The organism is Kitasatospora azatica KCTC 9699, assembly GCF_000744785.1.
In the GTDB taxonomy this organism is placed as follows: Bacteria; Actinomycetota; Actinomycetes; order Streptomycetales; family Streptomycetaceae; genus Kitasatospora; species Kitasatospora azatica.
The window spans coordinates 626450-738147 of sequence record NZ_JQMO01000003.1; the positions used below are offsets into that span (position 1 = coordinate 626450).

The window sequence follows — 111698 nt, forward strand, 5'->3', positions numbered from 1 at the left end:
GTGAGCGGCAACTCGTCCAGCAGCCGCAGCAGTTCGTCCCGGTGCCGGATGTCCAGTGCGGCGTGGCGGTGCAGGGTGCGGAACGCGGCGGCGGGGAAGCCGGTGCGCTCCCGCAGGAGGCCGGTGAGCTCGGGCGAGGGCGGGTACCCCTCCAGGACGGCGATGTGGCCGAGCAGGCAGACCGGGTGGTGGTGACGGATCCAGTAGTACTGTGCGCCGACCAGATTGGCGACGGCCGTGCCGGGCATCGCACCCAGCAGCTCGTCGGCCGGGCGGCCGAGGGCGAGCAGGTCCTCGCGCACCCAGTCGTCGTGGCCGCGTTCCTCGCGGCGGTGCCGGGTGAGGTAGTCGACCAGTCCGGCCGCCACCTCGTCCTCGGGTGCGAGCGCGGTGGCGCGTTCCAGGGCCAGGTCCATCAGCGGGACGGTGGCGCGGATCGCGGTGTGCAGCAGCACCAGGTAGCGCGGGTAGAGCTCGGCCAGCGCCGGGGAGTTCCACAGCCGCGCGGTGAGTGCGAAGAATCCGGGTGTCAGCAGTTCGATCTTGCCGCGCAGCAGTGCGCTGTTGGTCCCGGTCACGATCGCCGTCATTCCCGTGCGCCTCCCCCGACCAGTTCGATCGCCCGTAGCAGCGGGTTGTCCTCGGCGGGTACGACCCGCTTGGTCATCGCCCAGCAGAGCCCGCAGATGTCGCCGAACTGACGGTCAGCCAGTTCCCGGAACCGCGGGTGCTGGGTGAGCGCGCCGCCGCCGACGGTGCCGATCGCCCGGTACAGCGGGTCGCGTTGGAAGCCGGCCACCGCCTCGCCGACCTCGGCGCCGCTGGTGCAGTCCCGGCGCAGCGCGGCCGGTCCGCCGCCCATCAGCACGGTCTCGTTGCAGCAGGCGGTGACCCGGCCGTCGTAGCGGACCACCGGGGAGATCACCAGCTCGCAGGCGCCCAGTCGGCGCCCGGGAACCCGCGCGGCCCGTTCGAAGAGCTCGGCGCCACGGCCGTGCGGCAGGCCCTGGGTGGGCACCAGTTCGGCGTACTGCGGCCAGTCGGAGCCGAACGCGGCCCGGAGCAGTTCCTCGGCCCGGGCCGGTCCGCCGTCCTGGTCCACCACCTGCACGACGATCGGCAGCCCGTGGCCGGCGATCACCCGGGCGGCGCCGATGAACCGCTCGGGTCCGGTGCCGGCCTCGTGGTAGGCGTCGGTGCTCAGGTAGACGCAGGCGCAGTGGTCCAGCACCTCGTGGATCCAGGCCGGCGGGTCCACCGCCGCACCCCACACCCCGCTGGTGTAGACGACCAGTTCCTTGCCGGCGTCGGCGATCCGCCGGGCGGCCAGGGTCAGGCCGCGCCGCTCGACGAAGGGTTCGCCGCCGGAGATCCCGATCATGGTGCGCTCGGGGTCGGCGCAGAGCTGGTCCACGATCTGCTCGAAGAGCGCGAAGTCGGTGATCCGCGGGCTGTCCGGGCGCGAGTCCACCGAGCAGTGGGCGCACCCCACCGGGCAGCGGTCGGTGATGAAGAGCAGTGCGGTGGCGCCGCGGGTCTGCCGGATCCGGTTGATCTCGGCGTGGGTCAGCCGCCGTCCATCGCCTTGCCGGGTCAGCCGGCGCATGCCAGGTCCCGTTCCACCGCGCCGCCCAGGGTGACCAGTTCGGCGTACCCGTTGACGCCGAAGCGGCGGGCGAAGCCGAGCGGGCCGGCGGCCACCGAGATCCGCTCCACCGTCTCCCGGGTGGCGATGGTGGACGGCAGCAGGGCCAGTGCCCGCACCCCCTCCTTGACGCCCGGGGTGGTGGACATCTTCCAGCAGGTCTGGCAGTAGCCCTCGCAGTTGCCCTCGCCGGCGTAACGTTCCATCAGGTACTCGGGGCCGTAGGTGCGGATGGCGCCGACCATCGGGGACTCCAGCGCCTTGCGCTTGACGGTCTCCCAGTCGTCGTGCGCGATGTGGCCGAGGAAGAGGTGGGCGGGCAGCGGGACCTTGCCGTCCATCACGTCCTGGTTACCGCAGGAGGTGACCTGTCCGTTGAAGCCGATCACCGGCCAGCAGGCCAGCGAGCAGGGCGCGGCGGTGGCCGGGTAGGCGGCCTGCGGCTGCTGGCCCATCCACTCCCGGGCCCGGCCGACCGGGGCGAGCGGCACCACCAGCATCGGCACCCGGTCGTCGAACTCGCGCCGGACGGCCGCGGTGATGTCGGCCAGGTAGGGGTCGTCCGGGCCCTCGCCGGTGATCTGCAGGCTGACGTCCTTGCCGGCGTCGAGCAGCTCGTGCAGCACCCGGAAGACGTCGGCCCGTGGGACCTCCTCCTCGTGGAAGCGGTCGGTGCTGGCCGCGAAGTGGTCCAGGGAGTCGATGGCCGCCCGGACCGCCTTGGGGATCCTGGGCTTCTGTGCGAAGAACAGGCCGGAGAGCGCATAGCTGCGCGAGCCGACCGCGCGGGCCCGCTCGGCGATGTCGCGGACCAGGCCGGGGCGGAGCATCACCTCGCCGCCGGACATCAGGGTGAGCTCGGGCCGGTTCTGCTCGGTGAAGGTCTCCGCGAAGCGCAGGAACATCCGGGCCGGGTACTGCTCACTGTCCATCAGCGATTCGGTGGAGCAGTGACGGCAGTGCAGCGGGCACCTCCGGGTCAGCCCGAAGTACACCGCCGCGGCCGGAATCGGCCTGAACCGCAGGATCTCCATCAGATGCACGCAGACGCTCCCTTCGGCGTGCGGCCCGCCCGGCCGCAGTTCGATCCTCGGGGAGCGCGGTTCGCCTCTGGTTTCAAAGGGCTTTGAGAACGGCTAGGGCCGGTCCGGCACCAGCCGCCGACGGTCTGTCAGAGCCCGCCGCTAGCATCCGGCTCATGCGAGCTACTGGAACATTCAGCGTCAAGTCCTTCGTCCCGACCGAGCTCTCCCCCGAGCCCGCCGTCGCCACCGGCGTCCCGGTGGGTGTCGCGAAGATGGAGAAGCAGTTCGAGGGGGAGGTCGCCGGCCGCTCCGCGACCCTGTTCACCGCCGCCTTCGACCAGTCGGCGGGCGTGGGGACGTATGTGGCGATGGAGTCCTTCGAGGGATCGCTCGGCGGCCGCGCCGGCGCGTTCAACTTCGCCCACTCGGCGACCACGTCCGGCACCGACCGGAGCGCCGAGTTCTTCGTGATCGTGCCGGCCAGCGGCACCGGCGAGCTGGCCGGGATCACCGGCACCGGCGGGATCGCGGTGGACGCCGACGGGACGCACCGGATCTGGTTCGACTACGACCTCGGCTGAGCCGGGAGCCGGGAAGCCGGGCCAGGCCCCTGGCTCCCGGCCCGGCCCGGTCCGGAGTGTCAGTGGTGTGCCACGCAGCCCTCGGGCTCCTGGGAGCGGTCAGCCCTTGAGCCAGTCCTGGTAACGGGTCGGTGCCAGGCGGGCGCCGGGGCCCGGGGTGAGGACGTCTCCGTGGACGGCGGCGAACAGGCCCGCCTGGTCGTCGACGACGACCGGGCGCTGGTCGCCCCGCGCGGCCAGCGTCATGCGACCGATCTCGTCGAGCGTGAAGGCGTCCGGGCCCGCGATCTCGAGAACCCCGCCGAGCGGCGTGCCGGTGGCCACCTCTGCGAGGACGTCGACGATGTCACGGCTGGCGATCGGCTGGAGCAACGTCGTGGGCAGTCGCACCGCGGTCTCGTCCGAGGTCCACGACATGGTCGGCTCCATGAACTCGAAGAACTGGGTGGCGCGCACGATCGAGTAGGGCGTCGGACCGCCGCGCAGCAACTCCTCCTGGAGCGCCTTGCCGCGGTAGTAGTCCAGTTCGGCGACCTGGTCCACGCCGACGATGGACAGAACCACCTGGTGGCGTACGCCGGCCCGCTCGCCTGCGGCGAGGAGGTTGCCCACCGTGGTCCGGAAGAACTCGATCGACTGCTCGTCGAACGTGGGGGAGTTGGTCACGTTCACCACTGCCTCCGCGCCGGCGAGCGCCGTGTCGAGGCCGGCCCCAGTGAGCAGATCGACGCCGGAGGACAGCGACGCGGCGGTCACCTCGTGGCCTCGTGCGGTCAGCTCGGTGGCGAGCTGCGAGCCGATGAGTCCGGTGCCGATGACGGTGATCTTCATGGTGCGCCTTCTTTCATGAGGCGAGCCCCCGAAAACTCGGACAGCTGATGTCCGAGATAGTACTCGGATATCCTGTGTCCGAGTCAAGTGGAGGTGGCATGAAACTGTCCGGTGGCGTGGAGTGGGCACTGCACTGCTGCGTGGTGCTGACCGCGGCCGGCGATCCGGTGCCGGCGGCTCGGCTGGCCGCGCTGCACGACGTGTCGCCGAGCTACCTGGCCAAGCAGATGCAGGCGCTGTCCCGCGCGGGCCTGGTGCACTCGATCCAGGGCAAGACCGGCGGCTACGTCCTCACCAGGAAGCCCGAGGAGGTCAGCCTGCTGGACGTGGTGCAGGCCGTCGACGGGGCGGGTCCCGCGTTCGTCTGCACCGAGATACGTCAGCGCGGACCGCTGGGGACGCCGCCGGAGCAATGTACGAAGCAATGCCCCATCGCCCGGGCGATGGGAGCCGCCGACGCGGCATGGCGCGCGTCGCTGGCCGCCGTCACGATCGCCGACCTCGCCGCATCGGTGGAGGGCGAAAGCGGTCCCGAGGCCCTGCCGAGGATCGGCGCCTGGCTGAACGCGGACCCGGACGACCGCTCTTAGTCGGGCAGCCGGGTCAGGTCGCCGTGACCCGGCTACCCGACCAAGTCCCTTACTGCGGCACTTCCAGCCCGTGCAGCAGCAGTTCCGCGAGGTGCCCGTACGCCTCCGCGTCGGCCAGGCCGGTGGCGGCCGCCACCTGGCGCTGCTGGATGCGGACCATCACCGAGGTGATCACCTCGGCGGCGAAGGCGACGTGCACCTCGCGGAACGCCCCCTGCGCCACCCCTTCGTCGATCAGCTGCCGGACTCGCTGGGCGGCCGCGCGGGTGTTGCGCTCGTAGACCTCGGCGGCGGGTTCGAAGTCCGCCAGATCGTCGAAGAACTGCGCCGACACCGGCGCGAGTTCGGCCGCGACGGCGCGCAGGTAGGCGGCCAGTCGCCGGGCCGGCTCGGTCTCGGCGGCGGAGGCGGCCTCCACCCGGACGGTGGCCCGCCGGAAGAAGTGCACCACCGCGGCCCGGACCAGTTGCTCCTTGCTGCCCGCCAGTCCGTAGAGCGTCCGCTTGGAGCAGTGCAGCCGAGCCGCCAGGTCGTCCAGGGTCAGCTGGGCGAAGCCCTCGGTGATCAGCAGCGCGACCAGCTCCTCGAAGAGCTCGCTGCGCCGCGCAGCCCCGCGCCCGGTCCGCCTCGGTCCCACGGCGACTGCGCTCTCGATCATCTCGCAAGTATGACAGTCGCGTCTCTACGCGGTCACCTCGCTACGCGGCCGCCGCTCTGCGCTACGCTAACCGGTACTGACGTACCCTCCTCAGTACCGTTTGGCGGCCGCCGCTCTGCGCTACGCTAACCGGTACTGACGTACCCTCCTCAGTACCGTTTGTGTTCCGCTTGGAGTCACCATGGCCGTCGACCGCCTGCTTCCCACCCCCGAGGCAGAGGATCTGATCGCGCTCACCCGCGAGATCGCCGACAAGGAACTCACCCCCCGGGTCGAGGACCACGAGAGCACCGAGAGCTACCCGGAAGGCCTGTTCGCCACCCTCGGCAAGGCCGGCCTGCTGGGCCTGGCCTACCCCGAGGAGTTCGGCGGCGGCGGCCAGTCCTACGAGGTGTACCTGCAGGTCCTGGAGGAGCTCGCGGCCCGCTGGGCCGCCGTCGCGGTGGCCACCAGCGTGCACACCATGGCCTGCTACCCGCTGACCGCCTTCGGCACCGAGGCGCAGCAGGAGCGCTGGCTGCCGAGCATGCTGGCCGGCGAACTGGTCGGCGGCTACAGCCTCTCCGAGTCGCAGGCCGGCTCCGACGCGGCCGCACTGACCTGCAAGGCCGAGCGCACCGCAGACGGGTACCGGGTCACCGGCTCCAAGGCCTGGATCACCCACGGCGGCCGGGCCGGCTTCTACGCCCTGTTCGCCCGCACCGCCCCCGGCAGCCGCGGCGTCTCCTGCTTCCTCGCCCCGGGCGAGACCGAGGGCCTCTCCTTCGGCAAGCCCGAGCGCAAGATGGGCCTGCAGGCGGTCCCCACCACCTCGTCCAACTGGGACGGCGCCCTGCTCGACGCCGACCGCCTGATCGGCACCGAGGGCCAGGGCCTGCAGATCGCCTTCAGCGCCCTGGACAGCGGCCGCCTGGGCATCGCCGCCTGCGCCACCGGCCTGGCCCAGTCCGCCCTGGACGCCGCCGTGGCCTACGCCAACCAGCGCACCACCTTCGGCAAGCGGATCATCGACCACCAGGGCCTGGGCTTCCTGCTCGCCGACATGGCCGCCGCCGTCGACGCCGCCCGCGCCACCTACCTGGACGCCGCCCGCCGCCGCGACGCCGGCCGCCCGTTCAGCCGCCAGGCCAGCGTCGCCAAGCTGACCGCCACCGACGCTGCCATGAAGGTCACCACCGACGCCGTCCAGGTGCTCGGCGGCTACGGCTACACCCGCGACTTCCCGGTCGAGCGGTACATGCGGGAGGCCAAGATCATGCAGATCTTCGAGGGGACCAACCAGATCCAGCGGCTCGTCATCAGCCGCCAGCTGGTCTCCGCCTGAGCAACCACCAGGCCAGAGCCTGTGATCATGGTGCCCGCAGTCCCCGCCGGGGCTGTGGGCACCAACTGCCTGAGGCAGCCAGCTCAGGCGCCAGGGAGGCACCGCTCAGCAACTGATCGTCGACGCCATGCCCTGGACCGGCGGCCCTCCTCCGACGGCCGAGCAACACTGCCCTTCGACCGGCACCGTCACCCTCGACGGCTCACCCTGGCGCACGGCGGCGCCGATGCGGGAGTTTCCCCGGCGACGCTGTCGCAGCGCTTCGGATCCGAACGGGGCCTGCTGCCGGCATTTGCCGCGGATGCCGCAGACGCTGACCGCTGAGGGGCTTCATCCGGGTGGGGTTGGTGGACGCCTCTCCGCGAGTTGGGTGAGGATGGCGAGAATTGCAGCGATGGCAGGCTGTGACTCAGTGCCCGCGCGAACCATGGCTTCTATGACGCGCCCCGGGTCGGGCAGGGGCAGGATGGCCGTGCCGGTGGGCGGGTCATCGCAGAGCAGGCCAGGCAGGATGGTCGCGGCCTGGCCGGTCGCGACGAGCGACAAGGCCGAGCGGAGATCGCCGCAGCTGTGGTCGATGCGCGGGGTGAACCCCGCATTGCGGCAGGCGTGGAGCAGCATCTCCCGGCAGGTGCTGGGTTCCGGGGCAGAGATCCATGCATGATCGCGCAGGACTCCCAGTCCCTCGAGGCCGACTGCCTCTCGCAGCCGTTCAGGAACGGCCAGCATGAGCGGGTCGTGAAAGAGTCCGATGACGGTGGTCCCGCTCGGCGGCGGGGCACCGAGCAGGTGGTAGCGATAGGACACCGTCAGGTCCAGGCTGTGCTGCTTCAGCAGGAGCACGGCGTCCTCCGGTTCGGCTTGCATGATCCGGGGCCGCAGCCGGGGGTGGAGCGCGGCCAGCTCCGCGATGAGGGGGGCGGCCACGGCGTTCAGGGCGCTGGGGGCGCATCCGATGTTCAGCTCACCGCTGAGGTCATGGTCCAGGGCGCGTACAGCGCCTTCGGCCCGTTCCAGCGCGGCGAGTACGTGCTCGCATTCCGCTGCGAGGGCGGTGCCGGCGGCCGTGAGCCGCACGCCCCTGCCCTCCCGGTATACGAGCGTGGCGTCGGCTTCGGCCTCCAGTGCCCGCAGCTGCTGTGACACTGCCGACGGTGTGACCCCGTGCAGGCCGGCGACGACTCCGACTTTCCCGTGTTCGGCCAGGTCGCGCAGGATGACTAGCCGCTTCACATCAATCATGCAGTACATCTTAACAAGAAGCATAGAAAATGTAGCTTGACTTTACTATTTCCGAAGGTCATTCTCGCCGCATGAAGAACGCACAATGCGGGGCGACGAGCTTCGGGCGTGGGAAGCGGCAGGCCCCGCTCGACGGCGGGCGCGACGTCACCGCCACCCGCATCAACCGTCCGTTCAAGCAGCGTCCGGCCACCGCGACGGCCGCAGGGAGGGGCTAGGTCATGCGCGCGGCCCACATCAAGATGACCGTGGCGACGGTGTTCCTCGGCTCGTATCTCGTCGCCAGCAAGGTGATCCTGCGCGAGGTGCCGGTCTTCACCGCCACCTTTGTCAGGCTGGTAAGCGCCTCTCTCGTCCTGGCCGTCTACGTGGCGCTGAAGCCTCCGGGCCGGGTGCACCCGGGACGCAGGGACAGCACGGTGCTTCTTGCGCAGGCCCTGCTGGGCGTCTTCGCGTTCAGCGTCTTCGCCATGTACGGGGTGAAGTTCACCGGGGCCATCGAAGCCGGCGTCATCCTGGGCATGGTTCCGATCTCCGTCAGCCTGGTCGCCCTGGTGCTTCTCAAGGAATCCATCTCCTCGCGCCGGGGAGGGGGCATTGCCCTCGCGGTGCTGGGCGCTTTGAGCATCAACGTGATGAGCGCCCGGACCTCAGCAGGGTCGCCAGGCTCCCATCTCGCGCTCGGTACCTTGCTGCTGGTCTGCGCGGTTCTCTGCGAGGCCGTCTTCATGACCTTCGGCAAACTCCTGACCAAGCCCATTCCCCCAGCCGCACTGTCTCTCATCCTCTCGGCCGTGGGGGCGCTGGTGTTCGCCGTACCTACCGCCATCGAGTTCGACTGGGGCATGATCACCCACATCTCCTGGCAGACGTGGGCGCTGATGATCTATACCGGGGTGGCCGTCAACGGTGTGGCCGCTGTCCTCATGTACGACAGCCTGGACACCGTCGATACCGCAGTCGCGGCCGCCTTCACAGCCCTCACCCCGGTCATCGGTGCGGTCCTCTCCATCGTGTTCCTCGGCGAGAGACTCCACCCCTACCACTTGACGGGGATGGCGCTCGTGGGCATCGGTGTCTTTGTCGTCGCGACAGGGCCGAACGGCTCGGACGGCAGCCAAAAACGTGTCCCGCGCCGCCGAACACTTGGCGAGCCGGTCCCAGCCGCCAAGCGCAGATGACCACGCACGCCGTACCAGGCGCGAGGACTCCAGGGCAGGAGCGTTTCATTTCCCAGCCATGGATGTTGTGGGCGGCGTAGATCATGCGGATCTTCGAGGGGACCAACCAGATCCAGCGGCTCGTTATCAGCCGCCGGCTGGTCTCCGCTTGAGCAACCACCAAAAGAGCACCTTCCCTGCTCAACCTGCCGCGATTACGGATAGTGTCGGTAGAGGCGAGGGAGGTTCGATGATTGCTGGTCCGGGTTTCTGGGACACGGAGATCACAAGAGCGGGCTGGAGACGGGTACCGACACCGGCTCCCGCCGCGTTCCCGGAGGCGGTCGCGCGCCCCGCGGTGTGGGGCCGCAACTTCTACCTGCGCGGGACCGAGCGCCTGGTCATGGAGTGGTCGGACTCGGTGACCCTCTCGGCGGTCCTGCTCAACGGAGTGCTCCGCCCGGTCGCCACGGCCGAGGAGCTGGCCGCCGTCATCAGGCCCTCCCCCGGCCGCCCGCACTGATTCAACGGCGGGACCGGGGCGAAGCTACCGGCGAAAGCCGTCGCCCGGCCGGCCCAGGTCCGCCGCTCGTACTCGTCGAAAGCCGTCACCGACGCTCTGTCCCCTCCCGTTGCGGCCGCGCGGAGATCAACATCGCGGCCGGCCAGGACCCTAACGGATCAGTGCGGGCTGTCCATCGCGCGCAGGGCGGCCAGCACCGCCAGGTCCAGTTCCGGGTCCGCGTTCTCGGCTGAGCTGACGGAGAGTCGGGTGACCACTCCCGCGTAGCGGCGGTGGATCTCGCGAGCGACCTCGGGCACGGTGCCGGTGACGGCGAAGGTGCCGAGCACCTGGTCGTCGATCAGCTCGCCCATCTGCTGCCAGCGGCCGCGCAGCGAGAGACGGTGCAGCTCCTCGTGCAGGTCCTGCCACCCGTGTTGGGCCAGGACCGGGCGGTAGGCGGGGGTGGAGGCGTAGAAGGCGAGACGTTCGCGCAGGCCGGCGAGGTTGGCGGCGAACTCCTCCGCGGTGCGGCCGGTCACGGTCAGCACATTGCCGACGATCTCGAAGGGACGCTCGGTCCAGGCGGCGCCCTCGGCCTCGGCCTGGGCGCGGGCGGCCCGGACGCCGGGCAGCACCCGCTCGGTCAGGTAGGCGAGTGAGGTGAAGGGGTGGCTGATGAAGCCGTCGGCGACGGCGCCGGCGGTCGCGGTCATCAGCGGCCCGACGCCGGCCAGCAGGATCCGGGGCAGCCCGGCGGCGACCGGGTCGGGCGCGAACGCCGGGGTCATCACGGTGTGGGTGTAGAAGTCGCCGCGGAACCTGAGCCGCTCGCCGGTCTGCCAGCTCTGCCAGATCGCCCGCACCGCGTGCACGTACTCGCGCATCCGCGCGGCCGGCCGGTCCCAGGGCATCCCGAACCGCTTCTCGATGTGCGGCTTCACCTGCGAGCCGAGCCCGATGACGGCCCGTCCGCCCGATGCCTCGTGCAGGCCCCAGGCCTCGTAGGCCAGGGTCATGGGGGTGCGCGCGAAGGCGATCGCGACGCCGGTGGCAAGCTCGATCGTCTCGGTCCGGTCGGCGGCCCGGGCGAGCTGCAGGAACGGGTTGTGCGCGGTCTCGGCGACCACCAGCCGGTCCATCCCGCTCCGCTCGGCGGCCTCGGCGGCGGCGAGGATGGTGCGGGGGTGGCCGGAGGCGGACACGTCGAGCTGGAGCGAGGCGGTGGGACGGACCATGCGGCCAACCTTCCCATGTCGGTCGGCACCCTGGTCAGCGGCCCCGCGCCCTGATAGGACAGCCGTATGCGGGCATACGACACGGTCATCGTCGGCGGCGGTCACAACGGGCTGGTCGCGGCCGCCTACCTGGCCGGGGCCGGGCAGCGGGTGCTGGTCCTGGAGCGGCTCGGCCACACCGGCGGCGCGGCCGTCTCGGGCCGGCCGTTCCCGGGGATGCCGGCGCGGGTGTCCCAGTACTCGTACCTGGTGAGCCTGCTGCCACGGAAGATCATCGACGACCTGGGCCTGCGCTTCGCGGTCCGCCGGCGGCGGATCTCCTCCTACACCCCGACGGTGCGCGACGGTCGGCCGACCGGCCTGCTGGTGGACGCCGGCGACCCGGCCCGAACCGCCGCCTCCTTCCGTGAACTGACCGGATCGGACCGGGAGTTCGACAGCTGGACGGAGTTCTACGGGATGACCGGGCGGGTCGCCGAGCGGGTCTTCCCCTCGCTCACCGAACCGCTGCCCAGCCGCGCCGAGCTGCGCCGGCGGGTGGCCGACCCGGCGGCCTGGGCGGAGCTCTTCGAGCGACCGCTCGGCGAGAGCGTGGAGCGCCGGTTCGCCGACGACCTGGTCCGTGGCGTGGTCCTCACCGACGCGCTGATCGGCACCTTCACGCACGCCCATGACCCGTCGCTGCGCCAGAACCGCTGCTTCCTGTACCACGTGATCGGCGGCGGCACCGGGGACTGGGCCGTGCCGGTCGGCGGCATGGGCGCGCTGACCGACGCCCTGGCCGACGCGGCGCGGGCGGCCGGTGCCGAGCTGCGCACCGGCTGCGAGGTGACGGCGGTGGCCGGTGACGGCGTGACGGCGGAGCTGACCTTCCGCGACGGCGACAGCGAGCACCGGGTGGCGGCCCGCACGGTGCTCTGCAACGCGGCGCCGCAGGTACTGGCCCGGCTGCTCGGGGACCCACCGGACACCCCGGCCGGCCCCGAAGGCTCGGACGGCCCGGAAGGCTCGCAGCTCAAGGTGAACATGCTGCTGCGCCGCCTGCCCCGGCTGCGGGACCGGATGGTGGACCCGCGCGAGGCCTTCGCCGGCACCTTCCACATCGCCGAGTCCTACGGCGAGTTGGCGGCCGCCCATCGCGCGGCCGAGGCCGGGCGGTTGCCCGCTCCCGCGCCCTCGGAGATCTACTGCCACTCACTGACCGACCCGTCGATCCTGGGCCCGGAGCTCGCGGCGGCCGGCTACCAGACACTCACGCTCTTCGGCCTGCACCTGCCGGCCCGGCTGTTCGAAAAGGACGAGACCGTCCGGGAGGCCGCGCTGCGGGCCGTGCTGGCGGCGCTGGACGCGGTTCTGGACGAGCCGCTCGCGGACTGCCTGGCCGTGGACGAGCGGGGCGAGCCGTGCATGGAGGTGAAGAGTCCGTTGGACCTGGAACGCGAACTCGCCCTTCCCGGCGGGAACATCTTCCATCGGGAGCTGGCCTTCCCGTACGCCGAGGAGGCCCCGACCGGGGACACCGCGGCCGCCCGCTGGGGTGTGGCGACCGCGCACCCCAACATCCTGCTCTGCGGAGCGGGCGCCCCCCGTGGCGGCGGCGTCAGCGGCATCCCGGGGCACAACGCGGCGATGGCGGTACTCGAACAGCAAGGGTCACGCCAGTCCTGACGGACCGTCAGCAGGCCCTGTGCTACAGCGAATCCTCCAGCTCGGCCGCCTCCGGATCGTCGACGGTGTGCATCGCCGCCTCCTCCGCCGTGGCGGCGCCGCCGCAGATCCCGACGTCCCGGGCGAGCACGTCGCTGCGCGCATCAGCGGCGGCGACCAGGCGGCCCGTCCTGGCCTCGCCGGCCTCCGGGTCGATCGGCTCCCCGTCGGTGCCGTAGGTGTCGCCGACCCCGTCGCCGCCCGACGCGGCGACCTCCGGCAGCTCGGCCGCCAGCCGACGGTCCAGGCTCTCGTGCCCGCGCTGCTCGGCCGCGGTGGTCCCCCAGTGCGTCACCCCGAGCGGATACTCCGGCGGGGCGTAGCCCTCGTCCAGTGCCGACTCCAGGCCGCGCTCCACCAGGGTGTCGGCCGATTCGAGCGGTCCGATGTCGTCCTGCACCTCGGAGCCGTCGGGCTGGTAGACCTCGTCGCCCATCAACGCGTCGTCCGGCATGAGATCCTCCTCGCCGGCCCGTCCAGGGTCGGCGCCAGTACAAGACGCCAGTCACAAGAGCCGCCCGTGTCCGGGAGGCCTCTTCCAGCGTCCCATGCGGCGGCCCGCTCCGCAGGGCACGGGCGGCGGCGCAGTCGGCCCTGACGTGGTGTGCCCGGGGATACCAGCCCGGTCCCGTAGGCGAGGACCACGGCCCGCACCCGGTCGCGCAGGCCCACCCGAGTAACGCCCGCCGCACCGAGAAGCGCCCGCTGTCCGCTGCCCGCACCGGTGGCCGGATCTGACAGAAACAGGTCATTGCGGCCACCCGGCGGGTGACGGAATCATCGACCACGTGCCCGAATCACACAGCGTCGTCATCATCGCCTTCCCCGGTGTGGAACTCCTGGACGTCACCGGTCCGGCCGAGGTCTTCTCGGTCGCCTCCCGGCTGCTCGGGACCGACCGGCCCGGCTACCGGGTGGAGGTCGCGGCGGCCGAGCTCGGTGCGCTGCGCACCTCCAGTGGGCTCCAACTGGTCGCCGACCGGCGGTTGGCGGAGCTGGACGGGCAGCTGGACACCGTACTGGTCTCGGGCGGGATCGAGTTGACCGGTGAGGGCGAGGGCGCGGCCGTCGAGCCGCTGATCGACGCGACCGTCGTGGCGTGGCTGCGCTCGGCGGCGGCCCGGTCCCAGCGGATCGGGTCGGTCTGCGCCGGCGCGCACCTGCTGGCCGAGGCCGGCCTGCTGGACGGCCTGCCCGCCACCACGCACTGGCTCACCGCCGGGCGACTCGCCGCCGAGTACCCGCGGGTCGCCGTCGACCCGGACCCGATCTTCATCAGGACCGGGCGGGTGTGGACCTGTGCGGGAGTCACCTCGGGGATGGACATGGCCCTGGCCATGGTCGCCGAGGACCACGGCCAGGCGCTGGCCCTGGCCACCGCCCGGATGATGGTGATGTACCTGAAACGCCCCGGCGGGCAGAGCCAGTTCAGTGTGCCGCTGTCCCTGCAGCGGCCTGCGGGCGACCAGATCGACGAGCTGCGGCGGTGGATCGGCGAGCACCTGGCCGAGGACCTGTCGGTCGAGGCACTCGCCGAGCAACTGCACCTGAGTGTGCGGCACTTCTCCCGGCTGTTCCGCCGGCGCACCGGCAGCACGCCCGCCGCCTACATCGAGGCGGTCCGGGTGGAGGCCGCGCGCCGACTGCTGGAGGACACCGAGCAGAGCCTGCCCGAGGTCGCGGCCGCCAGCGGCCTCGGTTCGGTGGAGACGCTGCACCGGGCCTTTCGTCGACGGCTCGTCACCACCCCCGCCGAGTACCGCCGCCGCTTCCGTCACCCCGACCAACGAGGAGAGAGCCATGTCCCTGTCGCCGTTCCCTGACTCACCGCTGGCCCGCGCCGCCGACCAACTGCTGCGCACCGCCTGCCCGCCGACCCTGGTGGGCCACAGCCACCGCACCTACCGCTTCGGCGCCGCGCTGCTCGACGGACAGCGCCGCGCCTTCGACGCGGAGGCCCTGTTCATCGGCGCCGCCCTGCACGACCTGGCCCTGGTCGAGCCGTACGACGACCCCGACACCCCGTTCGAACTGCACGGATCCCGGCTGGCCGAACAGGAGTTGCTGGCCGGCGGGGCCCGGCCCGAGCTGGTCGAACTGGTCCGGGACGCGATCGCCCTGCACCTGGACATCGCCACCGCCGACGACCCCCGGCCCGAGGTGGCGGCCGTCCACCTGGGCGCCGCTGTGGACGTGGTCGGCCTGCGCCTTGACCAGCTGCCGCCCGCCCTGGTCGCCGAGGTGCTCGAGCTCCATCCCCGACAGGGGTTCTCGGCCTATGTCAGCGAGGTCCTGACCGGGCAGGCGAAGGCCAAGCCGGGCTCCAAGATCGCGGCCCTGATCCAGCGGGCGGACTTCCTCCGCCTGGTCGCCGCCGCCCCCTTCCACGACTGACTGCCGAACCGGCTGCCGACCTGACTGCCGACCTGACTGCCGACCTGACTGCCGAACCGACTGCCCACCTCTGGAGATCCCGTGTCCGACACCAAGATCGTCCCCATTCCCGTCCTGGGCAGGCATGCCGTCAACGCCTACCTGCTGCTCGGCCGCCGGCCCGTGATCGTGGACGCGGGCACGCCCGGCAGCGGTCGCCGGATCTACGACCAGGTGGCCCGCCACGGCGTCGACCCCGAGGACATCGCGCTGATCGTGCTCACCCACGGTCACATCGACCACTTCGGCTCCGCGTCCGAGCTGCACCGCCTCACCGGCGCCCCGATCGCCGGCCACACCGCGGACCTCACCGTCTACCGCAGCGGCCGGGCCCGCGAACCGTACCGGCCCACCGGTCCGATGGGGCGGCTGATGAATCGCAGCAGGAGCCTGCACGTCCCGGTCCAGCGGGTCGACCCCGAGGTGGTCGTGACCGGCGAGCTGAGCCTGCTGGACTACGGAGTCGAGGCCCGGATCATCCCCACCCCCGGCCACACCGCCGGCTCCGTCTCCGTCCTCACCGACACCGGAGACCTGGTCGCCGGCGACTTGGTGGCCAACTCCTTCATGGGCCTGATCACCGGCCGGCCCGCCAACCCGCCCTTCCACGACGACCCGCTCGGCAACCTGGCCAGCCTGCGCGCCATGCTCGCCCTGAAGCCGACCAAGCTGCACGTGGGCCACGGCACCCCGCTCGACCCCGACCGGGTCCAGCGCTGGGCGGTCAAGGAGGAACGCCGCCTGCGCGGCCGAGCCGTCGCGGCTCCGGCTTCCGTCTAGGCTTCCGTCTAGGCTTCGGTCGGCGGAAATAGTTCGGAAAAACCTCGCCCGGGTGTCGAAATCGGGAAGCGTGCTTCTACCTGTCAGTGAGAGCGCCCCACCCGAGGGCGTGCGAGTCCGAGGAGCAGGACATGAAGTACATGCTGCTGATGCAGTTCAGCGCGGCGACGGTGGACTTCCCGACGATCGACACCTGGACGCCGGAGGAGATCCAGGCGCACATCGCCTTCATGCGTGACACCAACACCAAGCTGGCCGCCGCCGGGGAGCTGGTCGACGCGCAGGGTCTGGCGATGCCGGAGACGGCGAAGATCGTCCGCTCTCACAGCGGCGGCACGCCCGTGGTCACCGAGGGGCCGTTCCCGGAGACCAAGGAGTGGGTGGCCGGCTGGTGGATCGTCGACTGCGAGCCGTCCGAGCGGGCGGTCGAGATCGCCGCCGCCGTGTCGGCGGCGCCCGGTCCCGGCGGGGCGCCGCTGAACATGCCGATCGAGGTGCGCCAGGTGATGTCGGCGCCGACCGAGGAGCTGTGACCGCTGACTGATCCGGGAGCGCCCGTCGAGGCTGTGCTTGTCGAAGACCTGCTGCGCGAGCTGGCGCCGCAGGTCGTCGGCGTGCTCACCCGGCGGTTCGGCGACTTCACCGCCGCCGAGGACGCCGTCCAGGAGGCGTTGCTGGCGGCCACCGTCCAGTGGCCGCAGGAGGGCGTGCCCGGCAATCCGCGCGGCTGGCTGATCCAGGTCGCCCAGCGCCGGATGACCGAGGAGGTGCGCAGCGAGCAGGCCCGGCGCCGCCGTGAGGACCAGGTGGCCCGGCAGCAGCCGGCGGACCGGCGGGTGGCGCCCGCGGCGGACACCGTGGACGCGGCGGGGCAGGACGACACGCTGACCCTGCTCTTCCTCTGCTGCCACCCGGCGCTCTCGCCGGCTTCGGCCCTCGCCCTCACCCTGCGGTCCGTCGGCGGGCTGACCACGGCCGAGATCGCCCGCGCGTTCCTGGTACCCGAGGCGACCATGGGACAGCGGATCAGCCGGGCCAAGCAGCGCATCAAGGCGTCCGGCGTGCCGTTCCGGATGCCCGGGCCGGACGGCTGGGCGCAGCGGCTCGACGCGGTACTGCACGTCCTCTACCTGATCTTCAACGAGGGCTACGCCAGCAGCGTGGGCGATGACCTGCAACGGGTCGAGCTGACCCGGGAGGCGATCCGGCTGACCCGCGCCGTCCACGCGGCGCTGCCCGAGGACAGCGAGGTCACCGGCCTGCTGGCGCTGATGCTGCTCACCCACGCCCGCAGCCCGGCCCGGACCGGGCCCGGCGGCGAACTGATCCCGCTGGCCGAGCAGGACCGCGGGCGGTGGGACGGCGCGGCCATCGCCGAGGGGATCGCGTTGATCACCGCCGCGCTGCCGGTCGGCCCGGTCGGCCCGTACCAGGTCCAGGCGGCGATCGCCGCCGTCCACGACGAGGCCGCCACCGCCGAGCAGACCGACTGGCCGCAGATCCTCGCCCTCTACGGCGTGCTGGAACGCATCTCGGAGAACCCGGTGGTCTCGCTCAACCGGGTCGTCGCCACCGCCATGGTGCACGGCCCGCAGGCGGGCCTGGCCGCCCTGGACGCCCTCCCGTCGGATCCCCGCCTGACGGGTCATCACCGGGTCACGGTGGTGCGGGCCCATCTGCTGGAGATGGCGGGCGACCGTGCGGGGGCGGCGGAACTGTTCCGCGCGGCCTCCCGGGCCACCGCAAGCCTGCCCGAACGCCACCACCTCGCCATCCGGGCCGCCCGGCTGGCCGACCCCGGGCCCTGACCCGACCTCACCCGCGCCTCGGATTCAGCCTCTGACCAGGCAGAAGGGATGCCCGGCCGGATCGGTGAGGACCCGCCACCGGGCCTCATTCGGCTGCTGCTCCGGCTTGCCCGCGCCCAGCTCCAGCAGCCGGGTCTCGGCCTCGTCCAGGTCCTCGACCTCGAAGTCGAGGTGGATCTGCTGGGGAAGTGTCTGGTCGGGCCACTGTGGAGCCCGGTAGTCGTCCACCCGTTGGAAGCCGATGAAGAGTCCGTCCGCGCGGTTGAGACCGGCGAAGTCGGCGTTCGACTTCGGGTGCGGTTCGAGGCCGGTGGCCTGCTGGTAGAACGCCGCCAGGGCCAGGGGGTCGGCGCAGTCGAGTGTTATCGCGCTCAACCTCATTTGTAGGGACATGCCACCTCCGGGGGCTCGGTTGCCTCGATTGTGACCGATGAGCACATCGGATGACCAGTGATCAGCTGTCCGTCCGCCGCGTAGCGTGATGCGCCGCAGGCGTGCGCCGGAGTGCGCCGTCGGCGCACGCCGGACTGCCCGCTACTCGACCATCTGGCCGACACCAGAACCAAATTGACCATCCGTCACATCTGTATTCCGACGCCACAACGGCCGTGTCATTTCTGGCCGAATCTCGCCCCGTTGGGTCTAGGCTCTGCCAACATCGGAGCGGCACTGGGCCGTTGTTGATCGCCTGGGGGTGCCATGAGCCTGCTCGGCGGGGCTCAGCCGTTCGCGCAGGCGCTGACCGCCCAGGACCGCGAGACGCTGCTGGCCCTCGGCACCACACGGTCCTTCGAGGCGCAGGAGCAGTTGCTGTCGGAGGGGGATCGAACGACCCATGTGCTGCTCATCGAGCGTGGCTGGTCGATGGCGTACACCGCTACCGACCGGGGCGCCACACGGCTCATTCTCGGCCTCCGCGGACCAGGCGAACTGGTCGGCGAGCTTGCCGCATTGGACAATCGCCCGCGCAGCGCCACGGTCCAGGCGGTGGGTCCGGTGGAGGCGCTGGTGATCCCCGCGGACCGGTTCCGCCGCTTCCTGGCGGGCAGCCCGCAGGCCACCGGTCAGGTGATGACCCAGCTCGCCTCCCGGCTGCGCGACGCCGACGCCGAGCGCTCGGCATTGGCCTCGCTCACCGTGCTGCAACGCCTGGCCGGGCGGCTGGCCGAACTCGCCGGGCTGACCGAGCTCACCGGACTGACCGAGCTCACCGAGCTGACCGACTTCAGCAGAACCGACCTCAGCAGGACCGAACTCGTGGGGAGCCGAGCGAAGACCGCCCGGCCGGTGGTCCGGCTGGCCCAGGACGAGTTGGCGGCCTCCGTCGGCGCCACCCGGGAGGCGGTGGCCAAGGCCCTGCGACTGCTGCGCGAACAGCAAGTGGTGCGCACCGGGAACCGCGAGGTGGAGATCCTCGATCCCGGCTTACTGGCCCTGCTCGCCCAGGGCGCCGACGGGCGCGGCGGCGGCCGCGCCCGGACCTAGCCAGGGCCGAGGCAGCGCTGCGCGGCCGGATGTAAACGGTCACAGACACCCGGCGCCCGGCGGCGAATGCTGGCCGTGCGCCACCAGCAGAGGACCACCCGGTCAGCCGGGCGACAGACACCGTGGGGGTGAACATGCACGACGAAGCAGTCGACGCGGTCTACGAGTTGGTGATCAGCGTGGACGTCCGGCGGTCCAGCGACTACGACGACCGCGGCAAGACACGGATGCGCGAGCAGCTCTACGGCATCCTCGGCCAGGCCTTCGCCGCCGCCGGGGTGCCGGACAGCTCCGTCCACCGCGAGGACCGCGGTGATGGCGTCCTGGCCGCGATCGCCGGCTCGGTACCGCCAGCGCGACTGCTCGGGGTCTGGCTCACCGAGGTGCACGAGAACCTCCGACGGGAGAACCCCGCGCTGCTGGCGCCCTTGGGCCTGCGGATCGGCCTGCACATCGGGCCGGTGACGCACGACGCCGTCGGGATCAGCGGCGCCGCCGTGGACCTCGCCTGCCGGCTCGCCGACGCCCAGCAGGCCCGGGAGCTGCTCGACCAGGAGCAGGCCGACCTGGTGGTGGTCGCCTCCGACCGGCTGTACCACGAGGTGATCACCCAGGGTGGCCGGTTCATCGAGCCCGAGCACTACGCGCCGGCCCAGGTCCGGGTGAAGGAAACCGAGACGGCGGCCTGGTTCCTGCTGCCCGGGCGACCGCGGCCCTCGGGCGTGCCCGGCGCGCAACCCGGCGCCCGAGCGGCGGCGCAACCCGGCCTGACGGCGCAGCCGGGCATGACCGTGCACGGCGACATGTCGGTGCACCACGACAACACCTACCGCGGGCCCGTCCACATCGGTCGGAAGGGTCAGGATGCCTGAGCAGCTCGACCAGCCCAAGGTCGTCGACCTCCCGAAGGACCCCAAGGACCTCAAGGAACCGAAGGGGTCGAAGGACCCCAAGGAACCGGGCGCCGAGAAGGAGCCGAAGAAGGACCTCCAGGAGGAGCACCAGGAGAGCGAGAAGGAGGCGAAGGACGAGAGCAAGGAGGAGAAGGAGAAGGAGAAGGAGAGCGAGCAGGAGAAGGCCGCCGGCCGGTTCCGCGAGCTCGGCCGCGACCCGCTGCTCGACGACCCCGACGAGAACGGCGCCACCGACCTGGCCGCCGCCTCCCGCGCCCACCGCTCGGCCCGCGCCTCCCTCGGTGTCGGCCGCGACCTGCACGCCTTCGACCGCTCGGTCTTCCACTCGGCCCACATCGGCGACGTCCACCTCAGCCTGGACGCCCGCCAGTCGGCCGCCGCGCTCTCCAGCGGCCCGGTCCCCGAGCCGGAGCTGCGCCGGGTCCGCCGGGTGTACCGCGAGCCCGAGGGCTATGTCCGGCTGCGCCAGGCGTTGCGGCTGCACCGGGTGCTGGTCCTCGGCGGCGCCCCCGGCACCGGCCGGACCTGCACCGCGCTGGCCCTGCTGGACGAGATGACAACCCGTCAGGAGGACGACTCCGAGCGGGTGCTGCGGGTCGACCAGAGCCTCGACGTGCCCACGCTGACCGAGACGATCACCGCCCAGCAGGACCGGCCCCACCGCGGCCACCTGCTGGAACTGACCGCTCAGTCCCCCAAGGAGCTGCAGCTCGACGCACTCGCAGCCGCCCTGACGAAGACCCAGTCCTATGCGGTACTGGTGGTCTCGGCCGCAAGTTCGCTGCTCTCCGGTCGCTACGGCCTGCTCTGCCCGCCGGCCCCGACCGAGCAGCTGCTCCGGGCCCGGCTGGAGGTGCTCCTCGCCGAGCGGCCCGAACTGGCCGATCAGGCCGAGGCGCTGGCCCAGCAGGCGGAGCTGCGCGAGGCGGTCGGGCTGGAGGAACTCCGGCCGGTGGAGGCGGAGTTGCTGGCCGACCTGCTGGCCGAGCGACTGCTCGGCCGGATCGGCCAACCGGAGCTGCTGACCGGCTGCCGCAGTCTGGCGCTGCAGCAGGCACGCGAGTGGTTCGCCGGCGCCGACCAGGAGATCACCGAACCGTCCACCGCCGCCGGTGTGCTGCACCCCACCGCCACCCGGATCGCGCTGGCCGTGCTCAACGGCGCCGCGCACAGCACGGTGGCCGAGGCCGCGCACCTGCTCACCTGGGAGCTGGCCGTCACCCGCGACCCGGTCAGTGCGCCGGCCCGCCCGCTCTTCGGCGACGACCCGGTCTCCGACCTCGCGTTCCTGCGCGCGGAGTTGACCGACGGCGAGGTGGAGACGGCCGGCATCGCGACACCCGCCAGGCTGGTCCGCTACCGCGGCCCGGCGCTGCCCGCCGCCGTGCTGACCGAGGTCTGGGACCGCCACCACCCGGCCCGCGCGCCGATCACCCGGTGGCTGCGGATGCTGGCCGACGACCCTCGCCCGCAGCTTTGGATCCGGGCGGCGCTGGCCGCCGGCGAACTGTGCACCCGCGACTTCGCGCACGGCTACGAGGAGTTGGTCCGTCCACTGGCCACCGCGGGCACGCTGCGCCGACGGCTCTTCGCCGCCCTGCTGCTCGACCAGGCCGCCCGCCACTCCAGCCACCGCCAGGTGGTGCACGCGCTGGTCAGGGACTGGGCCGAGAGCGGCTTCGAGCGGCTGCGCTGGACCGCCGCCTGCGCCCTCGGCTACGGCCACGCCGCCGATTCGGTGACGGCCGCGCTCGACACCCTGGGCCGGATCGGCGCCCAGCAGGACAGCGCGCAGCCGGCCGTCGCCACCGTCAACGTGGTCCGCCTGCTGTCCGGCACCGACGATCTCGCCGTGCTGCGCCGGACCGCCGACTGGATCGGCGACCGGCGGCCGGCCTACCAGGACCTCGGCCTGCTCTGCACGGTCAAGGCAGCCGCCACCGAGGTCAGCGAGGTCTGGGACGACGAGGCCGCGCCCGACCTGGCCGAGCTGCAGGACCTGCCGCTGCCGCTGGCCCTGGCCACCGCGCGCCCGGACCGCGCCGTCCCGCTCGCCAACCTGTTCTGGAGCGCGCTCAACACGCCGCGCTCGCACGAGGCGGCCATGGAGGTACTGGAGGCGTGGCTGCGCGCGGCGGCCGAACCGGACAGCCGCCCGGCCGTCCGCGACGGTCTGGCCGCGCTGCTCCCGCTGCTGATCGGCTCGGAGCGCGAACGTCAGCGCCTGGACTGGCTGTTGCGCCGCATGATGAACGACTCCGCCGACCCGCTGCCCAAGGCCCGAGCCCGCGAGCTCTGGCATCTGGCCACCGCGGCCGGCACCCGAACGGACGAACAGCGCGCACGGGCGGCGCGCGGAGGAGAGCGACATGACCGGGGCTGACCGCGACCTCACCCTGCCGGAGCAACTCGCCGGACCCTTCCTGCGCGAGTACCGGCCCACCGGCGGGCTGCCGCTGCCGGCCGCGCAGATCACCTCGGTGGTCTTCTACAGCAAGGGCGGCTACAGCGTGGTCACCGTGCTGGGCACCGAGCACTTCGACAAGCGCTGGGGGGCTCGGCCGACCAGCATCTGCGAGATCGCCGAGGGGACTCATGTCTCCCATCTGGAACTGGAGTTGCCGGCGGCCGAGGTCGCGACCTTCTTCAAGGTCGAGGTCGATGTGCACTGGTCGGTGACCGACTACCTGCTGGTGGTCCGGGAACGGGTCACCGATGTCGCCCAGCGGCTCTCCGCGCCGATCCTGGAGCGCCTGCGGCAGGTCTCCGAGCGCTTCGAGGTCAGGGCCGCGCCGGAGGCCAACCGGGCGGTGGACGCGGAGTGCCGCGGCGGGCGGTGGGACGACCTCGGGCACCATCTGGGGCTACGGGCCCGACTGTTCGTTCGGTTCACCACCGACGAGAAGACCAGCACCCAGGTCGACGGCCGCCGCGACGCCAGCTGGGAGGACGAGCAGCGCCGCCGCGACCACGACCGCGAGGTCGCCGCCGAACGCCGCAGGGTCGAACTGCTGCAGATGCGAATGGCCGCCTTCCGCAGCATGGTCGAGGGCGGCGAGTGGAACCAGATCGCCTTCATGCTCGCCGACAAGCCCGAAGAGGCCCGCGCGTTCATGGAGCTGCTGCGCCAGGAGGCCCGCGAGGACCGGCGCGGACTGCTCGACCACACGCTGCGGCTGATCGAGGACGGGGTCATCCAGTCGCCCGATCTGGAGGACCAGGTAAGGGAGTTGCTCAAGGGCAGCGGCTTCCGGGTGGAGGGCAGCCTGGGCCGGCCGCCGCAGCGCGGCAGCGGCTCGGCACCGGCCGCGCTGCCCACCGGCAAGCCGCACCCGGACCGGCCGTACACGCCGTACACGCCGTCCTGGCTGGACGGCGAACCGGACGAGCCGGGCGGGGCGGGCGGGGCGGGCGGGATCGCCGACCTGGCCGACGACTCCACTGCGCCCCGCGACGCGCCCGGCCCCTCCCGGGCCGCCGGGCAACGGCAGCCGCCGGCTCGGCGCAGCGACGCCTTCGACGACTGGGACGACGACCTGTGACTCCCGATGCCGCCTCGCCCGCCGACGCGGAACAAGACGCACCCACCGGTACCGGTACCGGTACCGACATCGATACCGACACCGACAGCGCCCGGCTGCTCGCCGAACGGCTGCTGGCCACCGTCCGCGAGGACATCGGCCGGGCCGACACCAAGGCCGCCATCCTGCTCTCCACCGCGCTCGCCCTGCCCGCGCTGCTGCTGGGCCGCCCGACCGGCTCCCCCGGTGCGGTCGCGACCGTGTTGCTGGCGGTCGGCGGCGCGCTCTGGGCGGTCGGCACCGGCGCGCTGGTGCGGGCGATCCTGCCGCGTACCGGCACGGTGCGCGGGCGCGGCGACATGACCTACTTCGGCGACCTGCTCACCGCCACCGACCCGAAGTCGCTGACGGCCAGGGTGGTCGAGGCCGGCCGCGACCCGCTGGCCTGGCTGCTGGTCCAGGCCGTGGACGTCAGCACCATCCTGGCCGCCAAGTACCGCTGGATCCGCTGGTCGGTGGCCTGCCTGGCCCCGGGCGCGGCGCTCGCTGCGGCGGGCCTGCTGCTCATCTGAGCCGCGCAGTTCATCCGAGAGATGCTCGACCACTTCCTAGGAGTCGACGTGGGATACCTGGAGCTCCCGCCCGTGCCGGAGCCCGGACGCACAAGATCCTGTCCGGCCGATCCTGCCGACTGCGACACCAGCGGCCGGCGCCGCAGGGCTCGCACCGTTGGGCGCCCGGCTGGGCGTGCCGACGGAGCGTCCTGGTACTGGGCCGTACTCGGGCGCTTCGCCGGTGCGTCCAGCCGGGCCGCGACGGCAGCCGCCGGCGCGCCAAGCCCGGCGACGTCAGCCGCTGGCGCACCAAGCCCGGCGACGTCAGCCGCTGGCGCACCAAGCCGGGCCGCGACGGCAGCCGCCGGCGCGCCAAGCCGGCGTCGCGCGCCCGGCGGGAATTGTCAGACGCCCCCCGAGCCCGTCCGGCCCGGTCTGCGGCGGGCCGCGGCCGTCTGCGCGGCGGTCCTGCTGGCGCTGGGGCCGCTGCCGGGCCGGGCCGCCGCCATGCCGGCGGACGATCCGGCCGCGAGCGCCGCGCCGGCCGCCATCGGGCCGGTCAACTACGCCGTCGTGGTGGACGAGTCGGGCAGCCTCAAGGGTGACGACATGGCGCGGGAGCAGGAGGCCGCGCTGCGGATCGCGCTGGGCGACGTCTCCCCCGCCTCCACCGTGACCGTGCTCGGCTTCGCCAGCGCCAACAACCGCTCGCAGAACGCGGTGGACGAGGTCTGCCCGCCGACCACCCTGGACGCCGCCAGCCGGGACCGACTCGGCAGCTGCGTGGGGCAGTTGCGCAGCCGCAAGCAGGAGGAGGGCTGGGACACCGACTTCCCGACCGCGATCTCGCAGGCGGTTCACCTGCTCGGCTCCGGCACCGATCCGAACACCCCACGGGTGCTCTTCCTGCTGACCGACGGCAAGTTGGACGTCGGCACCAGCGAGGACTCGCCGTACGGCGAGCCGGCGCACCGCACGCAGGCCGCACAGGACGCGCTGGTCCGAGAGCTGGCCGCCGCCGCGGCCGCCAAGGTCCAGGTCTGGCCGATGGGTTTCGGCACCGACATCGACAAGGGCGAGCTGGACCTGATGGCCGCCTCCGGCTACCAGAGCGGCTGCGTGGACCTGCCGGACGCCAAGCCGCGGGCCACCGCCGTACCGAGTTCGGACGCGGTCGGCGCTGCCCTGCAGACCGCCTTCGCCGCCGCCCACTGCCTGCGCGCCACCACCGGCACCAGCGGCCACCCGCCGGTGGACCTGCAGGTGCGGATCTCCCCGCTCGCCACCGTGGGCAGCATCGTGGTGGACAAGGGCGATCCGCAGGTGACGGCCAGCTACTTCGATCCGAACGGCCGTCAGGTCTCCGGCACCGGCGCCTCGAACGGCTCCTCCTTCGAACTCGCGGGCCGGGGGCAGACGGTGGAGTCGCTGCGGATCACCGACCCGGTACCGGGCCTGTGGCGGGTGCACCTGGATGCCCCGAGCGACCACCGCGACAAGCTGGCCACCGTCAGCGTGCTCTGGCACGGCGAGCTGCGCAGCTCGATCACGCTCGAGCCGCCCTCGCCGGCGCCGGGGCAGCAGATGAAGGTGACACTGCGGCTGCAGACCCGTCAGGACTTCGCGATCACCGATCTGCAGGATCTCCAGGAGCTGGGTGTCAGCGCCCAGTTGACCGGTGACGGCTTCGCCCCCGTGCCGGTCGTGCTGGCCGACAACGGCGCCGCACCGGACGACCGCGCCAAGGACGGTGTCTTCACCGGCACGGTGACCGTACCGACCGGCGCCACCGGCCGTTTCCAGGTGGCCGGGACGCTGACCGCCTCCGGCCTGACGGCGGACAACCGTGGCGAAGGCGGCCTGGTGGCCCCGCCGGTGGTCCTGGTCCGGGCCGCCCTGGCGGCGCCGAGCGGCTCGGTGCGCACCTCCGACCGGCTCACCGGCATGCTCTCGCTGCACAACGGCGACAAGGTGGCGCACACGCTCAGCGTGCAGGTCCGCGACGCCGCCGACGGCCTGCTGACCCCCTCCCCCGCCCAGCTGGTCCTGCAACCGGGGGACCTCCCGGCGGTGCCGGTCGACTTCAAGGTCGCCGGGCGTGCCGCCTTCGGCCGTCACCTCGACCACGGCCAAGCCGAGTTGGGTGGAAAGGTGGTGATCGTCGACCGCACCGACGGCGACCGGGTGCTGGTCGACCAGCCGATCTCGCTCTCCGTCACGCCACGCCCCGGTTGGCTGGCCCAGTACCAGTGGTACCTGGTGGTCGGCGGCGCGGTGCTGGTGCTGCTGGCGCTGCTGCTGGTCTCGATGAGCCGGCTCGGCAAGTTCCGCCGGGACGCCGCGGGCCTGCCGCTGCGCCTGCTCGGCGAGGAGGGCCGTGAACTCACCCGGCAGACCGCCAAGTCCGGCCAGCACGGCTGGTTCGAGTTCGACATCGTCGAGCCGCACAGCCCGCACCCGCGGATCGTCCGCCGCTCGCACGGCAGCTACCGGGTGCGGCGCCACCCCGACGGCGGGGCGGTGCTGGAGGGCCGCGACCAGGCGCGGTCGCGGCTGCTGCACGGCAGTCCGGTCGATCTGTCCAACGGGCTGAGCCTGGCGCTGGGCGCCGAGCCGGTCCGCCCGCAGCCGCGCCTGGGCCCCCGTACCCGTCCCATCGTCCCGCCCCCGCATCCGGCCCCCGACGGCGGCAGCACCGGCGACATCGACTACGTCTAGTTGGAGGCTGAACCATGAAGATCTTCCAGCCCATGCTCTTCGTCGGCCTGGGCGGCACCGGCGGCCTGGTCGGTGCCGAGCTCGAACGCCGGCTGCGGGCCGAACTGTGCGGTCCGGACGGCACCGCGCTGGGCCAGCTCGGCGGGCTGCTGCCCTACCAGCTGCCGGACTGCCTGCAGTTCGTCTACGCGGACTTCAGCGAGTCGGACCTGGCCCGGCTGCCGCAGTTCAACGTCGACCCGGCGCTGCGCGCGGCCTACAGCCGCACCTCGCGCGCCACCCACGACCTGCTGCCGAACTTCGACAGCTCGCCCGAGGTCACCCAGATGCTGCGGGCCCGGCTGCGCGAGGAGGTCAGCTCGTGGCTACCGCCGCGCGACGGCGAACCGCGGGTCACCCCGCTGCGGCACGGCGCCGGCCAGCTCCCCACGGTCGGGCGCGCCGGGCTCTTCGGGACCCTGCGCAACGGCCTGGACCCGGTGCTCGAACCGCTGATGCAGGCGATCGACGCGATCGCCCGCTCGGCCGGTGTGCTCAGCCAGTTGGGCGGCGGCCCGCTCTCCGGCTGCGACGTCTTCGTGGCCTTCTCGGTGGCCGGCGGCACCGGCGCCGGGATCTTCCTGGACTACCTCTACCTGATCAACCACGCGTTCCGGGAGAAGCGGCTGGACGGCGTCAAGATCTACCCGCTGGTGGTGATGCCCTCGGCCTTCCCGGCCTCCGGCGGTGGCGGCCGGGAGGCCGAACTCAACTCGGCGCGGGCCCTGGTGGACCTGTTCCGACTGGTGGACGAGCAGAACGCGCCGACCGCCGGCGCCGAGCTCGGCGACCTGGACGAGGACCCGGCGCTGCGGATCCGCTACCCCCGGGTCTCGCCGGTCCGGCTGCGCACCGGCATCCTGCCGACCGCCTTCCTGTTCAGCCGCACCGCCGGCATCCGGCAGGACGACCTGCGCCGTTCGATGGTCTCGCTGGTGATGTCGCTGATCGGCACCGAGCTCGGCGACGGCCGCCAGGGCGCCCGCGGCCGGGCCGACGACGACTACCAGACCTTCGCCGCCAGCTTCATCAACCGCGGTGTGCAGCGGGCAGCGGCGGCGGCTTCCGGGATCGGCCGCCAGGGCGTGTCGACCAGTCTGGTCGCCTCGATGACCGCGCCGATGGACGAGTTGGCCTCGCTGGTCTCGGGGCGGATCCTGCGCGCCTCGGTGGACCAGCTCGGCAACCGCACGCGGCACTCCGCGCAGCCGCTGGACGAGCTGGTCAAGGCGATGTTCGTGGACTCCGGGCTGGAGGAGCTGCTGGAGCGGATGCCGCTGCCGATCGGCGACCCGGACCCGCTGCCGCGCGGCAGCACGGCGATCGAGGCGGCGCTGGCGGCCCGGCTCGGCGACATGCAGACCCAACTGTCCGACCTGCGCTACCGGACCGCGCTGCGGGCCGCCGAGCTGGCCGGCTCGTTCAACCCGCGCCGGGCGATCGAGCGGCTGCTGCAGAACGGCGACCCGTTCCTGCTCGAACGGGTGGTGCACGGCAACCTGGAGGACGGCGGCCCGCTCGGCCGGCTCGGCTTCCTCGGCCTGCTGGACAACCGGGCCCGGATCCCGGCGCTGCCGACCGGCACCCGCGAGCAGCCGCCGTCCGCGCCGCGGGTCCGCCGCCGGCTGGCCGGACTGGCCAAGGCCCGCTGGGGCGACGACGAGGTGCAGGCGGTGGTGCGGGCCCAGGACGCCTGGTACAAGTGGCGCAGCCGGGTGATCTGGCACGAGGCCTGGAAGGACCAGCAGCAGCGCTGGGAGCCGACCGCCAAGGCCGCCAGCGCGGAGGTGACCCGGCTGGTCTCGGCCTTCCGCCGGCATGCCGATCAGGAGCGCAAGGCCTTCGGCGACCAGTCGCGGGAGCTCTACTCGGACCGTACCGGGGTCTCCTACCTGCTTCCGCCGCAGCGCGATCTGCGGCACTTCTACGAGGATCTGACCACCCGTCTGATCTCCCGGGAGGGGCTGCGGGAGACCGACAACGAGGCCGAGCTGGTGCTGCGGATGGTGGACGGCGCGTCCTGGCAGAAGGCCAACACCCTCAGCCGGCGCAATCCGGACGGCGCGGTCGGCGAGGTGCGGGCGGTGCTGGAGAGCGGCGTCAAGCGGCTCTTCGCGGAGAGCGGCGGGCAGTTGGAGGAGCGCCCGCTGCTTCCCTCGATGGGGGTGCTGCTGTCGGCTGCGGCGGGCAACGCCGAGGCCGAGGAGCAGGTCTCCAAGGAGGCCCGTGAGCTGTTCGCCCGCAAGCTGGCCGGCCTGCTGCCGGCCGGCTTCACTCCCGAGGGCACCGGGCCGTTGAAGGCGCTGATCGTCTATCCGCGGGTGCAGAACACCGAGGAGGTCGAGTCCTTCCTGCGCAAGGAGCTGCGGCTGCCCAACGACTCGCAGCTGACCGTGGAGTTCCGCGGGGTGGAGACCGAGTCGATCACCGTGGTGCTGTTCCGCAGCGAGATGAGCCTGACCCAGGTGCCGGAGGCCCGCCGGGTGCTGCGCCAGTGGGCCAAGGCCAAGGAGGCGGAGCAGACCGAGGACGTGCTGCGCTGGCGCCAGCGGCTCGGCTACCGGGACGACTGGCTGGTCAGCACCGAGGCGGACCGGCGGGTGATCCTGCACCGGCTGCTCTGCGCGCTGTGGAACGGGCAGTTGGACGTGCTGGAGGGCAGCGACCAGTCGCCGGAGCGGATCCGGATCCGGCTCTTCGCCGAGCAGGGCCCGGACGTGCCGGGGGTGCGGCTGCGGCTCGGCGACTACCCGGACGGCATCTCCACCTGGGCCGAGCTGCTGCGGGTCTACGAGCGGTGGACGGTGCTGGACGACGAGCAGACGGTGGAGGACTACTGCCGCCGGTTGATGAGCACCCAGCCGGTGGGCCTGGCCCGCTCGGGCAGCAGGCCGCACCCGCTCTTCGTCAAGCTGGTGGAGGAGGTCGCGCCCGAGCAGCTGCGGATGCTGCAGGAGCGGCGGCGGCGCGACGGCGACCGGATCGAGGGGTGGGTGCGGCCGCTCTGGCAGTTCTGGGCGGAGACGCTGCCGGCCGCGCTCGACATCCCGTTCGCCGACCGGCGGGCCGCCCAACCCACGTTGCGCACCCTGCTGGCAGCGATCAGCACCGGCGAGCTGCTGCCGCGCGGCGCCGAGGAGCCGGCGGAGCCGCCGGCCGCCCGGCCCGCCGCCGCGCGCGAGGACGACTGGGGCACCAGCCGGCTGGGCGAGTCGCGCAGCGAGCCCGACGAGTGGGACGAGCCGCTGCGCAAGGAGCCCCGGCAGCCCCGGGAATCCCGCAACCCGGTCGCCGAGCGCAGCTACCCGGACTGGTTGGACGACGACCCCGAGCCCGACCGCGGCATACGGGACGAGCACGACCGTCGGGACCGCGACCACCACGACGACCGTGACCGCGACCGCAACGACAGCAACGACCACGACGACTGGGACGGTGACCCCCAGTGACGACCAGTCAGCAGTCCGCTTCCCCCGTCCTCCACTTCGACCTGCGCACCGACGACAGCTGGCACCCGGCCGACTCCGCCGGCCTGCGCCAGGCGGTCGGCGAGCAGCTGCACCGGCTGGCCCTGCGCGCCATTCCGGACGGTGCCGAGCACCGTTTCCTGGTGGTCGACACCCCCGCCGGCCTGACCCGGCGTCAGGAGCGCTACGAGCAGTTGCTCGGCTTCCGCACCGGCGGCCCGGTCCGGATGCTCTGCCTGCTGGTCGGCGGCCTGCCCGCCGTCGGCCCCGGCTCCAGCGAGCTCTACGCGTCCGAACGCCGGCTGGTCCGCCCGGACAGCCTGCGCCCCCCGCACGCCGGACTGCTCTGGGTCGGCGACCTGTGCGCGGCGCCGCCCGGACAGCGGTCGGCGCCCGACGACCCGCACGCGCTGGCCGTCCTGGTGGACCTGCTGCGGGCCCCCGAACTGTTCGACCAGACCCTGGAGCTGCTGGACGGGCAGGTCAAGGGGGTGGCCGTCCCGGCGCTGCGGGTGCTGGAGCAGGATCTCGCCCCGCAGGCGCTCGCCCAGGCCTGGAGCGAGGCACTGCTGCGCTTCGCCGGCAGTCACCAGGCCGGCCTGTCCGGTCCGGCCGCCCGGACGGGGGAGCCGCCGCTGCTCGGCGAGTTGCGCTCGGGCGGTGCGAACCGGCGCAGCGGCACCGGCCACCTCGAGCCGACCGGTCCGCTCTCCCGGGCCTTCCATGCCGGTGCGGAGGCGCTCGCCGACGCGGAGCTCGAACTCGACCGGTTCAGCCGGGCGCTGGGCCTGCTCGGCGGCTCGGCGCGGGCCGAGTACGAGGCCGCCATGGCGAGGGCCGAGAACGCACTCGACCAGTTGCACGAATACGCGGAGCAGGCGCTGCGGGTGGATGCCGGGCCGGACGCGGCCCGCTCCGGCGCCGCGCAGCTCAGCCGGCTGGCCCAACTGGGCCTGCGGGTGGAGCCGATGACGGCGACCAAGGAGCGGATCGGCGAGGCCCTGCGCGGCTACGCGGTGAGCCTGCTGGGCGAGGGCATGGCGCTGCGCGAGGCGGCCGATCACTTCGCCCGGCTCGCCGAGCAGGTGACGCCGCTGCCGTCGGGCCGGCTGTTGCCGACTTTTGCCGGACTCCGGCCGGCCCGGTCGCTGGCCCGCCGCCACCCGCCGTTCGCCGAGCCCAGCCCCGGAACCACAACACTGGCAGGCCTCGCCGGCCTGCTCGGCGGCCTGTGGAGCTGGCCCGTGCTGCTGGTCGGCCTGCTGGTCCCGCTGCTGCTGGCGGGCGGCGCCCAGCTGACCGCGGCCCGGCTGCGGGCCAAGGCCGCGAGCCGCCGCGGCGCGCTGCGGCTCGGCCTCGCCGGGCTGCTCGGCGCACTGGTCGGCGCGGCGGTCGGCCTGACCGCGGCGCCACCGCCGCTCCTGGGTGTGCTCGGGCTGATGGTCGGGGCCGGACTGGCGACCGGGCTGCTGCTGTGGCTCTGGCAGCATGCGGTGGCCGACTGGGAGCAGGAGCGGTTCATGGCGCTGCGCGCCGAGATGGCCGGCCTGGACGAACTGCTCCGCGAGGTGGCGGCGGACTACTCGGGGGTCGACAAGCGACAGTACTGCTCGGATGCCGCCCATCGCGTGGTCGGCGTGCTGCGGAAGGCCGCCGAAGCCGCCGAACAGGAGGCGGCGCACGGCGGCGAGCCGCCGGCCGCCGACGCGGCCGGTGACAAGGCCGCCGGCGATCAAACCCAGCCGCCGGACGAGGACTGGGGCTGGGCCGACGAGGAGGAGTGGTCGCCGGAGCCGGTCGAGCCGGAGTCCGCACCGCACCGGGCGGTTCCGGCCGCATCGGGGCGGCCGCAGCAGCAGCCCGCGCCGGCCGACCCGCAGTGGCTGGTCCGGGACGGCAGCGAGGGCGGCCCGGACCTGGTGGCGACCCTGGCCGGCGACCTGGCCGACGCCGCGATCGCCGCGTTGGAGCCGTACTGGCGCGCCATGGCAAGCGGTCAGACCGGGTCGGCGGCCGAGCGGCAGACTGACGCCCGGGTCCGCGAACTGCTCGCACTGGCCCGGGAACACCTGCGGCGCAACGGCGTGCTGCCGGCCCCGCCGTTCGCCCAGGCGCACCGCAGGCGCAGTGGCCCGACCGGCCTGCTGGGCATCGACACCCGCCAGGTGGCCGACGCGGTTGGCCCGTTCGCCGACCGGCAGGACGTCGTGCCGCTCACCTCGGACGAACAGCAGAAGCTGCTCCGGGGCGATCGGACCGCGATCCGCTGGATCCACTTCGCTCCGGCGGCGCTGCGCAGCGCGATCCGCCAGGCCGCCGGGACCGACGGCATGGTGGACGGGTTCGAGGTGTGGACCACCTCAGGCCGCTACGCCGGCCTGCTCAGTCTGGCCCCGCTGCACAGCAACGCGGTGGAGACGGTCCGTCAGCACGAGCGTGGCGACGACCCGGAAGAGGGGTACGAGACGTGGTGACCGCCACCGTGGAGTTGGCCTTCCGCACCCCGGACGGCCGACGACAGCGGGTGAAGGCCGGGCTTCGGCCACAACCAGTTTCCGAGCCGAGCCAGTTGACCAGTCGGCGGGCGGTGCTGCTGGACCAGGCCGGGTGGTGCCTGCAGGTCCGGGCGGTCACCGACCGTCCGGCGGCACTGGACCTGCTGGCGGCCCAGGTGGCCGCCGCGCTGCGGGTGCACCACGCCTTCGCGGGCTCGGAGGCCGCCGCACTCTTCCCCGACCTGATCGGCTACGACCTCGACGCGGCCGAGCCCTTCGCCCTCTACCAGCCACCGCGCGGCAAGCAGGTGGCCGGGCGCAGCGGCTGGTCCAGCACCGAACTGCGGATTGTCGGGCGGGACCTGGTCCGCTCGGTGCAGCTGCTGGAGACCCTCGACCTGGTGCACCAGGGGATCAATCCCGGCACCGTCCGCTGGGACGGGCGGACCGTGCAGCTCTGGGGCCTGGACACCGTCACGCACCTGGGACGGCCGCGCCGCTCGGACGGCAAACCGCCTTACGTCTCGCCGGAGTTGCGCCGCGGCGAGGGCACCGCCGATCCGCGCGACGCGCTGTGGAGCTGTGCCCAGGTGATGTACCACCTGCTGACCAACCGGCACGGCGATCCGGACCGCCCGCCGGCCGACCTGGCCGAGTACCGCTCGCTGCAGCAGACCCTCGGCCCGGCCTTCGCGGCCCGGGCGGCCGAGCGCCCGTCCCCGGCCGAGCTCCTCCGCCGACTCGACCCGGTGGCGCCGACGGCCGGCCGCAGCAGTGAGGAACTGGCCCCGGACCGCGCCGAGTTCGACCGCGTGCTGGCGCTGAAGCGGGCTGCGCCGAGCACCCCGCCCGCCGCTCCCGAACAGGGCTCGGTGCGCTGCCCGTACTGCCTGGAGCCGATCTGGTTCGACCCCGACGCGCTCTTCAGCACCGACGAGCGGCAGAACCTGGTGCCGCTGGACCTGTCGGCGCTGACCAACGAGCTGCGCCGCCCCGATCAGCTCAACACCGCCTTCCAGCGCTGCCATGGCGATCCCGGCTTCCCCGAGCACCACATCCCGGTGCCCTACCTGACCAACGGCCGGCCGCTGACCGTCGCCATGGTCGGCGAGACCAGCTCCGGCAAGAGCCATCTGCTGACCCAGATGATCGCCGAGATCACCGACAACCGCCTGGAGCCGTACGGCGTCCGCTGGCAGCCGGTGAACCGCGAGCAGACCGCGCGCTTCGCCCGTCAGCGGGTGGCGCCGCTGCGCGGCGGGGCGGTGCTCGGCCACACCGGATACGCGGGCAGCCACGCCGAGTTCGTCGAGGCGCTGCTGCTCACCGACGCCCGCGGGCGGACCAGGCCGGTGGCCTTCTTCGACCTCGGCGGCGAGGACCTGACCCGCACCGACGGCCTGTTGAGCTTCCTGCTCGGCGTGGACGCGCTGCTCTTCGTGGTCGACCCGGCCCTCGCGCTGCCCTTCGCCCAACTGGACGAGATCCGCGAGGAGACCCGGATCGAGGTCCAGCGGGCCGGCGACGTGACCTTCGCCACCGTCCTCAACCGCCTTCCCAGACCGGGAAGTTACCTGGACGTGCCGGCGGCCGTGGTGCTGGCCAAGGCCGACCTGCTGCGCCTGGAGCCGCCGGTGGACCGCTGGTTGGACGCACCCCCACAGGCCCCACTGGACCTGGACCGCCTGCGCGAGGAGAGCCGCGACGTGTACGCCCTGCTGCACCGCCACGCCGGGAAGGCCTGGCTGCGCCCCTTCGACACGCTGCTCAGGTGCACCCTGCACATCGCCTCGGCCACCGGCGGCCGCCAGCAGGACGGCCGCTACCCGCGCCAGGTGCGGGCCCAGCGGGTGCTGGAGCCGCTGATCTCGGTGCTGGCCATGCACGGCATGATCCAGCCGGCCGGCGGCGCCTCGGCCGCGGAGGTGGGCAGGTGACCGGCACCGACGGGACCGACGCGGTCGACCAGCTGGTGGTCCGCTGGCAGGGCGGTCGGCGCGGCGAGGGCAAGGGGCTGACCGTGGCCGCCTCCTCCGCCCCGGCCGAGTGGTCGGACTGGCTGCTGCAGGAGCTGGCACCGCTGCTGCGGGTGGAGGGCGGCGAACCACGGCCCAGCCTGGTGCGCACCATCACCAGCCAGGGCGAGGTCGCGCTGGTGCAGCGCTGGCCCACCGTGGACCACAACGGGCGACCCAACACGGCCAGCCACGTCCTGGTCGGCTCGCTCAGGTCGCTGCCGGTGCAGCGCTGCCTGCTGCTGCGCGACTGGTCGTGGTCCACCAAGGCGTTCGCCGAGGAGCAGAGCGGCCCGCTGCACCGGGTGGACCGGGGTGAGCTGGGTGAAGTGGCCGGCAGCGGCAGCCCGACCTTCGCCGCCACCGCGGCCGCCGTCCCCGCCGTGGCGCAGGCGCTGGCCGCCGCCACGGCGGAACTGCTCCGAGCACCGCAGCAGCGGCTCTCGCTGCTGAGCGGCGCGCTGCCGGCCGGGCCGGAGGCGCACCCCGCCGCGCTGCTGCTCTTCGGCCTGCACGGGATCTTCGGCGCCCGCTGGCTGCGCCGGCACTGGACCTTCGCCACCTACGACACGGTGGACACCCACCCGCTGCTGCTCACCGCGGTGGCCGAGTGGTTGCGGCCGTCCAGCCCGGACGAGCAGCTCTCCCGGGTGGACCCGGCCCGTCCGGTGCGCGACCGCGCCCAGGAACTGGCCGACCAGCTGGTGCAGCGCTACCTGGCCGACCCGCACCACTCGGCCGGACTGCCGGAGCTGCTCGGCGACTTCCGGGACGGGGCCGGGCTCCCGCGGTTCGAGCGGTTGGAGCAGCTCTCCCGACTCCTGGACGCGCCGCGCCGCCGCCCGCAGGAACCGGAGCCCGACTCGGTGTACCAGGGCTACCCGCCGCCGCAGTGGCCGCCGAGCTGGGCCGTGCCCACCCGATCCGAAGAGCTGACCGACCGTCAGCTCCTGAACCAGTTACGGGATTCCGGGGACAACTGGGAGGCCGCCCGGCTGCCGCTGCGGCGGTTCCACACCCGCGCCGAGCTCAGCCCCGAGCTGCGCAGCGAGGTCTGCGCGCAGGTGTTGGCGCAGAAGCTCTACCTGTACTCCTCGGCGCCCGACCATGCAGTCCCGGACCACGCGCTCCCGGACCATGCAGCGCCGGACCAGTCGGTGCCGGACCAGTCGGTGCCGGACCAGGAGCTGGACGAACGGCTGGTGGAGCGCGCTGCCCAGCTCTTCCAGTGGGCGGTGGCCCCCGAGGTCCGCAATCCGGTGCACCGGGAGGCGCTCGGCGGGCTGCTGCGGCTGCTGGCGCTGAGCAGCACTCCGCTGGACCGCAAGCTGCTGCGCCTGGCGGTGCTGGCCACGCCGGACGGCGTCCCCGCACCCGATCTGCCGCCGGACCTCTGGCAGCAGCTCTTCCAGGACCTGGCCCGGCCGGCCACCCCGGCCCGGCCCGAGCCCCACCGACCGGAGCCGCACCGACCCGATCCCAACTGGCCCGAGCCCCAGCGGCCTGCAGTCCCCGCCCCCGAGGCCACGCCCTCACCCGCACCCGCCCTCGAACCGACCGTCAGCTACCCGGCCCCGCCCACCCACACCCCGCGATCGCCGGCCGGCCAGGAGCAGCGCCCGCCCGCCCAACCCCCGCCGCAGCCGCAGCCCCACCCACAGCTGCCACCCAGGAACCACACCCCGGCCGTCGTGATAGTCACCGGGCTCACCCTCTTCGTCCTCCTGGTTCTGCTCCTCCTGGCCCTCTGACCCGCTGCCCCTGCGGCCCCCGCGCTCCGCCGGCGGTACTCCGAGCGGCCCAGCACCCGGTTGCGGCACCCGCCCGCCCCGCCGAGCCTGGCGGGGACGTGCCACCACCAGTGCAGGGAGCAGCCATGCCCAAGATCGCCAGCTACCGGGAGGGCGTCCCCTGCTGGGTCGACCTGAGCACCGGCGACGTGGAGCGCGCGATGGCGTTCTACCACGCCTTGTTCGGCTGGGAGTTCACCGACACCGGCGAGGAGGGCGGCCACTACCGGCTGGCCACGCTGCGCGGCACCCGGGTGGCCGGGATCACCCCGCAGCCGCCGGGCTCCCCGGTCCAGTGGGGCACCTACCTGGCCTCGGACGATGTGGACGCCACCGCCGCGCGGATCCGGGACGCGGGCGGGCAGCTGCTGGTGGAGCCGCTGGACGTGCTGAGCTACGGCCGGATGGCGGTGGCCAAGGATCCGGCGGGGGCCGTCTTCGGGCTCTGGCAGGGTCTGGAGCACGGCGGTTCGGGGGTAGCCAACGAGCCCGGTTCGTTCACCTGGAACGAGAACCTCTCCAACGACCCGCGTACCGCCCGCAACTTCTACCACCAGGTCTTCGGCTACCAGTACGACGAGATCCCGGGCATGAACTACACCGTCATCAAGGTCCACGGCAGCCCGGCCGGCGGGATCGGCGAGTTGCCGTCGATGGTCCCGCAGGGCTCGGACTCGTTCTGGAGCGCCTACTTCGCGGTCACCGACACCGACATGGCCGCCGCCCGGGTGGTCGAGCTGGGCGGCGAGGTGCTGGTGCCGCCCACCGACTCCCCCTACGGGCGGATGGCGGTCGTCCGGGACGACGCCGGTGCGTTCTTCTGCATCATCTCCACGACCTGACCTGACCGACGCCGTGCCCCGTCCGGGCGCGACGACGGATCCGCCGCAGCCGTCGCCTTCACCGCGACCGAGCGGAAGCCGGGTTTCCGAGGGCTGGCCGGGCGCGGTAAACTCGCCCAGATTGGTCTAGACCTCTATATACATGCTCTCGGACGGTGGGTCAAGATGGAGATTGTGATCGTTCCCGACGCCGCTGCGGGCGGTGAGCTGATCGCCACGGCGATAGCGGACCTGCTCACCCGCAAGCCCGACGCGCTGCTCGGCGTGGCCACCGGGTCGACGCCGCTGCCGATCTACCGGGCACTGGCCGCCCGGGTGCAGGCGGGGACGCTGGATGTCTCGCGGGCGCGGGTCTGCCAGCTGGACGAGTACGTGGGCCTGCCCAAGGGGCACCCGGAGTCGTACCGTTCGGTGGTGCTGCGCGAGGTGCTGGAGCCGCTCGGCATCGGCGAGGCCGCCTTCATCGGCCCCGACGGCTCGGCCGCCGACATCGCTGCCGCCGCCCAGGCCTACGACCAGGAGCTGGCCGCCGCCGGCGGGGTCGACCTGCAGCTGCTGGGCATCGGCACCGACGGCCACATCGGCTTCAACGAGCCCTGCTCCTCGCTCGCCTCGCGGACCCGGATCAAGACCCTCACCGAGCAGACCCGGGTGGACAACGCCCGCTTCTTCGACAGCCTGGACGAGGTCCCGCACCACGTCATCACCCAGGGCATCGGCACCATCCTGGAGGCCCGTCACCTGGTACTGCTGGCCACCGGCGAGGCCAAGGCGGAGGCCGTCGCGCAGGCCGTCGAGGGCCCGCTGTCGGCGCTGGTCCCGGCCTCGGCGCTGCAGCTGCACCCGCACGCCACCGTGGTGGTGGACGAGGCTGCCGCCGCCCACCTCAAGCTGGCGGACTACTTCCGCGCCACCTACGCGGCCAAGCCGGACTGGCAGTCGATCTGACGCACCGCCGCGGCCCGGGCGGCCAACCGCCCGGGCCGGGACGCTCCGGTCCTCAGGCCGTCCGGGTCAGGCCATCGGGGTCAGAGCATCCCGGTCAGGCCATCCAGAAGAAGACCGCCGTCATCCGCTTCTGATCCAACGTGCCGCCCCAGTAGCCGGTGGCGCTGTGGATCATGTTGGCGCTGTAGAGCAGCAGCCGGTTGTAGCGGTGCGCGACCCGGACGTCCTCGGTGAAGGCGTCGGGCGCGACGAAGCGCGTGCCCAGCGCGTCCACCAGGTTGTTGTGCGGGGCGGTCACCATGTTGCCGCCCAGCACCCCGCCCGGCAGGCTCTGCCGGAAGAAGCTGGTGCCGTAGTCCTTGGGCACCTCCGGGTTGAGGTAGAGCACCGCGGCGTAGCGGCAGAGCGCGCGCGAGTCGGCGTGCGGGCGCACCTCGCACTCACCGGCGCCGACCACCTGCACGCAGTTGTGGTTGAGGGTGGCGCCGTTCGGCGCGCTGGCCTGCCACAGCTTGCTCGCGCCGGTCGCCTTCTTCACCAGGCGTTCCACTCTGGCCAGTTCGGCATCGTCCAGGCCCGGCATGGCGCGCAGTCCGGGCCAGCTCTCCTGCTTGTACGGGTAGCCCTCGACCCAGTCCTCCTTGGCCAGGCAGCGGGCCCGCAGCGCGTCGACCTCGGGCAGGACGTCGTCGAAGACCCAGTAGTCCCGACCGAGCGTGGGCTTGCGGTAGGGCAGGACGGGCAACAGGGGCGCGGCCGGGGTCCGGCCGGCGCGTGGGGGCACCGGAGGCAGCGGGGGCATGCGGGCGACCATACCGCCCGGCTCCGGTCTTGCCATGTCGTGAATCGGTCAAACTTTGACCGGTTCCGGCGAGGGCGCGACTTGAAGAATTCTTCATCTCCAGTGGATGATGCTCGCCGTAGCCGGAGCAGACCGCCGTGGCTGGAGCAGAGAGGAGTGGGCATGCCGGTTCCGCTGTACCAGGCCAAGGCGGAGTTCTTCCGTACCCTCGGCCACCCCGCCCGGATCCGGGTGCTGGAGCTGCTGCAGGACGGGCCGCGCCCGGTCCGCGAGCTGCTCGCCTCCCTGGAGATCGAGGCCTCCAGCCTCTCCCAACAACTGGGCGTGCTGCGCCGGGCCCAGCTGGTCACCGCCACCCGCGAGGGCAACACCGTGGTCTACGCACTGAGCACCCCGGACGTGGCCGAGTTGCTGCGCGCGGCCCGCCGGATCCTGACCGAGATGATCACCGACCAGGGCGAGCTGCTGGCCCAGCTGCGCCAGCCCGCGACCCCGAGGACGGCACCGTGACCACCCCTGACGCCACCGAGCCGCAGGCCGAGGCCGTCCGCGACGAGCGGAGCAAGCGAAAGGCGGCGCTGATTCGCGCCGCCATCTACATCGCCGGTACCCACTTCTTCGCGTTCTTCGTGATGCTCCTGTTCTTCCTGGGCAGCCACCGCCACTGAGCGTCAGCACGCGCCGCGGTACGCGACCCGGCGCGGCCGGCTCAGTACGCGACCGGGCGCGGCTCGGTGCGCGTGCCTCGTCCGCCGCAGGCTCAGTGCGCGACCCGCCGGTGCCGGCCACCGCCCGAGGTCGCGGAGTGCTCGGCGATCAACCGCGCGGCGAGCACCAGCATCGCCACCACCGTGATCCCCCAGAACACCGCGAACAGCACCACCATCCAGAGGGTCTCCACCTGGGCGCCGACCAACCCGAGCCCCATCGAGGCCGCCACCAGCCAGAACACCGTCATCGGGCTGACGTGGTAGAGCGAGTCCAGGATGTCGCGGAAAGGGTGGATCTCGGCGGGTTCGTTCGCGGCTTCGGAACCGGGCTGCTGCGCCATCGCCGGCCTCCTTCGCTCGGTGCACGGACGCTTTCCATGGTGCTCCCGTGCGCGTGTCGGCGCGCGCCCGCCGGGGCGGACCGCTGTGATGGAGCCCGAAGCAGCCCGAAGCAGCCCGTAGCGGGGCGAACGGCATCCTGGAGCGCGAATGGTAGCGAGCACGGCACTGGTCATCGTCGGAGCGAGCCTGGCCGGGGCCCAGGCGGCCCAGACCCTGCGGGAGGAGGGCTACCAGGGTCAGCTGGTACTGATCGGCGAGGAGACCGAACTCCCCTACGAGCGGCCGCCGCTGTCCAAGGGTTACCTGATGGGCAAGGACTCCCGGCAGAAGATCTACGTGCACCCCGAGGAGTGGTACCGCGAGCAGCGGGTCGAGCTGCGTCTGGGCACCGCAGTGACCGCGATCGACCCCGCCGCGCACCAGCTCACGCTGGCCGACGGCAGCCGGGTGGACTACGCGAGGCTGCTGCTCACCACCGGTGCCAGGCCGCGCCTCCTCCCGGTGCCGGGCGCCGACCTGGCCGGCGTGCACTACCTGCGCCGGGTGGCGGAGAGCGACCGGCTGCGCGAGCTGCTGCGCACCGCGAAGCGGATCGCGGTGATCGGCGCGGGCTGGATCGGCCTGGAGGTGACGGCGGCCGCGCGGGCCGCCGGGGTGGCGGTGACGGTGCTCGAGATGGCCGAACTGCCGCTGCTGCGGGTGCTCGGCCGCGAGGTGGCCACCGTCTTCGCCGACCTGCACCGCGAGCACGAGGTGGACCTGCGCTTCGGGGTGCGGGTGGAGTCGATCGAGGGCGAGCACGGCGCGGTCACCGGGGTGCGGCTGGGCGACGGCACGGTGGTGCCCGCCGAGGCCGTGGTGGTCGGCGTCGGCATCGCCCCGGAGACCGGGCTGGCCGAGGCCGCCGGCCTGGAGGTGGCCGACGGCATCCTCACCGACCAGAGCCTGCGCACCTCGGACCCGGACATCTTCGCGGCCGGCGACGTGGCCCGCGCCTACCACCCGCTGCTGCGCCGCCGGATCCGGGTCGAGCACTGGGCCAACGCGCTGCACCAGCCGCGCACGGCCGCCCGGGCGATGCTCGACCAGGACGCCAGCTACGACCGGATCCCGTACTTCTTCACCGACCAGTACGACCTCGGGATGGAGTACAGCGGCTACGTCGAACCGGACGGCTACGACCAGGTGGTCTTCCGCGGGGACGTGCAGCGGCGGGAGTTCCTCGCCTTCTGGACAGCCCAGGGGCGGGTGCTGGCCGGGATGAACGTCAACATCTGGGACGTCACCGACCCGATCCGCGAGCTGGTGCGCTCCGGCCGGCAGGTGGACCTGGAGCGGCTCGCGGATCCGGACATTCCGCTGGGCGAGGTGTGACGGGACTGAGGGCTTAGTTGTCGGCGTCGTCCGGGTCCGCCGCCGGCGACGCACTCGGGCCACCGCTCAGGCCGAGCTTGGCCTCGGCGGTGGTCCAGTCGGTGGCGATCGCCTGCTGGGCGGCGACCAGGGTGGTCTGGCCCTTGCAGATGGCGGTGTGCAGCCGGGTCTCCACCGAGTCCTTGGGGTTGTTCGGCCCCTTGCCGGGGACGTGGCCCGGGGAGGGCGGCTGGACCCAGAGGTTGCGCGGGTCGTTGGGGTCGCCGCCGAGCTGGAGGCTGATCAGGTGGTCGTACTCGGCGTCGCCCATCGGCCCGGTGTAGCCGTAGGACTTGGCGTTCTCCACCTTCTCCTTGCCGGTGACGTTGACCGGCGGGCGGATGCCGGAGGTGTAGCCGCCCTGCTTGCAGATGGTCTGGTTCAGATTGGCCTGGGTGACCGCCGGGCTGGTCGCGCCCGGGGTGCAGGTCAGGTCCGGCAGGGGCTGCTTGTCGGCGGTGTAGCGGAAGTGGCAGCTACCGGCCGCGGGCTGGGCGGCGGCGGTGTAGCTGGTCTGCGGGCCGGCGCCCACCGGTATCTGGTGCGGCGCGCTGCTGCCGGTCGCGGCCGACGGGGCGGCGTCGGCTCCCTTGCTCTGGTGGCCGCTGCTGGGGCCGCAGGCGCTCAGCGCGGTCAGTAGGGCGGGTATCGCGGCGGCGGCCGCGAGGCGGCGACTGGTGAGCATCACCAGGAGGTCCCTTCACTCGTGCTGACGGCCCGGCAACTGCCGGGCCGTCCGTGCGGGATTCTCCCAGGCGGGGCTGGATTCGCGGAACAGCGGGCCCGGTCAGAAGGTGAACTGCAGGGAGCGGACCCGGTGGTCGAAGCTGGACGGCACCAGCTCGGGCGCGCCGACCGAGCGGACCTCGGGCAGCCGGGTGTAGAGCTCCCGGTAGAGCGTCTTCAGCTCCTGCCGCGCCAGGTGCGCACCGAGGCAGAAGTGCGGCCCGCCACCGCCGAAGCCGAGCTGGCGGTTGGGCTCCCGGGTGATGTCGAAGGCGTCGGGGTCGGGGAAGACCGCCTCGTCCCGGTTTGCGGATCCGTAGAAGAGCACCACCTTCTCGCCGCGGGCCAGCCGGGTGCCGTTCAGCTGATGGTCGGCGGCCAGGGTGCGGCGGAACTGGATGATCGGCGTCGCGTGCCGGACGATCTCCTCCACCGCGCCGTCGAGATGACGCTCGGGATCGGCCAGCAGCAGGGCGCGCTGCTCGGGGTGGACGGTGAGCAGGTGCAGCCCGTGCGCGAGGGCGTTGCGGGTGGTCTCCACGCCCGCCACCAGCAGCAGCGAGAAGAAGGCGCCGAGCTCACGCCCGGTCAGGCCGCGACCGCCCAGATCGGCGCTGACCAGCGCGGAGATCAGGTCGTCGGTGGGTCGGCGACGGCGCTCCCGGCCGAGCGCGGCGACCATCCGCTGCATCCGGGCCAGCGCCCGCAGCCCCTGCCCGGGCATCCTGATCCGCTCGCGCAACGGCCTGCGCAGGCCGGTGTGTTCGGAGGCCTGGTCGACCTGGTGCAGGATCTCGGGTCGTAGCTCCTCGGGGATGCCCATCATGGTGCAGATCACCTGGAACGGGAGCTCGGCGGCCACCGCGGGGACGAAGTCCTCGGGGCGGTGGGCGATCACCTCGTCCACGATCCTGGCCGCGATCGCGCCGATCGACTGCTCGACCCGGCCGATCAGGCGCGGCGTGAAGGCCCGGGAGACGATCCGGCGCAGCTGGGCGTGGCGCGGATCGTCCAGGTTCACCATCGAGTCGCCGAACAGCGCACGCACCCAGCGGGCCGGCTCGGGGGTGGTGACGCCCGGCGCGCTGGCGAAGACCTGCGGGTTGCGGCTGGCCGCGACCACGTCGGCATGGCGGACCAGGGCGTGGAACCCGCGCGGCCGCCGCAGCAGGCCACCCGGACGCTCGGCGAAGTAGACCGGCGCGGTGAGCGAGCGCAGGTACCGGAAGGCTGCCGCCTGCTCGGCCGGCGGCAACTGCCAGAAGGCGGGATCGGCGAGGTCGACCGGCGCCGGGGGCGCGGGTGTGCCGACGCCCGACTGCGGCATCAGCCTGGTACGTGCTTGATCGGGCATCGCTGCGCCCCCTCCCCCGGACTCCATTGCGATAACAGAGTGTTCATCAGTGAGTACGAAAGGTTAGCAGTGCGGGGTTCCGGGCGAACTCGCCCGATCGGGTGATCTCCGGCCCGAGCCTGCCTGGCGGCACCGCCGACCGGGAAGGAGGCTCGCTCAGCCCAACCGGCAGAGCCGCCGCTTGCCGGCCTGCCGCCAGGCGGGCCCGGCGGTCGCCAACGCCTCGGCGGCAGCCGGGCGCTGCGCCGCGTACAGCAGGCCGTAGCCGAAGGTCTCCTCCCCCGCCGCGTGGGCCTGGGCGGCGAGTTCGGGAAGCAGCCGCTCGGCCACGATCGCGTCCTGGTAGGCGCCCAGTGCGTCCTGGACCGCGCGCATGCACCGCGCCAGGCGGGCCGCGCCGGCCAGTTCGGCGGTGTAGCGGGCCCGCTTCGCGGCCTTGCGGGCGCCGTGCAGTGCCAGATCGCGGTCGGCGCCCTCGGGCAGCGCCAGGGCGGCGCGCAACCGCCCGCCGGTGCGCCGCTGTTCGGCCCGGAGCAGCCGCTCCAGCTCCGAGCGGCCACGCTTGGCCCGGTCGCGCAACGGCGGCCGCGCGGCCACCCGCTCCAGGTTCGCGAGCAGGGTGAAGTAGCGCTCACTGTCCAGGACTTCGCGGGCGACCCGATAGGCCTCGGCGTACCGCTCGGCGAACCGGGCGGCGATCCCGGTGGCCGGATCGCCGAGTTGCACCGGCAGTCGGGCGGCCTGACCGGCGAGCTGCTCCCCCGTCGTCTCGGCGTCCCGCGCGGCCCCCAGGACCTGGCCGAGCCAGCGCAGTTCCGTGCCGAGCTCGCGCACCTCCCGTTTCCGCAACAGCTTCTCGCAGCTCGCCAGGACGCTGCGCAGCCGCCGCGCGCAGACCCGCATCCGGTGCACGGCGTCCGCCTCGTCGCGGCGCACCGCACCGTCCAGGGCGAGCAGTTCGGCGTTCTGCCGGCGCAGGAAGGCCACCAGCGCCGCCGCCGCGCTGCCCGCCTTGGGCAGCCTCCCGGCCCGCCCGACCGGCAGCTCGGTCAGGCCCTGCGCGCGCAGCAGACCGTCCAGGGCGTCCAGCAGTCGGCGGCTCCCGTCGACCAGCGTGGCCCGGGTCCGCGACCAACCCGCGACCCGTCCCGCGCCGGTGAGGAACTCGGCCTGCACCGCGCTGCACTCCAGCTCCGCGAGGGTGCGCCCGCCCTGGTCGAGCAGCGCCGAGCGCTCCCGGCGGGTCCGTAGCCGCAGCACCGGCTGCAGCGGCCGGCCGCCGACATAGGACTGCACCCGGTCGAGGAGTTCCGTCGGCGGGGCGGGCGGCGCGGACGCGGCCCCTGGGACCGGGGCCGGCGGTGCGGCGCGGTGCTCCTCGCCGTTCGGCAGGGTGAGCGTCCACCCGGCGTCCAGGTCCTGCTCCAGTACTCCGCCGTGTGCGAGCAGCCGCAGGTCGGAGCTGTCCCAGCGCACCCGCACCGCCGCCGTCGGCAGCGCCTCGACCACCTCCGCCACGCGCGCGAGTCCGTGCGGGCGCAGGGGCTCGGTCGGCAGTCCCTGGTACGTCCGCGTGGTCTCGGCCTGTGCGGTGGCCATAGGTCCAAGCTTCCCGCGCCGTCGCGCTTCCTGCACCCCATCACCGGCCGGGGCCGTCGACCTGGCGCGAAGCGGCTACCTCACCCGACCCCGCCCCTGCTCAGGAAGCGTTCGACCGGCAGGGTCGCCGCGCCGCGGGCCACCGCGTCGGGGCCGAGCTCGCCCAGCACGATCCGGGCCTGGCTGAACGGGTGCCGCAATGCGTGCCGGGCGGCTGCCTGCTGGATGTGCGGCAGCAGCTCGCCGCCGAGCAGGAGTCCGGCCCAGCCGCCGAGCACGATCAGTTCCGGGTTCACCAGGTTGATCAGGTTCCCCAGGCCGATCCCCAGGTACTCCCCCGCCTCCTCAAGTACCTTCTGTGCGGCGGAGACTGATGTCACGTCAGCCGTGCTGGACGGAGAGGCTGCTGCCAGGACGGCTGCCAGCGTCGCCTCCTCCCCGTCCCCCGAGTCCCGGCCGCCCAGCTCGTGGTACCGCTCGACCAGCGCCGTGGCACCGACGTAGGCCTCCAGGCAGCCGAGTGCGCCGCAGCGGCAGGCCCGACCGCCGGCCTGGACCGTGGTGTGGCCCCATTCGCCCGCGCTGCCGCCGACGCCGCGGTAGGGCGCGCCGTCCAGCACCAGGGAGGCGCCGATGCCCGAGCCGAGCAGCGCGATCACGGCGGTGCGGGCGCCGCGGCCGGCGCCGAACCAGAGCTCGGCCTGTCCCATGGTGGTGGCGCCGTTGTCGATGTGCACGGGCAGTTCGGTGAACTCGCCGATCAGCCGGGCCAGCGGTACGGCCCGCCAGCCGGTGGTCTGGCCGTGCACCAGCGTCTCGGGCCCGTGCTCGACCACCCCCGGGACGCCGATGCCGAGTCCGAGCAGCGGCGCGGTGGCCTGGGCGGTGACCGTGCGCAGGCCGTCGGCGAGCGCCGCCAGGGCGGCCGCCGGGTCGTGCTGTCCCGGCGTCAGGGCGACTTCCACCCGGGCCCGTTCGGTCAGGTCGAGGTCGTAGAGCTCGACCCTGACCCGGGTCTCGCCGATGTCCACCCCGATCACCTGGCGCGCGCTCGGGTCGACCCGGAGCAGCACCCGTGGCCGGCCACCGTCGGAGCCGAGGGTGCCGGCCTCGACCAGCAGGCCGTCCTCGATCAGCTCGCCGGTGACGGTGCTGACCGCGCCGGGGCTCAGCCGGGTGTGGTGGATCAGGTCCTGGCGGGCCAGTGGTCCGTGGAACCAGAGTCGGCGCAGCAGCACGGCGCGGTTGGCGCGGCGCAGGTCGCGGACGGTCTGCGGCGGCTGCGCAGCCATCAGGCGCTGCCTCCTTCCGATCGGTGTCGGCTCGGTGTCGGCGCGGCGCCCTGTTGGCGGCGGCCTTGCGGTGGGCGCAAGTCTGCCTGACCGACGCGGTTGCGCGCACCCTTGACGGCGATACGGCGGGCTCAGTTTAATCACGTCGCAAAGAAACTCCGCGAACAGCGGTCGCACCAGCTCCCCGCACTGCCTCAACTCCCGTCCCCACCCGAGAGCCCCCAGCTGAGAGGCAGCACCTCCCCATGCGCCCACCCACCCGCTTCCGCAGCCGAGCCGTCGCGCTGCTCGGCTCCGCCACGCTCGCGCTCGGCGGCCTGCTGGCCGTCCCCACCAGCGCCGGCGCCGCCGGCGGCCAGGTCAACGTCTGGCTGACCAGCACCAACGACTCCGGCGGACGGACCGTCACCCGCGGCCTGCAGCCGCAGGCGCCGGTCTCGCTCACCACCGGTACCGGCACCGGTGACCAGACCGTCACGGTCAACGAGTCCACCCGCTACCAGCAGTTCACCGGCGCCGGCGCCTCGTTCACCGACACCGCCGCCTGGCTGCTGAACAGCAGCGGCGCGCTCACCGGCAGCACCCGCGGCACGGTGATGCGCAACCTGTTCGACCCGGTGAACGGCATCGGCCTGGACTTCCTGCGCAACCCGATGGGCGCCTCCGACCTGGCTCGTTACAGCTACACCTTCGACGACGTGCCGGCCGGTCAGAGCGACCCGAACCTCAACTCCTTCTCCATCGCGCACGACCTGGCCGACGTGCTGCCCCTGACCAAGCAGGCGCAGCAGCTCAACCCGGCCGTCAAGGTGATGGGCACGCCGTGGACGGCGCCGGCCTGGATGAAGGACAACGGCTCGTTCAACCAGGGCTGGCTGCAGTCCCAGTACTACGCCGCCTACGCGCAGTACTTCGTCAAGTACCTGCAGGCCTACCAGGCCAACGGCGTGCACGTGGACTACGTCACCGCGCAGAACGAGCCCACCTGCTGCGGCGGTTACCCGTCGATGCAGTGGAACGGCCCCGGGCTGCACTACTTCGTCGGCAGCAACCTGCTGCCCGCCCTGCACGCGGCCGGCCTCAGCACCAAGGTCCTGGCCCTGGACTGGAACTGGGACCAGTACGCGGGCTACGCCCAGCCGACGGTGGACGACGCGGCGATCCGCAGCGACTCGCTCTTCGGCGGCATGGCCTGGCACGGCTACGGCGGCGACGTCTCCGAGCAGACCACCGTGCACAATCAGTACCCGAACCTGGACGCCTTCGACACCGAGCACTCCGGCGGCACCTGGGTCGCCGACCAGCAGCGCGAGGACATGCTCAACATCATCGACTACACCCGCAACTGGGGTAAGTCGGTGGTCAAGTGGTCGCTCGCGGTGGACCAGAACATGGGTCCGCACAACGGCGGTTGCGGCACCTGCACCGGTCTGGTCACGGTGCACAACGGCGACTCGCGCAGCGGCCAGGTGGACTACACGGTCGAGTACTACGATCTGGGCCAGCTGACCAAGTTCGTCAAGCCCGGCGCCTACCGGATCGACTCCACGGCCAACTCGGCGGTGCCGAACGTCGCCTGGCTCAACCCGGACGGTTCGAAGGCCCTGGTCGCCTACAACGACAGCGGCAGCGTGCAGAACCTGCGGGTCAACTGGGGCAGCCAGTCCTTCGGTTACAACCTGCCCGCGCACACCTCGGCCACCTTCACCTGGGGCGGCACCCAGTCCTCGGCGCCGACCGGTGCGATCACCGGCTACGGCGGCAAGTGCGTGGACGTGGCCGGCGCCAACTCCGCCAACGGCACCGCCGTCCAGCTCTACGACTGCAACGGCACCAACGCCCAGCAGTGGACGGTGCCGGGCGACGGCACCCTGCGGGCCCTCGGCAAGTGCCTGGACCTGACCGCGGCCGGCACCGCCAACGGCACCCAGACCCAGCTCTACGACTGCAACGGCACCGGCGCCCAGCAGTGGACCGCCACCGCCTCGCACCAACTGGTCAACCCGCAGTCCGGCCGCTGCCTGGACGCCACCGGACCGAGCTCCGCCAACGGCACCCGGCTGCAGATCTGGGACTGCGGCGGCGGCGCCAACCAGTCCTGGACACTCCCCAGCTGACGATCAGTCACCTCACGACCGGTCGGGGAGCGGATGCCGCACCCCGGCCGGCCGCTCGGTGCGGTCCAGTTCCTCGTCCAGGGCGATGGCCGCAGCGATCAGGGCCAGGTGGGTGAAGGCCTGGGGGAAGTTGCCGAGCTGCTCCCCGGACGGGCCGATCTCCTCGGCGAACAGGCCGACGTGGTTGGCGTAGGTGAGCATCTTGTCGAAGGCGTAGCGGGCCTGGTCGAGCCGCCCCGCGCGGGCCAGCGCCTCGACGTAGAGGAAGCTGCAGAGGTTGAAGGTGCCTTCGGAGCCGCGCAGTGCAGGTCGCCGACCATGCCCTGGTCCGCGATGTCCGGGTACTCGTTCACGGTGCCTCCTGGGTCGGGCGACACCCGGCGGTCACCCAGCCGTCGGAGTGCCGCCTGCGACCCTAACCAGCGGATCGGGCCGGCGAATCACCCCGCGCGGGTGACGGACCGGCGCGCGGAAATCACCCGTCGAGGGTGGTCCGCGAGGTGCGAGGAACAGCGAACGTGGAAGCGGGGGCGCCGGGCCCTCCTGCGGTCGGTCCGGCTGACGTCCGGCGACGGGAGACAGGCCATGCACGACTATCCGCTGCTGAACATCTTCCTCACCACCATGTGGTTCTTCCTCTGGGTGCTGTGGATCATGTTGCTGTTCCGCGTCTTCGCCGACCTGTTCCGCGACGACACGGTGAGTGGCTGGGGGAAGGCCGGCTGGTCGGTGTTCCTGATCCTGCTGCCGTTCCTCGGCGTGTTCGTCTACCTGATCGCCCGCGGCAAGGGCATGGGAATGCGCGAGATGGCCCAGGCCCAGCAGGCGGAGCAGGACTTCCGCAGCTACGTGAAGGAGGCGGCCGGCTCCGAAGCGGCGCCGACCGGTGCGGCGGCCGAGTTGGCCCGGCTGGCCGAGCTGCGGCGCAACGGCGACATCTCGGAGGAGGAGTTCCAGCGCGCGAAGGCCCTTGTCCTGGAGTGACCCGCCGGGCCACGACACACACCGGAGGTTTCGATGGCAACCGCACAGCACAACGTGCCGCTGGGGAGTCGGCAGGCACCGGGGGACGCCCACGGCGAGACGATGTTGACGTTCGCCGCCGTCATGATGGGAATCCTGGCACTGTTCAACGGACTTGACGGCATCGCGGCGATCAACCACTCCCATGTGTTCGTCGGGAACGCCCACTACGTCTTCGGGGATCTGCGGGCCTGGGGGTGGGCGATCCTCGCACTGGCGATCGCTCAGGGCTTCACCGTGGTGGGCATCCTCGCCCGGGTGCAGGTGGCCCGTTGGTTCGGCGTCGCGGTGCTGGCCCTGAACGGTTTCGCCCAGATGGCGTTCATCCCGTCGTACCCCGTCTGGTCGGTGCTGATCCTCGGCGTCGACGTCATCGCGCTCTACGCACTGGTCGCATACGGCGGCCCCAGGACACCGGTGGAGCAGGGGGGCACCACGTACGCCGAGACCACCGAGCGCCGGGAGGACCCCGGCCCGCCCCGGTCAGCCTGACCTCTCATCCCAGGAGCTGTCGTGAGCAACGAACCCAACGAACAGGCCGGCCCCAACGAAGAGGCCGGCGAGACGATCGAGCCGGGCCCCATCGACTACTTGGTCCTCGAGTTCCCCGGCACCCGGCTGACCGGCGAAGGCCTGCCACTGCTCGTCGACCTGGTCGACCGCGGGATCATCCGCATCCTCGACCTGACCTTCGTCACCAAGGAGGCGGACGGCACGGTGGTCGGCATCCAGCTGGCCGACGTGACCGGTGACGGCCAGCTGGACCTCACCGTCTTCGAGGGCGCCGCCTCCGGGCTGCTGGACCAGGGCGACGTCGCCGAGGCCGGCTCGCTCCTCGCGCCGGGCAACTCCGCCGCCGTCCTGCTCTACGAGAACCTGTGGGCGGCGCCACTGGCCGCAGCCCTGCGCCGGGCCGGTGCCCGCATGATCGCCGGCGGACGGGTCCCGGTGCAGGACATCATCGAGACGCTCGACGCGCTCGACTCCAAGGTCTGAACCCCTCGCCACCCCCGCTACCCCTGGGAGGAAACCATGCCCGGACTACTTCGCGGAGTCGCCCGTACCGCGGTCGTCGCCGGAACGGCCACCGCGGTCTCCAACCGTGTGTCCCGTCGCCAGGCCGGCCGCTGGGCCCAGCAGGAAGCCGCCGCCCAGCCGGCGCCTCCAGCAGCGCCCCCGGCGGCGCCCCCGGCCGCACCGCCACCCGCGGCTCCGGCCGCCTCCATGGACGAGAAGCTCGACCAGCTGAAGGAACTCGCCACCCTCAAGGAGCAGGGCGTCCTCACCGAGGAGGAGTTCGCCGCCCAGAAGGCCCGCGTGCTCGCCGGCTGACCCGTGGGATGACCTGGAGGCGTCGTGAAGCGGTGGAACATCCTGTTAGTGCTCGGCACCGCCCAGTTCCTGATGGTGCTCGACGCCTCGGTGATGAACGTGTCGATCAGCCAACTGGTCGAGGACTTCGACACCGAGGTCACCTCGATCCAGGCCGTCATCACCCTGTACACCCTGGTGATGGCGGCCTTCATGATGACCGGGGGCAAGCTCGGCGACATGTTCGGGCGGCGCCGGATGTTCATCGTCGGCCTCGCCGTCTACGGGGTCGGCTCCGGGCTGACCGCGCTCGCGCCTACCGTCTGGGTGCTCGCGATCGGGTGGTCGGTCATCGAGGGGCTGGGCGCGGCCCTGGTGCTGCCCGCCCTCGCGGCGCTGGTGGCCGGCTCCTACACGGGCCGCGCCCGGGCCGTGGCCTACGGCGTCATCGGCGGCGTCGCCGGCGCCGGGATCGCGGTCGGCCCGCTGGTGGGCGGCTGGGTCACCACCTACCTCAGCTGGCGGCTGGTCTTCGCCGGCGAGGTCGTCCTCGTCCTGGTCATCCTGCTGCTGGTCCGCTGGATCCCGCAGCAGCCGGCGCCGACCGAGCGGGTGCGGCTGGACACGGTCGGCTCCGCGCTGTCCGCGGCCGGCCTCGCCCTGATCGTCCTCGCGGTCCTGCAGAGCGGCACCTGGGGCTGGGTCGCGCCGCGCAATCCCCCGTTCACCGTGCTCGGGTTCGCGCCGACGCTGTTCGCCATGGCCCTCGGCGCCGCCCTGCTCTACGTGTTCTGCCGCCACGAACGCCGACGCGAGGCACAGGGCCGGGAACCGCTGGTCTCGCTCGACCTGTTCGGCAACCGGCCGCTGCGTGCGGGGCTGGCCACGCTGTTCAACCAGAACGCCATCCTGCTCGGCCTGTTCTTCGTCATCCCGCTCTACCTCCAGGTCGTCCAGGGGCTCGACGCCTTCCAGACCGGGCTGCGGCTCCTCCCGGTGTCCATCACCATGCTCGGCGCCTCGATGTGCGGCTCGCTGCTGCTGCGGCTGGCCTCACCGCGGACCATCGTCCGGGTGGGACTTCTGGTCCTGCTCGGCTCCACGCTGTGGCTGATCACGGCCATCGGACCGGAGCTGCACGGCGCCTCGTTCGCCGGCGCGATGGCGCTGCTGGGCCTGGGGATGGGGATGCTCGCCTCCCAGTTGGGCAACACGGTGCAGTCCAGCGTGCAGGGGGCGGACCGCAGCGAGGCCGGTGGGCTGCAGTACAGCGCGCAGAACCTCGGGTCCTCGGTCGGCACGGCGCTGGTCGGCGCCGTTCTGATCGGTGCCCTGGCCGGGTCCGTGACCAGCCAGATCAGCAGCGACCCGCGGATCTCGGACGCCGTCGCCGGGCAGGCCCAGGTCCGGGTCGAGGCGGGCCTGTCCTTCGTCCCCGCCGACCAGGTGGCCACGGCGCTCGCCGGGGTGCCCGAGCTGCCGCCGCAGGAGGCCGCCGCCATCGTCGAGAACTACCAGGACGCGCAGATCGACGGCCTCAAGGCCGCCGTCCTCGTCTGCACCGGGATCACCGCCGTGAGCTTCCTGTTCACCGGCAAGCTTCCGGCCGGCAGGCCCTCGCGCACGCCCTGAGCCAGACGCCCTGAGCCGGACGTTTTGAGCCGGACGTTTTGAGCCGGACGTTTTGAGCCGGACGTTTTGAGCAAGTGCCCCCGAGACCGCCTCACCCGCACCGGGTGACCCGCGACTGGCCGTCCCCGCCGGAGCGAGGTTGAGTGGAACTGTCGCCAGATGACAGTACTCACCCTCGTCTCCCTGGATGGCCCGATGAAGGACCTCGCAGCACCCGGCGCCGCCGAGCGTTCCCGGCGGCTCGCACCCTCGGGTGATCCGATGCTCGCGGCCAGGTTCACCGTCCCCGCGCCGCCGAAGCTGCTGGTGCACCGCCCGGGGCTGCTCGGCCGTCTGACCAAGGGTGCGCAGGGGACCCTCACGCTGGTCAACGGTCCGGCCGGCGCGGGCAAGACGACACTCGTCTCGCACTGGCTCGACGCGCGCCTGGCACCACCCGTGAGCGCCTGGCTGACCGTGGAGGCCACCGACGCACCGGGTGTGTTCTGGGCCCATGTCCTGGAGACGCTGCGCCGGCACGGTGTCCGGCTCGGGGCCGAGGTGGGCCGGCCGACCAGCGCCACGGCGGTGGACCAGTCGCTGCTGATCCGCCTGGCCGACGCGCTGGCCGAGCGGTCGGATCCCGCGGTCCTGGTCCTCGACCAGGTCGATGTCCTCACCTCGAAGGAGATCGTCGACCAGCTGCAGTTCGTGCTGAGCCACTGCTCCGCGGGCCTGCACCTGGTGCTCCTCGGCCGGGCCGAGCCGCCGCTGCCGCTGCACCGCTACCGGGCGGCCGGCGAGATCACCGAGATCCGCAGCACCGACCTGCGGTTCACCGAGACCGAGGCGCGCGAGCTGCTCGCCGCCCACGGGCTGGCGCTCCCGGGCGGCACGGTCCGGCTGCTCGTCGAGCGCACCGAGGGGTGGGCGGCGGGCCTGCGGCTGTGTGCGCTGGCCATGCAGCGCAGCGAGGACCCGAAGGCCTTCGTCCAGGATTTCGCGGCGGACCGGACGACCATCGCCGATTTCCTGCTCACCGAGGTGCTGGAGCCCGAACCGCCACCCACCCAGGAGCTGCTGCTGCGCGCCAGCATCACCGATCCGATCCACCCGGACCTGGCTGATGCCCTGGGCGAGCGTCAGGACGCCGACCGGACCCTGGCCGAACTGGCGCGCGCCAACGCCTTCGTGGAGCGGGTCGACGGCTCCGCCGTGTACCGGCTGCACCCGCTCTTCGCCGAGGTGCTGCGCGCCCGGCTGCGGCACCGGCACCCCGGGCTTGAGCCGCGGCTTCGCGGCGAGGCGGCGCGCTGGTTCGCCGGAGCGGGGTGGCTGACCGAAGCCGTCGCGCAGGCCGCGGCCGCGGCCGACTGGGAGTTCGCGGCCGGACAGGTGGTCGATCAGCTGGCCATCGGCCGGCTGCTGGCCGGCCCGGACGCCGAGGAGCTGCGGCCGGCGTTCGCGGCCATGCCGCCGGACCTGCCGGGCTCGGCGCCGGCCCTGGTGGGGGCGGCCTGCCGGCTGGTCGAGCGCGACCTCGAAGGCTGCCGGGCGCAGCTGCGGCGGGCCGACGGCTGCCTCGGCGAGTCCGAGCCCGCCGAGTCGCGGTTGAGCCGGGCCCTGGTGGAGGTGCTGGCCGGGCGGCTGGCCGGTGACCCGGCGGTCACCGAGCAGGCGGCGGCGGACGCCGAACGGCTGTGGACCGAGGTCCCGCCCTCGCTCGCGGCCGGGCACCCGGAGGTCCCCGCGATGGTGCTGGCGGCTCTCGGCGCCGCCGAGCTCGGTGCCGGGCACCTCGACCGGGCCGCAGCCGTGCTGGCCACGGCCGTCGAGGCCTGCGGGCGGCCGGCGACCGAGCCCCCGCTCTGCGACTCGCTCGGCTCGCTGGCCCTGGTGGAGTTGCTGCGTGGCCGGCTGCGGGCGGCCGAGACGCACGCCGGCGAGTCGCTGGCCGTCGTCGAGCAGGCCGTGGTGCGGCCGCAGGGCCCCGTCCGGCTGGACCATGTCGTCCTGGCCGGGGTGGCGACCGAGCACGACGACCTGGCGACCGCCAGAGTCGAGCTGGAACTGGCGCGGGCGACCGCCGGTCCGCAGCCCGAGCCGGTGGCCGAGGTGGCGGCGGCGGTCATCGGCGCCCGACTGGCGGCGGCCGAGGGCCAGTGGGAGCAGGCCTTCGCCGTCCTCCAGGGGGTCGGCTCCGGCGCTGCCCAACAGCCTTTGCCCGCCTGGGCGGTGGACGAGCTCGCGATCGCCGAGTCCGCGGCGCACCTGACGCACGGCGATGCGGACACGGCTCTCCAGGTGCTGGGTGCCGTGCCCTCGGAACGGCCCGAGCACGCGCTGGCCGAGGCACGGGCCCTGCTGGCGACCGGGCAGCAGCAGCAAGCGCTGCGGGTGCTGGCTGCGGTTCCCGGCGACGGGCCGGCCACCGGCGCAACCACCGCCACCGCGCAGACCCAGGCCTGCCTGCTGCGCGCCCAGGCGGCCGTGGCGGAGGAACAGCCCGAGGAGGCCAGGCTGCAGCTGACCCGGGCCCTGGTCCTGGCCAGGCCGGAGGAGCTGCGGCGGGTGTTCGTGGAGAGCGGTCCGTGGGTGCGCCGACTGCTGCGCCAGGACCCGCAGTTGGCCCGTGCCCACAGCTGGCTGCCGGCCCGTACCCTCGGCTATCTGCGCCCCGGAGCCTGCGAGCAACTTCCGGCGGTGGTTGGCCAGTTGAGTGAGCGCGAGCGGGAGGTGCTGCGGCAGACCGCACAGTTGCTGTCCACCGAGGAGATCGCGGCCGAGCTCTTCCTCTCCGTCAACACCGTCAAGACCCACCTGAGGAGCGTCTACCGCAAGCTCTGCGTCAGCCGCCGCAGCGAGGCGGTCCGCCGGGCCCGGGAGTTGGGGATCCTCTGACCGGTGGTGGTGCGGGGCGCCCCGCACCACCCGTCCCCCCGGACAGGCCCCAGGTCGGTCAGCCGAGGGCCAGGGCCCTCAGCCGGTCGGCGGCGCCGTTGAAGTAGTCCTGGTCGCCGGGGAAGGTGCCGGAGTCGGCGTACTGCCAGAAGGTCTGATAGCCCCAGCCGTTCGGGAGGGTCCCGACGGTGGAGGCGTAACGGGCGATCCAGAGCGGGTTGGTGGTGCCGAAGCCGCCGTTGTTGCCGGTGCAGGTCGCCCACCAGTTGGTGGTGGTGTAGATCGTCGGGTAGCGCCCGGTCAGGTAGTGGACCTGGTTGCTGAAGCTGTGGATCCAGGAGACCATCGCGCTCTGGCTCAGCCCGTAGCAGGTCGCGCCGTACGGGTTGTACTCGATGTCCAGCGCGGGCGGCAGGGTCTTGCCGTCGGCCGACCAGCCGCCGCCGTGGCTGACGAAGTAACTCGCCTGGGTGGCACCGCTGGAGACGTTCGGCAGCGCGAAGTGGTAGGCGCCCCGGATCAGTCCGGCGTTGTAGGAACCGTTGTACTGCTGCGCGAAATAGGGGTTGGTGTAGCCGGTGCCCTCGGTGGCCTTGATATAGGCGAAGGCGCCGCCGTTGGCCGCCACCGAGGACCAGTTGACGTTGCCCTGGTAGCTGGAGACGTCCAGCCCCCTGGTCTGGGTGACCAGCGGCTGGATGCCGCCGCCGGCGTCGCGGCCCTCGTGGGCGGCCACCGTGGAGCCGGCGAAGTCGCGCTCCGGGTGGGTGGGTTGGAAGCCGCGTCCGGCGGCGTCGGCCTGAGCGGGCGCCGCCGCGGTGGCGGCGAGCAGCACGGCGGACAGCGCGGTGGCCGCGACGGCGCCGGTGCGGCGCAGCCGGGAGCGGGCGGCGGTGTGGGAGTGGCGGGCGGCGCGGGAGAGGCGTGAGGTGCGGGCAGTACGGGACATGTTCGCTCCTTGTGGCCTGGCAGGGATGAGTACCACATGTGCGAGCTGTGCGAGAACGCGAATGCCAATGCACGCATACCAATGATTGGCATGACCTTGCCCGGCGAGCGTAGCGGCCAACCCCCTTGCACCGCTAGAGAACTGAGGCTCACTCAGCAGAAAAACGCCCACCAGGACCCGCGTAGACCAGACCCCGCCACCGCGCGTTCACCCGCACCGGCGGAGCCGCCCAGCCACCCCGTACCGGCAGGCCCGCTCAGCGCAGCCGGCGCGCCACCTCGCCCAGCGCCTCGGCCACCACCGCGAGCTGCTCGCGGTCCAGCACGTCGACCAGGGCCGCGCGCACCGCCGCCACGTGCCCGGGCGCGGCCGACCGCAACGCCGCCATGCCCTCCTCGGTCAGGTAGGCGAAGACCCCGCGCACATCGCTCGAGCAGGACCGTCGCCCGACCAGCCCGGACTTCTCCAACTGGGCCACCTGGTACGTGAGTCCACTCTTGGAGGTGACCAGGCGGTCGGCCAGCTCGGCCATCCGCAGCGAGTGGCTCGGCGCGGCGGAGAGGTGGACCAGGATCTCGTACTGGGTGTGCGAGAGCCCAGCGTCGTCCTTGAGCTGCTGCTCGAGGTGGCGCGCCACCAGATTGCTCGCCGCGAGGAAGCCTCGCCAGGCCGCCATCTCCTGCTCGTCCAGCCACCGGGTCTCTGCCATGCGAACCAGCTTATCCCTGTTGTTCAAATTTGAAGAGCGATGTACTGTCGCCCGAGACGGATCTTCAAATTTGAACTACTGCTGCCCCGGAACCAACCGGAGACGACCGGAGAACCTCATGACGAGCCGCACCCCCCAGCCCGCCCGGATCCGCACCCGGGTCACCGTGCCGCTGCGCTTCGGCGACGGCTACCGGGTCGACGCCGACGTGGTCACCTTCCACGACCTCGCCGACGGCGCCGAACACCTGGCCCTCGGCCTCGGCGACCCGGGCGCGAGCACCACCCCGCTGGTCCGCCTGCACTCCGAGTGCCTCACCGGCGACGTCTTCGGCTCCGCCCGCTGCGACTGCGGCCCGCAGCTGCGCGAGGCCGTCGAGCGGATCGCCGAGCGCGGTGGCTACCTGCTCTACCTGCGCCAGGAGGGTCGCGGGATCGGGCTCTACAACAAGCTCGACGCCTACGCCCTGCAGGACCGCGGCCTGGACACCTATGCCGCCAACGCCGCCCTCGGCCTGCCCGAGGACGGCCGCGACTACACGGCGGCCGCGCAGATGCTGCAGACCCTCGGCGCCCCGCGGATCGACCTGCTGAGCAACAACCCCGACAAGGCCGGTCAGCTGGCCGCGCTCGGCATCACCGTCGCCGAGCGCGTCCCCACCGGAGTGCACGCCTCCCCGAGCAACCTGCGCTACCTGCGCACCAAGGCCACCGGCACCCCGCTCACCCTCGGCCACGGCCTGGAGCTGCTCTCCGAGGGCGCCTGACCGCCGCCCGCGCGCATGTTGTTCAAATTCGAACCGAGAGGTATGGTCGAGATATTGGTGTTCAAATTTGAACTAGCCCTTTGAACCAGCCAGGCAAGGAGATCGCCATGCCCGTCCGCCGCCTCAACCACGCGGTGCTCTACATCCGCGACGTGGCCACCTCGGTCGCCTTCTACACCGAGGTGCTCGGCTTCAAGATCGATGTCGAGATCCCCGGCCGGGCCGCCTTCCTCAGCGCCCAGGAGACCCTGAACGACCACGACCTCGGCCTGTTCGCGATCGGTGCCGGCGCGCCCGGTCCGCAGCCGGGCCGGGTCGGCCTCTACCACCTGGCCTGGGAGGTCGGCACGCTGGGCGAGCTGGCCGAGATCGGCCAGGTGCTCGCCGAGCGCGGCGCGCTGGTGGGCGCCACCGACCATGTGGTGTCCAAGTCCTTCTACGCCAAGGACCCGGACGGCAACGAGTTCGAGGTGATGTGGCGGGTCCCGCGCGAGGACTGGCCCACCGGCGAGGAGCAGGGCGGGATGCGGGCGCTGGACCTGCAGGCGGCCATCGACCGCTGGGGCGCCGACCTGGCCACCGGCGCGGCGGCCGGCTCCGCCACCTGAGCCCGGGCGCCACCCGCCCTGCCGCGACAGGCCCTAACCGAGGAAGGGCGACGGGATCGCCAGCAGCTCCGCCAGTCGATCGGCCACCGCCCCGGCGTGGGTGAGCGGCACCGCCGGCGCGTCCCCGCGCCGGGTCGGCCGGACACCGCGGACCGCACACAGGTGCAGCAGCCACAGGGTACGGATGGTGTTGCTCGCCTCGGCCGGGACCGGCCCGGGCTCGCCCGCGGCGAACATCGCGGCCACCCGGTCCAGCCAGCCCACCGACTGAGCCTCGGTCAGCCCGGGCCCGGTCAGGATCCCGGCCAGCGCGTAGGCGAGCCGGTCGTCCTCCAGCGCGTCCCAGACCTGGGCGGTCGGCGCCACCATCCGAGCCGCGCCCAGCTCCAGCAGCGCCACCGGATCGGCCGGGCTGTGCACACCGAAAGCGCCGAGCAGGTCGGCCCCGTGCGCGACGGCGTGCAGCCAGCCGAGTTCCGCGTCGTACCCGCGCAGGTCCTGCTCGGCGAGGTACCAGTCGGCGAAGGCGCTCAGCCAGTGCGGCGCGTACGCCCCGTGCTTGACCAGGGCGGCCAGGATCAGCGGCGCGAAGGTGCGGGCCTGCACCTCGGGGTCGGCGAACCGCTCGGCCATCTCGTCGCCGAGCGCCTGCCGCTGCTCGCTGGAGAGCTTCGGGATCAGCTCGACCAGCCCGACGTAGGCGTGCTCGTCCCGGACCGCGGGGTCGGGCGAGCGCAGGGCGGCGGAGAGCTCGGCGATCGTGGCGTCCATGATCGAACACCGTAGCGGATCACCCGTCCGGGCTGGGCCCGGGTTGGCAGCGCGGGCACCAGTACGCGACCCTCTGCTGCGGGGCCACGCCCTGGCTCGCGGTGCGGATCGTGCTCCCGCAGCGGCGGCAGGGCCTGCCCGCCCGGCCGTAGACCCAGTGCGCCCGGTCCGGGCGCAGCTCGCCGGTGGTGGGGTGGCCCGGGCGCAGCCGGTTGGCGAAGAGCAGCCGGTGTGCCAGGGCGACCAGCCGCTCGGGGGCGGGCAGTTCGCCGAAGGCCGTCCACGGGGTGACCCCGGCCAGGAAGCAGAGCTCGTTGGCGTAGACGTTGCCGATGCCGGCCAGGTTGCGCTGGTCGAGCAGCGCCTCGCCGGCCGGCCGCTCCGGCGCGGCGGCCAGTCGGCGCAGCGCCTCGGCGGCCAGGTCCGGGCCCCAGTCGGCGGCATGGGGGCACCTCCCGGCCGGAGGCTGGGGGAAGGTCCGGCCCCAGGTGCCCGACCGCCGCGGCCTCGTCCGCGGTGCGCAGCAGCTGCACCACCGGAAGTCGGTAGCCGACCGCCGTGCACGCCTCGGTGCCGAGGACCACCCGGATCTGGTGCCCGGCCCCACCCGTCCACCGCTCCCCCGCCCGGTAGACCTGCCAGCGTCCGTCCATCCGCAGATGGGTGTGGAGCGTCAGGCCGCCGTCCAGCCGGGCCAGCAGGTGCTTCCCGCGCGGCCGCACCTCCAGCACCTGGCGCCCTGTCAGCTGCGCGGTGGCGTGCGCCGGCACCCGCAGCTCGGCACTGGTCAGCCGCTGCCCGGCCAGCGCCTGGTGCAGCTGGGCGGCGGTACGGAAGACGGAGTCACCCTCGGGCATGCCCCAAGCATGCACCCGCCCGGCATGCACCCAGGAAGCGCAGTGCCCCCACTCTCGTCCGCGCCGCGTGGGCGGGCCGCGACTAGGCTCGACAGAGCGGCGCTCTGCCGCGCCCGCGCCCAGACCAGGAGGCGACCGATGGCGATCGCGACCGTGAATCCGGCGACCGGACAGACCCTCAGGACCTTCGAGCCGTACTCCGCCGCCGCCATCGAGCAGCGCCTGGCCCGGGCCGAGCAGACCTTCGCGCAGTACCGCACCACCGACTTCGGCCGCCGCGGCCAGCTGATGCACCGGGCGGCCGAGCTGCTGGACGCGGACCAGGAGACCATCGCCCGGCTGATGACCACCGAGATGGGCAAGCCGCTGACCGCCGCCCGCGCGGAGGCCGCCAAGTGCGCCAAGGCGATGCGCTGGTACGCCGACCGGGCGCCCGGGCTGCTGGCCGACGAGCACCCCTCGACCCAGGACGTGGTGGACGCGGGCGCCAGCCGGGCCTGGGTGCGCTACCGGCCGCTCGGCGTGGTGCTGGCGGTGATGCCGTGGAACTTCCCGCTCTGGCAGGTGGTCCGGTTCGCCGCCCCCGCGCTGATGGCCGGCAACGTGGGCCTGCTCAAGCACGCCTCGAACGTGCCGCAGACCGCCCTCTATCTGGAGGACCTGTTCCGTGGCGCCGGCTTCCCGGACGGCTGCTTCCAGACCCTGCTGATCGACTCCCACACGGTCGCCGACCTGCTGCGCGACCCCCGGGTGGCCGCCGCCACGCTGACCGGCAGCGAGGGGGCCGGGCGCTCGGTGGCCTCGGTGGCGGGCGACCAGGTGAAGAAGACGGTGCTGGAGCTGGGCGGCAGCGACCCGTTCGTGGTGCTGCCCTCGGCGGACGTCGCGGCGGCGGCCCGCACCGCCGTGACCGCGCGGGTGCAGAACAACGGGCAGTCCTGCATCGCGGCCAAGCGGTTCATCGTGCACGAGCACGTCTACGAGGAGTTCCGGGCCGCCTTCAACGCCCGGATGGCGGCGCTGCGGATCGGGGATCCGATGGACGAGAGCACCGAGATCGGGCCGCTGGCCACCCGGCAGGGGCGCGAGGAGCTCGGCGAGCTGGTCGCGGACGCCGTGGAGCTGGGCGCCGAGGTGGAGTGCCGGGTGGAGCTGCCGTCCGGGCTCGGCGAGGGGTGGTACTACCCGCCGACCGTGCTCAGTGGGATCACCTCACGGATGCGGATCCACCACGAGGAGGCCTTCGGCCCGGTCGCCACGCTGTACCGGGCCGCCGACCTGGACCACGCCGTCGAGCTGGCCAACGACACGCCGTTCGGGCTGAGCTCCAACGTCTGGACCACCGAACCGGCCGAGCAGGAGCGCTTCGTCCGGGACATCCAGGCGGGCGGGATCTTCTTCAACGGCATGACCGCCTCGCATCCCGCACTGCCGTTCGGCGGGGTGCGGCGCTCCGGGTACGGGCGCGAGCTGTCCGGACACGGCATCCGGGAGTTCTGCAACGCCACCACCGTGTGGGAGGCCTGAGGACGGGTCAGGCCTGAGGACGACTCAGGTCTCGGCCCGGCTCGAGCCCCGGCTGGCTCAGGCCCGGCCTAGGCCCGGCTCAGTCCTCGCCGAGGACGGCGTACCACTCGGCGTCGCCGTGCTCGAAAGGCTCGGCCGCCGCGTCCTCCTCGGCGATCCGGCGCTGCGCCTGCTGCTCGGGATGTTTGCCCGGCTCGCCGGTCGCGCTGACCTCTCGTTCCATCGCGGTCTCCTCGGTTCGTTCTCGTCGGTTCGCTCGCGTCGGTTCTCGCCTCGGTTGGCTGCCGACTGGACGGGCTCTCCGGTGATCCTCGGGGATTCCTCGGCCGGGCAGGATCCGAACCGGTCGTGTCCACACTAATGGCGGATCATCCTCACCCGAACGGCCGACACGCCGGCAGGTCAGTCGTCCTCGCGAGATCAGTCGTCCGCGCGAGGTCAGTCATCACCCGCGAGGTCAGTCGTCCTCCGGCAGGCGCGGGCCGAGCAGCGAGAACCGGCCGCCGTGCGGGTCACGCAGGTCCGCCACCCGCCCGTACGGACTGTCGCGCACCTCGCCCAGCACATCGGCGCCGAGCCGGCCGGCCTGCTCCACGGAGGCGTCGGCGTCGGCGACCGAGAAGTAGACGTTCCAGCTCGGCCGGGCCTCCGGATCGGTCGCCCTCACCAGGGCGGCGACGCTGCGCTCCTCGGTGCGCAGCACCACCCGGTCGTGCTCCCAGCGCACGTCGAACTCGGCCGGATCGCGTTCGTCCCAGCCGAAGACGCCGCCGTAGAAGAGCGCGGCGTCGAAGGCGTCCGGGGTGCGCAGCTCGATCCAGACCGGCGCGCCCGGGAGCGTGTGCAGCACCGCGCCGGTGCGCCGGTCGCCCTCCCAGACGCCGAACGGCGCGCCGGCCCGGTCGGAGGCGATCGCCAGCCGTCCGGCGTCGAAGCCCAGCGGCCCGATCGCGACCGTGCCGCCACGGGCCCGGATCCGCTCGGCGACCATGTCGGCGTCCTCGGTGCCGAAGTAGGTGGTCCAGGCGACCGGCAGCTCCAGATCGGTCGAACCGGACAGACCGGCCACCGCGACGCCACCGAGCATGGCCCGGACATAGGGGCCCCAGCGGTCCGGTCCACGGCTGAACGACCAGCCGAACAGCGAGCCGTAGAAGGCCATCGCGGATTCCAGGTCACCGGCCATCAGGCTCACCCAGCTGGGCACGGCCGGCACGCACCGGACGGCCGCCCCCTTCACCACCGCACCGGTCGCCGCTGGCTCGGTCATCGCTGCGCCTCCTAGGTGCCCGGCCGTCCTGGCCTGGCCGGTTCTGGTCCGACCGTACCCGGCTCCGGCCCCCCTCGCACGGACCCCGAGCCGGACGTGGCCGGGCCACCCGGGCCGACAACGACCGCGCCCGGTCAGCTCCTCACCAAGCGCCGACGCCGCCTTGACGCCGCGTCGGTGATCCGCTGCCAGCGGGTGTCCAGCAGCTCGGCGACCGTGCTCGTCGAGTGCGGCTCGGCCTCCAGCAGGGCGACCGTCTCCGGCTCGAGGGTGCGGTTGCGCCGGACGGTCGGGTGGTCGAGGTCGGCCGCGTCCACGACGCTCTGCAGGAACAGCAGGTTGGCGGCGACCAGCCACTCGCTGGTCTCCGGTCGGGCATCGGCGCCGGGCTGCCCGGTGGCCAGCGCCCAGGGGTCGGGCGCCAGGTAGCGCACGGTGCCGACGGCGGTGAACTCCAGGGCCGCCGCGCACATCGCGCACGGCTGCTGGGTGCTCCACAGGGTCAGCCCCGCGAGGTCGCTACCGGTACGGACCAGGGCCAGCGCATTCAACTCGGCGTGTGCCAGCGGCGTGCCCTGCAGCAGGTCGGGGCCGCCCGGACCGTCGTACGCCCGGTTGCGGCCCTCGGCGCGGACCAGACCCGCACCGTCCACCAGCACCGCACCGACCGCGAGCCCGCCCGCCGTCAGCGACAGGTGCGCCAGTTCCAGGCAGCGCCGCACCGCCACGGGTGCGGCCTGCCAGGACTCCTCGAAACCGCTCATCGCTCGACTCCCCCACAGATCGCGATATCAGCGGCTCATGCTACGGCTTGAAGAGGAACTACGGCCTGGTCATCCGCAGCACGTCGAGGGCCTCGTCCAGCTGGGTCTCCGTCAGCAGACCGCGTGCCACATACCCGCGTTCCAGCACCACCTGACGGATCGTCTTCGACTCGGCGAGCGACTGCTTGGCTACCTTGGCCGCCTCCTCGTAGCCGATGTAGCGGTTGAGCGGAGTGACGATGGAGGGCGAGGACTCGGCGTACTCGCGGGCCCGCTCGACGTTGGCGGTGATGCCGTCCACCGTGCGGTCGGCGAGCAGGCGGCTCGCGTTGGCCAGCAGCCGCACCGACTCCAGCAGGTTGCGGGCGATCACCGGGAGCATCACGTTGAGCTCGAAGCTGCCGCTCGCCCCGGCCATCGCCACGGTCGCGTCATTGCCCACCACCTGGGCCGCGACCATCGCCACCACCTCGGGGATCACCGGGTTGACCTTGCCCGGCATGATCGAGGAGCCCGGCTGCAGATCGGGCAGGTTGATCTCGCCCAGGCCGGTGCGCGGGCCGGAGGACATCCAGCGCAGATCGTTGACGATCTTGGTCAGCCCGACCGCGACGGTGCGCAGCTGCCCGCTCAGCTCCACCAGCGCGTCCCGCGCGCCCTGAGCCTCGAAGTGGTTGCGCGCCTCGGTCAGCGGCAGGCCGGTGGCGCGGGCCAACTCGGCGATCACGGCGGCGGAGAAGCCCGGCGGGGTGTTGATGCCGGTGCCGACGGCCGTGCCGCCCAGCGGCAGCTCGGCCACCCGGGGCAGCGTGGCGCGCAGTCGCTCCTGGCCGTACCGGACCTGGGCCGCATAGCCGCCGAACTCCTGGCCGAGGGTGACCGGGGTGGCGTCCATCAGGTGCGTGCGGCCGGCCTTGACCACGGTGGCGAAGGCCTCGGCCTTGGCCTCCAGCGCGGTCGCCAACTGGTCCAGGGCCGGCAGCAGGTCCTCGGTGACGGCGGCCGTGGCGGCGATGTGGATCGAGGACGGGAACACGTCGTTGGACGACTGACTGGCGTTGACCTGGTCGTTCGGGTGCACCGGGCGGCCCAGCCGGTCGCCCGCCAAGGTGGCGACCACCTCGTTGGTGTTCATGTTGGAGGAGGTGCCGGAGCCGGTCTGGAAGACGTCCACCGGGAACTGCTCGTCCCACCGCCCCTCGGCCACCTCGGCGGCGGCCTGCTGGATCGCCTCGGCCACCTCCTGGTCCAGGATGCCCAGCTCGGCGTTGACCTTGGCCGCCGCCCCCTTGATCCGGGCCAGCGCCGCGATATGGGCACGGCCCAGCGGTTGCCCGGAGACCGGGAAGTTCTGCACCGCGCGCTGGGTCTGGGCCTGCCACTTCGCGGCGGCCGGGACGAGCACCTCGCCCATCGAATCGTGCTCGACGCGGTACTCGTTCTGCTGTGGGCTCATCGGGACTCCACCTCCATGAGGCACAGCTCGCGGAGGTGGCCCGGGTATTTCCCGACTACTGCTTTCGGGGTTCACCCCGGTAGGTCCCGAAGTACCAGCGGTTGCCCTCCGGGTCGAGTGCCGCGAAGTCACGCGAGCCGTAGTCGGTGGTGTACGGCGCGATGATGATCTCCGCGCCGGCCGCCTTGGCCCGGTCGTGCAGCGCGTCGGGCTCGTCGGTGACCACGTAGGCGCCGAACGAGCCGGGCTTGAGCGGCCAGCGGTCCTCGTCCGTCTCGCGGACCGAGCCCAGCATCACGCCGCCGCCCTCCGGCCAGTCCAGCTGTGCGTGGTGCACCAGCTCGCCCTCGCCGTACACCACGGTCTCCTCGAACCCGAACACCTCCACCAGGAACGTGATCAGCCCGCGCGCATCCCGGGCCCGCAGGCTGGGCCACACCTGCGGCGGGCGGCTCTGCTCGGTCTGCTCCTGCTGCTCCCCCTGGGTCTGCTGCTCCTGCTGGGTCTGCTGCTGCTCGGCCATGGCGGCCGCACCTCCTCGCTGCTCAGCCGGGGCTCCGACCGCCCCGGACAGTCCCAGCCTGCCCGCCGCCCCCTCCGACGGCTTGGACGTTTCGGAACCAGGGCCGCTCTTGTGGATCTAGCCGGCGGTAGGGTCGCGCAGCGTGCTGCCCTCCTCGGCCAGCCAGCGGCTCGGCGGGCAGCCGGCCAGGGCGCGGAACTCCCGGGCCAGGTGGGCCTGGTCGAAGTAGCCGCAGTCGGCGGCGAGGTCCGCGAGCGGCATCGCGGTGGCACCGAGCAGGCGGCGGGCCCGGTCGAACCGGATCACCCGGGCGGCGGCCTTCGGGGCCAGCCCGATCTCGGTGCGGAACCGGGTGGCCAGGTGCCGCCCGCTCCAGCCGACCTCGGCGGCCAGCTCGGCCGCACCGGCCCGGCCGCCGGAGGCGAGCAGCAGCTGCCAGGCCCGCACCACCTCCGGTGGCGGCGCGGCCGCCTCGGCCGCCCGCTGCAGCAGCCACCGGTCCACGACGCGGAACCGGCTCGGCCAGTCCGGCGCCGCCCGCAGCCGCTCCTGCCCCTCGGCTGCCCAGCGACCCAGTACCTCCTCGGCCGGGTAGTCCGCACCGGCCAGCTCCCCGGCCGGCAGCCCGAGCAGGGTGCGGGCCCCGAGCGGGCTGAGCGCGACCTGCACGCCGGACTGACAGCCCCGATGGATGATCAGCGCGGGCGCGGTGTGCAGGCCGCCCAGCAGCGTCCGGTACTCGCCGGGCCGCTGCGCCGGGTCGGGGTGCGCGGCGAGGGTGAGCGGCTCGTCCAGGGTGAGGATCAGCGTCAGGTAGGGCGAGGGCAGGCCCCGGTGCGTCATCGGCGGCACTCCGACCTGGCGGTAGCCGGAGTACCAGGCCGCGTACGGGCGCAGCGCGGGCGCGGGCCGGGCCTGCACGGCCTCGTCGACTACGGCGGTGGCGGCGCTGACAGGCCTGACCGTGCTGGTGGTGCTCACCACTCCATTGTCTCCGTGGTCAGCCCGTGGGCAGGCGGTCCATCATCTCCTTGAACCGGGCCGACACCATCATCCGGGCGTCGTTTCCGTCCTTCAGGCGTGCGTTGAGGCTCTCGACCCCGCCGTCCCGATACCAGTACACGCTGGCGCCGAGCGGAGCCGCGTCTCCCGCCGCCAGCTCCAGGGACAGCTGGATCAGGTACGGGATGCCGCGCAGCGTGGCCGCCGTACGGATCGGCACCGCGCACAGGCCGTTCTGCGTCGGCAGCGTGACCAGCGCGCCATTGGGCAACGCGACGCCGCCCAGCGCGTGCTCCAGGGCGAGAACCTGACCGGCACCCGGCCAGCCCATCCCGTTGACCGCGTACAACGTGTCCCCGGTCACGCTCGGGAAGGTCTGCCGGTTGAGCCGGTCGGCCCGCAGGTTCGCCAGCGCCCAGTCCCAGAGTTCGGACCGCGCGACACCCCACTGGTCCGCCGAATGCTCCGGCACGATCAGGGCGTCGGCTCCCGCCTCCGCACACAGCACGACAACCAACTCGCCGTCGAACGGGCGGGCCACGGGATCGGCACCGAGCTCCGGACCGACAGCGACGATCAGCGGCCGCAGCCGCCGGCGAAGGTCAGCGACCTGGAGGCGCGCCAACGCCCGGCACGGACCGTGCGCACTGCACGAGGGCGTCGATATGTTCTTTCGGCGGCCGAACAGCGGCACGGTGGCTCCTCGGGTGATCGACGGTGGTGGTTGATCGGCGCAGCCGCTTCGACTGACGCCACGTCATGGACGAGCCGACAGCATGCCACCTCGCGCTGACTCCCGTCCGTTCATTGCAGCACGTTGACGGCCCGGGCCACCACCAACAACACCGTGAGCAGCGAGACCACCGACTGCAGCATCATGGTCAGCTTGGCCCAGAGCGACAGCGGCATGGTGTCGGTGGGACTGAAGGCGGTGGCATTCGTGAAAGCCATGTAGAGGTAATCGAGGAAGCCGGGTTCCCAGTTCGGCGGTGCGATGCCGTCCTGCTGCATCTGCGGGAAGAGGAAGTCCGGGTAGTCCGCGGTCCCTTGGGCGCGGGCGGCCGGGCCGCCGCGGTCCCACTCCCAGTACCAGAGGGCGAAGGCGATCACATTGGTGGCCCAGACGGCGCCGGCGGTGCCGAGCAGGGTCAGGCCGCTGGGGCTGCCACCGCCGTGCAGCAGTTCGCGGACCAGCTTCACCGCCGACCAGCCGTTGGCCAGGCTGATCGCCCCGGCCAGCGAGAGGCTGAGCGAGCGCAGCAGGCGGGAACTCTTGTCGAGCCGGCGGTGCGGGTTCATCGCGGCCAGTGCGAGCAGCAGCGCGATTTCGAGGGCGGGCAGCATCCAGCGCGGGTGGATGCTGAGCCGGGCCGGCAGGAAGAACTGCAGCACGACCGCACAGAGGATCACGACGGTGACGGCCCAGCGCTGTTCGGCCTCGGTCTGGCTCTGCCAGACCGGCTTCGGAGGTTCGACAGCGCCGGGCTCCTCCCCCAACGTGGGATCGCCGGTCAGCAGTGACTCGATCCGGTCGAGCCGGTGGTGCAGCTGCTCGGTGAGCTCACGGGTGCTCGGGCCGGCGGGCGGCGGAACGGGGCCGGGAGACCCCGCGTTGTCTGCGGTCATGGCGCACATTCTGCTCGGCCCGGCACCCGCGACAGCACAGGCCGCCTGAGTGCGCGGTTCAGCGCAGCAGCTGGTCCAGGAAGGCGTTGCTGAAGACGGCGTGCGGGTCGAGGCGGGTGAGGGTGGCGACGGCCTCGTCCCAGCCGGGGCCGCCGCCGGCGCGGTGGCTGCCGGGGATGACGCGGGTGAGGACGTCGGGGTCGGCCCAGGTGGCGTCGGCGGTGTAGGCCCAGCCCTTGGACCATTCGACGCGGACGGCGGCCCGGGTGCCGTCGAAGGTGGCGAACAGGAACTGTTCGAGGTCGCGGCCGAAGCGGTGCAGGCCGGGGGTGTTGGGGAGGGTGAGGACGTCGAACCAGACGGCGACGTCCCACTCGGGGTGGTCGGGGCGGGCCCGGATGGCCGAGAGCAGCGGTGGGCGGGCACCGGGGACGCCGCTGGTCGTCGGGTCCTCCAGGCCGGTGACCCGGATCTCGACGGCGCCGTTGACCGGGTACTCGCCCCGGGACTGGTACTGCGTCAGCAGTTGCTGGTATCCGCTGGTGACCTGGTTGACCACCCACTGGATGTCGGAGCGGCGGGCCAGCACGGCGTAACCGTTGGCGGTGACCCGCAGGGTGGTGGGACGGATGTACTGCAGCAGGGTGCGGGAGGGCCCCCACAGGTCGGAGTGCAGGCCGTCGGCGAGCAGGTGGGTGACCACGTCGAGGGTGAGCAGGTCGCGCAGCAGGGTGCCGGAGAGCAGCACGTCGGTGAGGTCGCCGGTCAGCCCGAGCTTGGTGATCAGCAGCTGGAGTTGGCCGAAGGTCGGGGCCAGACCCCAGGATCCGCCGATCAGTTGGCCGGCCAGGTTGGCGACCGGGGTGGGGATGTTGTCCGAGAAGGGGTAGTTGTACGGCCGGTCGACGGCGCGGGAGCCGAACGGCTGCCCGGGAGTGACGCTCCAGGACTTGAGCCAGGGGTAGTCGGTGAAGGCGTACCAGATCGCCTCGGCGCGGCCGGTCCGCTCCACGAAGTCGGCGAACTGGCGGCCGGTGCCGGTGCCCTGGGGGGCGAAGAGCTCGTCGGCGGGGATGTCGACCCGGCTGAGGCAGCGCAGGTTCTGGTCGGCGCCGGCCCGCAGCACCGCCTCGGTGACGAAGGTGCGGCCGAGGTGGACGAGCAGGGCCGCGCAGTCCGGCTCGGCACGGTCGAAGGTGCGCAGCACGAACTGACCGGCGGTGGCGTCCCAGACCACGGCCGTGAGTTCGGTGACCAGGTTGCTGACCGAGCCGTACCCGTGGCCGGGTGTGGCGGTCTCGCCGGTGGCAGGGATCGCGGTGCCGTGGCCGCCGATCGCGAGCACGCCGCCGAGCGTGACGTCGCCGGGAGCCGGGCAGTGGGTGAGGCCGAGGCCGCGCCCGGCCAGTCGGGCGAGTAGTTGTTCCATGCTCGCGCCGGCCTGGGCCCGGACGGCGGGCGCGGCGGCGCTGCCGGCCGCGCTGATCGCGGTGAGGTACCGGGTGGTGTCGAGCAGCAGCACGGCGCTGTCGGCCGGGGTGGCGTCGGCGACGGTGAGCGGGGCCCAGGTGTGCCGGAAGCCCTGGGCGCGCAGCCGCCAGCCCTGGGCCTGGGCCCAGTTGGCGAGGGTGACCACGTCCTGCGGGGTGCGCGGGGCGCAGGTCCAGAGCTGGTCGGCGTGCAGCTCGCCGGCCCAGTTCTCGAAGGTCTGCCGGTAGACCTCGATCCCGGCGGGGAAGGCGGGCGGGGCGGCGACGGCGGGGCCGACGGCGGCGGCCTGGGCGCTGTCGGGCGTGATGACGCCGCGCAGCAGCCAGGCGGCACCGCTCAGCGCGGCGGACCCCGCGATCAGCCGACGGCGCGTCAGACCGGCCGCCGACTCGTCCGACCTGGGCTCGTCTGACTTGAAGCCAGGTTCCATTGTGGGTCCCTCCCCGGGTGTGATCGAACTTCAGTGCACACTTTAGGGACGAGTAGCCCCGCCGTCCGGCGAGATCAACGATCATTCAGTAGTTCGAGTGAACCCATGACTGGCAGGGAACTTTTCCACTTCTGACGGAAGTCTGACGGCACCCCGCCGTGACACCCGTCCCGGCCGCCGCGCCGCTAGCGTCGAGGGCATGGAGATTCTGCTCACCGGCGGCGCCGGTTTCATCGGCTCCGCCGTCGCCGACCGCCTGGTGGCGAGCGGCCACCGGGTCCGGGTCCTGGACGCCCTGCTGCCGGCCGTGCACCCGGACGGGGCGGCGGGCGTCACGCTGCCGCCCGAGGTCGAGTTCGTGCACGGGGACGTGCGGGACGCCGCCACGGTCGAGCGGGCGCTGCGCGGGGTGGACGCGGTCTGTCACCAGGCGGCCATGGTCGGGCTCGGGCTCGATCTCGACGACGCGCCGCAGTACGTCAGTTGCAACGAACTGGGGACCGCCGTGCTGCTCGCCGCGATGGCCAGGGGCGGGGTGCGGCAACTGGTGCTGGCCGGGTCGATGGTGGTCTACGGCGAGGGGCGGTACGACTGCCCCGAGCACGGCGTGGTGGCGCCCGGGCCCCGGCTGGAGAGCGAGTTGGCGGCCGGGCGGTTCGAGCCGCCCTGCCCGTACTGCGGCACCGCGCTGCGGGCGGGGCTGACCACCGAGGACGCGCCGGCCGACCCGCGGAACGTCTACGCCTCGACCAAGTTGGCCCAGGAACACCTGGCCGCCGCCTGGGCCCGGGCCACCGGTGGCACGGTGACCAGCCTGCGCTACCACAACGTGTACGGCCCCCGGATGCCGCGCGACACCCCGTACGCGGGCGTCGCCTCGATCTTCCGCTCGGCGCTGGCCGCCGGGCGGCCGCCCAGGGTCTTCGAGGACGGCGGGCAGCGCCGCGACTTCGTCCATGTCGCCGATGTGGCGGCCGCCAACGAACTGGCGCTGGCCGCCCTGGCCACCCGCCCGCCGGGCAGCGCCCGCGCCTACAACACGGGCAGCGGGCAGGTCCACACGGTCGGCGAGTTGGCCGCCACGCTGGCGGCGGCCGGCGGCGGACCCGCGCCGGTGGTCACCGGGGAGTACCGGCTCGGAGACGTCCGGCACATCACCGCCGACTCCCACCGGCTGCGCACGGAGCTGGGCTGGCGCCCGGCGGTCGCCTTCGAGGCGGGGGTCGCCGAGTTCGCCGCCGCCCCGACCCGAGGAGCAGCCCCGACCCGAGGCGCAGCCACCCCGACCCGCGCAGCCGCTGCGCCGAGTTCCGACTTCCGGTGAAAACGGGCCTGCCGATCCGGCTGTCACCACGCGTAGCGGGAAGTCACTCCAGGTAAACCGGGCCGCACGCCCGGCCCGGCCCGGGGAGGCAGCCATGGCAGTGGTGGTGTTCACCACGGACTTCAGTTCCCGGCACCAGTGGACAGCCGGTCGGACCAGCGCCTATCCCAACATGGGCCCCACCAACCGGGCCGCCCACAAGCTGGACCACCTCAGCCGCGCCTACTGCCCCGGCGGTGTCTTCGCGGCCACCCGGCGACTGCACGGCTCCGACCAGTGGAACTGCAACCTGCTGACCACCGAAGGCAGTCCGGAGGGCTTCCAGCTGCGCGCCGGCGACCTACTGACGGCCAGGATCGTGCTGCCCACCGCACTCGGCGCCTGGCCGGCCATCTGGACTTGGCGCGACGGCGGCAACGAGATCGACGTCTTCGAGTACCACCCGGACCATCCGGACCTGCTGGAGCTCAGCAACCACGTGCGGGGCGGGCACCGCTACTGGCACGGCGCCGCGGCCGGCGTCGCCCCGGGGGCCACGGTGGAGCTCGCGACCCGGTTCGGCGCGGACTCGGTGGACTGGTACGCCGGTGACCTGCCGATCTACCAGGACGGGCGGGGGGTCGGCGCGGACTGGCACGCCTATCTGATCGTCAACCTCTCGGTGGCGGACGGCACTTACCATCCCGCACCGTCGCACGACGGCCCGCCGCGGCTGAGCTGGAGCTGCCTGAGCCTGCAGGTCGAACGCTGACCGTCGCCGACCATCACCCGGCCATGGGCCAGTTCTCCTGTTCGGCCAGCCCGAGGACCAGGGCCGCGATGTTCCAGGCGTCGTCCTCGCCCCGGTGGTGGCGCCCCTCCAGCGGGAGGCCGGCCAGCTCCAGGGCCTGCGCCATGCCGGGGCGTCGGCGCAGCCCGTTGGCGGCGGCGAAGACCGCCTTGGCGTTGGTGTGCCGGGTGCCGAACGGGTAGGCCGCGCCGGTCGCCTGGCACTGGCGGGCGAACTGCAGGCGGTCGTAGTCCCCCCAACTCGCCCAGGGGCGCTCCCAGCCCTGGTGTTCGACGGCCAGCAGCCGGCAGGCCTCGGCGAAGCCGAGGCCGCGGTCCACCTCCTGCTGGGTCAGCCCGGTCAGTTCGGTGCAGAACCTACTCACCGTGGAGCGCTTCGGGCGGACCAGGATCCGATGCTTCGCGACGCGCTGACGTGTCGTCAGATCGACGACGGTCAGGCCGATCTCGATGATCTCGTTGGCCGCGCCGGGCGGCACCGGGCCGTCCCAGCAGGTCGCCTCGACATCGACCACGTTCAGCAGTTCCGCACTCATGAGCGGGAATCCTGCTGGTGGGCAAGTAGATCAGGCAAGTCGTTTTCAGCCGGCCGGCACCGGCGCCGCCGGCAGCGCGATCTCGAAGCAGCAGCCGCCCGCGACGTTGCGCACCGAGGCGCGCCCGGCGTGCGCCTCCACGATGCCGCGCACGATGGCCAGTCCGAGCCCGGCCCCGGTGTCCCCGTGGTGCTGGACCGCCCCGGCCCGTGCCTGGTCCCGCACCACGCGGGGCGTCCGCGCGGTGCCGCCGCGCCAGCCGGTCTCGAAGACCCGCTCCAGGTCGCCGTCCGGGATGCCGCCGCAGCCGTCGGTCACCGAGAGCACCACCTCGTCGGCCTCCCGCCGGGCCGCGACCGCGACCACCCCGTCGGCGGGCGTCGAGCGGATCGCGTTGATCAGCAGGTTGCCCAGCACCCGGGTGATCTCCCGACCGTCCACCTGCACCGGCGCCGGCTCGACCGGCTCGCCGCGCAGCTGCACGCCGCGTTCGCGGGCCAGCGGGTAGGCGCCGGCGATGGCGTCACCGACCAGGTCGTAGACGGAGACCCGGGCCAGGCTGAGGGTCAGCGCGCCGGCCTGGATCCGGGAGAGTTCGAAGAGGTCGTCCACCATGCCGGTGAGCCGGTCGACTTCGGTGCGGATCCGGGCGTGGTAGCGGGCCGGGTCCTCGGCCACGCCGTCCTCGAGCGACTCGGCCATCGCCCGCAGCCCGGCCAGCGGGGTGCGCAGGTCGTGCGAGATCCAGGCGACCAGCTCGCGCCGGGACGATTCCAGGGCCTGCTCGCGCTGCCGGGACTCGGCCAACCTGGCGCTGGTGGCGGCGAGTTCGGCGCTCAGCTCGGCGAGTTCGGCGCCCAGTGGGCCGTCCGGTGCGGCGAATCCGCTGTCGCTGCCGACGGTGCGCGCGGCCAGGGTCAACGCCCGGCTTCCGGCGACCACTTGGCGGCCCAGCAGGGCGGCCGTGAGCAGCGAGACCACGGCCGCCATGCAGGTCACCGTGATCACCACGCCGAGGTCGTGCTGGGAGAGGAACATCGCCTGCGCGACGGCGAGCGTGCCGGCCGTCATCGCGAGCACGGTGACCACGACGACGGCGAAGAGCGAGAGCGCCACCGAGCGGCGGCGCAACTGCCGTACGGCGGGCCAGCCGACGAGCCCGGCGGCGCCGGCGCCGAGGGCCGCGAACAGGGCGATCAGCAACAGGTCCTTCACGCCGCCGCACCTCCGGCCGGGTCGAAGCGGTAGCCGACGCCCCAGACGGTGCTGATCAGCCGGGGCATCCCCGGATCGTCCTCGACCTTCTCGCGCAGCCGGCGGACGTGCACCGTGACGGTGGACAGGTCGCCGAAGTCCCAGCCCCAGACCTTCTGCATCAGCTCCTCCCGGCCGAACGCCGCGCCCGGGTGCTTGACGAAGAACATCAAAAGATCGAACTCCCTTTGGGTCAGGGCCAGTTCACGGTCACCTCGGAAGGCCCGGCGACCTGACTGATCGAGTGTCAGATCGCCCGCGCGCAGGTTCACGGCGTCGACCACCGGCGCCGCCACGTGGCGGCGCAGCACGGCCCCGATCCGCAGCACCAGTTCACGCGGGCTGAACGGCTTGGTCACGTAGTCGTCGGCGCCGAGCTCGAGTCCGAGGATCCGCTCGGCCTCCTCGCCCTTGGCGGTGAGCATCACCACGGCCGGTCCGGGCGGCTCGGCCCGCAGTCGGCGGCAGACCTCCAGGCCGTCCAGTCCGGGCAGCATCAGGTCGAGCACCACCAGGTCGGGCTTGCCCTGTGCGGCGCGTTCCAGCGCGGTCAGGCCGTCGGCGGCGCGGTCGACCAGGTAGCCGGCGCGCTGCAGGTAGCCGGTGACCACTTCGGCCACGGTGGGGTCGTCGTCCACCACCAGGATGCGGGCGGTGGGCGCAGGGAGTTCTGTCACGGGTTCGAGGATAGGCAGCGCGGCGGGCGTCCTGGGGCTGATGGGCTGGTCGTAGGACTTCCGTAAGGTGCCGCTGCACTGCCCCGGGCCCTTGCGGTGCCTAGCGTGGGAGGCGTGACTCTCCCCTCTCCTTCCGTCGATGTCGTGCTGCCCTGCCTGGACGAGGCGGCCGCGCTGCCCTGGGTGCTCGGCCGGATCCCGCCGGGCTGGCGGCCCATCGTGGTCGACAACGGCTCCCGGGACGGCTCGGCCGAGCTGGCCCGCTCGCTGGGCGCCACGGTGCGCCACGAACCGCGCCGGGGCTTCGGTGCCGCCTGCCACACGGGGCTGCTGGCAGCCACCGCCGATCTCGTCTGCTTCCTGGACTGCGACGGCTCGCTGGACCCGGCCCAGCTGCCCCGGGTGGTCGACCCGGTCCTGGCCGGGACCGCCGATCTGGTCCTGGGCCGCCGCCGGCCGACCGCACCTGGCGCCTGGCCGCCGCACGCGCGGCTGGCCAACGCAGTGCTGGCGCGGCGACTGCGCGCGCGCACCGGCTTCCCGCTGCACGACCTCGGCCCGATGCGCGCCGCCCGTCGCGACCGGCTGCTGGCGCTCGGCCTGGGCGACCGCCGCTCCGGCTACCCGCTGGAGATGGTGCTCACCGGCACGGCGGCCGGGCTGCGGATCGGCGAGGTGGACGTGGACTACCGCCCGCGCGCGGGCCGCTCCAAGGTGACCGGCACGCTGCGCGGCACCCGGCAGGCGGTGCGCGACATGCGCGCGGTGCTGGCCGCGCCGCCGCCCACCCTGCTGGTGATCGCCAAGGCACCCGTCCCCGGGCGGGTGAAGACCCGGCTCACCCCGCCGTTCACCCCCGAGCAGGCCGCGGCGCTGGCCCGGGCCGCGCTCACGGACACCTTGCGCACCCTGGGAACGGTGCCCGCCGGGCGTCGGATCCTGGTGCTCGACGGCGCCGCGCAGGACTCCTGGCTGCCACCCGGCTGGACGGTGCTGCCGCAGGTGGCGGGCGGGCTGGACGCACGGCTGGCGGCCGCGTTCGGGCACGCCCCGGCGGACGCGCCCGCGCTGCTGGTGGGGATGGACACCCCGCAGCTGTCGGCGGCCGCGCTGGCCGAGCCGTTGTCGGCGGCCGCCCGCGCGGGGGCCGACGCCTGGTTCGGGCCGGCTGCCGACGGCGGCTTCTGGGCGCTGGGCCTGGCCCGGCCGAGCGCCGCGCTCGCCGAACAGCTGCTGCTCGGTGTGCCGATGTCCACCCCGCAGACGGGCGCCCTGCTGCTGGCCCGACTGGCGGCGGCCGGACTGCGGGTGACCCGGCTGCCCGAGCTGCGGGACGTCGACACCGCCGAGGACGCCGCCGAGGTGGCGAGGCTGGCGCCGGACAGCGCGTTCGCCACGTGCTGGCGGGCCGCTCCGCGCGGACCGGTTGCGCGGGTGCGCCGGTGAGCCCGGTCGTGAGCCCGGCCGCGAACCCGGCCGCGAACCTGGTCGCCGATACCCCCACCGCCGCCCGCCCCTGGGTGGACGACCCGTTCGCGGAGGCCATGCGAACCGGGCGCGGCCCGCTCTGGCTGCGCCGGGCCGACGGCGGTCGACACCACCTCGACGTGGAGCGCTGGTGCGCCCCACCCGACGCCGCCGACCGGGGTCTGCTGCTGCGCTGTCTGGCCGGCGCAGTGCCGGTGCTGGACATCGGCTGCGGTCCCGGCCGGCTGGTCACCGAGCTGCTGGCGCTCGGCCTGCCCGCCCTCGGTGTGGACCTGACCGGCGCCGCTGTGGCCCGCACCCGGGGCCTGGGCGGCGCGGCGCTGTGCCGCTCGGTCTTCGACCGGCTGCCGGGTGAGGGCCGCTGGGGCACGGCGCTGCTGGCCGACGGCAACCTCGGCATCGGCGGCGATCCGCACACCCTGCTCACCCGGGTCGCCGAGCTGCTCGCTCCGGGCGGCACGCTGCTGGCCGAGGTCGAGCCGGGCACGGTCGACGAACGGGTGACCGTCCGGGTGGAGGACGCCACCGGCCGCACCGGGCCGGCCTTCCAGTGGGCCCGGCTCGGCGCGGACGCGGCGCTGCGGCTGGCCCGGGCGGCCGGGCTGCACGAGGTGGAGCGCTGGACGGTGGCGGGTCGGCACTTCGTCGGAGTACGGCGCCGGGAGTGAACGGATGCGGGCCGCCACGGGATGGGTCACGGTGGAGAGGACAGCCGCGCACCGCCGCCCTGACCCGCCCGTGGAGGTCCCCATGTCCGAGCACACCTACCGGCTGACCGAGATCGTCGGCTCCTCGCACGAGAGCACCGACGCCGCGATCCGCAACGCGCTGGCCCGCGCGAACCAGACGCTGCGCAACATCGACTGGTTCGAGGTGGTCCAGGTCCGCGGACACGTCGGTGACGGCGAGATCAAGCACTACCAGGTGACCATCAAGGTGGGCTTCCGGCTGGACGACCCGACCGCCTGACGCCCAGCCGACCCTGACGCCCAGCCGGCCCTGACGACTCAGCCGCCCCTGACACTCAGTCAGTCGCGGGTGCGGCAGCGCGGTACCGCAGGCAGCCGTACCGCACTGCCGCACCCGCCAGCACCAGCGCCAACGCCGCGCCGTACGCGGGAAGTTGGACATCGCTTCCGTACAGGTAGGCGGCCTGCCCGGCCGCCGGTACCGCCAGCCACTCCCACCGGCCGGCCAGGCCCACCAGGGCGACCAGCAGCAGCCCGTACCACGGGTACGCCGGTGTCAGCGCGAGCAGCGCCGTCCCGGTCACCAGCAGCGCGCCCTGCCAGGGCCGTCGCGGATCCCCCCATCGGAGCACCGCCAGCACCGCGCCCAGCACCACGATCCCGGCGCCGGCCGCCGCCAGCGAGTCCGGCAGCAGCACCCGCAGCAGACCGAACCGCTGCACCGCCCGGGAGTCGTACCCCTCCTCGCGCAGATAGCCGGGCAGGAACCCGAGCACCCTGTGTCCCGAGAGCAGCAGGTACGGCAGGTAGCTGAGCAGGAAGACACCCAGCGCGACCGCCGGTAGCCGCAGGTCCCGCCAGGCCGGCCGGCGTCGCAGCACGCCCGCCAACGCGCCGGGCAGGACCAGCGCCGGAACCAGCTTCACCGCCGCCGCCGCGCCCAGCAGCGCGCCGCCACCCCGGAGCCGCCCGCGCGCCGTCAACGCCAGTCCCCCGACGGCCAGTAGCGCCCCGAGGGTGTCCACATGCGCGTCGTTCACCGCCCAGACCGCCACCCCGGGGAACCACCCCCACAGCGCCGCGCGCCGCCGCCGCTCCGGCGGCAGCACCACCAGCAGCAGCGCCGTGCAGGCCACCGCGAGCAGCGCCCCGCCCGCCTGCGCGGCCCGCACCCCGTGCCCGTGCGCCACCGCGTGCAGGCCGAGGAACCAGACCTCGGCGACGGGCGGGTAGATGGTCACCACCGAGGGCCGGTTGAGGTGGCTGCAGAAGCCGGGCGCGGCCCGCCGCAGGTCCCAGCCCGCGCAGTCGCCGCCGACCGGGAAGAGCTCCGGCGCCTTGGCTCGCAGTCCGGCCAGCTCGGGGGCGTCCGGCGGGTACGCGTAGGGCGAGTGCCCGGCCGCCTGCACCTGCCCGTCCCACAGGTACCGGTAGGCGTCGTCACTGGTCCGCGGCGCCGCCAGCAGGCCGGTCACGGCCACCGCCACCGAGCCGGCCAGCACCAGCGCGGCCACCCAGCGCCGGGGCACCCGCCACAGCGCGAGCAGGGCGAGCGCGAAGAGCCCGAGGTCCAGCGGGTACCAGAGGGAGAGCGGCTCGCGATGGCCGAGCGTGCCGCCGCTGGTGAAGGTGAGCGCCAGGGCGGCGACCAACGCGGCCAGGGCGGCCACAGCGGCGGCCGGCCAGGCCAGGGAGGGCAGGAGACGGTTGACGGACACACCGTCACCCTGCCATCCGGGACGCCGTGCGGCCCGGTCCGACCACGCACCGTACGACTTCCGTAAGGCGCGGTGGGACGGCCTGCTTCAGTAACGCCAGTGCGGCTTGCCGGAGACCTCGGCGCAGGTGATCATGCGGCCGGCGGCGTCGTGGGTGGAGCGCCCGAGGTCGGCGTCGCGGCAGAACTCCCCTGCGCGGTAGCAGGTTCCGGAGTTGGAGACGATCTCGCAGCCGGCCGGCGCAGCGGAGGTCCGGGGGGCCGAGGCCGTGGTCGCCGCCATGGTCGCCGCCGTGGTCGCGCCCGTGGTCGCCGGGTGCGTGACCGGGGCCGGATGCGTGCTGGGCGCGGCGGGCGGCTGAGTGCTGGGCGCCGTCGTCGGGACGGGCGCCGAGGTCTCCGGAGCGGCGGAGCTCGGGCTGGTGCTCGGGCTGGTGCTCGGGCTGGTGCTCGGGCCGGCACTGGGGCTCGCGCTCGCGCTCGGGGCCGAGCTCGCCGAGGACGCTCCGGCCCCCGCCGGCGCCGCTGCGGGATCGCACCCCGCAGCGAACAGCACCACCGTCACCACCCCGGCCAGTGCGGCGGCGAAGGTGCGAGGTGGAATCCGGGACATCGGTTCTCCAGAGTGTGTCGAAAGCGTGGAAAACCAGCAGCGTATGAGTACTTGTCATATCGCATGCCCGGAGTCATGCATTCGTTACCAGGCGACTACCGCTCGCTTCCGTGCTCGCGGGCGAAGGCGGTCAGGTGCTGGAGGGCGTGCGTGGTGGAGTCGGGGGCGAAGGCGCCCCCGAGGACGACGCCGCCTGCGCGGCACTGGCCCACTTCGCCCTGGAGACCGTCAACCTCGCCCGCGGCCAGGCTGATCCGCGTCAGACCGTGCACCGCGCCTTCGACCTGCTGGAACGCGGCTGGCCGGCAGCCGCGCACGGTCCCGCGGTGTGAGACCCTACGGTCGGTCAGAAGTCGCAGGGGTGTCGCGCGCTGGGAGCGGTGGGGGCTGATGGGTTTGAGCGGGCAGGTGGGAGTGGGGCTGCCTCCGCTGGAGACTGCTGGTCACCTCTTGGAGAAGATTCGGCAGGGCAACGTCTACGCCCGGAGCAGGAAGAAGCGTTTCCGCCTGGCCTCTTCGGCGTTGAAGGTGCTGACGCTCTCGCTGTCCGCCGCCTCGACGATCATCCTCGGCCTGCAGAGCCTGAACCTCTGGGCCGGCGTGGCCTTCGCCCTCGTGGCACTGGTCACCCTGCTGGGGGCCGTTGAGTCGTTCTTCAACTGGAGATCGCGCTGGGTGCTGATGGAGGAGACGCAGTACCGGTTCCGGCGTCTGGCCGACGACCTCGAATACCTCATCGCGTCAACGCCCGCCGCCGACCTCGGCTACGACCGGCTGCAGCCGGTCTTCGACGAGTACCAGAGCGTCTGGGCGCACCTGGGCGAGCGTTGGCTGCAGGAGCGCCGCACGCTGCCCTCCTCCTCCGGGAGCCAATGAACCGTCGCGGTTAGTGCAAGTGCTCTCTCATCATTGGAGTCCACTTGCTATGGTGGGGTCATGCAGGACATGGCACCGAAGGCACCCCGGAGCGCGAACGGCCGCGCCAACCAGAAGCTGCGGACGCGGGCGGCGATCGTCTCGGCCGCGGTCGAGCTGATGCGTACCGGCGGCGAGGTGACCATGCCCGAGGTCGCCAAGTCCGCCCTGGTGTCCGAGGCCACCGCCTACCGCTACTTCCCCGACCTGGCCAGCCTGCTCCAGGAGTCCATGGTCGGCGAGTGGCCGACCCCGGAAGAGGCGCTGCGCGCCGTCGCCGACTCCACCGACCCCGTGGAGCGGGTCGCTGCCGCGACGGAGCACCTGCTGCGACAGGTCCTGGCGTACCAGGGCGCCACCCGCGCCATGATCGCGGCCACCATCACCCGCCCCGGAGCCGGCACCACCCGCCCCGCGCTGCGCATCGGGCTCATCGACCACGCTCTGGCCCCGCTGGCGGACTCCCCCGGCACCGACCCCGCCACCCTGGCCCAGCTGAAGCGGGACCTCGCCGTCGTGATGAGCGCCGAGACCCTCTTCACCCTGACCGACCTGCTGCACCTCGACCCCGAGGACGCCATCACCAGCGCCGTCCACACCGCCACCACCCTCACCCGCGCAGCTGTCGGCGCCGAGCGTTCCTGACGCACCGTCACCCCAGCCCCGCCTGCGGCACCGTCACCCACCGGCCGTCACCCACCGGTCTGCGGACGGCCGGCCCGCCACCGCAGGCGCCGCGCGCGGTCGTCTCGGCCCGTGCGGACGGACCGGTCGATGCCGAGCAGGAGGACCGAGCCGATCGGCGCCACCGCTGCCGTCAACAGCCGCGGGCGCGGCGCGGCATGGCCCGCCACGTACACCGCGCAGCGGGCACGGCACGAAGGCCCGCTGCGCGAGTTCGTCGACCAGCTGCACAGCGGCCGGGTTCCGGCGCTCCGGGTTGCCGGCACCGCCGTCTTCCTCAACCGTGGCAAGCAGACCGCGCCGCTGGCCATGCGGGCCAACGTCGAGCACAACCACGTGCGGCACGACCAGGTCGTGATCCTCTCGATCGAGACCGAGCCGGTGCCCCGCGTCCCCGCCGACCAGCGGATCGCCACCGACAACCTCGGCTACACCGAAGACCAGATCATCCATGTCACCGCCCGGTTCGGCTACATGGAGACCCCCGACGTGCCCGCCGCGCTGACGATGCTCGACCCCGCACAAACCGAGGGACAGCTCCAACTCGACCAAACCTCCTACTTCCTGTCGAAGATCGAGCTCCGCCGCGGAGCGGCGCCGACCATGGCGCCCTGGCGCAAGCGGCTGTTCATCGCCACCTCCCACATCACGGCCGACGCCGCCGAGTACTTCGGCCTCCCCCGCGACCGCACGGTCATCATGGGCTCCCACATCGAGGTATAGCCCAACCGTCCTGGCGCGCCGCCGGCTACCTGCTGCTTCGGGAGACGCCGACGGCCGTACGACTTCCGTAATCGCGTCGAACCTCCCAGGAGCAGCTTCAAGGCATTCTCATGGAGTGGTGGACGACCAAACCTCCCGCCGCAGGCCGTACGACCTTCCGCTGCCTCCCCCGCCGGACGCACTCCGGCGCGGGCCGCTGCGCGAGGGCACCTTCCGTTCCGCGCTGCACGAGCCCCGCACGGCGGTCGTGCTCGGGCGCTGGCTCGGCGCGGCCCTACTCACGTGCTTCCTCACCGGTCTGCTCAGCCATCTGCTCCAACAGCCGCCGACCTGGCTGCGCGACCACCTGCCCAGCAGACCGGTCGACGGATACAGATTCACCCAGGGCCTGCACGTGATCTGCGGCATCGCCGCGATCCCGCTGCTCGGCGCCAAGCTCTGGACGGTCTACCCGAAGCTGTTCGAGTGGCCGCCCGCGCGCAGTGTCGCGCACGCCCTGGAGCGGCTGGGCATCGCCGTCCTGGTGGCCGCGATGCTGCTGGAACTGTTCACCGGCTTGCTCAACACCCTGCAGTGGTACCCCTGGCCGTTCCCGTTCCGCCAGACGCACTTCTGGATCGGCTGGCTGGCCACCGGCGGGCTACTGCTGCACATCGCCGCCAAAGCACCACTCATCGCCGAACACTGGCGACGCGTCAGGCCCACACTGGCCCAACGCCGAGCTTTCCTCACCGCGGTCACCGCCTCCGTCGGTCTGGTCACCCTCACCACCGCCGGCCAGTCGGTCCCCTGGCTGCGCACCCTCGACCTCTTCGCCCCACGCCGCCCCGACATCGGCTCCCAGGGCCTGCCCGTCAACCGCACCGCCGCCCAGGCCGGCACCACCGTCGCCCCAGCCGACTGGCAACTGACCGTCACCGGACCACGCCCCTACCAGCTCACCATGGCCGAGCTCCTGACCATGCCTCAGGTGACAGCCGAACTTCCGATCGCCTGCGTCGAGGGCTGGAGCGCCGGCGCCCACTGGACCGGAATCCGCCTGCGCGACCTCCTCGACCGCGCGGGCGCCCCGCCCAACGCCCGAGTACGCGTCACCTCGCTCGAGGCCGACGGCCCCTACCGGATCATGGAAATGCCCGCCCACTACGCCCGCGACCCCCTCACCCTGCTCGCACTGCGCGTCAACGGCGAAGTCCTCAACCCCGACCACGGCTACCCCGCCCGGATCATCGCCCCCAACCGCCCCGGCGTCCTGCAGACCAAGTGGGTCACCCGACTGGAGATCATCTGATGCCCGAGCAAGCCCGGCCGCAACTCGCCCTACGCGTCCTGCGCGCGGCCACCGGCCTGGCCGGTGTCGGCCTGATCGGCTACGGCCTCTACGGTCTGCTGCACGACAGCTACATCACCGACCCGACCGACGTGCTCTGGTGGGCAGTCGGCGGCCTGATCCTCCACGACGGCCTCTGGCTCCCCCTCGTCTGCCTGCTGGGAGCGGTGGCCGCCCGGAGCACGCCCGTGCGCAGCGGGCTGATCCTCGCGGCAGCGGTCACCGCCGTCGCCCTCCCCGCTGTCCTGCGCGCAGGCGAGAACCACGGCAACCCCAGCGTCCTGGCCCTCCCCTACCTGCGCAACTGGCTCCTCACCCTGGCCGCCATCGCAGTACTGAGCACAGTGTGGGCACTGCTCCGCCGGCGCACCCGACGCTGACACCTGACCACCCGCCCGGGGGCGATCTCCGGCTCGACGAGAATTCGGCACGGCAGCCGCCACGGGCAGGCTCGGGGACTCGACGTACTCCACCATTCTCGACCGGGAATTCAACATGATCACCCCGGAGAACGAGATGAAGTGGGACACCACCGAACCCTCTCGCGGGTCGTTCAACTTCGCCCCCGCCGATCTGGACAGGCCCTAGTAACTGTCGTAGCTGGGCTTACCGTTCGGCCGGTAGACGCCGACGACGGTGCCGCCCGCCGTCGTCGAGACGCTGACCGGCTCCAGCGCGGTGGGGATCGCTCCGCCGGCGAACAGCCGCTTGCCGGTGCCGAGGATCACCGGGTGGATGGTCAGCCGGTACTCGTCGACGAGTCCGTTGTGCATCAGGGTCTGGGCGAGATCGCCGCTGCCGACGACGTTGATGTCGCCGCCGTCGGACGCCTTCAGCTTGTGGAGCGCATCGACGATGTCGCCCTCCAGCAGCGTGGAGTTCTGCCACTCGACGGACGTCAGGGTCCGAGACGCCACGTACTTGTGCATGCTGTTCATCCGTTCGGTGAACGGGTTGGCGGGATCGGCGGTCGGCCAGTACGACGCGAAGATCTCGTACGTCTTGCGGCCGAGCAGCATCGCGTCGGAGTGCTCGTACCAACCGGCGATGGCCGTGCCGACCTCGTCGTCGTCGACCGGTTTCTGCCAGCCGCCGTGCTCGAAGCCGCTCCCAGCGTCCTCGTCCGGGCCGCCCGGCGCCTGCATGACGCCGTCGAGCGTCAGGAACGTGCAAACGATGATCTTGCGCATGGTGTGCTCCCCTCGTCGATGGGTAGACGGTACAACCGCCGGGAACCCATCGACGGAACCTCCGCGGGCAGCACTCGACGCGTCGCCGGAGGCCGGGCCGACCGTGCGGGTGCCCCATTCTCGGGGTTACCTCGCGATTCTCGGGGTTACCTCGCGAGCCGTCGGTGGACCTCGGCGCGGGCGGTGGCTGCGTCCGGGGCGGAGCGGGCCAGGTCGGCGAACTCCCGGCACTGGTCGAGGGTGTGGGCGGCGAGCGCAGCCCGTACCTCGGCGAGGCAGGAAGCCGCGGCTGACAGGCTGGTGACACCGAGGCCGACCAGCACCAGGGCGAGCGCCGGGTCGGAGGCCGCCTCGCCACAGACGCCGACCGGGCGGCCGTGCGCCGCGGCCGCGCCGGCGGTGGCCGCGACCAGTTCGAGCAGGGCGGGCTGCCAGGGGTCGAGCAGCTCGGCGAGGGTGCCGAGGGTTCGGTCGGCCGCGAAGGTGTACTGGGCCAGGTCGTTGGTGCCGATGCTGAGGAAGTCGCACACCTCGGCCAGCCGGTCGGCGCGCAGCGCGGCGGCGGGGACCTCGACCATGGCGCCGGCCAGCGGCAGGCCGTGGGCGCGCACCCGCTCCGCGAACTCGGCGGCCTCGCGCGGGATCGACACCATCGGGGCCATCACCCAGACCTCCGCCGTGCTCTCCCGGGCGGCGGCCGCGACGGCGGCGAGCTGGGTCTCCAGGAGCTCGGGGTCGCGGGTGGCGGTGCGCAGGCCGCGGATGCCGAGGGCGGGGTTCTCCTCGTCGGCGGCGGTGACGAAGGGCAGCGGCTTGTCCGCGCCCGCGTCCAGGGTGCGGACGACCACCCGGCGGCCGCCGAAGGCCGCGAAGACCTGTCGGTAGGCGGCGGTCTGTTCGGCCAGGCTCGGCGCCTCGGCGCGGTCCAGGAAGAGGAACTCGGTGCGGAACAGGCCGACGCCCTCGGCGTCGGCGGCGGCCGCGCCGGCCAGCTCGTGCGGGGCACCCAGGTTGACCAGCAGGGCCACCGGGTGGCCGTCGGCGGTGCGGCCGGGACCGCTGACCGCCGCCGCCCGCTCACGGCGCCGCCGCTCCTGCTCGGCGGCCCGTTCGACGGTGTCGGGGGTCGGGTCGGGTTCGACCACTCCGTCGGCACCGTGGACGAGCACCTGCCGGCCGTCGGTGAGCCGCTCGGCGTCGGCGCAGCCGACCACGGCGGGCAGGCCGAGCGCCTTGGCCAGGATGGCGGTGTGGCTGGTCGGCCCGCCGCGCATGGTGACCAGGGCGAGCACCTGTTCCGGGTCGAGCAGGGCGGTGTCGGCGGGTGCGAGGTCCTCGGCGACCAGCACGTACGGGTGGCCGGGGTCGGGCAGACCGGGCATGGGCAGGCCGAGCAGGTGGGCGATCGCGCGGTCCCGCAGGTCGTCCAGGTCGGTGGCGCGTTCGGCGAAGTAGCCGCCGGCTGCGAGCAGGGCGGCGCGGAAGCCGTCGAAGGTGGTGGCGAGGGCGTGCGGGCCGTCGGTGCCCTGGGCGACGAGGGCGGTGGCCTGGTCGGCCAGGGCCGGGTCGGCGGCCATCATCGCCTGTGCCTCGAGCACGTCGGCGCCGGGGCCGGCGGCCCTGGCGGCGCGTTCCTGCAGGTCGGCGACGAGGGCGGCGAGGGCGGTGCGCACGGCGGCCGCCTCCGCCCCGGGGTCGGCGACGGGACGTGGGGCGGGCAGCGCGGGTGCGGGAGACATCCGGGCGACCGGGCCGGCGGCGCTGCCGGTGCCGACCCCGATGCCGAGCAGCGTCCTGCTCACCGGGCGGCCTGCGCAGCGTCCAGGTCGGTGGCGAGCAGGTCGGCGAGCTCCGCCACGGCACCCTGGGCCGGCTCGCCCTCGGCGGTCAGTTCCAGGGTCTCGCCGTGACCGGCGGCCAGCGCGAGTACGGAGAGCAGGCTGCGGGCGTCCACCGGGGTCTGGCCGGGGCGGCCGACGGTGACCTTGACCGGCTGGCGGGCAGCGGCCTGGACGAAGACCGAGGCGGGACGGGCGTGCAGGCCGCTGTGCGAACCGACGGTGACCTGGAGTCGATGCATGAGAAGTCCTTCGGTGAGGCGGTCGGCGACCGGTGGGAGGAGGGCGCCGACGGGATAGGGGCGGTGGCGGCCCGCGCTGGGGGTGAAGCGCGGGCCGCCACCGCCGGCCCGGCTTCCGCAGTTCGGGGGCGGGTGCGGAGGCCGGGCAGTCTGTGGTTTCACGCCCGTTAGCGTGTTGTTTCGATTGGTTCTACGCCCGATCCGGGGGCCCTGTCAACACATTCGGGCATCCGTCCCACAGAAGCAGACTTTCGCCCGGAGCTCTTGCTTTTTCGGCGGCGAGGCGTATGGTTCGGGCTTAACCAGGCGTAAACAAACATGAAACGGACCCGATCCCACATGTACGCACCCGAGCGGCAGCAGCAGATCCTCCGGCTGGCCCAGGAACAGGGCCGGGTGGACGTTCCCACCCTCGCCGAGGACTTCGGCGTCACCCAGGAGACCATCCGACGTGACCTGAGCGCCCTGGACCGGGCCGGGCTGCTGCACCGGGTACACGGCGGCGCACTGCCTGCCGGAGCACTGCACCTGGAGCCGGGCCTGGCCGAGCGGGACTCCACCGCCGCCACCGAGAAGGAGCGGATCGCCAAGGCCGCGCTGGCCCTGCTGCCCGCCGAGGGCAGCGTGCTGCTGGACGCCGGGACGACCGTGTCCCGGCTGGCCGCTCTGCTGCCCGTCGACAGCACGCTGACCGTCGTCACCAACGCGCTCCCGGTGGCCGCCCGGCTGGCCGACCACCCGGGCCTGACCCTGCACCTGATCGGCGGCCGGCTGCGCCACCGTACTCAGGCCGCCGTCGACGCCTGGGCGCTGCGCGACCTCGCGGACGTCCACGCGGACGTCGCGGTCGTCGCCACCAACGGCTTCTCACCGGAGGGCGGGCTCTCCACGCCGGACCTCGCCGAGGCGGCGGTCAAGCGCGCCATGGTGTCCGGTGCCCGCCGGGTGGTGCTGGTGGCCGACTCCTCCAAGTACGGCGCCCGGCACTTCGCCCGGTTCGGCTCGCTGGAACAGGTCGATGTCCTGGTCACGGACACTGGACTGACCGACGAGCAGACCGCAGAGATCGAGAACCACGGACCGGAAGTCATCCGCGCATGATCGTCACCATCACCCCGAACCCCAGCCTCGACCGCACCTACGAGCTGGCGGACCTGGCCCAGGGCGAGGTCAATCGCGCCCGGGCCGACCGGCTCGACCCGGGCGGCAAGGGCGTCAACGTCTCGCGCGCGCTCACCGCCGCCGGGCACCGCACCACCGCCGTACTGCCGCTGGGCGGCCTGTCCGGGCAACTGCTCTCCGACCTGCTGCGCCGTCAGGGCATCGACGTGGCGGCCGTGCCGATCTCGGGCGACACCCGGATCAACGTCTCGATCGTCGAGGACGGCGGCTGCCTGACCAAGATCAACGCTCAGGGTCCGGAGCTCAGCACCGGCGAGTCCGCGGCCTTGCTGAGCATGATCGGCCAGGACTTCACGGGTGACGGAGTCGGCTGGCTGGCCTGCTGCGGAAGCCTGCCGCGCGGGCTGGCGCCCGAGTGGTACGCCGAGCTGGTGGCCCAGGTGCACTCGGGCGGGGCCAGGATCGCCCTCGACACCTCGGGGCCCGCCCTGCTGGCCGCGCTCTCCGCCCGTCCCGACGTGGTGAAGCCCAACCGCGAGGAGCTCGCCGAGGCCGTCGGCCGGCCGATCGCCACCATCGGCGACGCCGTGGACGCGGCCGGCGAACTGCGCAAGCTCGGCGCCCAGCAGGTGCTCGCCAGCCTCGGCGCCGACGGCATGCTGCTGGTCGCGGAGGAGGGCAGCTGGTACGGGACCGCGCCCGTGGCGGCGGTGCGCAGCGACGTGGGAGCCGGCGACGCCTCGCTGGCCGGCTTCCTCGGCGCCGGCGGCGCGGGACCCGAGGCACTCGCGGCGGCCCTGGCGCACGGCGCCGCCGCCGTACAACTGCCGGGCAGCGTGATGCCGACCCCGGCCGATCTGGACCCGGCCGCGGTGGTCGTGACGGCGGAGATCCCGCTGGAGCGAGCACTGAGCGGCTGAGAGCGGAGCCGCCGGCCCATCGCCGGTGACTCCGAACGCCCGACCGTGTGGGACGGAAGGGCACAGCACATCCCGGGGGCAAGGGAACCCGTCAAGCACCACCTCAGGCACCACAGTCGAAGGACCACGACGATGAGCGACACCGGCAGACTGATCACACCCGCACTCGTTGACCTCTACCTCGCCCCCGAGGAGAAGAGCGAAGCGCTGCACGCCCTCGCCCAACGGCTGGTCGCCGAGGGCCGGGTCACCGACCTCGACGGCTTCCTGGCCGACATCGCCGCCCGCGAGGCCCAGGCCCCGACCGGGCTCGGCGACGGCATCGGCATCCCGCACTGCCGCTCGGCCCATGTCACCCGGCCCAGCCTGGCCTTCGGGCGCAGCGCCAAGGGCGTCGACTTCGACGCCCCGGACGGGCAGCCGGCCGACCTGATCTTCATGATCGCGGCACCGGACGGCGCGGACGACACCCACCTGCAGATCCTCGCGGCACTGGCCCGCCGCCTGATGGACCCGGAGTTCACCGGGGCGTTGCGCGCCGCCGAGAGCCCGGCCCTGGTCGCCGCTCTGGTCAACGGCGAGGAGGCGCCCGCGCCGGCACCCACTCCGGTACCCGCACCGGCGGCGGCCGTGGCCGATGCCGATGCCGATTCGGTTGGCCCGCGCCTGGTCGCGGTCACCTCCTGTCCGACCGGCATCGCCCACACCTACATGGCCGCCAAGGCGCTGGAGCTGGCGGCCGCCCGGGCGGGTGCGCAGATCCAGGTGGAGACCCAGGGTTCGGCGGGTGCGACCCCGCTCGACCCGGCGGTGATCGCCGCCGCCGACGCGGTGATCTTCGCCCATGACGTGGAGGTCCGGGACCGCGCCCGGTTCGCCGGCAAGCCGACCGTGGACGTCGGCGTCAAGGCCGGTGTCAACCGCGCCGACCAACTGGTCGCCGAGGCTGTCCAGTTGGCCAGGGCAGCCGGTCCTGGCCGGAGCGCGGCTACGCCCTCCCCTTCGACGGTTGGGCGCAAGGACGAGCACTGGGCCCAGCGCCTGCGCAAGTACCTGATGACGGGCGTCAGTTACATGATCCCGTTCGTCGCGGCCGGCGGTCTGCTGATCGCCCTGGGCTTCGCCATCGGCGGCTACCAGATCGCCTCCGCGCCCTCGGTGCTCGGTCACTTCGACTGGACCTCCTCGCACAGCTGGGCGGCTCTCCTGTTCCAGACCGGCAAGGCCTCCTTCGGCTTCCTGGTGCCGATCCTGTCCGGCTTCATCGCGTACGCCATCGCGGACCGGGCCGCGCTGGCCGCCGGCATCGTCGGCGGCGCGATCTCGGTGGCCGTCGGGGCCGGTTTCCTCGGCGGTATCGTCTCCGGCCTGATGGCGGGCTTCCTGGTGCTGTGGATGGTGCGCTGGAAGGTACCGCAGGCGATCGCGGGCATCATGCCGGTCGTGGTGATCCCGCTGCTGTCGGTCGCCGCGGTGGGCTTCCTGACCTTCGTCGTGGTCGGCTCGCCGATCGCCGCCGCGATGCGCGGCCTGACCAACTGGCTGAACGGCCTCTCCGGTACCAACGCGATCCTGCTCGGCGTGCTGCTGGGCGCGATGATGGCCTTCGACATGGGCGGCCCGCTGAACAAGGTGGCGTACACCTTCGCCGCCGGTGCGCTCACCACCGCCGGCGCCACCCCGGACGCCGGCAGCCTCAAGGTGATGGCTGCGGTCATGGCCGCCGGCATGACCCCGCCGCTGGGCATGGCACTGGCGACCGTGGTCCGGCGCAGCCTGTTCACCGCCGAGGAGCGGGAGAACGGCAAGGCGGCCTGGGTGCTCGGCGCCTCCTTCATCACCGAGGGTGCGATCCCCTTCGCCGCCGCCGACCCACTGCGGGTCATCCCGCCCGGCATGGTGGGCAGCATGGCCGCGGGCGGCCTGTCGATGGCCTTCGGCTCCACCCTCCGAGCCCCGCACGGCGGCATCTGGGTCCTGCCGTTGATCGGCAGTCCGTTCCTGTACGTGCTCGCCATCACGGCCGGGACGGCCGTGACCGCCGGAGTCGTGGTCCTGCTCAAGGGCCTGCGACGGACCACTCCGGCGGTGGGCTCCCCCGCCACCACCCAGGAGCAGGAGCTGGTTGCGGCCTGACCGAGCGTCAGCGTGGCCCGGGAGCCCCGACGGGCCCCGGGCCACGAGCGTTCAGCCGCCCACGTGCAGCCCGAAACCCGTGCGGCCCGCGGGCTCCAGTCCCTCCTTCAGGTGCAGCGAGGGGAGCTCGTAGTCACCGAAGTTCTGCCGCCGGAACGCGATCGGCTCGGTCGACTCCAGGGTGACCAGGCGCTGCTTCCAGGCCTTGGCGACGTCCGGGTACTCCTCGGCGGTCATCCGGTCGGTGCCGTACAGCACGAACGGCGGCAGCACCTCGATGCCCGGGTAGTAGAGGATGCCGTGGTGGATCGGGAACAGCAGGTCGTCGATGGGGCCGTTGATCCCGCGAGCGGCGTAGTGCGACTCCGGACCGCCGGCGGTCACCGACAGCAGAGCCTTCCTGCCCGCGAGGGTGCCTTCGCCGAAGCGCTCGCCGTACTTGGTCTCGCTGTGCTCGCCGACGCCGTACGCGAAGCGGTAGGTGAACACCCGGTCCACCCAGCCTTTGAGGATCGCGGGCATCGTGTACCACCACAGCGGGAACTGGAAGATGATCGTGTCGGCCCACAGCAGCTTCTCCTGCTCGGCGAGGACGTCCGGGGTGAGCGTCCCGGCGTCGAAGGCCCGGCCCGAGTCCAGGGCGACCTTCAGCGGACTCGAGGCGTTGGGGCCGTAGTCCGCGGCGTCCACCACCGCCTTCCAGTTCATCGCGTACAGATCGCTCACCCGCACCTCGTGCCCGGCGGTCTCCAATGTGGACACCGCGAGGTCCTTCAGCGAGCTGTTGAGCGACTTCGGCTCCGGGTGGGCGTGGACGATCAGCGTCCTCATGGGAACTCCTTCGGATCGGATGCTTCGATCCTGGACGCCGCGGCGCCCGGCGTTCAGGGGCTCCGCTTCCGTCGGACTGGACTTCCTGGTACTGGCAGGACCACCTTCACGGGCACCATCGCGGCCATACTGAGGGCATGGACGATCTTGCCGGCTTCCTGCGGACCCGGCGTTCCCGGGTCGACCCGGCGGCCGTCGGCATCCCCACCGACAGCCGCCGCCGGGTCGAAGGGCTGCGCCGCGAAGAGCTCGCGCACCTGTCCGGAGTCAGCGTCGACTACTACGTACGCCTGGAGCAGGGCCGCGCGACCCAGCCCTCCGAGCAGGTCCTCGACGCGCTCGCCCGCGTCCTCGGCCTCGACGAGACCGAACGCGGGCACCTTGACCGGCTCGCCCGGCAGCGCCGCCGCCGCGCGAAGGCGCCCGCCAAGGGGGTCACCCCGGCCGGAGGCCGGGGGACGGTCCGGCCGCAGTTGCTGCGCGTCCTCGACCTGGTCGCCGACGCACCCGCACTGATCATGGACCACCGCCTGGACGTACTCGCCGGGAACCGCCTCGCCGGGCTCCTCTTCGGCCGGCCGATGCCGGGCCTGAACATCGCCCGGCACATCTTCCTGGAGGAGGCCGAGCGCGGCCTGTACGCGGACTGGGAGAACTGCACCCTCGACGTGGTCGGGCACCTGCGCCTGGCCGCCGGCCAGCACCCCGAGGACCCTCGCCTGGCCTCGCTCATCGGCGAGTTGGCGATGGGCAGCGAGCGCTTCCGCCGCCTCTGGGCCCGCGCGGACGTGCGCGCCCGCACACATGGACGCAAGGCGTACCGGCACCCGCTGGTCGGACTGCTGGAACTGCACCAGGAGAACTTCGCGCTGCCTGACGAATCGGGTATGGAGCTGCTGGTGCTGTCTGCAACCCCCGGCAGCCCCGCTGAGGACGGGCTGCGCCTGCTCGCGGGCCTGGGCGCGGACAGCTCTGACGCGCATCCCCCGGTGAACGCTCAGGTCCGCGAGTAACTCGACGACGCGTCTGATGACTTCGCCCCGCCGGCCACGTAATTGTGCCGATCACGGGCGCCTCCTCCACCAGGCGTCGATCGATCAGGGATGCTGGCCGGCCTTCGTCACATAGGCGTTGCCGGCCTGGGCGCAGCTCTGCTGCTGCCCCACCCCGGCCGGCAACGTCGCGGCCAGGTGCTGCATCACGGTGAGACGGTTTTCGTCGGTCACGCCGTTCTTCTGCAGCAGTTCGAGCACCGCCTGGACCTCGTCTCCGAGGCTGGCGCCCTGCTCCTGGCAGCGTGCGGAGAGGGTGTCGAAGGCACTGTTGTAGTCGGCCCCACTGCCGACGCCCGGCAGCTTCGCCGCAGTGTCCTGGCCACGGAGTTGCTCGCCCACGGTCGGGGCGGGGGCGGGGGCTGCCTTCTTGCCGCCGCCCGAGGTCGACACGACCGCCACCGCGATCGCGGCCAGCAGCAGGCAGAGCAGGAAAGCCCAGCGTCGCCGAGCCGAGTTCCCGGCACTGTGTCGCTCGCCGTCCATGCCGTCCCCCGCATCGTCATTTCGTTGTCGATCAACAGCCTGCCAGCAGGCCGACCTGCGTGCACCACCCTCCCGGGTTCGTGACAGAGGCGTGACCGAATGGCCAGTCAGAAGCCTCCGTGCAGGAAGATATGGAGCATGATCCAGGGGGCGATCTCGGCGACGCCGTACCAGATGGCGAGGCAGGCCAGCAACGCGATGGTGAACTGGCCGGGGACACTGCGTACGAACTTCTTCAGTCTCACATCGACTCTCGTGGTCCGGGCCCTGCAGGGCCGGCCGGGAGCTTCCGGCCGGCCCTGAGGGTTTCAGGCGTGCAGGTTACCCGCCAGCGCGTCCTGGAGGGCTGTCGCGTACGCGGTGGTGCCAGTCGCGGGTGAGCGGCAGCACCGAGCCCCCGCCAGCAACCACCCCGGCCCCGGCCTGCGCAGATTGACGAGGCGGGGAACGACCGGTTGCGCAAAGATGAATACCCATGCCGAATCCTGCACAAATGCCCTTCTGATGGTGCGCCTTCGCGCAGCGCTGCGCTAGCTTGACGGCCTGTCCGCCCCGTACGGCTCGACCGCACCCGGCTCGGCCGCGGACCCGCACCGGCCTCGCCGGCGGCAGTGGCGGCTGCCGCATCGAGCGGTGCGCCCGGACCCTGCTGTGTGGACGCCTATCCGCCCAGCCGTTGTCCGGGCCGGCCCCAGTACGGCCGGGGCCGCTCCCTCCAGCCAGCAGTACCGACCGAGACCCAGGTCTCCGAGGAGAACGAACATGCGCAGCAGCTCCGACCGCAGCCGGTGGATCCGGCGCGGCGCGGCATCCGCAGCCATCGCGGGGGCGGCCGCCCTGGCCACCGTCACGACGGCCCTCCCGGCGCAGGCCGCCGGCGGCCAGCCGACCGCGACCCCGATCCAGCACCTGGTGGTCATCTTCCAGGAGAACGTCTCCTTCGACCACTACTTCGGCACCTACCCGAACGCGGCCAACACCGCCGACGACAAGGTGAAGTTCACCGCGAAGCCGGGTACCCCGCAGGTGGACGGCCTCACCCAGGACCTGCTGCAGCACAACCCGAACAAGGCCAACCCCAAGCGGCTCGGCCCGGCCCAGGCGGTCACCTGCGACCAGGACCACGAGTACAAGGACGAGCAGCTCGCCTTCGACGGCGGCAAGATGGACCAGTTCATCGAGCACACCGACGTCGAGAGCTGCAAGGCGCCGATGTTCACCGAGCCCGGCCTGGTGATGGACTACTACGACGGCAACACCGTCACCGCGATGTGGAACTACGCGCAGCGGTTCGCGATGAGCGACAACTCCTTCGGCACCAGCTTCGGCCCCTCCACCCCGGGCGCGCTCAACCTGGTGTCCGGCCAGACCCACGGCGGCTACGCGGTCGACCCCAAGACCGGCCAGAAGACCACCGACCCGAAGGTGGTCTCCGCCGCCGACGCCAACGGGATCGGCACCGTCATCGAGGACCCGGACCCGGCCTTCGACGACTGCGCCAACACCTCGAACCACCTGGCGATGACCGGCAAGAACATCGGCGACCTGCTGACCGAGAAGAAGGTCAGCTGGGGCTGGTTCCAGGGCGGTTTCCGGCCCACCACGGCCGCCACCGACAAGACCCCGGCGGTCTGCGCCACCGCGCACGCCAACATCGTCGGCGCCTCGCGCGGCGACTACAACCCGCACCACGAGCCCTTCGAGTACTACCAGTCGACGGCCAACCCGCACCACCTGGCGCCCAAGTCGGTGGACGAGGTCGGCCACGACGGCCAGGCCAACCACCAGTACGACCTGACCGACTTCGACGCCGCGGTGAAGAACGGCACGCTGCCTGCGGTCAGCTACCTCAAGGCCGCGAACTACCAGGACGGCCACGCGGGCTACTCCGACCCGCTGGACGAGCAGAAGTTCGTCGTCGACACCGTCAACAAGCTCCAGCAGTCCAAGGACTGGGCCTCCACCGCGGTGGTCATCGCCTACGACGACTCCGACGGCTGGTACGACCACAAGTTCACCGCGCCGGTCAACGGCTCGCAGGACAAGGCGAACGACGCGCTCGACGGCGCCGGCCAGTGCGGCAAGGGCGCGGCCTGGGGCGGCTACGCCGACCGCTGCGGCTACGGCCCGCGCCTGCCGCTGCTGGTGCTCTCGCCCTACGCCAAGTCCAACTTCGTGGACCACACCCTGACCGACCAGTCCTCGGTCCTGCGCTTCGTCGAGGACAACTGGAAGACCGGCCGGATCGGCGACGCCTCCTTCGACGAGCACGCGGGCTCCATCGAGTCCATGTTCGACTTCAAGAGCCCGCAGAGCGCCACGCTGCTGCTCGACCCGGCCACCGGCCAGCCCGCCACCTCGGGTCAGCCCGCCACCGGCCAGCCCACCGCCGGTCAGCCGACCGCCTCGGGCCAGCCCGCGAGCGGTCAGCCCTCGAACGGGACTCCGAGCGGGTCCGGCGCCGCTGCGGCCTCCTCCCCGGCGGCCGGCAGCGGATCCTCGCTCGCCTCGACCGGTAGCAACACCGTGCCGGTCGCGATCACGGCGGGCGCACTGGTCGCCGTCGGCGCCGGTGTCGTCCTCGCCGTCCGGCGCAAGGGCCGCCGTCGCGCCGCCTGACAGCTGACGCCTGATAGCTGGCACCTGACACCTCGTCGGACGCACTCGGCGGTGGGAAACCGGCAGCCCCGGTTCCCACCGCCGAGTCGTATCCGAGGTAGTGGTGACACAGACGCGCAGGCCGTCTGCCGCACTTACCGAGGCACTGACACACACTGCGCAGAGCGGCACTACGGTCCCAGGGACCAGCCGACACCGCCCGACGGAAGCGCGCTGGTTCCGGTCGTCCAGGTCTATCGCCGGGACTGTGGTGCCCCTACGAGCACCCACGAGTAGGCGAAGTTGGCGGCTGTCGATGTCCCGATGACTTGCCGTCCACGCTGTAGGTCACGGAGGTCGCGTTCCCGCTGGCCACTGACGCGGTCAGCGGCACCGGTCCGGACTGCGCCCCGACGGGACGTTCACCACCACGCCTGACACACCCCGCGCTGGGCGACGCCCGCGTGGAGGGAGGCGCCCTGGACGCTCCCTAGGGTCTGACGCCGCGTCGGTCCAGCCAGCCGAGGACATAGTCCGCGACGGACCGCCAGCCGCTGTCCACGACCAGCGAGTGGCCCCGGTCGGCGAACTGCTTGAGGTCCGTCGGCGCCGTGGAGTCGCCGTACTCCTTGTACGCGCCGCGGGTCAGCCGGTCGGGTACCACGAGGTCCTCCTGGCCCGAGACCAGCAGCAGCGGGCCCCGCGCCGTGTTGGCGGTGTCCACCATGGCCTCCAGGCGGCGCGCGGCTCCGCCGCGGCCGAGTTCGCCGAGCAGCCGGCCCGGGCCGGGCACGGCGTACCGCTCGTGGAGCAGCGTGGCCTCCTCGCTGCTGACGGCATTGGCGAAGACCTCGCGGAAGCGCCCGACCGGGAGCTGCAACGGGACGTCCACCAGTCCACCGGCGCACCCCTCGTCGGGCGGTGGCGCCACGGCGCTGAACGGTGCCGGTGCGATGGCTACCGCCGCCCGCCCCAGGCCGGCGCCGATGAGCTGCTGTGCGATCAGTCCCCCGACCGAGTGCCCGACGATCACCGGCGGGACCTCGCAGGAGGCCACCACCGCGGCGTGGTGGTCGGTCAGGTCGTCCAGTCCGATGCCGGCCAGCGCCTCCGGACGCTCCCGTGCCTCCCGCACGGTCGCCGCCTCGCCCGGCCATCCGGGGGCGCGGGTGGTGTACCCGACGGCGGCGAAGCGCTCTTCCCAGCGCTCCCATGACAACGCGTGCAGCCACGCCCCGTGGATGAACACGACGGGAGTACGGATCACAGCCGGCCCTCCGAACACGATGACGACGCGCCGACGAGCGGCGCCCCTCCCAGCATCGGGCCGGCGGCCGCGCCCGGGATCAGTCGGATGACTGCATGCGAGCGCGTGCGGACGCGTATGGGGGGCGGAATCCTTCCCAGGCAGAAACCTGTCTCTGTTGGCTGCCGGATTCCGGGGTGATCGTAGAGGTGTTCCTTCCCGCACATTGCTCCTTCCCGCACAGCGTTCCTTCCCGCACAGCATTCCTTCCCGCACCGGAGAACCGAGGAGACTTCCATGGCCAGGACCGCCGTCACCTTCGACAGCGCCGGCATCCCGATCGCCGCCCATCTCTACACGCCCGACCTCCCGGCCGCCGGTCCGCTCGCGGCACTCGTGGTCGGCCATCCGGGCACTGGTGTGAAGGAGCAGACCGCCGGCACCTACGCCCAACTGCTGGCGGAGCGCGGCTTCGTCACCCTCGCGTTCGACGCCGCCCACCAGGGGGAGTCCGGCGGCATGCCCCGCGGGTTGGAGGACCCCGGGCAGCGGGTCGAGGACTTCAAGGCCGCCGTCTCGTACCTGGGCACGCGCGAGGTGGTCGACGCCGACCGGATCGGCCTCCTCGGCATCTGCGCCTCCGGCGGATACGCCCTGTCCGCGGCCGGCGGCGACCACCGCGTCAGGGCCGTCGCCACCGTCAGCGGCGTCGATGTCGCACGGCAGTTCCGGTACGGCGCCGACGGCACCCAGGACCCGGCCGTCTTCCGGAGCCTGCTCGACGCCGCCGCCCGGGCCCGGAGCGCGGCGGCCCGCGGTGAGGACCCCGGGGTGCTGACCGTCTTCCCCGGGACGGCCGAACAGGCCCGCGCGCTCGGTGGGGAGCACGGCCTCGAGGGCTTCGAGTACTACTGCACTCCCCGTGGTGGGCACGAGCGCTCGGCCAGATTCCTGACCTGGTCAAGCGTCGACCGGCTCGCCTCTTTCGACGCCTTCCACGCCGTCCCGCTGATCGGCCCCCGCCCGCTGCTGCAGATCGTCGGCAGCCGGGCCGTCACCTCCTGGATGGCCGTCGACGTCCACCACCGCGCGACCGGGCCCAGGGAGCTCCACTGGATCGAGGGCGCCAGTCACGTCGACCTCTACGACGACGAGAAGCACATCGCCTCCGCCGTCGACCGGCTCACCGACTTCTTCACCGATCCGCAGTCCATGACGTGAGGATGCGCAGCGCGTCGTGGGCGGGACTGCCGGGCTCGGCCGTCAGCACCATCAGCCGGCCCGACCCGTCGGGACTGTTCCAGGTGTCGCAGTCCAGGGTGAGGTCACCCACCACCGGGTGCCGGTAGTGCTTCGAGCCGTAGTGCGAACCGATGACCCGGTGCTCCGCCCACCAGCTCCTGAAGTCCTCGTCCTGGAGCGAGAGTTCGCGGACCAGCCGATCCAACTCCGGGTCGTCGCCCTGCGTTGCGGCGGCCATCCGCAGCGCGGCTACGGCGTCGCGGGCGTCGTGCTCCCACTCCCGGTGCATGCTCCGGATCGCCGGGTGCGTGAACAGCAGCCGCACGTAGTTGCGCCGGGTCGGCGGCAGGGCGGAGAAGTCGGTGAACAGGCCGGTGGCCGCGCTGTTCCACGCGAGGACGTCCAGGCGGTTCCCGAGCACGAGGGCGGGGGTCGGCGTCAGCTGGTCCAGCAGGCGCTGGACGGCCGGCCGCACCCGCCGGACGGGTTCGCGCCGGCGTGGTCGCGCCTCGGTCCGGCCGGCGAGTTCGTGGAGGTAGTGCTGCTGGTCCTCGTCGAAGCGCAGCGCACGGGCCAGCGCAGCCAGCACCGAGGCGGAGGCGCGCACCCGGCCCTGTTCGAGCCGGGTGTAGTAGTCCACGCTGATGGCGGCCAGCCGCGCGACCTCCTCCCGGCGCAGTCCGGGCACCTTGCGCGGGGAGTCCGTCTCCGGCAGGCCGTAGTCGTGCGGCGCCAGTTGGCCCCGCCGGGCCCTGAGGAAGGCCCCGATCTCCCCGGGTTCGGCTGTCATGGCTGGGCTCCTCGCCTTCCTGCCCGGATCACTTCTCGGCCTTCAGAGGTCCGGCGAGCGACTTGCGCAGGGCGGAAGGGGCGACCACCGGCAGCAGCGAGGCCAGCATCTTGCCCTTGAGACCGGCCGGCTCGCGGGTCAGTCGGACGTCGACGCGGGTGCCCCGCCCCTCGGGGGTCATCGTGAAGACCCAGCCGCCGCCGGCCCCGAAGAGCTTGGAATCGAGCGTGGTGATGGTGACCTCGTTGCCCTCGGGGTCCCACTGGTAGCGCGCACGCTCCCAGGCTGCCGCGGTGCCCTCGGTCACCTCGGCGAAGGTGTCGCCGAGTTCGTGCACCGTGAAGTGCTCGGCGTCGATCGTGGGCCAGGCCTGGGGGCGGGAGGGACCGAAGTCGGTGAGCACGCCCAGCACCTCCTTGGGGCTGAGGGTGGAGATGAGGTGGATGCGTACGACTGTCATGGCACGTCCTTGATGAGGAGTTGGGACTCAGAGGTGGTCGGCGTCGACGACGGCCTGGGCGAAGGCGGTGGGAGCCTCCTGGGGGAGGTTGTGGCCGACGCCGCTCAGGGTGCGGTGGACGTAGGGGCCGGCGAAGAAGGAGCGGTAGGCGCTGCCGTCGCCGGGAGCCGTGAACGGGTCCAGCGCCGGGTCGAGCGTGACCGTGGGCACGGTGATCCTGGGGCGGGCCGCGAGCTTCCTCTCTAGAGCGTCGTAGCAGCGCTCCCCGTCGGCGAGCCCCAGGCGCCAGCGGTAGTTGTGAATGACGATGGCCGGGTAGTCGGGGTTCTCGAACGCCGCCGCGGTGCGCGCGAAGGTGGCGTCGTCGAAGTGCCAGTTGGGCGAGACGGTGTCCCAGACCAGGCGGCACAGGGCAGGTCGGTCGATGGGGCTCTCCATCGCCAGGCGGCCGCGCTCGGTGGCGAAGTAGAACTGGTACCACCAGGTGTGCTCGGCCGCGGCGGCCAGCGGCTTCGCCTGCGCCGCGACGTCGGTGATGAGGTATCCGCTGACCGACACCAGCGCGCTGACCCGCTCGGGCCACAGGGCCGCGATGATGTCGGCGGTGCGCGAACCCCAGTCGAAACCGGCCAGGACCGCCCGGTCGATCCTGAGGGCGTCCATCAGCGCGATGATGTCGACGGCGATCGCGGACTGCTGGGCGTTGCGGAAGGTGCCGGCGGACAGGAAGCGGGTGGTCCCGTGTCCGCGCAGGTAGGGGACGATGACCCGGTAGCCCGCCGCGGCCAGCAGCGGGGCCACGTCGACGAAACTGTGGATGTCGTAGGGCCAACCGTGCAAGCAGATCACCACGGGACCGTGCGCCGGACCGACCTCGGCGTAACCGATGTCCAGCACCCCGGCGCGGACCTGCTTCAGCCTGGTGAACTCCGTGTGGGTGCCCGGGACCACCGCCGGCACGGTGGGCGCCGGCCCGCGGGTGCCGCCGGGTCGCCCGGCGCTCGCGGCGGTCGCCGCCGTGGGCAGGCCGATCGCCGAGACGGCGGTCGCGCCCGCGCCCAGTCCGACGGCCCTGCTGAAGCTGCGCCTGTTCATGATCGGTCCTCCGTTGCTCGTACTCGCCGGTGTCGAGTGCTGTAGGGGTGGTAGCACCGACTCTCGGGCCGGCGGGAGACAGCCGCATCCGTCAGTTGACGGTGAGTCGTGACCGAGGTCATCGCGGTCATCGCGGGAGCGACGGTCATCGCGGGAGCGACGGTCCGTCACGGGTGACCGCCCCGCCCGGTTCCGCACTGCCGTCGGGCTCGTCCGCCAGCCACCGGGCGTGGTGGCGCCGCGCACAGCTCCGGTCGACGTGGCCCGTACGCATGCCCCGCCTCGCCTCCGGGTCCTGGTACGCCTTGCGCAGGTGGCCGAACAGGACGAGGGCGATCGCCCAGGCCAGGACGTCGTGCACGAAGATCGCACTGGTGCGGGAGATGAAGGGGAACAGCCCGGTGCACCACATCAGCAGTCCGGTGAACACCATCACCAGGACCGTTCCGGCGATCCAGCCCGCGTAGAGCTTCTGACCGGCGTTGAACTTGCCGGCCGGGCGGCTCGCGGGTGAGGTCAACCGCCGGCGGACCGCACGCAGCCACTGCCTGTCGTACTCCGCGAACCGGTTCAGCCGGGGCAGGTCCGCCCGGAGCGCGGGCGACAGCAGACCGAGCAGCAGCGGCGCCGGCAGCAGAATACTGTCCCCCACCTCGGGTGCCGGACGGCATAGGTAATCCGACCAGAGCCGGAATCGCGTCGTCGGCGGGGCGGACCCGCTAAGTCATCTGACTGATGCCCAGCCCGGCTGCGCCGTGTACTGTGCCGCACCACCATGCGCAACCAGGGCCTCAGCCCGGGGGTTCCGGACCTCGCCGATGCGGCGCGGGGCGACGAGCGCCGCGTCCCGCACGTCATCGCTCCGAACGCTCCGGGGTGACCGGTGTCCGCTCGGTGAAGTGGATGGTTGCCATGGGGTTCTCCCTGCGCTCCTTACGTCGGTGGCCTGAACGGCTGACCTCAGACTCCCCGGCGGCGGCGCCCCGTCGAGCCGGTGCCGGACACTGGTCGCCCCCCGGCCCGGGTACGGGCCAGGGTTCGGCACCGGCTCGACGGGCCCGCGGTCCCGGGATCGTGGTCGGTGGATGCCGACCGGCTTCCATGGCGGCTAAGGAGCTGGCGATGGTGGAATTCAAGATCGAGGTCGTGGTGGTCCCGGTGTCGGACGTGGACCGGGCCAAGGAGTTCTACACGCGTATCGGGTTCCGCGAGGACGTCGATTTCTCCGGCCCCGGCGGCTTCCGGGTCGTGCACCTGACCCCGCCCGGTTCGACCGCGTCGCTCATCATCGGCAGCGGCGTGACCGACGCGGCGCCGGGCTCCGAGCGCGGTGTGCATCTGATCGTGGACGACGTCGTCGCGGCCCGCGCCGAGTTGGCGGCCGCCGGGGTGGAGGTCAGCGAGGTCTTCCACGACGCCGGCGGAGTCTTCCACCACGCCGGCACCGCCGAGCGGGTCGCCGGCCCGCACCCGGCGCGGCAGTCGTACGGCTCGTTCGCGTCGTTCGTCGACCCGGACGGCAACACCTTCGTCCTGCAGGAGGTCACCACGCGGCGCGCAGGCCGGATCAGCCACGTGGTCTACCGATCCGCCGAGGAGCTCGAGTCGGCGCTGCGCGACACGGCGCTGGCCCACGGCAAGTACGAGGGCGAGCTCGGCCACCCGGATCCGGACTGGCCGGCGTGGTACGCCGCTCACCTGGCCCGGGCGGCCGGGCTCGGCAGCTGAGCGGCGTTGTTGGAGCTGCCGGGCGGTGCGAGCGAGATCAGGAAGGGGCAGGGCGGTATGAAGTCGACCACCATCACGATGGTGGGCCGCGAGGACGAGCAGGCGGAACTCATGGCGTTCGTGAAGTCCGCCACGGGCCAGGCTCTCGTCCTGCGAGGGGAGACGGGGGTCGGCAAGAGTTCCCTGTTGGGCCACGCCGCCGCGCTGGCGGAGCAGGAGGGCCACGTCCTCGTCCGGGCCGCCGGCGTCGAGGCGGAGTCCGCGCTGCCCTATGCCGGGCTGCACCAGTTCCTGCATCCGCTGCTCGCCGACGTCGCACAGCTGGACGAGGTCGCACCGCTGGACGCCCGAACCCGGGCCGTGTTCGACGCCGTGTTCAGCGGAGTGCAGGGCGATCCGCCCTCGGTCATGACGCTCGGCATCGCCGTTCTCAACCTGCTGTCAGTCGCCACGGCGAAGCAACCGCTGCTGCTGGTCCTCGACGACGGGCAGTGGCTGGACGACGCCAGCGCCGATGTCTGCGGCTTCGTGGGCCGACGCCTGGCCGGCAGCCCGGTGAAGCTGCTGGTCGCGGTCCGTACCGACATCACATCGCGCTTCGACACCGCCGCACTGCCCGAACTGCCGATCGCCGCCCTCGCCGACGAAGACGCGGCACGCCTGCTGGACCGTCGGTACCCGGATCTGGGCCGACAGCTCCGCCGAACCGTGCTGGAGCAGGCCCAGGGCAACCCGCTGGCCTTGCTGGAGCTGCCCGCCCACTTCGCCGGCCGGTCGAACGACCTCCTGGCCGAAGACCTCGTCGGTCAGCACGGCCTGCCGTTGCCACGGCGCCTGCAACGGCTGTTCGGCGCCCGCATCGCAGCCCTCGACGAGCGGGTGCGGGCCGAGTTGCTGATGGGCGCGCTCGACGGCGCCGGGACCCCGAGCGGCGCCGAGGCCGTCCCCGGCACGCGCTACGGCACCCGCTACGGCATGCGCGACGCCGACGCGGCAGTGGCCGCCGGGCTGCTCGACATCGAGGCGACCACCGGCGACGTCGTCTTCCGCCACCCGCTGGTGCGTTCCGCCGTCGTGCAGATGGCCACGCCCAACCAGCGCCGCGCCGCGCATCTGACGCTGGCTCAGGTTCATCGGGAGAACCTCGAACGCCGGGCGACGCACCTGGCAGCGGCAACGGTCGATCCCGACGAGGACGTGGCCGACATCCTGGAGGCGGCGGCCGAGTCGGCGACCCGGCGCGGCGGCGCGCTGGCGGCCGTGACCTGGCTGACCCGGGCCGCCGAGCTCAGCGAGAACCACACCGACCGGTCCCGACGGCTGGCCGACGCGGCCTTCGTCGCCGGTCACGCCGCCCGCCTCGGCCAGGCACACCGGCTGGTCCAGGCGGGCCTCACCGCCGGTTCGACGCAGTCGCCGGCCTCGGTCCTGACGGCCGCTTACCAGGCGCTCTACCAGGACGGGGACGTCCGCTCCACCCACCGACAGGTCTCGGCCGCGATCGAGAAGCTGCGGGACGGCGCGCCCGTGGAATCCCGGGAGGTCCTCACCCGGCTGGTGATCCTTCTCCTGGCGATCAGTCAGTACAGCGGGGACCGCGCGACCTGGGAGAGCACGCACCGACTCCTCGCCTCCATGGGGAGCCTCGTCACCGAACGCTCACGTCTCTACAGCGGCACCTGGAGCGATGTGACCAGGCACGGGGCCGACTGGGCCGAGCCGGTGCGACAAGCCGCCGCGAACCTGCCGGATCTGGAACCCTGGGACGTCACGCGGTTGGGCGCGGCCGCGTACCACCTCGACATCCTGAGCCACTACCGCCCCCACCTGCAGCGCATCGTGGACCGCGAGTTGGAGACCGGGGCCGTGGCCACCGGCATGGTGATGCTGCACCAGATCATGCTCGACCAGCTGGCGGTCGGCGAATGGGCCGAGGCTGAGCACACCGGACAGCGCGGCCTGGACCTGGCGGCCGAGCACGGCCACCATCTGTTCGCCGCCCAGAGCCGCGCGTACCTGGCCCAACTCGCGGCGCTGCGCGGACAGGTCGGGCGGGCGCGGGACCTGCAGGCCGAGGTGGACGCCTGGGCCCGCCCGCGCGGACTGGGGTTCCTCACCCAGGTCGCCGACTCCGCCGGCGCGACCGCCGCGCTGAGCTGCGGCGACTACGAGGCCGCGTACCTCTACGCCATCGGCATCACCCAGCCGGGCACGTTCCGGCCCTATGCGTATCAGGCCTCGCGCACCCTGCTCGATCTCGTCGAGGCCGCCCAGCACACCGGACGCGTCGAGCAGGCCCGGGCGCACGCCCTCGCTGCCCGCGAGGCCGGTCTGCCGCTCGTGTCACCCCGCCTGGGGCTGATCACCTACGGCGCGCTCGCGATGACCGCCGAAAGCGAGCGTGAGGCCGCCGAGATGTTCGCGCGGGCCGAGTCCCATCCGGACGCCGCCCGCTTCCCGTTCGAGCTGGCCCGGATCCGGCTGGCGCACGGCATCCGGGTGCGCCACGTCCAGGGCCGGGCGACGGCGCGGCAACACCTGGTCCCGGCGGCCGAGGCGTTCGAGCGGCTGGGCGCGGCCGGCTGGACCGAGCGGGCTCGGGCCGAACTGCGCGCCACCGGGGCCCCGCCCCGCGCCTCGACGCTGAACCTGGCCTCGCTGACCTGGCAGGAACGCCGCATCGCCGACCTGGCCGCCGGCGGCCTGACGAACAAGGAGATCGGCGAGCGGATGCACCTGTCGCCGCGCACCGTCAGCTCGCACCTGTACCGCATCTTCCCCAAGCTGGGTGTCACGACCCGGGCGGCGCTGCGCGACGCGCTGAGCCGGACCGAGACCGACCGTCCATCGGGGGGTGGGTGAAGGAGCGCCCGCCGCAGGAGGCGCCGACGGCGTTCGCCCAGGCCGTGGTGGACGCCGACCATCTGTGACCCACAAGGGTGTTGACGATACGGAGGTACCGAAATGAGTGATCCCGGCATGAACGAGCAAGCGGCGGAGATCCGCAAGGCCCGCTTCGGCGCGCTCCCGGAACGCGTCGCCTTCGAGGACATGGTCGAGGAGAAGGCGGTGCTGTCGGCGAATCACGCACGGGACGCCTACGACCCCGACGGCCTGGCGGTCAGGTTCTCCTGCCTTGCGGCGGACCTGGGCCTCTGAGCACCACGGGTCGACGGAGCGTTCGAGTCGACAGAGCCTTCGAGTCGACAGCGCGCTCGGGTCCGCCCCCCAACCGAGAGGGGCGGACCCGAACTTGCTGCGCGCCGGTCAGTGGTGCGAGGCCTGGACGCAGCGGAAGCTGCTCGCGGCGCCCGGATCGCCGTGACCGGTGTAGCGGGAGACCATCGGGTAGCGGCACACGTCGCGGGCGACGGTCTGGCCGGTGGCGGTGGGCAGGTTGGCGTGCAGCACGTTCGGGGCCTGGCCGTGCTCGACCCAGGCGGTCAGAGCGGCCAGGTCGTCGACACTGCCGCTGTTCAGGCCGCAGTGCGCGACGCCGGGGGCGAGGAAGACGCGGTAGAAGTCGTCGACCTTCTTGGTACCGCCCATCAGGGCGTCGACGCGCTTGCGGTAGTCGACGGTTCCCGCGGTGGGGATCAGTTGGTCGGCGTCGCCCTGCCAGGTGATCAGCTTGCCGCCGGCGTTGCGGAACGCGGAGAGGTCCGCGTCGCGGGTGCCGATGACCGAGTCGTACTCGGCGCGGGCCTTGTGGAAGATCTCGTCGAACTGCGCGTAGCTGAGGTTCGCGGTGTTGAACGAGGGCTGCTTCTCCACGAAATTGGCGACCCACTGGGCCGGGACGAGGAACGGCGAGCCGGTGGTGACGCCGTTCGCATCGGTCTTGCTGGCCGCCAGGTAGGAGAAGTCGGCGCCGATCGGCAGGCCGTACCACAGCCGCTTGCCGTTCGTGTCGCGCGGACCGTCCCAGATCTTGCGGACCACGTCGGCATCGGCGGCGGTGATCGTGTACTCCTTGCCGTCGCAGACCACCTTGGTGCCGATCAGGCGGCGCGGGTCGAAGTCGCAGCGGTTCGGGTCGCCGATCAGGCCGTCCACCGCGCCGTCGAGCTTGTCGCAGGCCTTCAGCGCGGCCTGGTTGAAGGCGTCGAACTCGCACGTGGTCGGGTAGGTGTGTTCCTGGTTCATCACCACCTGCGGCCAGAGGGTGGCCACCTCGAACTGGTTCCAGTTGACGGCGGGGGCGTCGGCGTTGATGCCGTTGAAGTCGGTGGGGTACTTCTGGGCCTCCAGGTAGCCTTGGCGCCCGCCGGTGGAGCAGCCGTTGAAGTAGGAGTAGGACGCGGCGTGGCCGTAGACGGCGCCGACGACCTGCTTGCCGACGATCGCCATCTCGTGGACCGAGCGCGAGGCGAAGTCCTGCAGCAGCGCGGTGTTGATCCGGCCCTGGGCGTTCAGCGCCCAGCTGCTGTCCAGGCCGCTGGTGCCCACGCCGGCGTCGGTGGTGGCGGCCGCGTAGCCCTGCTTGACCGCCGCGGCCACCGAGCCGATGTTCCCGGCGGCGTAGGCGGCGCCGCCGGCCGCCTGGAAGCGGCCGTTCCAACCGGCCTGCGGCAGCCAGACCTGCACCTTGGCGTGGTCGTTCGCGCCCGGGTGGGTCAGCGTGACCGTCACCTCGCAGTGCGCCGGGACGTCGGGGACGGGGTAGCCGCCCAACGGGGGCGTACCGGGTACCTGGAACGTGCCCGCCGGGACGGCCGTCGCGGTCACCGACTCCACCGCGGTGCCGTCCGGCGCCGACGGCTGGAACGGGGTGCAGGCGAACGGAGCGGGGCCGGCGGCGGCGGCCAGGATCGCGGTGGGCACCGGACCGGCCGACGCGCTCACCGGTGCGTAGACGACACCGGCCGCCGCCAGCGAGACACCGGCCGCCACGAAGGTCAGAAGCCGTCGTTTCATGATCTCTCCTCGGATTCGGGATTCGGGGATGGCGAGATCACTCTCGTCGGCACACCGGGTCGGGCACATCAGTCAGCTGACGCTGAGTCGGGAACGCCGCGGGCAGCGCCCTGACGGCAGCAGGCTTGAAGTCACATGACCGATGTGGCCGGGACGAGCCGCGGGCGACAGTGAAGGCCACCAAGTCCACTTGTTCTCATCCCAGGAGCGTGGCCCATGTCGAACATTGAGAACGGTCGCAAGCGGCGGTTCATCGCGGCGACGGCCGCTGCGGTCGGCACCACCGTGGCGATCGGCGCCCTCGCCCTCACCGGCACCGCCGACGCGGCGACCACCCCGGCGGCGGCCGACCGCGGCGCGAAGCCGACCGTCGTCCTGGAACACGGCGCGTTCGCCGACGCCTCCAGCTGGGACGGCGTCATCGCCAAGCTGCGCCGCGACGGCTACCCGGTGGTGGCCGCCGCCAACCCGCTGCGCGGCCCGGCCTCCGACGCCGCCGCGCTGCGCAGCCTCGTCGACCACATCAAGGGCCCCGTCGTCCTCGTCGGCCACTCCTACGGCGGCTCGGTCATCAGCGAGGCCGCCGTCGGCGAGCCGCGGGTCAAGGCCCTCGTCTACGTCGCCGCGTTCCTGCCCGCGCCGGGCGAGTCCGCGCTGCAGCTGACCAACCAGTTCCCCGGCTCCACCCTGCCCGGCACGCTGGACCCGGTGCCGTACGCGTTCGCCGACGGCAGCACGGGCACCGACCTGTACATCCAGCAGGACAAGTTCCGGGCCCAGTTCGCCGCCGACGTCCCGGCCGGCCAGGCCGCGCTGGCGGCCGCGACGCAACGGCCGATCGCCCAGGCCGCACTGACCGAGAAGGCCACCGCCGCCGCCTGGCAGACCGTCCCCAGCTGGGACATCATCACCACCCAGGACCTCAACATCCCGCCCGCCGCCCAGCGGTTCATGGCCGAGCGCGCCCACGCCCACACCACCGAGGTCGCCGCGTCCCACTCCGTCGCGGTGTCCCACCCCGACCTGGTGGCCGGCGTCATCGAGAAGGCCGCCCGCGCCACCCGCTGACCACCCGCTGACCACCCGTCATACTCCGGTCGCCGAACAGCGGCCCCCTGAAAGCCGGGAGGGCGGACCCCGTCCACGCCCTCCGCCCTCTCGGCTCGTCCCGCCGCGAAAATCCCTTCGTCGTGATCAGCCACGGCGCGCGGTTCCTGGACGCGATCAAGGTGGAGCGGCGCCTGGAGCTCAGTGACGGGCGGCTGGGCCGGCCGGGAGCAGGGCCCCGAACCTGAGTCCCCCGTGCCGCTCGGTGACCAGGGCGCGGTACCGATGCCGTCGCCACCCCCGGCATCGCGTGCCCACGCTGATCCACCACCCCCGGTCGGGCCGTTCGTGGAAGTCGAGGGCGACAAGGTCCAGTCCGCGGCCGAGTGCCGCCCCGCACGTGTCGCAGGTGCTTCGGCCTGCGACGAACTCATACGTCTGCCGGGTGATCCACAGATCGACCTCGGCCGGCTCGGAACCGGGCCTCGGCAGCGGACACCCTGGCAACGGGCACCCTGGCAGCGACGATCCGTAAAGCACCGAGCACAACGCCTCGAACATCATCCAGTCCATGACGCCACGGTCTCCCGGCGGCCCGCGTCTCGAACCCGTGGGAAACCCTGGCGGCAAGGCACCAGGGGGTCACTCCCGCGGATCGTCCGACGGCGGTCATCGATCGGAGATGGCGCCGGCGATCTCGCGACGGGAGGAGACCCCCAACTTGGTGAAGACCTTGCGCAGGTGCCACTCGACCGTGCGAGGGCTGAGGAACAACTGCGCGCCGATCTCCGCGTTCGGGTGCCCGGTGGCCGCGAGCCGGGCTATCTGTGCCTCCTGCGGAGTCAGGACCGGCGGGCCGGGGGTCCGCTTGCGGACGGTCTCGCCGGTGGCGAGCAGCTCTCGCCGGGCCCGCTCGGCGAACGCCTCCATGCCCATTTCCGCTGCCGCCTGGTGCGCCGTGCGCAGTTCGGTGCGGGCCTGGGCCCGCCGGTTCTGGCGGCGCAGCCACTCGCCGAGCAGCAGTCGGGTCCGAGCCTCGAACACGCCGAGGCCGCCCCGGGCGAAGTGGTCGACGGCCTCGCGGTAGCGGTCTTCGGCCTGCTCGGGTGCTCCGGTCAGGGCGTCGGCGGCCGCCTGCGCGCCCAGGGCCCAGGGGGTACCGGCCCGGCCCCAGTCGGCCAGCCGCTCACGCGCTCGGGCTGCCACGGCCGGGTCGCCGGCCCGGGTCGCGGCCTCGACCAGTTCGCTGCACGTCCAGTGGTGCACGACGAGGTCCTGGTACTCAGCGCCCCGGAGCGCCGCTTCCATCGCGAGCGAGTAGTTGCCCAGCCCGTTGTGGAGCACCGCCCGCGCACACGCCGCCATGGCGGTGAGCCGGCCCAGGCCGCGCTGCTCGCCATCCCGTTCCATCGCCTCGATCAGTTCCAGGGCCGGTCGCTCCCGTCCCCGGTACGCGCTGATCAGGGCGGTCGTGACCATCCGCGTCGCTACGCCGGCGGGTTCCTCGATGGCCGCGGCCTCGGCCAGCAGGTCCCAGGCTTCGGAGAAACGCCCCGCATAGCCCAGCGAGGCCGCCCGGTAGGGCAACGCCGTCGAGAGGATCGACAGCGTGCCCGTCGTCCGGGCGAACCGGACCGCCCGGTCGGTGATGTCCAACCAGGCCTGGAGATCGCCGAGTTCCACGGCTGCGTTCGCGGCCGGCCACAGGACGGCCAGGTCCTCGTCGTCGGTGAGGGCGCGCAGCGCCCGCGCCAGCAGCGGGAAGGCGGCGGCCGGCCCGTCCATGGTCCAGGCGACCAGGGCGCGGAGGAAGACTCCTGCCGTCTCGTCGCCGGGCGGCAGGCCGCGAGCGGCCTCGGCGGCTCGCCGCAGTCCGCCTGCGTCGTGCCGGCCGGCCCAGATGGCCGCGCCGAACGCCGCGAGGTAGGTCTCCCGCGCGGCGGCCGGGTCGAGGTCCCTGAGCCGGCCCGCCGCGTCGAGCAACGGCTGCACCGCGCCGAACCCCGAGTTGGTCATGGCTGACGCCTTGGCCCGCAGCCGACCGGCGTTGGCCTGCTGCAGCGGGTCCAGCGGCCCGAGTTCGGCGGCGGCGAGCAGGTCGGGCACCCGGGCCGGCGCGCTCGCGGCGAGGTGCGCCCCGCGGCCGCCAGCGCGCGCCGCGCCCGCTCCTTCGGGTCGGGGGTGAGCGCGGCGGCACGTTCCAGGAAGGAGGCGGCGGCCGCCCGGCCGCCGCGCGCCAGGGCCCGGTCGGCGGAGCGCTCCAGCGCGGCGGCGACCTGCTCGTCCGGCCCGACTGCGGCGTGGGCCTGGTGCCAGGCCCGCCGGTCGGGGTCGCGCTCGGCGTCGGTGGCCTCGGCCAGGGCGTGGTGGGCCGCACGTAGGGCGGCGGCATCCGCGCCGCGCCAGACGGCCGACCGCACCAGCGGGTGCCGGAACCTCACCGGGGCTCCCAGGGTGATCAGATCCGCGGCCTCGGCCGGTGCCGCGGCCTCGAGCCCGATGCCCAGCAGGCGCAGCGCGTGCCACAACAGCGGTCCGTCGCCGACCGGTTCGACCGCCGCGACCAGCAGCAGGGCGCGGGTGTCGGCCGGCAGCGCGTCGACCCGCCGGCGGAAGCCGTCCTCGACCCTGGTCGCCAGCGGGCCGGAGCCGGGCCCTCCGAAGCCGAACGCCAGCTCCGCCGGTGACAGGTCCCGGGGCAACTCCAGCAGGGCGAGCGGGTTCCCGCCGGTCTCGGCGACGATCCGGTCCCGCACCCGGGCATCGACCGGCCCCGGCAGCACGCTGTCGAGCAGCGCCCTGGCATCGGCGTCGGCCAGCCCGCGCAGGGGAAGCTCCGGCAGACCGGAGAAGCCCTCCTCCTTCCGCCCGCCGGTGGTCCGCTCGGCGAAGACCAACGCCACCGATTCGGCGTCCAGCCGACGCCCGACGAACGCCAGGATCCGCTGGGACATCAGGTCCAGCCACTGCGCGTCGTCGACCAGGCACACCAACGGGGACCGGGCCGCCGCCTCGGCGAAGAGACCGAGGACAGCGATCCCGACCAGCAGCATCTCGGGCGGGTTCCCCGCGCTCACGCCGAACGCGACACGCAGCGCGTCCTGCTGCACCGCCGGCAGTCGATCGAGGTGCGACAGCAACGGGGCGCACAGGCGTTGCAGGGCCGAGTAGGCGAAATCGGACTCGGCCTCGACGCCGGCCGCGCGTACGGTCTGGAGCTGCGCCGCCTGCCCGGCCAGATGGTCGAGCAGGGCCGATTTGCCGACGCCGGCCTCGCCGCGCAGCACCAGTACCCGACTGCGCCCGTCGCGCACCTCGCGCAGCAGCCGGTCCAGCACCTCCAACTCCCGGTTCCGCCCGAGTAGCTGGTGTTTCGCGTCCTGCGGCATGTCACCTCCGGCACGAGTTCCTCCCGGAGGAGCTACGCCCATCCTACGAACAGTGGGCCGGCTGAGCTGCATGGATTCGGTCACCTGGCCGCCAATGCCGGCTCGGCGCCAGCTGACTGAACAGCGGATCCGCAGGGGCTCCGCGTCACGGTGTCACGGCGCGAGCAGGGCGAGGTCCACGGCGTTGGCCATCGCCTGATAGCCGGCGTCGTTGGGGTGCAGGTGGTCTCCGCTGTCGTACGCGGGCTTGAGCGCCTGGGAGTTGCCGGGGTCCTGCGTCGCCTTGTCGAAGTCGATGACGCCGTCGAAGGCGCCACCGGTGCGGATCCACTCGTTGACGGCTTTTCGGACCTGCTCGCCGTAAGGCG

104 protein-coding genes and 5 pseudogenes (2 of these 109 running past the window's edge) are annotated in these 111698 nt (G+C 72.8%); 60 read left to right on the forward strand and 49 right to left on the reverse strand.

The genetic code is table 11. The features are described 5' to 3' along the window. The 3 genes in view from BR98_RS13945 to BR98_RS13955 are tightly spaced (each overlapping or abutting the next) and all read right to left on the reverse strand, a layout consistent with a single transcriptional unit that may run on beyond the window. A protein-coding gene (locus tag BR98_RS13945) for an iron-containing redox enzyme family protein (RefSeq protein WP_035844824.1) crosses the window boundary here: on the reverse strand, window positions 1-590 show its 5' portion. 103 nt of this gene lie to the left of the window's left edge; 590 of the gene's 693 nt are visible here — the first part of the coding sequence; it begins with the start codon at window positions 588-590; its stop codon lies beyond the left edge, outside the window. After that, window positions 587-1606 (reverse strand): radical SAM protein, encoded by a 1020-nt coding sequence (locus tag BR98_RS13950; RefSeq protein WP_035844826.1) that lies wholly within the window; start codon window positions 1604-1606, stop codon window positions 587-589. The genes BR98_RS13945 and BR98_RS13950 overlap by 4 nt, the downstream gene beginning before the upstream one ends. Continuing rightward, a complete protein-coding gene (locus BR98_RS13955; protein WP_324606708.1) occupies window positions 1594-2679 on the reverse strand; it encodes a radical SAM protein in 1086 nt (361 codons plus the stop codon). The genes BR98_RS13950 and BR98_RS13955 overlap by 13 nt, the downstream gene beginning before the upstream one ends. Before the next feature lie 164 nt (window positions 2680-2843). On the opposite strand from BR98_RS13955, the gene BR98_RS13960 reads away from it, so the two are divergent. Next, a complete protein-coding gene (locus BR98_RS13960; RefSeq protein ID WP_035844830.1) occupies window positions 2844-3251 on the forward strand; it encodes a DUF3224 domain-containing protein in 408 nt (135 codons plus the stop codon). A 99-nt stretch (window positions 3252-3350) separates the two neighbouring features. On the opposite strand, the gene BR98_RS13965 is transcribed toward BR98_RS13960, so the two are convergent. Beyond that, the gene (locus BR98_RS13965; protein WP_035844832.1) at window positions 3351-4082 is read right to left on the reverse strand and encodes an SDR family oxidoreductase; all 732 of its coding nucleotides are present in this window, start codon (window positions 4080-4082) and stop codon (window positions 3351-3353) included. A 98-nt stretch (window positions 4083-4180) separates the two neighbouring features. On the opposite strand from BR98_RS13965, the gene BR98_RS13970 reads away from it, so the two are divergent. Beyond that, window positions 4181-4672, forward strand: coding sequence for an RrF2 family transcriptional regulator (locus tag BR98_RS13970; protein ID WP_035844833.1), 492 nt, complete (start codon window positions 4181-4183; stop codon window positions 4670-4672). 49 nt (window positions 4673-4721) lie between these two features. Here the strand turns inward: BR98_RS13970 and BR98_RS13975 are convergent, their stop codons facing one another. Then, entirely contained in the window at window positions 4722-5330 is a 609-nt protein-coding gene (locus BR98_RS13975) for a TetR/AcrR family transcriptional regulator (protein WP_051969748.1), read from the reverse strand. 181 nt (window positions 5331-5511) lie between these two features. On the opposite strand from BR98_RS13975, the gene BR98_RS13980 reads away from it, so the two are divergent. Further along, window positions 5512-6654: an acyl-CoA dehydrogenase family protein gene (locus BR98_RS13980; RefSeq protein ID WP_035844835.1), complete on the forward strand. Its 1143-nt coding sequence runs from the start codon at window positions 5512-5514 to the stop codon at window positions 6652-6654. 330 nt (window positions 6655-6984) lie between these two features. Here BR98_RS13980 and BR98_RS13985 read toward each other — a convergent pair whose 3' ends face one another. Next, window positions 6985-7896 carry a LysR family transcriptional regulator gene (locus tag BR98_RS13985; protein ID WP_198042221.1) on the reverse strand — a complete coding sequence of 304 codons (912 nt, stop codon included), beginning with the start codon at window positions 7894-7896 and terminating at the stop codon, window positions 6985-6987. Between the two features lie 71 nt (window positions 7897-7967). Between BR98_RS13985 and BR98_RS39335 the strand changes: the two genes are divergently transcribed. The 3 genes from BR98_RS39335 (at window position 7968) to BR98_RS39340 (ending at window position 9579) form a co-directional block, all read left to right on the forward strand. Further along, window positions 7968-8114 carry a hypothetical protein gene (locus BR98_RS39335; protein WP_157537751.1) on the forward strand — a complete coding sequence of 49 codons (147 nt, stop codon included), beginning with the start codon at window positions 7968-7970 and terminating at the stop codon, window positions 8112-8114. A 3-nt stretch (window positions 8115-8117) separates the two neighbouring features. Then, window positions 8118-9077, forward strand: a complete 960-nt coding sequence (locus tag BR98_RS13990; RefSeq protein ID WP_035844837.1) for a DMT family transporter — start codon at window positions 8118-8120, stop codon at window positions 9075-9077. Window positions 9078-9414: 337 nt separating this feature from the next. Then, the gene (locus BR98_RS39340; RefSeq protein ID WP_157537753.1) at window positions 9415-9579 is read left to right on the forward strand and encodes a hypothetical protein; all 165 of its coding nucleotides are present in this window, start codon (window positions 9415-9417) and stop codon (window positions 9577-9579) included. Between the two features lie 158 nt (window positions 9580-9737). On the opposite strand, the gene BR98_RS13995 is transcribed toward BR98_RS39340, so the two are convergent. Next, window positions 9738-10796 (reverse strand): TIGR03617 family F420-dependent LLM class oxidoreductase, encoded by a 1059-nt coding sequence (locus tag BR98_RS13995; protein ID WP_035844839.1) that lies wholly within the window; start codon window positions 10794-10796, stop codon window positions 9738-9740. Between the two features lie 66 nt (window positions 10797-10862). Here BR98_RS13995 and BR98_RS14000 point away from each other — a divergent pair, with 66 nt between their 5' ends. After that, window positions 10863-12464 carry a phytoene desaturase family protein gene (locus BR98_RS14000; RefSeq protein WP_035844841.1) on the forward strand — a complete coding sequence of 534 codons (1602 nt, stop codon included), beginning with the start codon at window positions 10863-10865 and terminating at the stop codon, window positions 12462-12464. Between the two features lie 22 nt (window positions 12465-12486). Here the strand turns inward: BR98_RS14000 and BR98_RS14005 are convergent, their stop codons facing one another. Next, complete coding sequence (locus tag BR98_RS14005; protein WP_035844842.1) at window positions 12487-12957, reverse strand: DUF5709 domain-containing protein; 471 nt, start codon at window positions 12955-12957, stop codon at window positions 12487-12489. 334 nt (window positions 12958-13291) lie between these two features. On the opposite strand from BR98_RS14005, the gene BR98_RS14010 reads away from it, so the two are divergent. The 5 genes from BR98_RS14010 (at window position 13292) to BR98_RS14030 (ending at window position 17524) form a co-directional block, all read left to right on the forward strand. Continuing rightward, window positions 13292-14326, forward strand: a complete 1035-nt coding sequence (locus BR98_RS14010; protein WP_051969750.1) for a GlxA family transcriptional regulator — start codon at window positions 13292-13294, stop codon at window positions 14324-14326. Beyond that, the gene (locus BR98_RS14015; protein WP_035844844.1) at window positions 14304-14897 is read left to right on the forward strand and encodes an HD domain-containing protein; all 594 of its coding nucleotides are present in this window, start codon (window positions 14304-14306) and stop codon (window positions 14895-14897) included. The genes BR98_RS14010 and BR98_RS14015 overlap by 23 nt, the downstream gene beginning before the upstream one ends. An 81-nt stretch (window positions 14898-14978) precedes the next feature. Then, the gene (locus tag BR98_RS14020; RefSeq protein ID WP_051969751.1) at window positions 14979-15716 is read left to right on the forward strand and encodes an MBL fold metallo-hydrolase; all 738 of its coding nucleotides are present in this window, start codon (window positions 14979-14981) and stop codon (window positions 15714-15716) included. Window positions 15717-15847: 131 nt separating this feature from the next. After that, window positions 15848-16249 (forward strand): YciI family protein, encoded by a 402-nt coding sequence (locus BR98_RS14025; RefSeq protein WP_035844846.1) that lies wholly within the window; start codon window positions 15848-15850, stop codon window positions 16247-16249. A 33-nt stretch (window positions 16250-16282) separates the two neighbouring features. Then, window positions 16283-17524, forward strand: a complete 1242-nt coding sequence (locus BR98_RS14030; RefSeq protein WP_035844847.1) for an RNA polymerase sigma factor — start codon at window positions 16283-16285, stop codon at window positions 17522-17524. A gap of 24 nt (window positions 17525-17548) precedes the next feature. Here BR98_RS14030 and BR98_RS14035 read toward each other — a convergent pair whose 3' ends face one another. Continuing rightward, window positions 17549-17917, reverse strand: a complete 369-nt coding sequence (locus tag BR98_RS14035) for a VOC family protein (protein ID WP_035844848.1) — start codon at window positions 17915-17917, stop codon at window positions 17549-17551. A 306-nt stretch (window positions 17918-18223) separates the two neighbouring features. On the opposite strand from BR98_RS14035, the gene BR98_RS14040 reads away from it, so the two are divergent. From BR98_RS14040 to nagB, 12 genes are all read left to right on the forward strand, one after another. Beyond that, window positions 18224-19009, forward strand: a complete 786-nt coding sequence (locus BR98_RS14040; RefSeq protein WP_035844849.1) for a Crp/Fnr family transcriptional regulator — start codon at window positions 18224-18226, stop codon at window positions 19007-19009. Between the two features lie 134 nt (window positions 19010-19143). Continuing rightward, window positions 19144-19881, forward strand: coding sequence for a nucleotidyl cyclase domain-containing protein (locus tag BR98_RS14045; protein WP_035852096.1), 738 nt, complete (start codon window positions 19144-19146; stop codon window positions 19879-19881). After that, complete coding sequence (locus tag BR98_RS14050; RefSeq protein WP_051969752.1) at window positions 19874-22306, forward strand: hypothetical protein; 2433 nt, start codon at window positions 19874-19876, stop codon at window positions 22304-22306. Before BR98_RS14045 ends, BR98_RS14050 begins: the two co-directional genes overlap by 8 nt. After that, window positions 22293-23465, forward strand: a complete 1173-nt coding sequence (locus BR98_RS14055; protein ID WP_051969753.1) for a hypothetical protein — start codon at window positions 22293-22295, stop codon at window positions 23463-23465. The genes BR98_RS14050 and BR98_RS14055 overlap by 14 nt, the downstream gene beginning before the upstream one ends. Then, window positions 23462-24016, forward strand: a complete 555-nt coding sequence (locus BR98_RS14060; protein ID WP_324606670.1) for a Pycsar system effector family protein — start codon at window positions 23462-23464, stop codon at window positions 24014-24016. Before BR98_RS14055 ends, BR98_RS14060 begins: the two co-directional genes overlap by 4 nt. 489 nt (window positions 24017-24505) lie before the next feature. Beyond that, a complete protein-coding gene (locus BR98_RS14065) occupies window positions 24506-26716 on the forward strand; it encodes a vWA domain-containing protein (RefSeq protein WP_157537755.1) in 2211 nt (736 codons plus the stop codon). Window positions 26717-26730: 14 nt separating this feature from the next. Further along, the gene (locus tag BR98_RS14070) at window positions 26731-30204 is read left to right on the forward strand and encodes a tubulin-like doman-containing protein (protein ID WP_035844851.1); all 3474 of its coding nucleotides are present in this window, start codon (window positions 26731-26733) and stop codon (window positions 30202-30204) included. Next, on the forward strand, window positions 30201-32696 hold the full coding sequence (locus BR98_RS14075; RefSeq protein WP_051969754.1) for a hypothetical protein: 2496 nt from the start codon (window positions 30201-30203) through the stop codon (window positions 32694-32696). The genes BR98_RS14070 and BR98_RS14075 overlap by 4 nt, the downstream gene beginning before the upstream one ends. Next, window positions 32693-34654, forward strand: a complete 1962-nt coding sequence (locus BR98_RS14080; protein WP_157537757.1) for a protein kinase family protein — start codon at window positions 32693-32695, stop codon at window positions 34652-34654. The genes BR98_RS14075 and BR98_RS14080 overlap by 4 nt, the downstream gene beginning before the upstream one ends. Next, window positions 34651-36483 carry a hypothetical protein gene (locus tag BR98_RS14085; RefSeq protein ID WP_035844853.1) on the forward strand — a complete coding sequence of 611 codons (1833 nt, stop codon included), beginning with the start codon at window positions 34651-34653 and terminating at the stop codon, window positions 36481-36483. The genes BR98_RS14080 and BR98_RS14085 overlap by 4 nt, the downstream gene beginning before the upstream one ends. Window positions 36484-36608: 125 nt before the next feature. Further along, entirely contained in the window at window positions 36609-37364 is a 756-nt protein-coding gene (locus BR98_RS14090) for a VOC family protein (protein WP_035844855.1), read from the forward strand. A 165-nt stretch (window positions 37365-37529) separates the two neighbouring features. Then, a complete protein-coding gene (nagB, locus tag BR98_RS14095) occupies window positions 37530-38312 on the forward strand; it encodes a glucosamine-6-phosphate deaminase (RefSeq protein ID WP_035844857.1) in 783 nt (260 codons plus the stop codon). A 94-nt stretch (window positions 38313-38406) separates the two neighbouring features. Here nagB and BR98_RS14100 read toward each other — a convergent pair whose 3' ends face one another. Next, complete coding sequence (locus BR98_RS14100) at window positions 38407-39114, reverse strand: DUF6445 family protein (protein ID WP_232247414.1); 708 nt, start codon at window positions 39112-39114, stop codon at window positions 38407-38409. A gap of 162 nt (window positions 39115-39276) precedes the next feature. Between BR98_RS14100 and BR98_RS14105 the strand changes: the two genes are divergently transcribed. Beyond that, window positions 39277-39624 (forward strand): ArsR/SmtB family transcription factor, encoded by a 348-nt coding sequence (locus tag BR98_RS14105; RefSeq protein WP_035844859.1) that lies wholly within the window; start codon window positions 39277-39279, stop codon window positions 39622-39624. Beyond that, complete coding sequence (locus tag BR98_RS40280) at window positions 39621-39782, forward strand: DUF6126 family protein (protein ID WP_198042222.1); 162 nt, start codon at window positions 39621-39623, stop codon at window positions 39780-39782. Before BR98_RS14105 ends, BR98_RS40280 begins: the two co-directional genes overlap by 4 nt. Before the next feature lie 92 nt (window positions 39783-39874). Here the strand turns inward: BR98_RS40280 and BR98_RS14110 are convergent, their stop codons facing one another. Next, window positions 39875-40165, reverse strand: coding sequence for a hypothetical protein (locus BR98_RS14110; RefSeq protein ID WP_035844861.1), 291 nt, complete (start codon window positions 40163-40165; stop codon window positions 39875-39877). Between the two features lie 148 nt (window positions 40166-40313). Here BR98_RS14110 and BR98_RS14115 point away from each other — a divergent pair, with 148 nt between their 5' ends. Next, complete coding sequence (locus BR98_RS14115) at window positions 40314-41540, forward strand: NAD(P)/FAD-dependent oxidoreductase (protein WP_035844863.1); 1227 nt, start codon at window positions 40314-40316, stop codon at window positions 41538-41540. A 13-nt stretch (window positions 41541-41553) separates the two neighbouring features. Here BR98_RS14115 and BR98_RS14120 read toward each other — a convergent pair whose 3' ends face one another. From BR98_RS14120 to BR98_RS14135, 4 genes are all read right to left on the reverse strand, one after another. Next, complete coding sequence (locus tag BR98_RS14120) at window positions 41554-42264, reverse strand: hypothetical protein (RefSeq protein ID WP_051969756.1); 711 nt, start codon at window positions 42262-42264, stop codon at window positions 41554-41556. Window positions 42265-42366: 102 nt separating this feature from the next. Further along, complete coding sequence (locus tag BR98_RS14125; RefSeq protein WP_035844865.1) at window positions 42367-43632, reverse strand: cytochrome P450; 1266 nt, start codon at window positions 43630-43632, stop codon at window positions 42367-42369. Between the two features lie 183 nt (window positions 43633-43815). Further along, window positions 43816-45258 carry a CYTH and CHAD domain-containing protein gene (locus BR98_RS14130; RefSeq protein ID WP_051969757.1) on the reverse strand — a complete coding sequence of 481 codons (1443 nt, stop codon included), beginning with the start codon at window positions 45256-45258 and terminating at the stop codon, window positions 43816-43818. An 80-nt stretch (window positions 45259-45338) separates the two neighbouring features. Then, entirely contained in the window at window positions 45339-46550 is a 1212-nt protein-coding gene (locus BR98_RS14135; protein ID WP_035844866.1) for an ROK family protein, read from the reverse strand. Window positions 46551-46795: 245 nt separating this feature from the next. Here BR98_RS14135 and BR98_RS14140 point away from each other — a divergent pair, with 245 nt between their 5' ends. Next, window positions 46796-48667 carry a ricin-type beta-trefoil lectin domain protein gene (locus BR98_RS14140; RefSeq protein WP_083976563.1) on the forward strand — a complete coding sequence of 624 codons (1872 nt, stop codon included), beginning with the start codon at window positions 46796-46798 and terminating at the stop codon, window positions 48665-48667. Window positions 48668-48679: 12 nt separating this feature from the next. Here BR98_RS14140 and BR98_RS37930 read toward each other — a convergent pair. Next, a pseudogene (locus tag BR98_RS37930) lies at window positions 48680-48970 on the reverse strand (glycoside hydrolase family 15 protein); the annotation flags it as partial. A gap of 282 nt (window positions 48971-49252) precedes the next feature. Between BR98_RS37930 and BR98_RS14150 the strand changes: the two are divergent. From BR98_RS14150 to BR98_RS14175, 6 genes are all read left to right on the forward strand, one after another. Next, window positions 49253-49651, forward strand: a complete 399-nt coding sequence (locus BR98_RS14150; RefSeq protein WP_035844870.1) for a PLD nuclease N-terminal domain-containing protein — start codon at window positions 49253-49255, stop codon at window positions 49649-49651. Window positions 49652-49684: 33 nt separating this feature from the next. Then, the gene (locus tag BR98_RS14155) at window positions 49685-50182 is read left to right on the forward strand and encodes a DUF7144 family membrane protein (RefSeq protein ID WP_035844872.1); all 498 of its coding nucleotides are present in this window, start codon (window positions 49685-49687) and stop codon (window positions 50180-50182) included. A gap of 75 nt (window positions 50183-50257) precedes the next feature. Then, complete coding sequence (locus tag BR98_RS14160; protein ID WP_035852122.1) at window positions 50258-50686, forward strand: DUF6325 family protein; 429 nt, start codon at window positions 50258-50260, stop codon at window positions 50684-50686. A 36-nt stretch (window positions 50687-50722) separates the two neighbouring features. Next, entirely contained in the window at window positions 50723-51022 is a 300-nt protein-coding gene (locus tag BR98_RS14165; RefSeq protein WP_035844874.1) for an SHOCT domain-containing protein, read from the forward strand. 24 nt (window positions 51023-51046) lie between these two features. After that, window positions 51047-52633, forward strand: coding sequence for an MFS transporter (locus BR98_RS14170; RefSeq protein ID WP_035844876.1), 1587 nt, complete (start codon window positions 51047-51049; stop codon window positions 52631-52633). A gap of 159 nt (window positions 52634-52792) precedes the next feature. After that, window positions 52793-55513, forward strand: coding sequence for a LuxR C-terminal-related transcriptional regulator (locus BR98_RS14175; RefSeq protein WP_198042223.1), 2721 nt, complete (start codon window positions 52793-52795; stop codon window positions 55511-55513). Between the two features lie 58 nt (window positions 55514-55571). On the opposite strand, the gene BR98_RS14180 is transcribed toward BR98_RS14175, so the two are convergent. Together BR98_RS14180 and BR98_RS14185 are read right to left on the reverse strand one after the other, a co-directional pair. Then, window positions 55572-56462, reverse strand: a complete 891-nt coding sequence (locus BR98_RS14180; RefSeq protein WP_083976564.1) for a lysozyme — start codon at window positions 56460-56462, stop codon at window positions 55572-55574. A 256-nt stretch (window positions 56463-56718) separates the two neighbouring features. Beyond that, a complete protein-coding gene (locus BR98_RS14185) occupies window positions 56719-57171 on the reverse strand; it encodes a MarR family winged helix-turn-helix transcriptional regulator (protein WP_035844877.1) in 453 nt (150 codons plus the stop codon). A gap of 118 nt (window positions 57172-57289) precedes the next feature. On the opposite strand from BR98_RS14185, the gene BR98_RS14190 reads away from it, so the two are divergent. After that, window positions 57290-57937 (forward strand): GTP cyclohydrolase II, encoded by a 648-nt coding sequence (locus BR98_RS14190; RefSeq protein ID WP_035844879.1) that lies wholly within the window; start codon window positions 57290-57292, stop codon window positions 57935-57937. 107 nt (window positions 57938-58044) lie between these two features. Then, window positions 58045-58545 (forward strand): VOC family protein, encoded by a 501-nt coding sequence (locus tag BR98_RS14195; RefSeq protein ID WP_035844882.1) that lies wholly within the window; start codon window positions 58045-58047, stop codon window positions 58543-58545. Window positions 58546-58578: 33 nt separating this feature from the next. On the opposite strand, the gene BR98_RS14200 is transcribed toward BR98_RS14195, so the two are convergent. Further along, entirely contained in the window at window positions 58579-59316 is a 738-nt protein-coding gene (locus tag BR98_RS14200) for a DUF2785 domain-containing protein (protein ID WP_051969759.1), read from the reverse strand. Between the two features lie 19 nt (window positions 59317-59335). Next, window positions 59336-60173: pseudogene (locus tag BR98_RS14205) on the reverse strand (DNA-formamidopyrimidine glycosylase family protein). A 138-nt stretch (window positions 60174-60311) separates the two neighbouring features. Here BR98_RS14205 and BR98_RS14210 point away from each other — a divergent pair. Beyond that, a complete protein-coding gene (locus tag BR98_RS14210) occupies window positions 60312-61700 on the forward strand; it encodes an NADP-dependent succinic semialdehyde dehydrogenase (protein ID WP_035844884.1) in 1389 nt (462 codons plus the stop codon). A 79-nt stretch (window positions 61701-61779) separates the two neighbouring features. Here the strand turns inward: BR98_RS14210 and BR98_RS39345 are convergent, their stop codons facing one another. The 9 genes from BR98_RS39345 to BR98_RS14250 form a co-directional block, all read right to left on the reverse strand. Beyond that, window positions 61780-61923 carry a hypothetical protein gene (locus tag BR98_RS39345; RefSeq protein WP_157537759.1) on the reverse strand — a complete coding sequence of 48 codons (144 nt, stop codon included), beginning with the start codon at window positions 61921-61923 and terminating at the stop codon, window positions 61780-61782. 234 nt (window positions 61924-62157) lie between these two features. Beyond that, window positions 62158-62970, reverse strand: a complete 813-nt coding sequence (locus BR98_RS14215; protein WP_051969760.1) for a VOC family protein — start codon at window positions 62968-62970, stop codon at window positions 62158-62160. 134 nt (window positions 62971-63104) lie between these two features. Then, window positions 63105-63734, reverse strand: a complete 630-nt coding sequence (locus BR98_RS14220; protein WP_035844886.1) for a nucleoside deaminase — start codon at window positions 63732-63734, stop codon at window positions 63105-63107. A gap of 58 nt (window positions 63735-63792) precedes the next feature. Further along, the gene (locus BR98_RS14225) at window positions 63793-65190 is read right to left on the reverse strand and encodes a class II fumarate hydratase (protein ID WP_035844889.1); all 1398 of its coding nucleotides are present in this window, start codon (window positions 65188-65190) and stop codon (window positions 63793-63795) included. Window positions 65191-65245: 55 nt separating this feature from the next. Continuing rightward, on the reverse strand, window positions 65246-65713 hold the full coding sequence (locus BR98_RS14230; protein WP_157537761.1) for a VOC family protein: 468 nt from the start codon (window positions 65711-65713) through the stop codon (window positions 65246-65248). Between the two features lie 117 nt (window positions 65714-65830). Further along, entirely contained in the window at window positions 65831-66694 is an 864-nt protein-coding gene (locus BR98_RS14235; protein WP_232247415.1) for a helix-turn-helix domain-containing protein, read from the reverse strand. A gap of 19 nt (window positions 66695-66713) precedes the next feature. Continuing rightward, window positions 66714-67409: a hypothetical protein gene (locus BR98_RS14240; protein WP_157537763.1), complete on the reverse strand. Its 696-nt coding sequence runs from the start codon at window positions 67407-67409 to the stop codon at window positions 66714-66716. A 110-nt stretch (window positions 67410-67519) separates the two neighbouring features. Then, complete coding sequence (locus tag BR98_RS14245; RefSeq protein ID WP_051969761.1) at window positions 67520-68341, reverse strand: hypothetical protein; 822 nt, start codon at window positions 68339-68341, stop codon at window positions 67520-67522. 58 nt (window positions 68342-68399) lie between these two features. Beyond that, complete coding sequence (locus tag BR98_RS14250) at window positions 68400-70262, reverse strand: cholesterol oxidase substrate-binding domain-containing protein (protein ID WP_035844894.1); 1863 nt, start codon at window positions 70260-70262, stop codon at window positions 68400-68402. 199 nt (window positions 70263-70461) lie between these two features. Between BR98_RS14250 and BR98_RS14255 the strand changes: the two genes are divergently transcribed. Further along, window positions 70462-71586 (forward strand): NAD-dependent epimerase/dehydratase family protein, encoded by a 1125-nt coding sequence (locus BR98_RS14255; protein ID WP_035844895.1) that lies wholly within the window; start codon window positions 70462-70464, stop codon window positions 71584-71586. A 94-nt stretch (window positions 71587-71680) separates the two neighbouring features. Then, complete coding sequence (locus BR98_RS14260) at window positions 71681-72337, forward strand: LamG domain-containing protein (RefSeq protein ID WP_035844897.1); 657 nt, start codon at window positions 71681-71683, stop codon at window positions 72335-72337. A gap of 13 nt (window positions 72338-72350) precedes the next feature. Here the strand turns inward: BR98_RS14260 and BR98_RS14265 are convergent, their stop codons facing one another. Genes BR98_RS14265 through BR98_RS14275 form a run of 3 tightly spaced genes read right to left on the reverse strand, consistent with a single transcriptional unit; the run spans window position 72351 to window position 74842 of the window. Next, entirely contained in the window at window positions 72351-72911 is a 561-nt protein-coding gene (locus BR98_RS14265; RefSeq protein WP_035844900.1) for a 3'-5' exonuclease, read from the reverse strand. 45 nt (window positions 72912-72956) lie between these two features. Beyond that, complete coding sequence (locus tag BR98_RS14270; protein WP_035844902.1) at window positions 72957-74126, reverse strand: sensor histidine kinase; 1170 nt, start codon at window positions 74124-74126, stop codon at window positions 72957-72959. After that, a complete protein-coding gene (locus tag BR98_RS14275; RefSeq protein WP_035844904.1) occupies window positions 74123-74842 on the reverse strand; it encodes a response regulator transcription factor in 720 nt (239 codons plus the stop codon). The genes BR98_RS14270 and BR98_RS14275 overlap by 4 nt, the downstream gene beginning before the upstream one ends. Before the next feature lie 105 nt (window positions 74843-74947). Between BR98_RS14275 and BR98_RS41265 the strand changes: the two are divergent. The 4 genes and pseudogenes from BR98_RS41265 to BR98_RS14290 form a co-directional block, all read left to right on the forward strand. Beyond that, window positions 74948-75634: pseudogene (locus BR98_RS41265) on the forward strand (glycosyltransferase family 2 protein); the annotation flags it as partial. A 150-nt stretch (window positions 75635-75784) separates the two neighbouring features. Next, window positions 75785-76288 carry a TIGR04282 family arsenosugar biosynthesis glycosyltransferase gene (locus BR98_RS41270; RefSeq protein ID WP_407639527.1) on the forward strand — a complete coding sequence of 168 codons (504 nt, stop codon included), beginning with the start codon at window positions 75785-75787 and terminating at the stop codon, window positions 76286-76288. After that, window positions 76285-76998 carry a methyltransferase domain-containing protein gene (locus BR98_RS14285; RefSeq protein ID WP_157537765.1) on the forward strand — a complete coding sequence of 238 codons (714 nt, stop codon included), beginning with the start codon at window positions 76285-76287 and terminating at the stop codon, window positions 76996-76998. Before BR98_RS41270 ends, BR98_RS14285 begins: the two co-directional genes overlap by 4 nt. A gap of 82 nt (window positions 76999-77080) precedes the next feature. After that, entirely contained in the window at window positions 77081-77299 is a 219-nt protein-coding gene (locus tag BR98_RS14290) for a dodecin (RefSeq protein ID WP_035844907.1), read from the forward strand. 55 nt (window positions 77300-77354) lie between these two features. Here BR98_RS14290 and BR98_RS14295 read toward each other — a convergent pair whose 3' ends face one another. Then, complete coding sequence (locus tag BR98_RS14295; RefSeq protein WP_232247416.1) at window positions 77355-78737, reverse strand: glycosyltransferase 87 family protein; 1383 nt, start codon at window positions 78735-78737, stop codon at window positions 77355-77357. Between the two features lie 87 nt (window positions 78738-78824). Continuing rightward, complete coding sequence (locus BR98_RS41275; protein ID WP_035844909.1) at window positions 78825-79349, reverse strand: hypothetical protein; 525 nt, start codon at window positions 79347-79349, stop codon at window positions 78825-78827. A gap of 110 nt (window positions 79350-79459) precedes the next feature. On the opposite strand from BR98_RS41275, the gene BR98_RS14305 reads away from it, so the two are divergent. The 7 genes and pseudogenes from BR98_RS14305 to BR98_RS37945 all read left to right on the forward strand — a co-directional run. Further along, on the forward strand, window positions 79460-79681 hold the full coding sequence (locus BR98_RS14305; RefSeq protein WP_035844911.1) for a hypothetical protein: 222 nt from the start codon (window positions 79460-79462) through the stop codon (window positions 79679-79681). A 118-nt stretch (window positions 79682-79799) separates the two neighbouring features. Then, window positions 79800-80225 (forward strand): DUF4231 domain-containing protein, encoded by a 426-nt coding sequence (locus tag BR98_RS14310; protein WP_232247417.1) that lies wholly within the window; start codon window positions 79800-79802, stop codon window positions 80223-80225. 60 nt (window positions 80226-80285) lie between these two features. After that, entirely contained in the window at window positions 80286-80909 is a 624-nt protein-coding gene (locus BR98_RS14315; RefSeq protein WP_232247418.1) for a TetR/AcrR family transcriptional regulator, read from the forward strand. A gap of 129 nt (window positions 80910-81038) precedes the next feature. After that, window positions 81039-81671 carry a KUP/HAK/KT family potassium transporter gene (locus BR98_RS14320; RefSeq protein WP_035844915.1) on the forward strand — a complete coding sequence of 211 codons (633 nt, stop codon included), beginning with the start codon at window positions 81039-81041 and terminating at the stop codon, window positions 81669-81671. Window positions 81672-81831: 160 nt separating this feature from the next. Then, complete coding sequence (locus BR98_RS14325; RefSeq protein ID WP_407639528.1) at window positions 81832-82962, forward strand: molybdopterin-dependent oxidoreductase; 1131 nt, start codon at window positions 81832-81834, stop codon at window positions 82960-82962. Next, on the forward strand, window positions 82962-83381 hold the full coding sequence (locus BR98_RS14330; protein WP_035844917.1) for a hypothetical protein: 420 nt from the start codon (window positions 82962-82964) through the stop codon (window positions 83379-83381). The genes BR98_RS14325 and BR98_RS14330 overlap by 1 nt, the downstream gene beginning before the upstream one ends. A gap of 37 nt (window positions 83382-83418) precedes the next feature. Continuing rightward, window positions 83419-83574 (forward strand): annotated as a pseudogene (locus BR98_RS37945) (endo-1,4-beta-xylanase); the annotation flags it as partial. An 11-nt stretch (window positions 83575-83585) separates the two neighbouring features. On the opposite strand, the gene BR98_RS14335 reads toward BR98_RS37945, so the two are convergent. The 3 genes from BR98_RS14335 to BR98_RS14345 form a co-directional block, all read right to left on the reverse strand. After that, window positions 83586-84191, reverse strand: coding sequence for a dihydrofolate reductase family protein (locus tag BR98_RS14335; RefSeq protein WP_035844920.1), 606 nt, complete (start codon window positions 84189-84191; stop codon window positions 83586-83588). Between the two features lie 146 nt (window positions 84192-84337). Further along, window positions 84338-85993, reverse strand: coding sequence for a phosphoenolpyruvate--protein phosphotransferase (ptsP, locus tag BR98_RS14340; RefSeq protein WP_035844922.1), 1656 nt, complete (start codon window positions 85991-85993; stop codon window positions 84338-84340). Then, on the reverse strand, window positions 85990-86271 hold the full coding sequence (locus BR98_RS14345) for an HPr family phosphocarrier protein (protein ID WP_035844924.1): 282 nt from the start codon (window positions 86269-86271) through the stop codon (window positions 85990-85992). Before BR98_RS14345 ends, ptsP begins: the two co-directional genes overlap by 4 nt. Before the next feature lie 339 nt (window positions 86272-86610). Between BR98_RS14345 and BR98_RS14350 the strand changes: the two genes are divergently transcribed. The 3 genes from BR98_RS14350 (at window position 86611) to BR98_RS14360 (ending at window position 90449) form a co-directional block, all read left to right on the forward strand. Beyond that, window positions 86611-87372 carry a DeoR/GlpR family DNA-binding transcription regulator gene (locus BR98_RS14350; RefSeq protein ID WP_035844927.1) on the forward strand — a complete coding sequence of 254 codons (762 nt, stop codon included), beginning with the start codon at window positions 86611-86613 and terminating at the stop codon, window positions 87370-87372. After that, on the forward strand, window positions 87369-88313 hold the full coding sequence (gene pfkB, locus BR98_RS14355) for a 1-phosphofructokinase (RefSeq protein ID WP_035844929.1): 945 nt from the start codon (window positions 87369-87371) through the stop codon (window positions 88311-88313). Before BR98_RS14350 ends, pfkB begins: the two co-directional genes overlap by 4 nt. 132 nt (window positions 88314-88445) lie before the next feature. Then, complete coding sequence (locus BR98_RS14360; protein WP_035844933.1) at window positions 88446-90449, forward strand: PTS fructose transporter subunit IIABC; 2004 nt, start codon at window positions 88446-88448, stop codon at window positions 90447-90449. 51 nt (window positions 90450-90500) lie between these two features. Here the strand turns inward: BR98_RS14360 and BR98_RS14365 are convergent, their stop codons facing one another. Next, window positions 90501-91280 carry an NAD(P)H-dependent oxidoreductase gene (locus tag BR98_RS14365; RefSeq protein ID WP_035844935.1) on the reverse strand — a complete coding sequence of 260 codons (780 nt, stop codon included), beginning with the start codon at window positions 91278-91280 and terminating at the stop codon, window positions 90501-90503. 137 nt (window positions 91281-91417) lie between these two features. Here BR98_RS14365 and BR98_RS14370 point away from each other — a divergent pair, with 137 nt between their 5' ends. Further along, entirely contained in the window at window positions 91418-92293 is an 876-nt protein-coding gene (locus tag BR98_RS14370; RefSeq protein WP_035844937.1) for a helix-turn-helix transcriptional regulator, read from the forward strand. 84 nt (window positions 92294-92377) lie between these two features. Here BR98_RS14370 and BR98_RS14375 read toward each other — a convergent pair whose 3' ends face one another. Continuing rightward, window positions 92378-92818, reverse strand: a complete 441-nt coding sequence (locus tag BR98_RS14375; protein WP_035844939.1) for a hypothetical protein — start codon at window positions 92816-92818, stop codon at window positions 92378-92380. A 107-nt stretch (window positions 92819-92925) separates the two neighbouring features. After that, window positions 92926-93063, reverse strand: a complete 138-nt coding sequence (locus tag BR98_RS39355) for a hypothetical protein (RefSeq protein ID WP_157537767.1) — start codon at window positions 93061-93063, stop codon at window positions 92926-92928. A gap of 517 nt (window positions 93064-93580) precedes the next feature. On the opposite strand from BR98_RS39355, the gene BR98_RS14380 reads away from it, so the two are divergent. After that, entirely contained in the window at window positions 93581-95437 is a 1857-nt protein-coding gene (locus tag BR98_RS14380) for a phospholipase C (protein WP_035844940.1), read from the forward strand. Window positions 95438-95906: 469 nt separating this feature from the next. Here the strand turns inward: BR98_RS14380 and BR98_RS14385 are convergent, their stop codons facing one another. After that, window positions 95907-96683, reverse strand: a complete 777-nt coding sequence (locus BR98_RS14385) for an alpha/beta hydrolase (RefSeq protein WP_035844941.1) — start codon at window positions 96681-96683, stop codon at window positions 95907-95909. A gap of 276 nt (window positions 96684-96959) precedes the next feature. Between BR98_RS14385 and BR98_RS14390 the strand changes: the two genes are divergently transcribed. Then, window positions 96960-97883: an alpha/beta hydrolase gene (locus tag BR98_RS14390; protein ID WP_035844943.1), complete on the forward strand. Its 924-nt coding sequence runs from the start codon at window positions 96960-96962 to the stop codon at window positions 97881-97883. Here the strand turns inward: BR98_RS14390 and BR98_RS14395 are convergent. The 4 genes and pseudogenes from BR98_RS14395 to BR98_RS14410 all read right to left on the reverse strand — a co-directional run. After that, on the reverse strand, window positions 97858-98694 hold the full coding sequence (locus tag BR98_RS14395) for a helix-turn-helix domain-containing protein (RefSeq protein ID WP_035844945.1): 837 nt from the start codon (window positions 98692-98694) through the stop codon (window positions 97858-97860). The genes BR98_RS14390 and BR98_RS14395 overlap by 26 nt on opposite strands. Window positions 98695-98722: 28 nt before the next feature. Then, complete coding sequence (locus BR98_RS14400) at window positions 98723-99154, reverse strand: SRPBCC family protein (protein ID WP_035844947.1); 432 nt, start codon at window positions 99152-99154, stop codon at window positions 98723-98725. Between the two features lie 27 nt (window positions 99155-99181). After that, window positions 99182-100252, reverse strand: a complete 1071-nt coding sequence (locus BR98_RS14405) for an alpha/beta fold hydrolase (RefSeq protein ID WP_035852159.1) — start codon at window positions 100250-100252, stop codon at window positions 99182-99184. Between the two features lie 142 nt (window positions 100253-100394). Continuing rightward, a pseudogene (locus BR98_RS14410) lies at window positions 100395-100889 on the reverse strand (cytochrome b/b6 domain-containing protein); the annotation flags it as partial. Window positions 100890-101371: 482 nt separating this feature from the next. Here BR98_RS14410 and BR98_RS14415 point away from each other — a divergent pair. The 3 genes from BR98_RS14415 to BR98_RS14425 all read left to right on the forward strand — a co-directional run bounded on the left by BR98_RS14415 (window position 101372) and on the right by BR98_RS14425 (window position 105136). Next, window positions 101372-101977 carry a VOC family protein gene (locus tag BR98_RS14415; protein ID WP_083976568.1) on the forward strand — a complete coding sequence of 202 codons (606 nt, stop codon included), beginning with the start codon at window positions 101372-101374 and terminating at the stop codon, window positions 101975-101977. A 57-nt stretch (window positions 101978-102034) separates the two neighbouring features. After that, a complete protein-coding gene (locus tag BR98_RS14420; protein WP_035844949.1) occupies window positions 102035-104839 on the forward strand; it encodes a helix-turn-helix transcriptional regulator in 2805 nt (934 codons plus the stop codon). Between the two features lie 117 nt (window positions 104840-104956). Next, complete coding sequence (locus BR98_RS14425; RefSeq protein WP_035844951.1) at window positions 104957-105136, forward strand: hypothetical protein; 180 nt, start codon at window positions 104957-104959, stop codon at window positions 105134-105136. Window positions 105137-105244: 108 nt separating this feature from the next. Here BR98_RS14425 and BR98_RS14430 read toward each other — a convergent pair whose 3' ends face one another. Further along, on the reverse strand, window positions 105245-106894 hold the full coding sequence (locus tag BR98_RS14430; protein WP_035844952.1) for a tannase/feruloyl esterase family alpha/beta hydrolase: 1650 nt from the start codon (window positions 106892-106894) through the stop codon (window positions 105245-105247). A 216-nt stretch (window positions 106895-107110) separates the two neighbouring features. On the opposite strand from BR98_RS14430, the gene BR98_RS14435 reads away from it, so the two are divergent. Beyond that, complete coding sequence (locus BR98_RS14435; RefSeq protein WP_051969763.1) at window positions 107111-107962, forward strand: alpha/beta fold hydrolase; 852 nt, start codon at window positions 107111-107113, stop codon at window positions 107960-107962. Between the two features lie 648 nt (window positions 107963-108610). Here BR98_RS14435 and BR98_RS42305 read toward each other — a convergent pair. From BR98_RS42305 to BR98_RS14450, 3 genes are all read right to left on the reverse strand, one after another. Continuing rightward, window positions 108611-110047, reverse strand: coding sequence for a helix-turn-helix transcriptional regulator (locus BR98_RS42305; RefSeq protein WP_324606671.1), 1437 nt, complete (start codon window positions 110045-110047; stop codon window positions 108611-108613). Continuing rightward, window positions 109954-111330, reverse strand: coding sequence for an ATP-binding protein (locus tag BR98_RS42310; RefSeq protein ID WP_324606672.1), 1377 nt, complete (start codon window positions 111328-111330; stop codon window positions 109954-109956). The genes BR98_RS42305 and BR98_RS42310 overlap by 94 nt, the downstream gene beginning before the upstream one ends. 153 nt (window positions 111331-111483) lie before the next feature. Then, window positions 111484-111698, reverse strand: the 3' end of a protein-coding gene (locus tag BR98_RS14450) for an RICIN domain-containing protein (protein WP_035844954.1). The gene runs 1450 nt beyond the window's last position; 215 of the gene's 1665 nt are visible here — the last part of the coding sequence; the start codon falls outside the window, past its right edge; its stop codon occupies window positions 111484-111486.

What these genes read in the sequence shown, in the direction of transcription:
- BR98_RS13950 (WP_035844826.1), bottom strand. Translation starts at nt 1,606, where the DNA reads ATGCGCCGGCTGACCCGGCAAGGCGATGGACGGCGGCTGACCCACGCC.
- BR98_RS13955 (WP_324606708.1), bottom strand. Translation starts at nt 2,679, where the DNA reads ATGGAGATCCTGCGGTTCAGGCCGATTCCGGCCGCGGCGGTGTACTTC.
- BR98_RS13960 (WP_035844830.1), top strand. Translation starts at nt 2,844, where the DNA reads ATGCGAGCTACTGGAACATTCAGCGTCAAGTCCTTCGTCCCGACCGAG.
- BR98_RS13965 (WP_035844832.1), bottom strand. Translation starts at nt 4,082, where the DNA reads ATGAAGATCACCGTCATCGGCACCGGACTCATCGGCTCGCAGCTCGCC.
- BR98_RS13970 (WP_035844833.1), top strand. Translation starts at nt 4,181, where the DNA reads ATGAAACTGTCCGGTGGCGTGGAGTGGGCACTGCACTGCTGCGTGGTG.
- BR98_RS13975 (WP_051969748.1), bottom strand. Translation starts at nt 5,330, where the DNA reads ATGATCGAGAGCGCAGTCGCCGTGGGACCGAGGCGGACCGGGCGCGGG.
- BR98_RS13980 (WP_035844835.1), top strand. Translation starts at nt 5,512, where the DNA reads ATGGCCGTCGACCGCCTGCTTCCCACCCCCGAGGCAGAGGATCTGATC.
- BR98_RS13985 (WP_198042221.1), bottom strand. Translation starts at nt 7,896, where the DNA reads ATGATTGATGTGAAGCGGCTAGTCATCCTGCGCGACCTGGCCGAACAC.
- BR98_RS39335 (WP_157537751.1), top strand. Translation starts at nt 7,968, where the DNA reads ATGAAGAACGCACAATGCGGGGCGACGAGCTTCGGGCGTGGGAAGCGG.
- BR98_RS13990 (WP_035844837.1), top strand. Translation starts at nt 8,118, where the DNA reads ATGCGCGCGGCCCACATCAAGATGACCGTGGCGACGGTGTTCCTCGGC.
- BR98_RS13995 (WP_035844839.1), bottom strand. Translation starts at nt 10,796, where the DNA reads ATGGTCCGTCCCACCGCCTCGCTCCAGCTCGACGTGTCCGCCTCCGGC.
- BR98_RS14000 (WP_035844841.1), top strand. Translation starts at nt 10,863, where the DNA reads ATGCGGGCATACGACACGGTCATCGTCGGCGGCGGTCACAACGGGCTG.
- BR98_RS14005 (WP_035844842.1), bottom strand. Translation starts at nt 12,957, where the DNA reads ATGCCGGACGACGCGTTGATGGGCGACGAGGTCTACCAGCCCGACGGC.
- BR98_RS14015 (WP_035844844.1), top strand. Translation starts at nt 14,304, where the DNA reads ATGTCCCTGTCGCCGTTCCCTGACTCACCGCTGGCCCGCGCCGCCGAC.
- BR98_RS14025 (WP_035844846.1), top strand. Translation starts at nt 15,848, where the DNA reads ATGAAGTACATGCTGCTGATGCAGTTCAGCGCGGCGACGGTGGACTTC.
- BR98_RS14035 (WP_035844848.1), bottom strand. Translation starts at nt 17,917, where the DNA reads ATGTCCCTACAAATGAGGTTGAGCGCGATAACACTCGACTGCGCCGAC.
- BR98_RS14040 (WP_035844849.1), top strand. Translation starts at nt 18,224, where the DNA reads ATGAGCCTGCTCGGCGGGGCTCAGCCGTTCGCGCAGGCGCTGACCGCC.
- BR98_RS14045 (WP_035852096.1), top strand. Translation starts at nt 19,144, where the DNA reads ATGCACGACGAAGCAGTCGACGCGGTCTACGAGTTGGTGATCAGCGTG.
- BR98_RS14050 (WP_051969752.1), top strand. Translation starts at nt 19,874, where the DNA reads ATGCCTGAGCAGCTCGACCAGCCCAAGGTCGTCGACCTCCCGAAGGAC.
- BR98_RS14055 (WP_051969753.1), top strand. Translation starts at nt 22,293, where the DNA reads ATGACCGGGGCTGACCGCGACCTCACCCTGCCGGAGCAACTCGCCGGA.
- BR98_RS14065 (WP_157537755.1), top strand. Translation starts at nt 24,506, where the DNA reads ATGCCGGCGGACGATCCGGCCGCGAGCGCCGCGCCGGCCGCCATCGGG.
- BR98_RS14070 (WP_035844851.1), top strand. Translation starts at nt 26,731, where the DNA reads ATGAAGATCTTCCAGCCCATGCTCTTCGTCGGCCTGGGCGGCACCGGC.
- BR98_RS14090 (WP_035844855.1), top strand. Translation starts at nt 36,609, where the DNA reads ATGCCCAAGATCGCCAGCTACCGGGAGGGCGTCCCCTGCTGGGTCGAC.
- nagB (WP_035844857.1), top strand. Translation starts at nt 37,530, where the DNA reads ATGGAGATTGTGATCGTTCCCGACGCCGCTGCGGGCGGTGAGCTGATC.
- BR98_RS14100 (WP_232247414.1), bottom strand. Translation starts at nt 39,114, where the DNA reads ATGCCCCCGCTGCCTCCGGTGCCCCCACGCGCCGGCCGGACCCCGGCC.
- BR98_RS14105 (WP_035844859.1), top strand. Translation starts at nt 39,277, where the DNA reads ATGCCGGTTCCGCTGTACCAGGCCAAGGCGGAGTTCTTCCGTACCCTC.
- BR98_RS14110 (WP_035844861.1), bottom strand. Translation starts at nt 40,165, where the DNA reads ATGGCGCAGCAGCCCGGTTCCGAAGCCGCGAACGAACCCGCCGAGATC.
- BR98_RS14115 (WP_035844863.1), top strand. Translation starts at nt 40,314, where the DNA reads ATGGTAGCGAGCACGGCACTGGTCATCGTCGGAGCGAGCCTGGCCGGG.
- BR98_RS14120 (WP_051969756.1), bottom strand. Translation starts at nt 42,264, where the DNA reads ATGCTCACCAGTCGCCGCCTCGCGGCCGCCGCCGCGATACCCGCCCTA.
- BR98_RS14125 (WP_035844865.1), bottom strand. Translation starts at nt 43,632, where the DNA reads ATGCCGCAGTCGGGCGTCGGCACACCCGCGCCCCCGGCGCCGGTCGAC.
- BR98_RS14130 (WP_051969757.1), bottom strand. Translation starts at nt 45,258, where the DNA reads ATGGCCACCGCACAGGCCGAGACCACGCGGACGTACCAGGGACTGCCG.
- BR98_RS14135 (WP_035844866.1), bottom strand. Translation starts at nt 46,550, where the DNA reads ATGGCTGCGCAGCCGCCGCAGACCGTCCGCGACCTGCGCCGCGCCAAC.
- BR98_RS14140 (WP_083976563.1), top strand. Translation starts at nt 46,796, where the DNA reads ATGCGCCCACCCACCCGCTTCCGCAGCCGAGCCGTCGCGCTGCTCGGC.
- BR98_RS14150 (WP_035844870.1), top strand. Translation starts at nt 49,253, where the DNA reads ATGCACGACTATCCGCTGCTGAACATCTTCCTCACCACCATGTGGTTC.
- BR98_RS14155 (WP_035844872.1), top strand. Translation starts at nt 49,685, where the DNA reads ATGGCAACCGCACAGCACAACGTGCCGCTGGGGAGTCGGCAGGCACCG.
- BR98_RS14165 (WP_035844874.1), top strand. Translation starts at nt 50,723, where the DNA reads ATGCCCGGACTACTTCGCGGAGTCGCCCGTACCGCGGTCGTCGCCGGA.
- BR98_RS14175 (WP_198042223.1), top strand. Translation starts at nt 52,793, where the DNA reads ATGACAGTACTCACCCTCGTCTCCCTGGATGGCCCGATGAAGGACCTC.
- BR98_RS14180 (WP_083976564.1), bottom strand. Translation starts at nt 56,462, where the DNA reads ATGTCCCGTACTGCCCGCACCTCACGCCTCTCCCGCGCCGCCCGCCAC.
- BR98_RS14185 (WP_035844877.1), bottom strand. Translation starts at nt 57,171, where the DNA reads ATGGCAGAGACCCGGTGGCTGGACGAGCAGGAGATGGCGGCCTGGCGA.
- BR98_RS14190 (WP_035844879.1), top strand. Translation starts at nt 57,290, where the DNA reads ATGACGAGCCGCACCCCCCAGCCCGCCCGGATCCGCACCCGGGTCACC.
- BR98_RS14195 (WP_035844882.1), top strand. Translation starts at nt 58,045, where the DNA reads ATGCCCGTCCGCCGCCTCAACCACGCGGTGCTCTACATCCGCGACGTG.
- BR98_RS14200 (WP_051969759.1), bottom strand. Translation starts at nt 59,316, where the DNA reads ATGGACGCCACGATCGCCGAGCTCTCCGCCGCCCTGCGCTCGCCCGAC.
- BR98_RS14210 (WP_035844884.1), top strand. Translation starts at nt 60,312, where the DNA reads ATGGCGATCGCGACCGTGAATCCGGCGACCGGACAGACCCTCAGGACC.
- BR98_RS39345 (WP_157537759.1), bottom strand. Translation starts at nt 61,923, where the DNA reads ATGGAACGAGAGGTCAGCGCGACCGGCGAGCCGGGCAAACATCCCGAG.
- BR98_RS14215 (WP_051969760.1), bottom strand. Translation starts at nt 62,970, where the DNA reads ATGACCGAGCCAGCGGCGACCGGTGCGGTGGTGAAGGGGGCGGCCGTC.
- BR98_RS14220 (WP_035844886.1), bottom strand. Translation starts at nt 63,734, where the DNA reads ATGAGCGGTTTCGAGGAGTCCTGGCAGGCCGCACCCGTGGCGGTGCGG.
- BR98_RS14225 (WP_035844889.1), bottom strand. Translation starts at nt 65,190, where the DNA reads ATGAGCCCACAGCAGAACGAGTACCGCGTCGAGCACGATTCGATGGGC.
- BR98_RS14230 (WP_157537761.1), bottom strand. Translation starts at nt 65,713, where the DNA reads ATGGCCGAGCAGCAGCAGACCCAGCAGGAGCAGCAGACCCAGGGGGAG.
- BR98_RS14245 (WP_051969761.1), bottom strand. Translation starts at nt 68,341, where the DNA reads ATGACCGCAGACAACGCGGGGTCTCCCGGCCCCGTTCCGCCGCCCGCC.
- BR98_RS14250 (WP_035844894.1), bottom strand. Translation starts at nt 70,262, where the DNA reads ATGGAACCTGGCTTCAAGTCAGACGAGCCCAGGTCGGACGAGTCGGCG.
- BR98_RS14255 (WP_035844895.1), top strand. Translation starts at nt 70,462, where the DNA reads ATGGAGATTCTGCTCACCGGCGGCGCCGGTTTCATCGGCTCCGCCGTC.
- BR98_RS14260 (WP_035844897.1), top strand. Translation starts at nt 71,681, where the DNA reads ATGGCAGTGGTGGTGTTCACCACGGACTTCAGTTCCCGGCACCAGTGG.
- BR98_RS14265 (WP_035844900.1), bottom strand. Translation starts at nt 72,911, where the DNA reads ATGAGTGCGGAACTGCTGAACGTGGTCGATGTCGAGGCGACCTGCTGG.
- BR98_RS14290 (WP_035844907.1), top strand. Translation starts at nt 77,081, where the DNA reads ATGTCCGAGCACACCTACCGGCTGACCGAGATCGTCGGCTCCTCGCAC.
- BR98_RS41275 (WP_035844909.1), bottom strand. Translation starts at nt 79,349, where the DNA reads ATGTCCCGGATTCCACCTCGCACCTTCGCCGCCGCACTGGCCGGGGTG.
- BR98_RS14315 (WP_232247418.1), top strand. Translation starts at nt 80,286, where the DNA reads ATGCAGGACATGGCACCGAAGGCACCCCGGAGCGCGAACGGCCGCGCC.
- BR98_RS14320 (WP_035844915.1), top strand. Translation starts at nt 81,039, where the DNA reads ATGCCGAGCAGGAGGACCGAGCCGATCGGCGCCACCGCTGCCGTCAAC.
- BR98_RS14330 (WP_035844917.1), top strand. Translation starts at nt 82,962, where the DNA reads ATGCCCGAGCAAGCCCGGCCGCAACTCGCCCTACGCGTCCTGCGCGCG.
- BR98_RS14335 (WP_035844920.1), bottom strand. Translation starts at nt 84,191, where the DNA reads ATGCGCAAGATCATCGTTTGCACGTTCCTGACGCTCGACGGCGTCATG.
- BR98_RS14345 (WP_035844924.1), bottom strand. Translation starts at nt 86,271, where the DNA reads ATGCATCGACTCCAGGTCACCGTCGGTTCGCACAGCGGCCTGCACGCC.
- BR98_RS14350 (WP_035844927.1), top strand. Translation starts at nt 86,611, where the DNA reads ATGTACGCACCCGAGCGGCAGCAGCAGATCCTCCGGCTGGCCCAGGAA.
- pfkB (WP_035844929.1), top strand. Translation starts at nt 87,369, where the DNA reads ATGATCGTCACCATCACCCCGAACCCCAGCCTCGACCGCACCTACGAG.
- BR98_RS14360 (WP_035844933.1), top strand. Translation starts at nt 88,446, where the DNA reads ATGAGCGACACCGGCAGACTGATCACACCCGCACTCGTTGACCTCTAC.
- BR98_RS14365 (WP_035844935.1), bottom strand. Translation starts at nt 91,280, where the DNA reads ATGAGGACGCTGATCGTCCACGCCCACCCGGAGCCGAAGTCGCTCAAC.
- BR98_RS14370 (WP_035844937.1), top strand. Translation starts at nt 91,418, where the DNA reads ATGGACGATCTTGCCGGCTTCCTGCGGACCCGGCGTTCCCGGGTCGAC.
- BR98_RS14375 (WP_035844939.1), bottom strand. Translation starts at nt 92,818, where the DNA reads ATGGACGGCGAGCGACACAGTGCCGGGAACTCGGCTCGGCGACGCTGG.
- BR98_RS14380 (WP_035844940.1), top strand. Translation starts at nt 93,581, where the DNA reads ATGCGCAGCAGCTCCGACCGCAGCCGGTGGATCCGGCGCGGCGCGGCA.
- BR98_RS14390 (WP_035844943.1), top strand. Translation starts at nt 96,960, where the DNA reads ATGGCCAGGACCGCCGTCACCTTCGACAGCGCCGGCATCCCGATCGCC.
- BR98_RS14395 (WP_035844945.1), bottom strand. Translation starts at nt 98,694, where the DNA reads ATGACAGCCGAACCCGGGGAGATCGGGGCCTTCCTCAGGGCCCGGCGG.
- BR98_RS14400 (WP_035844947.1), bottom strand. Translation starts at nt 99,154, where the DNA reads ATGACAGTCGTACGCATCCACCTCATCTCCACCCTCAGCCCCAAGGAG.
- BR98_RS14415 (WP_083976568.1), top strand. Translation starts at nt 101,372, where the DNA reads ATGGTGGAATTCAAGATCGAGGTCGTGGTGGTCCCGGTGTCGGACGTG.
- BR98_RS14420 (WP_035844949.1), top strand. Translation starts at nt 102,035, where the DNA reads ATGAAGTCGACCACCATCACGATGGTGGGCCGCGAGGACGAGCAGGCG.
- BR98_RS14425 (WP_035844951.1), top strand. Translation starts at nt 104,957, where the DNA reads ATGAACGAGCAAGCGGCGGAGATCCGCAAGGCCCGCTTCGGCGCGCTC.
- BR98_RS14430 (WP_035844952.1), bottom strand. Translation starts at nt 106,894, where the DNA reads ATGAAACGACGGCTTCTGACCTTCGTGGCGGCCGGTGTCTCGCTGGCG.
- BR98_RS14435 (WP_051969763.1), top strand. Translation starts at nt 107,111, where the DNA reads ATGTCGAACATTGAGAACGGTCGCAAGCGGCGGTTCATCGCGGCGACG.
- BR98_RS42310 (WP_324606672.1), bottom strand. Translation starts at nt 111,330, where the DNA reads ATGCCGCAGGACGCGAAACACCAGCTACTCGGGCGGAACCGGGAGTTG.